The organism is Streptomyces roseolilacinus (assembly GCF_014649335.1).
Classification (GTDB): domain Bacteria; phylum Actinomycetota; class Actinomycetes; order Streptomycetales; family Streptomycetaceae; genus Streptomyces; species Streptomyces roseolilacinus.
This window is the reverse complement of the sequence record NZ_BMSV01000006.1, coordinates 284,479-394,979: the sequence shown is the minus strand read 5'-3', so window position 1 is coordinate 394,979 and position 110,501 is coordinate 284,479. Positions and strand designations below refer to the sequence as shown.

Annotated in this window: 112 protein-coding genes, 4 tRNA genes, 3 pseudogenes and 1 riboswitch (2 of these 120 only partly in view); of the genes and pseudogenes, 59 read left to right on the top strand and 60 right to left on the bottom strand. The window is 73.7% G+C overall.

Features of this window, described 5'->3' with window-relative positions:
- The 3 genes from IE106_RS17125 to IE106_RS17115 form a co-directional block, all read left to right on the top strand.
- Positions 1-1,221: the 3' portion of a glycosyltransferase gene (locus IE106_RS17125; RefSeq protein WP_189534828.1), read on the top strand. The gene continues 21 nt to the left of window position 1, outside the view; the window shows 1,221 of its 1,242 coding nt (coding positions 22-1,242); the start codon falls outside the window, past its left edge; it ends in the stop codon at positions 1,219-1,221.
- A gap of 177 nt (positions 1,222-1,398) precedes the next feature.
- On the top strand, positions 1,399-1,677 hold the full coding sequence (locus tag IE106_RS17120) for a hypothetical protein (protein WP_189534826.1): 279 nt from the start codon (positions 1,399-1,401) through the stop codon (positions 1,675-1,677).
- A 73-nt stretch (positions 1,678-1,750) separates the two neighbouring features.
- Positions 1,751-2,125 carry a GvpU-like protein gene (locus IE106_RS17115; RefSeq protein ID WP_189534824.1) on the top strand — a complete coding sequence of 125 codons (375 nt, stop codon included), beginning with the start codon at positions 1,751-1,753 and terminating at the stop codon, positions 2,123-2,125.
- A 76-nt stretch (positions 2,126-2,201) separates the two neighbouring features.
- On the opposite strand, the gene IE106_RS17110 is transcribed toward IE106_RS17115, so the two are convergent.
- The 3 genes from IE106_RS17110 to IE106_RS17100 form a co-directional block, all read right to left on the bottom strand.
- Positions 2,202-2,471 (bottom strand): SCO5918 family protein, encoded by a 270-nt coding sequence (locus tag IE106_RS17110; protein ID WP_189534822.1) that lies wholly within the window; start codon positions 2,469-2,471, stop codon positions 2,202-2,204.
- A 55-nt stretch (positions 2,472-2,526) separates the two neighbouring features.
- Positions 2,527-4,056, bottom strand: a complete 1,530-nt coding sequence (locus tag IE106_RS17105) for a DEAD/DEAH box helicase (protein ID WP_189534820.1) — start codon at positions 4,054-4,056, stop codon at positions 2,527-2,529.
- 149 nt (positions 4,057-4,205) lie between these two features.
- Positions 4,206-4,409: a cold-shock protein gene (locus tag IE106_RS17100; RefSeq protein ID WP_010468045.1), complete on the bottom strand. Its 204-nt coding sequence runs from the start codon at positions 4,407-4,409 to the stop codon at positions 4,206-4,208.
- Between the two features lie 370 nt (positions 4,410-4,779).
- Here IE106_RS17100 and IE106_RS17095 point away from each other — a divergent pair, with 370 nt between their 5' ends.
- Positions 4,780-5,145 (top strand): MerR family transcriptional regulator, encoded by a 366-nt coding sequence (locus tag IE106_RS17095; protein ID WP_189534818.1) that lies wholly within the window; start codon positions 4,780-4,782, stop codon positions 5,143-5,145.
- 113 nt (positions 5,146-5,258) lie between these two features.
- On the opposite strand, the gene IE106_RS17090 is transcribed toward IE106_RS17095, so the two are convergent.
- Together IE106_RS17090 and IE106_RS17085 are read right to left on the bottom strand one after the other, a co-directional pair.
- Positions 5,259-5,717 carry a hypothetical protein gene (locus tag IE106_RS17090; RefSeq protein ID WP_189534816.1) on the bottom strand — a complete coding sequence of 153 codons (459 nt, stop codon included), beginning with the start codon at positions 5,715-5,717 and terminating at the stop codon, positions 5,259-5,261.
- A gap of 17 nt (positions 5,718-5,734) precedes the next feature.
- Positions 5,735-6,995 (bottom strand): annotated as a pseudogene (locus tag IE106_RS17085) (PP2C family protein-serine/threonine phosphatase).
- 543 nt (positions 6,996-7,538) lie between these two features.
- Between IE106_RS17085 and IE106_RS17080 the strand changes: the two are divergent.
- A complete protein-coding gene (locus IE106_RS17080; RefSeq protein WP_189534814.1) occupies positions 7,539-7,838 on the top strand; it encodes a hypothetical protein in 300 nt (99 codons plus the stop codon).
- A gap of 109 nt (positions 7,839-7,947) precedes the next feature.
- Positions 7,948-8,841 (top strand): sigma-70 family RNA polymerase sigma factor, encoded by an 894-nt coding sequence (locus IE106_RS17075; RefSeq protein ID WP_189534811.1) that lies wholly within the window; start codon positions 7,948-7,950, stop codon positions 8,839-8,841.
- 37 nt (positions 8,842-8,878) lie between these two features.
- On the opposite strand, the gene IE106_RS17070 is transcribed toward IE106_RS17075, so the two are convergent.
- Entirely contained in the window at positions 8,879-10,924 is a 2,046-nt protein-coding gene (locus tag IE106_RS17070; protein WP_189535087.1) for a TerD family protein, read from the bottom strand.
- Positions 10,925-11,223: 299 nt separating this feature from the next.
- Between IE106_RS17070 and IE106_RS17065 the strand changes: the two genes are divergently transcribed.
- The 3 genes from IE106_RS17065 to IE106_RS17055 are packed head-to-tail and all read left to right on the top strand — an operon-like array spanning position 11,224 to position 14,939.
- Entirely contained in the window at positions 11,224-12,315 is a 1,092-nt protein-coding gene (locus tag IE106_RS17065; RefSeq protein WP_229840507.1) for a tetratricopeptide repeat protein, read from the top strand.
- The gene (locus IE106_RS17060) at positions 12,312-13,460 is read left to right on the top strand and encodes a polyprenyl synthetase family protein (RefSeq protein WP_189534809.1); all 1,149 of its coding nucleotides are present in this window, start codon (positions 12,312-12,314) and stop codon (positions 13,458-13,460) included. The genes IE106_RS17065 and IE106_RS17060 overlap by 4 nt, the downstream gene beginning before the upstream one ends.
- Before the next feature lie 33 nt (positions 13,461-13,493).
- Entirely contained in the window at positions 13,494-14,939 is a 1,446-nt protein-coding gene (locus IE106_RS17055) for an RtcB family protein (protein ID WP_467222058.1), read from the top strand.
- Between the two features lie 100 nt (positions 14,940-15,039).
- Here the strand turns inward: IE106_RS17055 and IE106_RS17050 are convergent, their stop codons facing one another.
- The 4 genes from IE106_RS17050 to IE106_RS17035 are packed head-to-tail and all read right to left on the bottom strand — an operon-like array spanning position 15,040 to position 17,798.
- The gene (locus IE106_RS17050; protein WP_229840505.1) at positions 15,040-15,483 is read right to left on the bottom strand and encodes an archease; all 444 of its coding nucleotides are present in this window, start codon (positions 15,481-15,483) and stop codon (positions 15,040-15,042) included.
- Between the two features lie 8 nt (positions 15,484-15,491).
- Positions 15,492-15,944, bottom strand: coding sequence for a YbhB/YbcL family Raf kinase inhibitor-like protein (locus IE106_RS17045; protein ID WP_189534804.1), 453 nt, complete (start codon positions 15,942-15,944; stop codon positions 15,492-15,494).
- A 60-nt stretch (positions 15,945-16,004) separates the two neighbouring features.
- The gene (locus IE106_RS17040; protein WP_189534803.1) at positions 16,005-16,796 is read right to left on the bottom strand and encodes a CmcI family methyltransferase; all 792 of its coding nucleotides are present in this window, start codon (positions 16,794-16,796) and stop codon (positions 16,005-16,007) included.
- A 12-nt stretch (positions 16,797-16,808) separates the two neighbouring features.
- Positions 16,809-17,798, bottom strand: coding sequence for an RICIN domain-containing protein (locus IE106_RS17035; RefSeq protein WP_189534801.1), 990 nt, complete (start codon positions 17,796-17,798; stop codon positions 16,809-16,811).
- A 94-nt stretch (positions 17,799-17,892) separates the two neighbouring features.
- Between IE106_RS17035 and IE106_RS17030 the strand changes: the two genes are divergently transcribed.
- Together IE106_RS17030 and IE106_RS17025 are read left to right on the top strand one after the other, a co-directional pair.
- On the top strand, positions 17,893-18,258 hold the full coding sequence (locus IE106_RS17030) for a PH domain-containing protein (protein ID WP_189534799.1): 366 nt from the start codon (positions 17,893-17,895) through the stop codon (positions 18,256-18,258).
- Between the two features lie 121 nt (positions 18,259-18,379).
- Positions 18,380-18,790: a MerR family transcriptional regulator gene (locus IE106_RS17025; RefSeq protein ID WP_189534797.1), complete on the top strand. Its 411-nt coding sequence runs from the start codon at positions 18,380-18,382 to the stop codon at positions 18,788-18,790.
- A 51-nt stretch (positions 18,791-18,841) separates the two neighbouring features.
- Here the strand turns inward: IE106_RS17025 and IE106_RS17020 are convergent, their stop codons facing one another.
- Both IE106_RS17020 and IE106_RS17015 read right to left on the bottom strand, forming a co-directional pair.
- The gene (locus IE106_RS17020) at positions 18,842-19,537 is read right to left on the bottom strand and encodes an ester cyclase (protein WP_189534795.1); all 696 of its coding nucleotides are present in this window, start codon (positions 19,535-19,537) and stop codon (positions 18,842-18,844) included.
- A gap of 125 nt (positions 19,538-19,662) precedes the next feature.
- Positions 19,663-20,469 (bottom strand): VOC family protein, encoded by an 807-nt coding sequence (locus IE106_RS17015; protein WP_189534793.1) that lies wholly within the window; start codon positions 20,467-20,469, stop codon positions 19,663-19,665.
- Positions 20,470-20,891: 422 nt separating this feature from the next.
- Here IE106_RS17015 and IE106_RS17010 point away from each other — a divergent pair, with 422 nt between their 5' ends.
- The 4 genes from IE106_RS17010 (at position 20,892) to IE106_RS16995 (ending at position 23,866) form a co-directional block, all read left to right on the top strand.
- Complete coding sequence (locus tag IE106_RS17010; protein ID WP_189534791.1) at positions 20,892-21,359, top strand: hypothetical protein; 468 nt, start codon at positions 20,892-20,894, stop codon at positions 21,357-21,359.
- Positions 21,360-21,437: 78 nt separating this feature from the next.
- Positions 21,438-22,007: a toxin gene (locus tag IE106_RS17005; RefSeq protein WP_189534788.1), complete on the top strand. Its 570-nt coding sequence runs from the start codon at positions 21,438-21,440 to the stop codon at positions 22,005-22,007.
- Positions 22,008-22,070: 63 nt separating this feature from the next.
- A complete protein-coding gene (locus IE106_RS17000) occupies positions 22,071-23,279 on the top strand; it encodes an MAB_1171c family putative transporter (RefSeq protein WP_189534786.1) in 1,209 nt (402 codons plus the stop codon).
- Complete coding sequence (locus IE106_RS16995) at positions 23,276-23,866, top strand: hypothetical protein (RefSeq protein ID WP_229840504.1); 591 nt, start codon at positions 23,276-23,278, stop codon at positions 23,864-23,866. Before IE106_RS17000 ends, IE106_RS16995 begins: the two co-directional genes overlap by 4 nt.
- Positions 23,867-23,870: 4 nt before the next feature.
- Here IE106_RS16995 and IE106_RS16990 read toward each other — a convergent pair whose 3' ends face one another.
- On the bottom strand, positions 23,871-24,689 hold the full coding sequence (locus IE106_RS16990; RefSeq protein WP_189534784.1) for a DUF2785 domain-containing protein: 819 nt from the start codon (positions 24,687-24,689) through the stop codon (positions 23,871-23,873).
- Positions 24,690-24,765: 76 nt separating this feature from the next.
- Between IE106_RS16990 and IE106_RS16985 the strand changes: the two genes are divergently transcribed.
- Both IE106_RS16985 and IE106_RS16980 read left to right on the top strand, forming a co-directional pair.
- Complete coding sequence (locus IE106_RS16985) at positions 24,766-25,350, top strand: TetR/AcrR family transcriptional regulator (RefSeq protein ID WP_189534782.1); 585 nt, start codon at positions 24,766-24,768, stop codon at positions 25,348-25,350.
- An 89-nt stretch (positions 25,351-25,439) separates the two neighbouring features.
- A complete protein-coding gene (locus IE106_RS16980; protein WP_189534780.1) occupies positions 25,440-26,741 on the top strand; it encodes an MFS transporter in 1,302 nt (433 codons plus the stop codon).
- A 54-nt stretch (positions 26,742-26,795) separates the two neighbouring features.
- Here IE106_RS16980 and IE106_RS16975 read toward each other — a convergent pair whose 3' ends face one another.
- From IE106_RS16975 to crcB (IE106_RS16960), 4 genes are all read right to left on the bottom strand, one after another.
- Positions 26,796-27,611: a nucleotidyltransferase domain-containing protein gene (locus IE106_RS16975; RefSeq protein ID WP_189534778.1), complete on the bottom strand. Its 816-nt coding sequence runs from the start codon at positions 27,609-27,611 to the stop codon at positions 26,796-26,798.
- A gap of 93 nt (positions 27,612-27,704) precedes the next feature.
- Positions 27,705-28,067 carry a fluoride efflux transporter CrcB gene (crcB, locus tag IE106_RS16970; RefSeq protein WP_189534776.1) on the bottom strand — a complete coding sequence of 121 codons (363 nt, stop codon included), beginning with the start codon at positions 28,065-28,067 and terminating at the stop codon, positions 27,705-27,707.
- Entirely contained in the window at positions 28,064-28,420 is a 357-nt protein-coding gene (locus IE106_RS16965; protein WP_189534773.1) for a DUF190 domain-containing protein, read from the bottom strand. The genes crcB (IE106_RS16970) and IE106_RS16965 overlap by 4 nt, the downstream gene beginning before the upstream one ends.
- Complete coding sequence (gene crcB, locus IE106_RS16960; protein WP_189534771.1) at positions 28,417-28,908, bottom strand: fluoride efflux transporter CrcB; 492 nt, start codon at positions 28,906-28,908, stop codon at positions 28,417-28,419. The genes IE106_RS16965 and crcB (IE106_RS16960) overlap by 4 nt, the downstream gene beginning before the upstream one ends.
- Positions 28,909-29,043: 135 nt before the next feature.
- Here crcB (IE106_RS16960) and IE106_RS16955 point away from each other — a divergent pair, with 135 nt between their 5' ends.
- A complete protein-coding gene (locus IE106_RS16955) occupies positions 29,044-29,460 on the top strand; it encodes a four-helix bundle copper-binding protein (protein WP_189534769.1) in 417 nt (138 codons plus the stop codon).
- 194 nt (positions 29,461-29,654) lie between these two features.
- On the opposite strand, the gene IE106_RS16950 is transcribed toward IE106_RS16955, so the two are convergent.
- Positions 29,655-30,017 carry an SsgA family sporulation/cell division regulator gene (locus IE106_RS16950; RefSeq protein ID WP_189534767.1) on the bottom strand — a complete coding sequence of 121 codons (363 nt, stop codon included), beginning with the start codon at positions 30,015-30,017 and terminating at the stop codon, positions 29,655-29,657.
- A 202-nt stretch (positions 30,018-30,219) separates the two neighbouring features.
- On the opposite strand from IE106_RS16950, the gene IE106_RS16945 reads away from it, so the two are divergent.
- Entirely contained in the window at positions 30,220-30,615 is a 396-nt protein-coding gene (locus IE106_RS16945) for a DUF6401 family natural product biosynthesis protein (RefSeq protein WP_308427876.1), read from the top strand.
- Between the two features lie 4 nt (positions 30,616-30,619).
- Here IE106_RS16945 and IE106_RS16940 read toward each other — a convergent pair whose 3' ends face one another.
- The gene (locus IE106_RS16940) at positions 30,620-31,426 is read right to left on the bottom strand and encodes a mechanosensitive ion channel family protein (protein ID WP_189534765.1); all 807 of its coding nucleotides are present in this window, start codon (positions 31,424-31,426) and stop codon (positions 30,620-30,622) included.
- Between the two features lie 254 nt (positions 31,427-31,680).
- Between IE106_RS16940 and IE106_RS16935 the strand changes: the two genes are divergently transcribed.
- The gene (locus IE106_RS16935) at positions 31,681-33,090 is read left to right on the top strand and encodes a D-alanyl-D-alanine carboxypeptidase family protein (RefSeq protein WP_189534764.1); all 1,410 of its coding nucleotides are present in this window, start codon (positions 31,681-31,683) and stop codon (positions 33,088-33,090) included.
- Between the two features lie 30 nt (positions 33,091-33,120).
- On the opposite strand, the gene IE106_RS16930 is transcribed toward IE106_RS16935, so the two are convergent.
- The 4 genes from IE106_RS16930 to IE106_RS16915 all read right to left on the bottom strand — a co-directional run bounded on the left by IE106_RS16930 (position 33,121) and on the right by IE106_RS16915 (position 37,319).
- Positions 33,121-33,519, bottom strand: coding sequence for a VOC family protein (locus tag IE106_RS16930; protein WP_189534761.1), 399 nt, complete (start codon positions 33,517-33,519; stop codon positions 33,121-33,123).
- Positions 33,520-33,603: 84 nt separating this feature from the next.
- Positions 33,604-34,785 (bottom strand): DUF418 domain-containing protein, encoded by a 1,182-nt coding sequence (locus tag IE106_RS16925; RefSeq protein ID WP_229840554.1) that lies wholly within the window; start codon positions 34,783-34,785, stop codon positions 33,604-33,606.
- A 213-nt stretch (positions 34,786-34,998) separates the two neighbouring features.
- Entirely contained in the window at positions 34,999-36,792 is a 1,794-nt protein-coding gene (locus IE106_RS16920) for an alpha/beta hydrolase (RefSeq protein ID WP_189534757.1), read from the bottom strand.
- On the bottom strand, positions 36,789-37,319 hold the full coding sequence (locus IE106_RS16915) for an FBP domain-containing protein (RefSeq protein WP_189534755.1): 531 nt from the start codon (positions 37,317-37,319) through the stop codon (positions 36,789-36,791). The genes IE106_RS16920 and IE106_RS16915 overlap by 4 nt, the downstream gene beginning before the upstream one ends.
- An 81-nt stretch (positions 37,320-37,400) precedes the next feature.
- Between IE106_RS16915 and IE106_RS16910 the strand changes: the two genes are divergently transcribed.
- Positions 37,401-37,577, top strand: coding sequence for a hypothetical protein (locus IE106_RS16910; RefSeq protein WP_189534753.1), 177 nt, complete (start codon positions 37,401-37,403; stop codon positions 37,575-37,577).
- Positions 37,578-37,584: 7 nt separating this feature from the next.
- Here the strand turns inward: IE106_RS16910 and IE106_RS16905 are convergent, their stop codons facing one another.
- Both IE106_RS16905 and cobN read right to left on the bottom strand, forming a co-directional pair.
- Positions 37,585-38,463 (bottom strand): NAD(P)H-binding protein, encoded by an 879-nt coding sequence (locus IE106_RS16905; RefSeq protein ID WP_189534750.1) that lies wholly within the window; start codon positions 38,461-38,463, stop codon positions 37,585-37,587.
- 230 nt (positions 38,464-38,693) lie between these two features.
- Positions 38,694-42,296 (bottom strand): cobaltochelatase subunit CobN, encoded by a 3,603-nt coding sequence (cobN, locus tag IE106_RS16900; RefSeq protein WP_189534748.1) that lies wholly within the window; start codon positions 42,294-42,296, stop codon positions 38,694-38,696.
- Between the two features lie 36 nt (positions 42,297-42,332).
- Positions 42,333-42,463, bottom strand: a riboswitch (cobalamin riboswitch).
- Positions 42,464-42,473: 10 nt separating this feature from the next.
- Between cobN and IE106_RS16895 the strand changes: the two genes are divergently transcribed.
- From IE106_RS16895 to IE106_RS16885, 3 genes are read left to right on the top strand one after another with little or no spacing between them, the layout of a single operon-like run.
- Complete coding sequence (locus IE106_RS16895; protein WP_189534746.1) at positions 42,474-43,730, top strand: ferredoxin-like domain-containing protein; 1,257 nt, start codon at positions 42,474-42,476, stop codon at positions 43,728-43,730.
- The gene (locus IE106_RS16890; RefSeq protein ID WP_189534744.1) at positions 43,727-44,362 is read left to right on the top strand and encodes a precorrin-8X methylmutase; all 636 of its coding nucleotides are present in this window, start codon (positions 43,727-43,729) and stop codon (positions 44,360-44,362) included. The genes IE106_RS16895 and IE106_RS16890 overlap by 4 nt, the downstream gene beginning before the upstream one ends.
- Complete coding sequence (locus tag IE106_RS16885; protein WP_268255306.1) at positions 44,359-45,939, top strand: precorrin-2 C(20)-methyltransferase; 1,581 nt, start codon at positions 44,359-44,361, stop codon at positions 45,937-45,939. The genes IE106_RS16890 and IE106_RS16885 overlap by 4 nt, the downstream gene beginning before the upstream one ends.
- A gap of 169 nt (positions 45,940-46,108) precedes the next feature.
- On the opposite strand, the gene IE106_RS16880 is transcribed toward IE106_RS16885, so the two are convergent.
- Positions 46,109-46,846: a cobalt-precorrin-6A reductase gene (locus IE106_RS16880; RefSeq protein WP_189534743.1), complete on the bottom strand. Its 738-nt coding sequence runs from the start codon at positions 46,844-46,846 to the stop codon at positions 46,109-46,111.
- 12 nt (positions 46,847-46,858) lie between these two features.
- Between IE106_RS16880 and IE106_RS16875 the strand changes: the two genes are divergently transcribed.
- Positions 46,859-47,971, top strand: a complete 1,113-nt coding sequence (locus IE106_RS16875) for a cobalt-precorrin-5B (C(1))-methyltransferase (RefSeq protein ID WP_189534741.1) — start codon at positions 46,859-46,861, stop codon at positions 47,969-47,971.
- 277 nt (positions 47,972-48,248) lie between these two features.
- Here the strand turns inward: IE106_RS16875 and IE106_RS16870 are convergent, their stop codons facing one another.
- A complete protein-coding gene (locus IE106_RS16870) occupies positions 48,249-48,752 on the bottom strand; it encodes a MarR family transcriptional regulator (protein ID WP_229840500.1) in 504 nt (167 codons plus the stop codon).
- 28 nt (positions 48,753-48,780) lie between these two features.
- On the opposite strand from IE106_RS16870, the gene pip reads away from it, so the two are divergent.
- The 4 genes from pip (at position 48,781) to IE106_RS16850 (ending at position 53,173) form a co-directional block, all read left to right on the top strand.
- The gene (gene pip, locus IE106_RS16865) at positions 48,781-49,758 is read left to right on the top strand and encodes a prolyl aminopeptidase (protein WP_189534739.1); all 978 of its coding nucleotides are present in this window, start codon (positions 48,781-48,783) and stop codon (positions 49,756-49,758) included.
- Between the two features lie 599 nt (positions 49,759-50,357).
- A complete protein-coding gene (locus IE106_RS16860) occupies positions 50,358-51,911 on the top strand; it encodes a M28 family metallopeptidase (RefSeq protein ID WP_229840498.1) in 1,554 nt (517 codons plus the stop codon).
- Positions 51,912-52,134: 223 nt separating this feature from the next.
- Positions 52,135-52,431: a type II toxin-antitoxin system VapB family antitoxin gene (locus tag IE106_RS16855; RefSeq protein WP_003999914.1), complete on the top strand. Its 297-nt coding sequence runs from the start codon at positions 52,135-52,137 to the stop codon at positions 52,429-52,431.
- Positions 52,432-52,534: 103 nt separating this feature from the next.
- Positions 52,535-53,173 (top strand): LytR C-terminal domain-containing protein, encoded by a 639-nt coding sequence (locus tag IE106_RS16850; protein WP_189534737.1) that lies wholly within the window; start codon positions 52,535-52,537, stop codon positions 53,171-53,173.
- A gap of 210 nt (positions 53,174-53,383) precedes the next feature.
- Here IE106_RS16850 and upp read toward each other — a convergent pair whose 3' ends face one another.
- The gene (gene upp, locus IE106_RS16845) at positions 53,384-54,019 is read right to left on the bottom strand and encodes a uracil phosphoribosyltransferase (protein ID WP_189534735.1); all 636 of its coding nucleotides are present in this window, start codon (positions 54,017-54,019) and stop codon (positions 53,384-53,386) included.
- A 90-nt stretch (positions 54,020-54,109) separates the two neighbouring features.
- Between upp and IE106_RS16840 the strand changes: the two genes are divergently transcribed.
- From IE106_RS16840 to IE106_RS16825, 4 genes are all read left to right on the top strand, one after another.
- Positions 54,110-54,292 carry a hypothetical protein gene (locus tag IE106_RS16840; protein WP_189534733.1) on the top strand — a complete coding sequence of 61 codons (183 nt, stop codon included), beginning with the start codon at positions 54,110-54,112 and terminating at the stop codon, positions 54,290-54,292.
- Between the two features lie 378 nt (positions 54,293-54,670).
- A complete protein-coding gene (locus IE106_RS16835; protein ID WP_189534731.1) occupies positions 54,671-55,195 on the top strand; it encodes a tRNA adenosine deaminase-associated protein in 525 nt (174 codons plus the stop codon).
- A 107-nt stretch (positions 55,196-55,302) separates the two neighbouring features.
- A complete protein-coding gene (gene tadA / locus IE106_RS16830) occupies positions 55,303-55,731 on the top strand; it encodes a tRNA adenosine(34) deaminase TadA (protein WP_189534730.1) in 429 nt (142 codons plus the stop codon).
- Between the two features lie 87 nt (positions 55,732-55,818).
- Positions 55,819-55,903: transfer RNA gene (locus IE106_RS16825), tRNA-Ser, on the top strand.
- Positions 55,904-55,979: 76 nt separating this feature from the next.
- Here the strand turns inward: IE106_RS16825 and IE106_RS16820 are convergent.
- The 14 genes from IE106_RS16820 to IE106_RS16760 form a co-directional block, all read right to left on the bottom strand.
- Entirely contained in the window at positions 55,980-57,254 is a 1,275-nt protein-coding gene (locus tag IE106_RS16820; protein ID WP_189534727.1) for a tyrosine-type recombinase/integrase, read from the bottom strand.
- 11 nt (positions 57,255-57,265) lie between these two features.
- The gene (locus IE106_RS16815; RefSeq protein ID WP_189534725.1) at positions 57,266-57,484 is read right to left on the bottom strand and encodes an excisionase family DNA-binding protein; all 219 of its coding nucleotides are present in this window, start codon (positions 57,482-57,484) and stop codon (positions 57,266-57,268) included.
- 190 nt (positions 57,485-57,674) lie between these two features.
- Positions 57,675-58,907 (bottom strand): DUF3631 domain-containing protein, encoded by a 1,233-nt coding sequence (locus IE106_RS16810; protein WP_189534723.1) that lies wholly within the window; start codon positions 58,905-58,907, stop codon positions 57,675-57,677.
- On the bottom strand, positions 58,904-59,251 hold the full coding sequence (locus IE106_RS16805; protein WP_189534721.1) for a hypothetical protein: 348 nt from the start codon (positions 59,249-59,251) through the stop codon (positions 58,904-58,906). Before IE106_RS16805 ends, IE106_RS16810 begins: the two co-directional genes overlap by 4 nt.
- On the bottom strand, positions 59,248-60,162 hold the full coding sequence (locus IE106_RS16800) for a bifunctional DNA primase/polymerase (RefSeq protein ID WP_189534719.1): 915 nt from the start codon (positions 60,160-60,162) through the stop codon (positions 59,248-59,250). Before IE106_RS16800 ends, IE106_RS16805 begins: the two co-directional genes overlap by 4 nt.
- A 284-nt stretch (positions 60,163-60,446) precedes the next feature.
- Positions 60,447-62,576: an ATP-binding protein gene (locus tag IE106_RS16795; RefSeq protein ID WP_189534717.1), complete on the bottom strand. Its 2,130-nt coding sequence runs from the start codon at positions 62,574-62,576 to the stop codon at positions 60,447-60,449.
- Between the two features lie 88 nt (positions 62,577-62,664).
- The gene (locus IE106_RS16790; RefSeq protein WP_189534715.1) at positions 62,665-62,868 is read right to left on the bottom strand and encodes a hypothetical protein; all 204 of its coding nucleotides are present in this window, start codon (positions 62,866-62,868) and stop codon (positions 62,665-62,667) included.
- 26 nt (positions 62,869-62,894) lie between these two features.
- Entirely contained in the window at positions 62,895-63,086 is a 192-nt protein-coding gene (locus IE106_RS16785) for a hypothetical protein (protein WP_189534714.1), read from the bottom strand.
- Between the two features lie 86 nt (positions 63,087-63,172).
- Positions 63,173-63,364 carry a hypothetical protein gene (locus tag IE106_RS16780; protein WP_189534712.1) on the bottom strand — a complete coding sequence of 64 codons (192 nt, stop codon included), beginning with the start codon at positions 63,362-63,364 and terminating at the stop codon, positions 63,173-63,175.
- A 22-nt stretch (positions 63,365-63,386) separates the two neighbouring features.
- A complete protein-coding gene (locus IE106_RS30400) occupies positions 63,387-63,716 on the bottom strand; it encodes an RRQRL motif-containing zinc-binding protein (protein WP_229840550.1) in 330 nt (109 codons plus the stop codon).
- 8 nt (positions 63,717-63,724) lie between these two features.
- Entirely contained in the window at positions 63,725-64,582 is an 858-nt protein-coding gene (locus IE106_RS16775; protein ID WP_308427875.1) for a protein spdB, read from the bottom strand.
- A complete protein-coding gene (locus tag IE106_RS16770) occupies positions 64,579-65,028 on the bottom strand; it encodes a Pycsar system effector family protein (protein WP_189534710.1) in 450 nt (149 codons plus the stop codon). The genes IE106_RS16775 and IE106_RS16770 overlap by 4 nt, the downstream gene beginning before the upstream one ends.
- Positions 65,025-65,336: a hypothetical protein gene (locus IE106_RS16765; RefSeq protein WP_189534708.1), complete on the bottom strand. Its 312-nt coding sequence runs from the start codon at positions 65,334-65,336 to the stop codon at positions 65,025-65,027. Before IE106_RS16765 ends, IE106_RS16770 begins: the two co-directional genes overlap by 4 nt.
- Positions 65,333-65,602: a DUF6284 family protein gene (locus IE106_RS16760; protein ID WP_189534706.1), complete on the bottom strand. Its 270-nt coding sequence runs from the start codon at positions 65,600-65,602 to the stop codon at positions 65,333-65,335. Before IE106_RS16760 ends, IE106_RS16765 begins: the two co-directional genes overlap by 4 nt.
- A gap of 539 nt (positions 65,603-66,141) precedes the next feature.
- Here IE106_RS16760 and IE106_RS16755 point away from each other — a divergent pair.
- The 6 genes from IE106_RS16755 to IE106_RS16730 all read left to right on the top strand — a co-directional run bounded on the left by IE106_RS16755 (position 66,142) and on the right by IE106_RS16730 (position 70,924).
- Entirely contained in the window at positions 66,142-66,987 is an 846-nt protein-coding gene (locus IE106_RS16755) for a sigma factor-like helix-turn-helix DNA-binding protein (protein ID WP_189534704.1), read from the top strand.
- A gap of 4 nt (positions 66,988-66,991) precedes the next feature.
- The gene (locus IE106_RS16750) at positions 66,992-67,798 is read left to right on the top strand and encodes a protein phosphatase 2C domain-containing protein (protein ID WP_189534702.1); all 807 of its coding nucleotides are present in this window, start codon (positions 66,992-66,994) and stop codon (positions 67,796-67,798) included.
- A gap of 494 nt (positions 67,799-68,292) precedes the next feature.
- Positions 68,293-68,457 carry a hypothetical protein gene (locus IE106_RS16745; RefSeq protein WP_189534700.1) on the top strand — a complete coding sequence of 55 codons (165 nt, stop codon included), beginning with the start codon at positions 68,293-68,295 and terminating at the stop codon, positions 68,455-68,457.
- Positions 68,458-68,466: 9 nt separating this feature from the next.
- A complete protein-coding gene (locus tag IE106_RS16740) occupies positions 68,467-68,760 on the top strand; it encodes a Dabb family protein (RefSeq protein ID WP_189534698.1) in 294 nt (97 codons plus the stop codon).
- A gap of 196 nt (positions 68,761-68,956) precedes the next feature.
- Entirely contained in the window at positions 68,957-69,835 is an 879-nt protein-coding gene (locus tag IE106_RS16735; RefSeq protein ID WP_189534696.1) for an RNA polymerase sigma factor SigF, read from the top strand.
- Between the two features lie 234 nt (positions 69,836-70,069).
- Positions 70,070-70,924: an RNA polymerase sigma factor SigF gene (locus IE106_RS16730; protein ID WP_189534694.1), complete on the top strand. Its 855-nt coding sequence runs from the start codon at positions 70,070-70,072 to the stop codon at positions 70,922-70,924.
- A gap of 292 nt (positions 70,925-71,216) precedes the next feature.
- Here IE106_RS16730 and IE106_RS16725 read toward each other — a convergent pair whose 3' ends face one another.
- Positions 71,217-71,432 carry a hypothetical protein gene (locus tag IE106_RS16725; RefSeq protein ID WP_189534692.1) on the bottom strand — a complete coding sequence of 72 codons (216 nt, stop codon included), beginning with the start codon at positions 71,430-71,432 and terminating at the stop codon, positions 71,217-71,219.
- A gap of 170 nt (positions 71,433-71,602) precedes the next feature.
- On the opposite strand from IE106_RS16725, the gene IE106_RS16720 reads away from it, so the two are divergent.
- Positions 71,603-72,091 (top strand): MarR family winged helix-turn-helix transcriptional regulator, encoded by a 489-nt coding sequence (locus IE106_RS16720; protein WP_189534690.1) that lies wholly within the window; start codon positions 71,603-71,605, stop codon positions 72,089-72,091.
- Between the two features lie 71 nt (positions 72,092-72,162).
- Positions 72,163-73,656: pseudogene (locus IE106_RS16715) on the top strand (MDR family MFS transporter); the annotation flags it as partial.
- Positions 73,657-73,849: 193 nt separating this feature from the next.
- On the opposite strand, the gene IE106_RS16710 reads toward IE106_RS16715, so the two are convergent.
- The 8 genes from IE106_RS16710 to IE106_RS16675 form a co-directional block, all read right to left on the bottom strand.
- Entirely contained in the window at positions 73,850-74,629 is a 780-nt protein-coding gene (locus IE106_RS16710; RefSeq protein ID WP_189534686.1) for a TetR/AcrR family transcriptional regulator, read from the bottom strand.
- A 30-nt stretch (positions 74,630-74,659) separates the two neighbouring features.
- Positions 74,660-76,165 (bottom strand): MFS transporter, encoded by a 1,506-nt coding sequence (locus IE106_RS16705; RefSeq protein WP_189534684.1) that lies wholly within the window; start codon positions 76,163-76,165, stop codon positions 74,660-74,662.
- 93 nt (positions 76,166-76,258) lie between these two features.
- Entirely contained in the window at positions 76,259-78,505 is a 2,247-nt protein-coding gene (locus tag IE106_RS16700) for a glycosyltransferase family 39 protein (protein WP_189534682.1), read from the bottom strand.
- Positions 78,502-79,785, bottom strand: a complete 1,284-nt coding sequence (locus IE106_RS16695) for a bifunctional glycosyltransferase family 2/GtrA family protein (RefSeq protein ID WP_308427874.1) — start codon at positions 79,783-79,785, stop codon at positions 78,502-78,504. The genes IE106_RS16700 and IE106_RS16695 overlap by 4 nt, the downstream gene beginning before the upstream one ends.
- Positions 79,786-79,810: 25 nt before the next feature.
- Positions 79,811-81,268: a sensor histidine kinase gene (locus IE106_RS16690; protein WP_189534681.1), complete on the bottom strand. Its 1,458-nt coding sequence runs from the start codon at positions 81,266-81,268 to the stop codon at positions 79,811-79,813.
- Positions 81,265-82,014, bottom strand: a complete 750-nt coding sequence (locus IE106_RS16685) for a response regulator transcription factor (RefSeq protein WP_308427873.1) — start codon at positions 82,012-82,014, stop codon at positions 81,265-81,267. The genes IE106_RS16690 and IE106_RS16685 overlap by 4 nt, the downstream gene beginning before the upstream one ends.
- 291 nt (positions 82,015-82,305) lie before the next feature.
- Entirely contained in the window at positions 82,306-83,154 is an 849-nt protein-coding gene (locus tag IE106_RS16680; RefSeq protein WP_189534679.1) for a DUF2797 domain-containing protein, read from the bottom strand.
- Positions 83,151-83,534, bottom strand: a complete 384-nt coding sequence (locus IE106_RS16675) for a hypothetical protein (protein ID WP_189534677.1) — start codon at positions 83,532-83,534, stop codon at positions 83,151-83,153. The genes IE106_RS16680 and IE106_RS16675 overlap by 4 nt, the downstream gene beginning before the upstream one ends.
- 870 nt (positions 83,535-84,404) lie before the next feature.
- On the opposite strand from IE106_RS16675, the gene IE106_RS16670 reads away from it, so the two are divergent.
- Entirely contained in the window at positions 84,405-85,532 is a 1,128-nt protein-coding gene (locus IE106_RS16670) for a hypothetical protein (RefSeq protein ID WP_189534675.1), read from the top strand.
- A 189-nt stretch (positions 85,533-85,721) separates the two neighbouring features.
- On the opposite strand, the gene IE106_RS16665 is transcribed toward IE106_RS16670, so the two are convergent.
- Together IE106_RS16665 and IE106_RS16660 are read right to left on the bottom strand one after the other, a co-directional pair.
- Positions 85,722-86,372 carry a YdcF family protein gene (locus IE106_RS16665; protein WP_189534673.1) on the bottom strand — a complete coding sequence of 217 codons (651 nt, stop codon included), beginning with the start codon at positions 86,370-86,372 and terminating at the stop codon, positions 85,722-85,724.
- On the bottom strand, positions 86,369-87,157 hold the full coding sequence (locus IE106_RS16660) for a GntR family transcriptional regulator (protein ID WP_189534671.1): 789 nt from the start codon (positions 87,155-87,157) through the stop codon (positions 86,369-86,371). The genes IE106_RS16665 and IE106_RS16660 overlap by 4 nt, the downstream gene beginning before the upstream one ends.
- A 520-nt stretch (positions 87,158-87,677) precedes the next feature.
- On the opposite strand from IE106_RS16660, the gene IE106_RS16655 reads away from it, so the two are divergent.
- From IE106_RS16655 to IE106_RS16595, 13 genes are all read left to right on the top strand, one after another.
- On the top strand, positions 87,678-87,947 hold the full coding sequence (locus tag IE106_RS16655) for a DUF6284 family protein (RefSeq protein WP_189534669.1): 270 nt from the start codon (positions 87,678-87,680) through the stop codon (positions 87,945-87,947).
- Positions 87,944-88,225, top strand: a complete 282-nt coding sequence (locus tag IE106_RS16650) for a hypothetical protein (protein WP_189534667.1) — start codon at positions 87,944-87,946, stop codon at positions 88,223-88,225. The genes IE106_RS16655 and IE106_RS16650 overlap by 4 nt, the downstream gene beginning before the upstream one ends.
- Entirely contained in the window at positions 88,222-88,674 is a 453-nt protein-coding gene (locus IE106_RS16645; protein WP_189534666.1) for a Pycsar system effector family protein, read from the top strand. The genes IE106_RS16650 and IE106_RS16645 overlap by 4 nt, the downstream gene beginning before the upstream one ends.
- Complete coding sequence (locus tag IE106_RS16640) at positions 88,671-89,531, top strand: protein spdB (protein ID WP_308427872.1); 861 nt, start codon at positions 88,671-88,673, stop codon at positions 89,529-89,531. The genes IE106_RS16645 and IE106_RS16640 overlap by 4 nt, the downstream gene beginning before the upstream one ends.
- The gene (locus IE106_RS16635; protein ID WP_189534663.1) at positions 89,531-89,869 is read left to right on the top strand and encodes an RRQRL motif-containing zinc-binding protein; all 339 of its coding nucleotides are present in this window, start codon (positions 89,531-89,533) and stop codon (positions 89,867-89,869) included. Before IE106_RS16640 ends, IE106_RS16635 begins: the two co-directional genes overlap by 1 nt.
- A gap of 22 nt (positions 89,870-89,891) precedes the next feature.
- The gene (locus tag IE106_RS16630; RefSeq protein ID WP_189534661.1) at positions 89,892-90,083 is read left to right on the top strand and encodes a hypothetical protein; all 192 of its coding nucleotides are present in this window, start codon (positions 89,892-89,894) and stop codon (positions 90,081-90,083) included.
- Positions 90,084-90,169: 86 nt separating this feature from the next.
- Positions 90,170-90,361: a hypothetical protein gene (locus IE106_RS16625; RefSeq protein WP_189534659.1), complete on the top strand. Its 192-nt coding sequence runs from the start codon at positions 90,170-90,172 to the stop codon at positions 90,359-90,361.
- 19 nt (positions 90,362-90,380) lie between these two features.
- Positions 90,381-90,584 carry a hypothetical protein gene (locus IE106_RS16620; RefSeq protein ID WP_189534657.1) on the top strand — a complete coding sequence of 68 codons (204 nt, stop codon included), beginning with the start codon at positions 90,381-90,383 and terminating at the stop codon, positions 90,582-90,584.
- A gap of 91 nt (positions 90,585-90,675) precedes the next feature.
- Positions 90,676-92,796 (top strand): FtsK/SpoIIIE domain-containing protein, encoded by a 2,121-nt coding sequence (locus IE106_RS16615; RefSeq protein ID WP_189534654.1) that lies wholly within the window; start codon positions 90,676-90,678, stop codon positions 92,794-92,796.
- 286 nt (positions 92,797-93,082) lie between these two features.
- The gene (locus tag IE106_RS16610) at positions 93,083-93,952 is read left to right on the top strand and encodes a bifunctional DNA primase/polymerase (RefSeq protein WP_189534652.1); all 870 of its coding nucleotides are present in this window, start codon (positions 93,083-93,085) and stop codon (positions 93,950-93,952) included.
- Between the two features lie 3 nt (positions 93,953-93,955).
- Complete coding sequence (locus tag IE106_RS16605; RefSeq protein ID WP_189534651.1) at positions 93,956-95,431, top strand: AICE element replication initiation protein; 1,476 nt, start codon at positions 93,956-93,958, stop codon at positions 95,429-95,431.
- 490 nt (positions 95,432-95,921) lie between these two features.
- Positions 95,922-96,119: a helix-turn-helix domain-containing protein gene (locus IE106_RS16600; RefSeq protein WP_189534649.1), complete on the top strand. Its 198-nt coding sequence runs from the start codon at positions 95,922-95,924 to the stop codon at positions 96,117-96,119.
- Positions 96,119-97,378, top strand: coding sequence for a tyrosine-type recombinase/integrase (locus IE106_RS16595; protein ID WP_189534647.1), 1,260 nt, complete (start codon positions 96,119-96,121; stop codon positions 97,376-97,378). Before IE106_RS16600 ends, IE106_RS16595 begins: the two co-directional genes overlap by 1 nt.
- 136 nt (positions 97,379-97,514) lie before the next feature.
- Here the strand turns inward: IE106_RS16595 and IE106_RS16590 are convergent.
- Together IE106_RS16590 and IE106_RS16585 are read right to left on the bottom strand one after the other, a co-directional pair.
- Positions 97,515-97,587: transfer RNA gene (locus tag IE106_RS16590), tRNA-Arg, on the bottom strand.
- A 203-nt stretch (positions 97,588-97,790) separates the two neighbouring features.
- A tRNA-Ser gene (locus IE106_RS16585) sits at positions 97,791-97,881 on the bottom strand.
- A gap of 206 nt (positions 97,882-98,087) precedes the next feature.
- Here IE106_RS16585 and IE106_RS16580 point away from each other — a divergent pair.
- Positions 98,088-98,543: an SSI family serine proteinase inhibitor gene (locus IE106_RS16580; RefSeq protein WP_189534645.1), complete on the top strand. Its 456-nt coding sequence runs from the start codon at positions 98,088-98,090 to the stop codon at positions 98,541-98,543.
- A gap of 157 nt (positions 98,544-98,700) precedes the next feature.
- A complete protein-coding gene (locus IE106_RS16575; RefSeq protein ID WP_189534643.1) occupies positions 98,701-102,654 on the top strand; it encodes a PAS domain-containing protein in 3,954 nt (1,317 codons plus the stop codon).
- 63 nt (positions 102,655-102,717) lie between these two features.
- Here the strand turns inward: IE106_RS16575 and IE106_RS16570 are convergent, their stop codons facing one another.
- From IE106_RS16570 to IE106_RS16555, 4 genes and pseudogenes are all read right to left on the bottom strand, one after another.
- Positions 102,718-104,367 (bottom strand): long-chain fatty acid--CoA ligase, encoded by a 1,650-nt coding sequence (locus IE106_RS16570; RefSeq protein ID WP_189534641.1) that lies wholly within the window; start codon positions 104,365-104,367, stop codon positions 102,718-102,720.
- Positions 104,368-104,545: 178 nt separating this feature from the next.
- Positions 104,546-105,091, bottom strand: a complete 546-nt coding sequence (locus tag IE106_RS16565) for a SigE family RNA polymerase sigma factor (protein ID WP_189534639.1) — start codon at positions 105,089-105,091, stop codon at positions 104,546-104,548.
- 509 nt (positions 105,092-105,600) lie between these two features.
- Positions 105,601-106,382 (bottom strand): annotated as a pseudogene (locus IE106_RS16560) (DUF817 domain-containing protein).
- A 58-nt stretch (positions 106,383-106,440) separates the two neighbouring features.
- Positions 106,441-106,515, bottom strand: a tRNA-Trp gene (locus IE106_RS16555).
- A gap of 344 nt (positions 106,516-106,859) precedes the next feature.
- On the opposite strand from IE106_RS16555, the gene IE106_RS16550 reads away from it, so the two are divergent.
- Positions 106,860-107,339: a hypothetical protein gene (locus IE106_RS16550; RefSeq protein ID WP_189534637.1), complete on the top strand. Its 480-nt coding sequence runs from the start codon at positions 106,860-106,862 to the stop codon at positions 107,337-107,339.
- 1,695 nt (positions 107,340-109,034) lie between these two features.
- The gene (locus tag IE106_RS16545) at positions 109,035-109,811 is read left to right on the top strand and encodes an NUDIX domain-containing protein (RefSeq protein WP_189534635.1); all 777 of its coding nucleotides are present in this window, start codon (positions 109,035-109,037) and stop codon (positions 109,809-109,811) included.
- Here the strand turns inward: IE106_RS16545 and IE106_RS16540 are convergent.
- Positions 109,795-110,501 carry the 3' portion of a helix-turn-helix domain-containing protein gene (locus IE106_RS16540; protein ID WP_189534633.1) on the bottom strand. The gene runs 427 nt beyond the window's last position, so the window shows 707 of its 1,134 coding nt (coding positions 428-1,134); the start codon falls outside the window, past its right edge; its stop codon occupies positions 109,795-109,797. The genes IE106_RS16545 and IE106_RS16540 overlap by 17 nt on opposite strands.

The following is a 110,501-nucleotide window of genomic DNA, read 5'->3' as shown; positions in this document are numbered from 1 at the left end:
GCGGGGTCCCGCGGGGACGTCGCCCCGTACACGGGGGTGGGGGCGCGGCTGCGGGAGGCCGGGCACGAGGTGGTGCTGGCCGCGCCGGAGGAGTTCGCCGGGCTCGTCGAGGGGGCGGGGCCGGCGTTCCACGCGCTGCCGGTGGACCCGCGAGGCGCCGGGGCGGGCGCACCGGGTCCCGGGAGCGGGGGCGGGGGCACCGGGGAGCTGATCCGCAGGGCGCGGGCGTTCCTCGGGGACCTGGGCGACGGCCTCGTCCGGGCCGCCGAGGCCCACCGGCCCGACGTGCTGCTGCTCTCCACCACGACGGCGCCGCTCGGCTGGCACGTGGCGGAGGCGACCGGTGTCCCCAGCCTGGGCGCCTACCTCCAACCGGTCGCGCCCACCCGGGAGTTCCCGCCGGTCGTGGGCGGCGGCCGGCCGCTGGGGCGGTGGGGCAACCGGGCCGCGGGCCGCCTCTCGCTCCGCGTCGTCGACCGGGTGCACGCCGGCGCGGTGCGGGAGCTGCGCCACCGCCTCGGGCTGCCGCCCGCGACGGGCCGGGCGGTGCGGCGGCGGACGGAGGAGTCGGGGTGGCCGGTCCTGCACGGCTTCAGCGAGGTCCTGGTGCCCCGGCCGGCGGACTGGCGGCCCGGACTGGAGGTGGCCGGCGCCTGGTGGCCGCACGTACCGGGCGACGCGGAACTGCCGGACGCGGTGGAGGACTTCCTGCGGGCCGGGCCGCCACCGGTGTTCGTCGGCTTCGGCAGCATGGGCGGCGGGCAGGGCGAGCGGCTGGGGGAGATCGCGGTGCGGGCGCTGCGGCTGGCGGGGGTGCGGGGCGTCGTCCAGGCGGGGTGGGCGGGGCTGTCCGCGTCGGACGGCGACGCGCTGCTCGTCGGGGACGTGCCGCACGCGCTGCTCCTCCCCCGTACGGCGGCGGTCGTCCACCACGCCGGCGCGGGGACGACGGCGGCGGCGCTGCGGGCCGGTGTGCCGTCGGTGCCGGTGCCGTTCACGGCCGACCAGCCGTTCTGGGCGCGCCGCGTCGCCGCGATCGGGGCGGGGACGGCGGCGGTGCCGGCGGCCGGGCTGACGGCGGGGCGCCTGGCGGAGGCGATCCGGGCGGCGCTGGACGGGGCGTCGTACGGAAGGGCCGCCGCGGCGGCCGCGCGGCGCCTGGCCCGGGAGGACGGGGCGGCGGCGGTGGTGCGGGGCGTCGAGGCGGCCGCCGCCGGGTGAGGCCCGCGCGGGGGCGGGTCCAACGGGGTGCGCGGTCCGCGCGTACGGGTGGGGGCGGCCGGGCAGGTTCACCGAAACGCACGCCGTCCGGGGGCCGTACGCCACGGGGGGAGGCAGGATGTGAAGCCCGCCGCCCCGCACCCCGGAGTCCCGTCCCGCCCTACCGAGGAGATCACCGTGCACGACGACACCGAGCTGCCCTCCGAGGGCCACGCCGACGTGCGGGTCGTCGCGGCGACGCCCGAAGTGGCCCGCAGGGTGGCGGAGGTGGTGCGCCGCTGCTTCGCCGCCACGGAGCAGCGCAGCTACCCCGCCGGACCGGAGGGCGGGACGCTGCTGCGCCTCAGCGTCGACACGACGCGGCCGGCGGGTCCGGCGCGGACCTGGCTGGAGAGCAGCGACTCGGCGTCCGGCGAGCGGAGCCCGGAGGACGGCCCCCGCCGGGACGAACCCTGACGCGGCGGACCCGACGGGAAGCGACGTGCGCCCGAACGCCCCACGGGGGCGCTCGGGCTTGTAGGTTCGGGGCATGACGAAGCCTGATGCACTGCTCGTGGATGTCGCGGCCACCGTCGAGTCGGAGCAGTCCAATCAGATGTCGCTCACCGTCGTGGTCAACGGTGCGGTCATCACGGGGCGGCTCGCTCCCGAGGCCGCGTGGCGGGAGCGGGTGGCGGAGGTCCTGCGGGACTCGGACAGGCTGGGCGGGTTCGCGGGGGTGTTCGCGTCCCCCGCGGGGGGCTCGCACGCGCCGCGCGACGGGTCCCCGACCCACCTGCACTTCCACGTGGCGAGGATCCTCCAGGGCACCCTCGGCATCCCGGAGACGGGCGGCATGTACCGCGTGGCCATCGAGGACGTGAGCGCCTGGACGGTGGGCGACTTCAGCTACACCGACGGCTGAGCCGCACCGACGACCGAGGGGGCGCGGGCCACCCGGCTCAGCCGGGTGGCCCGCGCCCCCTCGGGGACCGGCCGGGTCAGCCCAGCAGGTCGGTGGCCGGGGCGGGAGCCGGCGCCTGGGTCACGCAGGTGAAGCCGAGGCGGCGCAGCGCCCTGGTCACCTCCAGTGCGGTGAAGTCGCGGCGGTCCTGGCGGGTGATGATCTCGCCGACCTGCTTGACCGGGTACGTGCGGCGGCCGATGACCGCGCACGGGCCGACCGCCGGTTCCGGGCGGACGTTCGCCATCAGCGACTCCACTTCGCTCGTCACGAAGTCGAACGGGAAGCGGGCGATCACACAGCGCATGGTTGCCTCACAGGGTCGGGGCGGTGGGACGGACGTGCCGCGGGGCGGCGGGACGTCACTGCTGGCGCGGCGCGCGGCGCGGGCGGCGCGTTCCGGACCGGCGGCGGCGGGTCGACGAACCCGGCCTTCCCGCCGCCTGGGCCGGAGGCGTGGGGGGCGCGATGGTGACCGGTATCCCGGACGGGGTGCGGGCGCCGGTGATGCGGGACAGCTCGGCGTCGCCGGACCGCACCGCCGTCGTCCGGGGACGGATGCCCGCGTGGCTCATCAGGTGGTCCATGTCGCGCCGCTGGTGCGGCAGGACCAGCGTGACGACGCTGCCGGACTCACCCGCGCGGGCCGTGCGGCCGCCGCGGTGCAGGTAGTCCTTGTGGTCGCCGGGCGGGTCGACGTTCACGACGAGGTCGAGGTCGTCGACGTGGATGCCGCGCGCGGCGACGTTCGTCGCGACGAGCACCGTGACGTGGCCGTCCTTGAACTGGGCCAGCGTCCGCGTCCGCTGCGGCTGCGACTTGCCGCCGTGCAGCGCGGAGGCCCGTACGCCGCTCTTGAGCAGGTGCTTGGTGAGCCGGTCCACCGCGTGCTTGGTGTCCAGGAACATGATCACGCGCCCGTCGCGGGCGGCGATCTCCGTGGCCGTGGCGTTCTTGTCGGTGTCCTGGACGTGCAGGACGTGGTGCTCCATCGACGTCACCACGCCGGCCGTGGGGTCCACGGAGTGGACGACCGGGTCGTGGAGGTAGCGCCGTACGAGGGAGTCGACGTTCCGGTCCAGGGTCGCCGAGAACAGCAGCCGCTGCCCGTCGGGCCTGGTCAGCTCCAGCAGGCCGGTGATCTGCGGCAGGAAGCCCATGTCGGTCATCTGGTCCGCCTCGTCGAGGACGGTGATGCCGACGTCGTCGAGGACGCAGTCGCCGCGCGTGACGAGGTCCCGCAGCCGGCCGGGGGTCGCGACCAGCACCTCCGTGCCGGCGCGCAGGGCGGCGGTCTGGCGGCCGATCGACACGCCGCCGACGACCGTGGCCTGCCGCAGCCCGAGGGCGCGGGCGTACGGGGCGAGGGCGTCGGTCACCTGCTGCGCCAGCTCCCGCGTGGGGACGAGGACGACGGCGAGCGGCCGGCGCGGCTCGGCGCGGGTCCCGGCGAGGCGGGCGAGGACGGCGAGGCCGAACGCGAGGGTCTTCCCGGAGCCGGTACGGCCCCGGCCCAGCACGTCGCGGCCCGCGAGGGAGTTCGGGAGGGTCGCCGCCTGGATGGGGAACGGCACCGTCACCCCTTCGGCCTCCAGCGCGCCCAGCATCGCGGGGGGAAGGCCGAGGTCCGCGAACGCCGCGACGGGCGGCAGCGGCGGGGTCTGCGTCACCGGCACGGCGAAATCACCGGGCGGCGGCGGGGTGGAGCGGCGACGGGACTGCGTCCGGGAACCGGCCTTGGACGACTTCGGCGACTTCGAGGACGCGGAAACCGCCGTGGACTTCGCCGACCTGGCGGGTTCGGACTGGTTGTTCTTCGCTCGGCGGGCCGGCGCGGCGGCAGCCTGGCGGGTCCCCGAGGAGGAGCCCCGGGAGCGGGACGTACGGGTCATGAGTGCATTCCTCAATACGATATCGAGGAATTCACGGCCCTCGATTCAGCCGGGCGGGCGCCGCCCGGCCTCGGCCGGGCGGCGCCGGGGAACGGCGCGGGGCCCGCACCCCAAGGTGCGGGCCCCGACGGCGTCGAGACGCCTCGTCGTCAGGCGGGGAGGATGTTCTCCGCCTGCGGGCCCTTCTGGCCCTGCGTGACGTCGAAGGTGACCTTCTGGCCTTCCTGCAGCTCGCGGAAGCCGGAGGTCGCGATGTTGGAGTAGTGGGCGAACACGTCGGCGCCGCCACCGTCCTGCTGGATGAAGCCGAAGCCCTTTTCCGCGTTGAACCACTTCACTACGCCAGTAGCCATAATTCTTTTCTCCTCACGGGGAATTTCTGGACCCGCACTGTGCGAGCCTCGCGTCGCCGCGATGATTGCCCCGGTCCGGATCAGGAGAACCGGCCACACAAAAGTGCTCCTCCGCCGCGGGGCGGGGGGGCACTTTGAAGCTCTGGGAACCACAACTGCAACTGGCTACGACACTAGCATGCGGATTTCACATCCGCACGGAATTCGGGCAGGCGTTTTCCCTGGTGGAGGAAATCTACGGCCCTGCCCGGCGGGAATCTGCAGCGGCCGGAATAGACATTCACCACTCGCGGCGGCTACCGTTCCCGCGCGAGGCATGTGGCCGCCCGGGAGGCCCGCCTCGCCAGGATGCCCAGGACGAAAGGCGCGCATGGCTCCAGGAGCGCGGCACAGCCCCACCGACAACCTCGACGACGACGACTACCCTGCCTACACCATGGGCCGCGCCGCGGAGCTGATCGGCACCACGCCGGCCTTCCTCCGCGCGCTCGGCGAGGCCCGGCTGATCGCCCCGTTGCGGTCGGAGGGCGGCCACCGCCGGTACTCGCGCTACCAGCTGCGGATCGCCGCGCGGGCCCGCGAACTCGTCGACCAGGGCACCCCCATCGAGGCGGCCTGCCGGATCATCATCCTGGAGGACCAGCTGGAGGAGGCCCAGCGGCTCAACGAGGAGCTGCGCGGGCGGCGGTCCGACCCGGACGGCACGGAGGGACCCGAGGCACCCCCGCAGGACTGAGGGGCGCCCCACCGGAGCCCGGGACGCCGGGAGACCGGGGCGCCGGGGACACCCGGGGGGCCGGGGCGCCGGGGACCGCCCGTGCGGACGGGCGGCCCGCTCCGGCGGGCCGGTCACACGGCGTGCTCGTCGCTCTGCCCGCAGAGCCACGCCAGCGCGTCGTGCACCCCCCGTACGTACGCGCGCTTCTCCGGAGGGCACACCGGGTCGTCGAGCAGCACCGCGGCGGCGTCGGCCTCGGCGGTCAGCCGCCACAGGTCGGGCACCTCGCGCGCGGGCGCGCCCGTGACCGGTCCGCGCTCCTCGCGGGCCAGCGCCCACCGGTAGGCGTCGGCGGCGCCCTCGGACACCGCGTCGGACGGTTCGGCGCCGGGCCCGGTGCGGCCGGGGGCGATGTCCCCCCACGTCGGCTCCCCCGCCCCCTCCCGCACGTCCCCCCGGCCGGGGGCCGGCGCCGGGGCGCGGCCGGCTTCGGCGGCGAGGGTCCGGTACACCGACTCGACCTCGTCCGCGGGACGGACACCGATCCGGCTCGCTCGTGCTCGCGTCTGCGTGGCATGGCGGGTCGTCATACGCGTACACCCCATCCTCATGGCTCGCGGCTGCGTGTCCCTGCTTTCCCGGGTCCCCTCGATTCCGCCGGATATACGCGGGACGGGGGCGCCGTCGGGACCCGGAGGGCGAGCATCGCCACGTCGTCGTGGCCGTCGCCGGGGCGCGCCGCGCACAGGGCGCGGCACAGCTCGTCGAGCGGCCGCCCGCCGAGCGGGGCGGCGAGCGCCGCGAGGGCGTCCAGGCCGCGGTCGATGGGGTGCCTCGGGTGCTCGACGAGGCCGTCGGTGAAGAACAGCAGGACCGCGCCGGGCGGCAGCGGGCTCGTGTGGTCGGGGCGCGGCCGGTGGGGGTCGACGCCGAGGGGCAGGCCGGGCTCGGCGTCCAGGTACCGGGGGTGGTCGCCGGGCGCGAGGAGCAGCGGCGGCAGGTGGCCGGCGCTGCTCCAGCACAGCTCCCACCCGTCCCCGTCGCCGGCCGGCTGGACGCGGGCGAGGCAGACGGTGGTGACGGGGGTGTCGGTGATGGCGTGGAGGGTGTGGTCGAGGGCGGTGAGGACCGCGCCGGGCGGGCCGCACCGGTCGTACAGGAGCGCGCGGAGCATGTTGCGGGTCTGGGCCATCGCGGCGGCGGCCCGGAGGTCGTGGCCGACGACGTCGCCGATGACGGCGCCGCACGCCCCGTCGGGCAGCAGGACGGCGTCGTACCAGTCGCCGCCGACGTGCGCGGGGCGGGCGGCGGGCCGGTACACGGCGGCGCCCTCGTAGGGGCGCAGGCCGGGCAGGCGCGGGAGGAGCAGGCGCTGGAACTGCTCGGCGCCGGCGCGGACCTGCTCGAAGAGGCGGGCGTTCTCGATGGCGACGCCCGCGGCGCCGGCGAGGGCGACGACGATGTCCTGGTCGTGGGCGTCGAAGGGGCGACCGTCGAGGCGGTCGGAGAGGTACAGGTCGCCGTAGGTCTCGCCGCGGACGCTGACGGCGACGCCGAGGAGGGTGCGCATCGGGGGGTGGCCGGGCGGGAAGCCGGCGGAGTGCGGATGGGCGCGGATGTCGTCGACGCGGAGCGGTTCGGGGTGGCGGATGAGGGTGCCGAGGAGGCCGCGGCCGTGCGGCGGGCCGACGCCCGCGAGGTCGGCGCGCTCCCGGTCGGTGAGGCCGACGGTGAGGAACTCGGCCAGTTCGGTGCCGTCCTCGTTCAGCACGCCGAGGGCGCCGTAGCGGGCGTGGAGGAGGTCCGTGGGCGGTGCGGACGATGCGGTGCAGCACGAGGGGCAGCTCCAGTTCGCCGCTGATGGCCATGACGGCGTCGAGGAGGCCCCGCAGGCGGTCCCCCGCCCAGACCGGCTCCTGCGGCTCCCGGGCCCCTCGCGGTGGTTCCGCGACGGGGACGGCGAGGGCGGGGTCGGGGGGCGGGTCGGCGGCGGGGGGCGGATCGGCGGCGGAGGGCGGATCGGTGGCAGGGGCGGTGTCGGGGGGCGGGTGGGGGGCCAGGGACAGCTCCGCGCCGAGGGCGGAGTGCGCGCCGGGGGCGGGGTCGGCGGCCGGCGTCCTGCGGAGCGGCTCCGTGCCCGCGGGGGCCGGCTTCCCGGTGCGGGACTCGTCCGGGGCGGGGGGCCGGTCCGGGGCCTTCTCGGAATCCATGGGGCCTCCCGGTCCGAGGGCGCTGCGGGGCTCCGCGCCGCTCCGGTCGACGCGGCCCGGACACCGAGCGCATGGTGGTTGCTAGGACCGACGAACGCTCTCCGACTTTCCCGGGAAGCGCTGGACAAACCTCACATTACGCCTCTGACCAGCGCCACCGTCCCTCCGGCGGGCACGCGGTACGGCGAAAGGGGTGCGGCTATGACCGGCTGGGCGTCATGGACGACGGTCAACGTCTTCTCGGGCACGGGGGGCGTCCGCACCGTCGAACTGGGAGTGCTCACGGGGAACCTGAGCGTGCACACCACCTGGTACGGGACCGAGGCGGACGTCGCGGTCCAGTACAGCGGCGGCTCCGACTGGTACACGATGGCCGGCAGCCCCGTGCCGTGCCACTCCGAGGAGGAGAGCCGCGCGCTGCACCAGTGGGCGGTGGAGCTCGTGCAGGCGGGCGGCGGCGCGGTCCTGAGCCTTCCGGCGAACCGCCCCAGGACCGTCTGACCCCCGGCGCCGGGCCCGGCGGTCTCCCGCCACCGCCCACCGCACCCGGGCGGCACCCCGTATCGTCCGTCACCGCGACACCGACGGATCCGCGGGACGAGGACGACGCATGGACGAAACCCCTGACCTGGCACGGCGGTTCGAGGAGCACCGCTCCCGGCTGCGGGCCGTGGCCTACCGGATGCTGGGCTCGCTGGGCGAGGCGGAGGACGCGGTGCAGGAGGCGTGGTTACGGCTGGGCCGCGCCGACTCCGCCGAGGTACGGAACCTCGGCGGCTGGCTGACCACCGTCGTCGGCCGGATATGCCTGGACCAGCTCCGCACCCGCACGGCGCGCCGCGAGGAGCCGCTGCACGGCGAGGACGGGCGGGTACGGCTCCCCGACCCGGTCGTCAGCCGCGCGTCCGGGCCCGACCCGGAGCAGGCGGCGCTGGTCGCCGACGAGGTCGGCATCGCCCTGATGATCGTCCTGGACACGCTCGCCCCGGCCGAGCGGCTCGCGTTCGTGCTGCACGACCTGTTCGCGGTGCCGTTCGAGGACATCGCGGAGGTACTGGACCGCACGGCGGCGTCGACCCGGCAGCTCGCCAGCCGCGCCCGCCGCCGCGTCCGGTCCTCGGCGCCCCCGCCCGACGGCGATCCGGCCCGCCGCCGGGAGGTCGTGGACGCGTTCCTGGCGGCGGCCCGCGGCGGCGACCTCGACGCGCTCGTCGCCGTGCTCGCTCCGGACGTGCTGGCCCGCTCCGACGGCGGCGCCCTGCGCCCGAGCCTCCTGCGCCGCGGCGCGGCCACCGTCGCCTCCCAGGCCCTCGTCTTCGCCCGTCTCGCCGAGGCCGCCCACCCGGTCCTGGTCAACGGCACGCCGGGCGTCCTGGCGGTGACGGACGGCCGCGTGGTCTCGGTGATGTCCTTCACCGTCCACGCGGGCCGCATCACCGCCCTGGACATCCTCACCGACCCCGCCCGCCTCTCCCACCTGGACGCCACCGCCCTCACCGGGTGACGGCGCCGGGCCGGGGAGCGGGCCCGGCGCGCACGGCTCACACCCCCGCCGGCCGCTCCTCGGTCCGGGCGGCGCGGCGGGGGGCGCGGGTGTCGAGAGCGGTGACGACCTGGGCGTGGAAGCGGTCCACCGCCTGGTCGACGCTGCGGATGAAGCCCGTCTCCGCGTTGCCGCGGCTCGTGCCCATGCCCTTGAACAGGGACAGCCGGAACCCGGTGATCCGGGCGCCGTCCTTCGGCAGCAGGTCGGCGGGCTCGGGCCGGAGTCGCTCCAGGGTGCCGCGCGGGCCGGCGCCCTGGCCTTCGACGAGCGTCTCGACGTGGAGGTCCGCGGGCGCCGCCGCGAGCTGCCGGACCAGGCGCTTCGCCCGGGTCAGCGGGTAGCCCTGCTCCGGCGCCTCCACCTCGATCGACGTACGCAGCTTCTGCGTCCGCAGGTCCGCCACGAGCGCCAGGACGCCCGGCGTGCCGTCGATGCGCACCTCCGCGTGCAGCCGCCCCTCCGCGCACAGCTGGTCCGCCAGCCCGGCGCGCCGCGCCTGCGGGTCGGCACCGCGCCGGCTGCGCTGCACGGGCAGCACCTTCTGCCCCAACTCCCCGCCCAGGCGCAGGCACACCTGCCGCACCAGCCGCTCCCAGCTCTCCACGACCTCCAGGGCGCGCGGGTCGCCCTGGCACAGGGTCTCCTCGTCGATCGCACGGCGCACCGGCACCCACGCCGCCCCCATGTTCTGGAAGCCGTGGCACCCGGAGTTCTCGTGCTGGAGGTAGTGCAGCAGCTCCTGGAGCAGCCAGGCGTGCGCGGCGTTGCCCACGCCCTCGTGGCGGATCAGCATCTGCGCCTGGTGCGCGACCTCGGCCCACGAGAGGTGCCACAGGGCGACCTTGTGCTTGCGGCGCCCGTCCGTCCGGACGTCGACCAGCGGGCGGCCCTCCAGCGCCACGTCGTTGGAGAGCGTCAGCACCGCCTCGTAACCGCGGCGGGCGGCGATGTCCGTGTACGCCTGCACCTGTTCGGACCGGAGGGCGTTGCCGTTCGTCTTCGTCTCGACCAGCGCCGTCCACAGCTTGCCGGCGCGCTCGACCCGGATGATCCCGTCGGGGCGCCTGGGGGTGTCCCCGTGCGGCAGTGACACCTCCGTGAACGTCTCCGTCCGCCCGGCCGGCGCCCCGAACCCGGCGGTCAGCCGGCGGCCGAACTCCGGGACCTGCGCCATCACGGACAGCAGCACGGAGGTCGCCCGCGTCTCCCGCTCGCGGTCGCTCCTCAGCGCCGACGCGGGGAAGAGCCGGGCGGTGCGCCACGCGTCGCTCTCGGCGAGCGACCTCCTCGGAGCCCTGGGCAGGGTGACCTTCTTCTTGGCGGTACGCGGGCGGGGCGTCCTCCCCGGCCCGCCCGGCGGGGCGGCGGTCACCGCCTCGCGGGGCTCCCTCGGCGCCGGGATCGCCGCGAGCACGGCCGCGGCGTCGGGCGCGCCCGGCGCGTCCGACGTGTCCGACGTGTCCGGCCCCTCCGCCTGCTCCCGCGCCTGGGCCTCCTCCGCCGCGTCGTCCTCGACGTCGACGCCGAAGTCGGCCGCGAGACCGGCCAGCCCCGACGCGTACCCCTGCCCCACCGCCCGGAACCTCCACTCCCCGCCGCGGCGGTACAGCTCCCCGAAGATGAACGCGCTCACCGCCCCCGCGTCGTCCACCGCGAACCGCAGCAGCGTCTCCCCCGACCCGGCCGCCAGCGTCAGCCGCACGTCGTCGAGGTCGCCGAAGCGCGCCTCCCCGTAGCGGCTGGCGGCCACGACGACCCGCTCGACGTCCGGCGGGACCGCGCCCAGGTCGAAGCCGATGCGGTCCTCGCTGCCGTCGGCGGCCGGCGTCTTGCCGAGCAGCTGCACGCTGCCGTCCGCGGCCACGGGGTGGTTGTAGAAGTAGAAGTCGGCGTCGCTGCGCACCTTCCCCTCCGCGTTCAGCAGCAGGACGGAGACGTCCGCGTCGCCCTCCCCGGACGGGCTGCTCCACCCCAGGCTCAGCACCACCGAGCCGGTGTCCTCACCGAGGTCCGCCAGACCGACGTTGGCGCCCCTGACCATCTCGTGCACGTGACCCCCCGGATGCACGGCCGCGACGGGACGCACCCCGGCGGCCCGGCACGTGAACTGTGTGGTGCGTCACACGATCACCTCAACCGGAACCCTAGCGGCCGGACACCCGCCTCGGTGGCGAACCGGCGGAAGTCGTCCCGCCGTTCCCGTACGTCTCGATGAGGACCCTCCGTGGCGGCGTAGCACTCAGGGATGACGCCCGACCCACACGTGGACGGACTCGTGGAACCTTTGTTCGCTCATACCGTCTTGACCAGTAAGAAGACGACCGGCGAACGGAAGTGACAGTGAGTCAGACAGTGGAGACGGTGGGTTCGGCGGTGCGGGGGAAGGCGTTCGCGCCCGAGTACCAGGGGGCCCTCGGGTCGCTGTCGGTGAACTCCTCGCTGACCGAGGTCCTGGAACACGGCATCCGGGAGCTGCGGGCCGCCGAGGCCGCCGGGGAGCTGCGGGAGGTGGCGCGGTGCGGTCTCGCGGTCGCGGAGGCGTACCGGCGGCTCGGGCGCGTCGAGGAAGCCGACCGGGCGTGGAAGGCCAGCTACCGGACCGCGCGGGACGCCGGGGACGTGGGGGCCATGGCGTGGGCCCTGTGGAGCGGCGGCACCCTCGCGCGGCAGCGCGGCGCCCTCGCCCTCGCGTACCGGCTGCTGCGGCTCGCGGCGGAGGCGGGCGAGCGCGGCGGGGACGTCGTCGTCCGCGGGTACTCCCTGGCGGGGCTCGCCGAGACCGGGCGGATACAGGGCGACTACCAGGCCGTCGGCGAGCTCCACGAGCAGCTCCTCGCCGAGGCCCGGCGGCGCGGCGAGGCCCGGCACACGGTGTGGGCGCTGGAGGGCATCGCCCAGATGCACCGGAACACCGGCTCGTACGACACGGCGCTCGCCCTGTTCGAGGAGGCCGCCGAGACCGCCGAGCGGGCCGAGGACCGGCGCGGCTGGGCGTGGGCGCTGCGCGGGATCGCCGACGTGGTGTCCGTGCGGGACGGGGACGTGGAGCGGGCGCTGCGGCTGCTGTCGGAGGCCGAGGTGGCGTGCCGCGACATGAAGCTGTCGAGCGCCCTGGCGTACAACCACAAGATGCGCGGCAACGTCCTGTACCGGGCCGGCCGGTACGAGGAGGCGCGCGACGTGTACGCGCGGGCGCTGGAGGGGTTCCGCGCCATGGACGAGCCGCGCGGTACGGCGCTGTCCCGGCTGGGCCTGGCCAAGTCCCGCGCCCGGCTGGGCCGCGACGCCGCCGAGACGGCCGCCGAGCTGGCGGAGCTGCGCGGCACCCTGGACCGGATCGGGCTGCGCCACGCCCGCGACATGGTGGAGAAGGCCGCCGCCGAGCTGGGCGTGGGGCCGTTGCCGACCGGTGGGGCGGGGGCGGGGCGATGAGTTCGGTGCCGGTTCCGACGACGGTGGCCGTGACGGACGCGGACACCCGGCCCGGCGCCTCCGGTGCGGGTGCGGTGGCGGGTGCGGTGGCGGTGGGTGGTGCGCACGCCGGGGCCGGTGCGCTCCTCCTGCGCTGCCGGGCCCTCGTGCGGCCCGCGCTCGCCGGCGCCGTCGGGCGGCTGCACCCGTGGACCGGGGAGATGGCCGCGTTCTCCCTCGGCTGGGGCGACGTGACCGGTACGCCCGACCCCGGCGCGTCCGAGGGGAAGGGCGTCCGGCAGGCCCTCGCCGTGCTGGGCGCCGAGGCGGTCGGCGCGGACGGGCGGGTCGCCGTGCCGGGCGCGGTGGCCGTGGAGCTGGTCCACGCCTTCTCGCTGCTCCACGACGACATCATGGACGGCGACGCCGTGCGCCGGCAGCGCGCGACGGTGTGGAAGGCGTACGGCACCGGCCCGGCCGTCCTCGCCGGCGACGCCCTGTTCGCGCTCGCCGTGCAGTGCCTCGCGGAGGTCCCCGGCGCGCACACCGGCCCGGCCGTGCGGCGCCTGAGCGGGACGCTCACCGACCTCGTGCGCGGCCAGGCGGAGGACCTGTGCTTCGAGGACCGCCCCTGGACCGGACCCGACGCGGTGCGGCCCGACGCGTACCGGTCGATGGCCGAGCACAAGACCGGCGCCCTCCTCGGCTGCGCGGCCGCCCTCGGGGCGCTGCTCGCCGGGGCGCCCGACGCGACGGTCACCGCCCTGGACCGGGCCGGGCGGCACCTGGGCGTGGCCTTCCAGGCCGTCGACGACCTGCTGGGCGCCTGGGGCGACCCGGCGGTGACCGGCAAGCCCGTCCACGGCGACCTGCGCCGGCGGAAGAAGACGTACCCGGTCCTGGCGGCCCTCGCCGCCGGCACGCCCGCCGCCCGCGAACTGGCCGCCCTGCTCGACGCGCCCGGCCCGGCGGGCACCCTCGACGAGCTCGCCGCCGCCCGCGCCGCCGAGCTCGTCGAACGGGCCGGCGGACGCGACGCCGCCCTGGGCGAGGCGCGGCGGCAGCTGGCCGCCGCCCGCCGCCACCTGCGCGGCGTGCCCCTCGCCCCCGGCGCCTCCCGCGACCTCGAGGCGCTGCTGGCCTTCCTGCTGCACCGCGCCGTGTGACGCCCCGCCCCGGTGCCCGCCGCGCGGTGTGGGGTGCCCGACGGGGGGTACCGGGAGCGGGTGGACCTGGACGTCGTCGAGGAGCGCCCGTACCGGTTCCGCGTGGAACCGCGCGACGGCATGCGCGTCCCCGGTGTGGTGTTCGCCTCCCGCGAGCTGCTGCGGGACGCCGAGCAGTCGCTGCGCCAGGTCGCCGGCGTCGCGACCCTGCCGGGCATCGTCGGCGCCTCGTACGCCATGCCGGACATCCACTGGGGCTACGGCTTCCCCATCGGCGGCGTCGCCGCGACCGACGTGGCCGCCGGCGGGGTGGTCTCGCCGGGCGGGGTCGGCTTCGACATCTCCTGCGGGGTGCGGCTGCTGGCCGCCGACTGCGACCGCCGCGCCCTGCGCCCCGCCCTGGCCGCCGTCATGGACGGCCTGGGCCGCGCCGTGCCGCGCGGCGCCGGGCCGGGCGGGGTGTGGCGGCTCGGCGGCACCGCCGAACTGGAGCGGGTCCTGCGCGGTGGCTCCCGGTACGCCGTCGAGCAGGGCCACGGCGAGGAGCGGGACCTGCTGCGCTGCGAGGACGGCGGCGCGGTCGCCGACGCCGACGTGGACCAGGTCGGCCCGCGGGCCCGCGAACGCGGCCTCGGGCAGGTCGGCAGCCTCGGCTCCGCCAACCACTTCCTGGAGGTCCAGGTGGTCACGGAGGTGTACGACACCGCTGCCGCGGAGGCGTTCGGGATCGCCGCCGGACAGGTCTGCGTGATGATCCACTGCGGTTCGCGCGGCCTGGGCCACCAGATCTGCTCGGACCACGTGCGCGCCATGGACCGCGCGATGGCCCGCTACGGCATCGAGGTCCCCGACCGGCAGCTGGCCTGCACGCCCGTCGACTCGCCGGAGGGCCGCGCCTACGTCGGCGCGATGGCCGCCGCCGCGAACTACGCGCGCGCCAACCGCCAGCTGCTCTCGCACGCCGCGCGCCGGGTGTTCCGGCGGGAGGCGGGCGTGCGGCTCGGCCTCGTGTACGACGTGTCGCACAACCTCGCCAAGATCGAGACCCACTCCGTGGACGGCGAGCCGCGCCGCCTGTGCGTGCACCGCAAGGGCGCCACGCGCGCGTTCCCGCCCGGCCACCCGGACCTGCCCGCCGACCTGCGGGACGCGGGCCAGCCGGTGCTCATCCCCGGCACGATGGGCACGGCGTCGTACGTGCTGGCGGGCGTGCCGGGCGGGGACGCCTTCCACTCCACCTGCCACGGCGCCGGCCGCGTCATGAGCCGCCACCAGGCCGCCCGCACGGTCACCGGCAAGGAGCTGCGGGCCCGGCTGGAGGGGGCGGGGATCGCGGTGCGGCCGCTGTCGATGCGCGGCCTCGCGGAGGAGGTCCCGGAGGCGTACAAGGACGTGGCGGCGGTCGTCGAGGCGAGCGAGGGCGCGGGACTGTGCCGCAAGGTGGCGCGGCTGGAGCCGCTGGGGGTGGTGAAGGGGTAGCGCCGGAGGCCGGGGGCGGGGCCGGGACCCGGGACGGGCGGGGCCGGGACGCGCCTCGCACGCCCCCCTCACGCCCCCCTCACGTCACGCCCCTCCCGCGTCACACGTCCACCGTCACCGCGCACGACCACCCGTACGCGTCCGGCCCCATGCGCAGCTCGTGCCACGACACGGCCTTCGGCACGGACCCGATGACCGGCACGCCCGCGAGGCGGGCGACCGCGAGGCGCACGTCCAGCTCCCCCTCCGTCAGCTCGACCTCCACGTCCACGGGCACCTCCCCGTGCGCGTCGAGCCGGTAGACGACCTCGTCGAGCAGGTCCGCGAGGAGGTCGTCGTCGCTCTCCTCCACGAACCGCACCCGCCGCACCGCGTCCGCGTGCGCCGCCGACACGTCGGCGAAGGACTCCACCAGTCCGAGCACGGCCTCCCCGAGGCACCGCTCCCGGCTCGCGCCCCACGCCTCGATCCGCACGTCGGCCGTGTGCGGCACGGTCCGGTGCCCGTCCTCGCCGCGCCGCCGCGCCGGCTCCCCGTCGTCCACGGCGGGCCTCAACGCCGGTACACGCCGACGAGGGTGCCGCTGGCGACGGCCTTCGGCTCGACGGCCCGGTGCACCTGCTCGGCGCTGGGCGCGTCGGGCAGGACGCACGGCTCCCGGAGGGCGTACAGGCGGAAGAAGTACCGGTGCGCCTCGTCGCCGGGCGGCGGGTGGGGGCCGCCCCAGCCCCGCCGGTGGAACCCGTTGACGAGTTCGGTGCCGCCCTCGGGGGGCCGGCCGGGGGCCGTGCCGTCGGCGTGCGGGTCGATGCCGACGGCCACCCAGTGGACGAAGGTGCCCGTGGGCGCGTCGGGGTCCTCGCACAGGAGGACCAGCTCGCTGGCGTCGTCCGGGACGCCGGACCAGGTCAGCGGCGGCGGCTCGTTCTCGCCCTCCAGGGCGTACCGGCGGGGGATGGGCGCGTGGTCGTCGAACGCGGAGCTCTTCAGATCGATACCGGCCATGCGCCCCGCAGTACCCCTGAGGCGCCTCCCCATGCGTGACGGCGCCCGTACCGGCCCGGTCTACCGCACCCGCTCCAGCCAGCCGCCCGGGTGGCACGTCAGCCCGTACCGCTCCAGGTCGCGCCGCTGCCGGAAGCCCGCCCCGTCCGGGCCGGCCAGCCAGTCCCGCACGGCGGGCAGGACGCCGCCCGGCATGCCCGGCGGCCGCAGCTCCGGCACGTCGACGATGCCGTCCTCGACCAGGAAGAACCCGCCGACCGGCACCAGCGGCGCGAAGTTCCGCAGCGCGGCCGCCGTCGTGTCGTACGTGTGCAGGGTGTCCTCGACGACCATGCAGCGCGCACCGGCCGGGAACGCCGCGCGGGCGCGCCGGGCCGTGTCCGGGTCGGTGATGTCGCCCTCCAGCAGCGTGATGCCGTCCTCGTACGACGGGTCGGCGGCCGACAGGGCGGCGCGCGCCTTGTCCTGGCGCAGGTCGAGCGTGACGACCCGGACGTCGCGCGGCACGCGGCCGTACCCGGCGAGGGCGCGCAGCCGGTCGCGGAACCACAGCGCGGACCCGCCGAAGTGCGTGCCCAGCTCCACGACGACCTGGCTGCGGGACAGCCACATCAGGTGCTCCATCATCCGCAGGTCCTCGGGGAACTTCTTGATCCGCACCCCGGCGTAGACGTCGCGGACGTGCTGCCGCTCCCGTGCCTTCCAGTAGGCGCGGACGTCCCCGTCCGGCGCCGCCTCCACGCGCGGCGGCAGCAGCGCGTCGCCGCTTCCCGTGCCGTCCGTGTGATGTGTGTGATCCGTGCGGTCCGCGGGCTCCTCGGGCGCCTCCACGCACACGAGCGAACCACGCACGCGGGGCGGTGTCTACGGCGCCTGGAGCGCCCAGCCGCGCGGGTTCGCGGCGTCGGGCGCCTGAAGGCTCACCGGGGAGCCGTTCTCGGGGCCGGCGGGGGCCAGGGCGAGGCCCCGGCCCTTCAGCGTGAACGTGTGGGTGGCCGCGTCGGCGGACGGGGTCGGCACCCAGCGCTGGGCGTCGCCGTCGGCGCAGGGCCGCTGGACGACGACGGCTCCGGGGCCGAGCGGGTCGGCGGGCTGGAGGCACAGGCCCGAGTGGACGGCCCTGATCCGGACGTGGCCGTCGCCGGTGTCCTCCAGCCGCCACTGCTGGTTGGGCTGGGCGTGGCGCTCCCAGGCGATGACGGGCGCGCCGTCGCCGGTGGCGCCGCCCTGCACGTCGGCGGCCCGGCCGGTCGCGGAGTCGACCAGCACGAACGTGCCGGTGGGCACGGGCGGCCGCGTCGCGGAGGGGGACGGGGTGGGGGTCGGCGACGGAGCCTGCCCCGGGGCGCCGGAGGGCGTGGCGGCGGGGGCGGTGCCAAAAGCCGGGGCCGCCTCGGGGGCGTCCTCGCCGGGGCCGCCGAGGACGGCGCCGATCGCCAGGCCCGCGACCGCGCACACGACGATCGCGGCGGCCACGAGCGCCGCCTTGGGCGGGCCGCCGCGCGTGCGGCGGGACGCGGGCGGGCGCGCCGGCGGCTCGTCCTCGACGCGCGGCAGCGGCCGCGTCGCGTCCACGGGCGGCGGGCCGTACGCGGCCGGGGGGTAGGCGGCCGGGGGCGGGGGGCCGTACGCGTCCGCCGGGGGATACGCGGCCGGGGGCACGGACCCGTACGCGTCCGGGGGGTACGCGGCCGGGGGCGCCGATCCGTACGCGTCCGCCGACGGGTACGCGCCCCGGACCGGCGGGAGGAGTTCCGTGGCGTCCGAGGGATACGCGCCCCGGACCGGCGGGAGGAGTTCCGTGGCGTCCGGGTCCCCCATGTGCGGTCCGCCGCCGTGTGGTTGGTGGTTCACCCTGCTCCTCGCCCTGGCCGTGCCGTCACCCGTCGCGCCGCGTCCGGCGACGGTACAGTGCGACGATCGTACGGATCGATCCACGGGGGTTCTCATGGCACTGTTCGGCAACGCGCACACCGTCGACCCGGCGAGCGCGCAGCAGGAGTACGCGCGGCTCCTCGGCCCCGGGGAGCAGGTGCACGCGGCGTACCTGCTGATCCGCGACACGATCCTGTTCACCGACCGCCGGCTGATCCTCGTCGACAAGCAGGGGATCACGGGCAAGAAGGTCGAGTACCACTCGATCCCGTACCGCAGCATCACGCACTTCGCGGTGGAGACGGCGGGGACGTTCGACCTCGACGCGGAGCTGAAGATCTGGCTCTCCGGCAGCCAGGCCCCGGTCCAGAAGACGTTCACCAAGGGCGTCGACATCTACGAGGTGCAGGCGATCCTTACGCAGTTCGTGGCACGGTGACGGCGGCACGCCGCCGTCGTCCCGGCCGGAGCGGGCCCCGTACGTAAAGCTGGGCCGATCCGGCGCGCGCCCGCGGGCACGCGGGCGCGCGCGGGCGGCGACGAGGCAGGCGGGCGCGGTGATGGCGGACGACCAGCGGTGGCAGATGCGGATCGGCGAGGTGGCCCAGCGGACCGGCCTGTCGCTGCGCACGATCCGCCACTACGAGGACGTGGGGATCGCCGCCCCGTCCGCCCGCACCAAGGGCGGCTTCCGGTTGTACACCGCGGCCGACGTGGAGCGGCTCCTGGTCGTGGGCCGGATGAAGCCGCTGGGCTTCACCGTGGACGAGATGCGCGAGGTGCTGACCCTCACCGACCGGCTGGCCGAGCCGGACGACCCGCCGTCCGACGAGGAGCGGGAGCATCTGCGGGCCCGCCTCGACGCGTACCGGAAGGCCGTCGAGGCCCGGTGCGAGACGCTGCGCGTCCGGCTGCGCAGGGCCGAGGAGCTCTCCGCGGCCCTGCGCAGCCACCTGGACCCGGTCGGCTGACCCCGCGGGGGCGTGCGGCGGCCGGGGGTCGGGGGCCGGGCCGTACGGCGGTCAGGACTCCAGGACGCCGAGCTGCCGCAGCATGCCGGCCTCGTCCCAGTTCCACCAGCTCTCCGTGATCCTGCCGTCCGCGCAGCGGAACGTGGCGTGCCCGGTGCCGGACACGTCCCGGCCGGTCGCCGGGAGGCCCCGGTAGTCGCGGACGTGGCGGCCCCGGTAGCTGGCTCCGACGCAGACCAGGTCGCCCTCGGCGACGACGCGGTCCAGTGTCATGCGGGGCCCGAAGGACGCGACCAGCGCGCCGTTCTCCTCCTTGGCCCGCCGGAGGTCCAGGGGCTCCGACGACACGGCCGGGTCGTGCTCGCGGTAGTCGGCGGCGCACAGCCGGTCCGCCGCGTCGATGTCCCCGCCGTTGACGACCTTCTCGAAGAACTCCCTGACCAGGTCCTTGTTCAGCTGTTCGTCCCGGACCACGTCGAGGTCCGTGAAGGACGGTTCGCCCTCGCAGAGGGCGACCATCTCGCGGTAGATCCGGTCGGTCTCCGGCAGGTGGGAGTTGCGCATCGCCTCCTCGTACGACGGGAACTCGACGATCTCGACGACGTGTGAGGCGTCGGCGCGGTCCTTGCCGACGATCGAGTGGGTGGCCGTCCGCTTGCCCCGGGTCGCCTCGATCCAGTCGTCCATCAGGTGGTTCAACGCGTCGGCCTGCTGGGTTCGGCAGTCGATGACCTGCACGAATGTCATGGCACCCGCCTCCTGTGATGGGGCCGTCAGGGTGATTTCCACCGTATGCCCGTTTAGCACCTTCTGTCTTGGGGTAGGACGGCGCTCCGGCACGGGAGGCGGCGGCCGGGAGGCGGGGGCGCGGGTCAGGCCCAGGCGGCCGTCCGGGGCGGACCGCCCTCCGCCCTCGCGACGTCGACCAGCGAGAACACCGCGCCCTGCGGGTCCACGAGCGTCGCGGACCGGCCGAACGGGCCGTCCACCGGCCCCACCACCACCTTGGCGCCGTGGGTCGTGGCCCGCCCGATCGCCGCGTCGGTGTCGGCGACGGTGAAGTACACGCTGACGAACGGCGCCATGTCCGGCGGGAAGTCCTCGCCCATCCCCGCCCGGCCGAGCACCGGGTCGTCCCCGATCCGGAACACCCCGGCGTCCGCGCGCCCGTCCGCCGGGCGCCCCGCCGCGAAGGGGAAGACGGCGGGGAAGAACGCGTCGGCCTTCGCCGGGTCCCGCGTGCGGACCTCCGCCCAGCGGTACGCGCCGGGCACGGCCCGCGCCTCGAAGCCCCGGCGGGCGCCCAGCCGGCAGGCGCCGAAGACGACGCCGCCCGGGTCGCGCGCGAGCAGCACCGTCCCGGGCTCCCCGACCGCCACCGGCCCCATGAGGATCCGACCGCCGTTCTCCCGCACCCTGCGCGCGGTGGCCTCCACGTCGGGCGAGGCGAGGTACAGGCACCAGACGGAGCGCGGCGCCCCGCCGTCCCGGCCGGGCATGGGCGGCACGAGGGCGGCGACCGCCTTGCCGCCGGCGTACGCCTGCGCGCGGTTGCCGTACTCCGTGACCTCCTCGCCGAAGGTCCAGCCCAGCACGTCGCCGTAGAAGCCCTTGGCGCCCTCCAGGTCGGTGAACATCGCGTCCGCCCAGACGGGCGTGCCTTCGGGTGGTCCGGCCATGGCGGCCCCCTCACGGGTCACGAGCGCTTCCCTCGGTCCGGTTTGCCACGCTATCCACCCGTGCGGAGTGGCGCACGGCGATCCCGGGGCGGCGCGGCGATTCCCGGACACCTCACCGGAGGGGGCGGGAGGCCGAACGGGGACGAAGGCGGGAACAGGGGGCGGGAAACGGGAGACGGCCCCGGGAACGACAGGTCCGCGCGCGCCCCGCCCGGCCGTGGGGCGGGGTCGGGGCACACGCGGTGCCGCACGGACAAGGGACTCCCCTCGTGGCCCCCTGTCCATGTTTTTTCGAGTTAACAGTGACGTAGAGTGTTTACGCAAGCCCGTTCCGGCCCTGAACCGCCCGGGTCGGGGTCGGTACAGTACGGGCCCGTTGACTTGACCGCGCAGAAGCGGCGGACGCGAACGTGGGGACCGGGATGGACGACGGCAACGGCGGGGAGCGCACCGCGGCACCCGAGCTGAGAACGCTGCAGCAGAAGGTCGCGTACATGGTGGAGAGGACGTTCCCGGGGCAGAGGGTCTCGGGCCGGGCCTTCGCCGAGCTGGTCAGGGAGCGCGGCGGCGCCCTCTCGCACAGCTACTTCTCCAACATCCTGGCGGGCAAGGTCACCCACCCGTCCGAGGACATCCTGAAGGCGCTGGGCCTGGGCTTCGGCGTGGACTGGCGGTTCTTCAAGGAGGAGTCGGAGGTCGTCGACGACGTGGTCGCGGGCCTCCAGTTCCTCGCGAAGCGCCGCACCGGCGAGATCAGCGGCCTCGCGGGCCGCGGCGTGGACGACGCGGGGCTGCCGGCGGAGCTGCTGGAGTTCGCGCTGTCGCTGCTCAAGGAGGCGCAGGGGGACGGCCCTTCGGACCGCCCGGCGCAGGCCGGCGGGAGCCGCTGACGGACACGCGGCCGCGCCCGGTTGGCTAAAATCGCCGACCGCAGGTCACACACGCGTGACTCCGATCAAGAGGTCCCCATGTCCCAGCGGTCCATGCGCGCACTGCGCCGAGAGTGCGAGGCCGGACTGGCCGACCTCCCGATACCGGCGCCGTTCGGCATCCCGGAGCTGGTCGCCAACATGGAGGCCGCCCGGGGCCGCCGCATCGTCCTGCGGGAGCTGCCGGACCGCCTCGCGCGCGTCAACTCCGCGTGCGGGCTGCGGCTGAAGGCCGGCGAGACCAGCTTCGTGCTGTACCGGCGCCGCCCCACCACGTACCAGACGCAGCACGTCATCCTGCACGAGCTGTGCCACGAGTGGTTCGACCACGGCACCTCCCTCGACGCCGAGCAACTGCGCCGCCTGCTCCCGGTCTTCGACACGTCGCTGATCTCCCGCGTGATGGAGTCGGGCACCACCGTCCAGGCCCGCGCCCAGTACGACACCCACGACGAGCGGGTCGCGGAGCTCGGCGCCTCGCTGATCCCGCGGATGGCGCGGGAGGTGCCGAGCGACGACATGGTGGGGCGGCTGGCGAACTCCCTGGCCAGACCGGTCGCGCACCGCCGTCGCGGCTTCTTCCTCCGGGACTTCTTCCGCCGGGACTGACGTCCCGCCCCGCCCCGCGGCGGACCGTGCCCCTCCCCTTCCCTCCCCCCACGAGGACGCGAATTGACCCCCCTTGACCTGGCCGGCTACCTGGTGGCCGCCCTGATGACGGCCGTGGCGCTGTGGCGGATGCCGGCGGCGCTGTGGGGCGACGAGGAGGACAAGCGCCGCCGCGCCCTGTGGGGCTGCTACGCGGGGTTCGCCGCCGCCCTGTGGACGAAGACCCGCGTCGTCCGCACCAGCCTCAACAACAGCCCGGTCGTCGACCTGGCCGTCCTCATCAAGCACTACACGGCGACGGTCGCGATCCTGGCGATCCTCGGCTACATCGTGGCGATCTACGGCTCGTACCCGGACGGCGGGGCCGTGCCGCGCCACGTGCGCTTCGCGCGGGTCGTCCAGCAGGTCGCGGCGAAGGCGTCGGTGGCGACACTGGTCCTGCTGACCGTCCTGTTCTTCACCGTCGTCGACCGCTCCGCCCCCTCGGACCGCTTCGTGTCGGACCACGCCGGCCAGTGGGGCGCCTCGCTCTACATGACGGTGTTCTACCTGTACCTGGGCGCCGCGTCGGCGGTGTGCGCCTACCAGTGGGCGCTGGCGACGGCGAACGCCTCGCTGCGGCACCTGCGGGTGGGGCTCGGGATGATGACGGCGGCGATGTTCATCGGTGTCGGGTACACGGTGAGCCGGACGCTGTTCCTGTGGATCAGCGTCGTGGCGGAGCCGACCGCCGGCTTCGCGCGGACCTTCGACAAGGCGACGGAGGCGGCGCAGGTCCTGCTGTTCGCGCTGTTCGCGATCGGGGCGTCGGTCCCCGCCTTCGGCACGGGCTGGCGGCGGGTGCGGCTGTGGCGGGCCCAGGTCGCGCTGCACCCGCTGTGGCGGGAGCTGATGGCGGCGTTCCCCGACCAGCCGTTCGCGCCCCCCGCCTCGCTGGCCCGGGAGCTGACCCGCTTCGGCACCCCGGCCGACCTGCGGGTCGACCGGTGGGCGGCGGACATCGCGGACGCGGTGGAGAAGCTCCGCCACTACGTGCCGGACGGGCTCCTCCCGGCGGCGCGCGAGGCGGCCGGTTCGGCGGGCCCGCTGGCGGACGCGTACTGGATCAAGGCCGCGCTGGCGGCGAAGGCGGCGGGAGGGCCCGCGGGCGCGGCGGCGGACTTCGACACCCGGCAGGCGACGGATCAGGACGGTGAGGTGGCATGGCTGGTACGGGTGGCGACGGCGTACAGGTCGATACCGGAGGAGAGCGCGAGGCGGCTGCTCGCGTGACGGCCGAGGAGGCGTCCGGGACGGCCTCGGTGGCCCGGCGGGTGACCGACGCGCTCCAGCCGCGCAACCTCCTGCTCGCCGGCATGCTCGCCGTCGGGGCCTTCGCGGCCGGCCACTGGACGGGCCTCCTGTGGGGCCTGCTGGGCGCCCTGTGCGCGGGCGTCGTCCCGGCGGCGTACATCGAGTGGGAGCGCGACCGGGGCCGTTGGGGCGACCGGCACGTCGTCGACCGCACGAAACGCGCGCCGATCTTCTTCGTGATCCTCGGCTCGATCGGCACCGGCTCGGCGCTCATGGTCCTGGGCGGCGCGCCGACCGGCATCCTGCTCGCCATGCTCGCGCTGTGGGTGATGACGGTGGGGCTGCTCGCCGTCAACACCGTGTGGAAGATCTCCGTGGACTCGGCGGTCGCGTCGTCGGTGGTGACGCTGCTGGCCTGCGTCCACTCGGCGTGGTGGCTGCTCGGGTACGGCGTGACGGCCGCCGTCTGCTGGTCGCGCGTGGCGCTCCGCTACCACACCCCGGCCCAGACCCTGGCGGGCGCGGGCCTCGGCGCGGCGACGGCGGTGGCGTACCTGGTGGGGTGAGGCGTCACGCCAGCCACCAGCAGGGCAGTACGAGGATCCCGGCGACGCGCTCCGCCACGGCGGGCGCGTGCGGGGGGACGCCCTCCCGGGCGAGCCCGCGCGTCAGGTGCAGGTGCAGCGACTGCAGCGTCGCGAACGTGTTGGACGCCCACACCGGAACCGGACCCGGCCCACCCCCCTCCAGTGCCCCCGACACCACGTCCAGCCACCCGACCGCCTCACCCTCGCCCAGTCCCGGCGCGGCGAGGAGGCGGCAGACGGCCCGCGCGAGCCGGGCGTCCTCCAGCTGCGCGTACCGGTCGACGGCGTGGGCCGCCGTCATGCGCAGGGCGCACAGCCGCAGCAGCTCCACGCGCCGCTCGGGGAGGGCGGCACCGAACGCGGCGGCGGCGTCGGCCCCGTGGGCGACGGCGTGCAGCCAGCCGAGGCGGTCGTCCCAGCCGCGGGTGTCCCGCTCCTCGGGGTACCAGTCGCGGAACCGCTCGTACCACTCCGCGACGCGCGCTGCGGGCACGGTGGCGGGGGCCTCGGCCCACCGCTCCACGGCGCACCGCAGCACGAGCGGGGCGAACGCCCGCGCCTGCGCCTCGGCGTGCCCCAGCCGTTCGGCGCCCGTGTCCCCGAGCTCCGCGAGCACCGCGTCGAGGCGCCCTTCGCGGGTCCACCGGGCGAGGGCGGTGTAGGCGTGGTCGTCGCGCACCACGGGATCGGGGGAGGCGAGCATGCCGGCGAGTTCGGCGAGGAGGCGCGGGAGGGGGACGGCTCCGGGGAACGGGAAACCGCCCGCGGCGAGGGCCGGCCAGTCGAGGGGGGCGTCGGGCACGAGAGCAGGATGCCACAGTAGACACTGTCTACGGCGTAGTGGTAGACAGTGTCTACGCACTGGCAGGGAGGCCGCGATGGACACCGCACCCGACCCGACCCCCCTGCGGGACCGCCTGGTCCAGGCGGGCGTGGAGCTGCTGGAGGAAGGCGGCGCGCAGGCGCTCTCGCTGCGGGAGATCGCCCGGCGGGCGGGCGTCTCGCACGGGGCGCCGCGCCGCCACTTCCCCACCCACCTGGCCCTCCTCTCCGCGGTCGCCCGCCGGGGCTTCACGGACCTGGCGGCGGCGCTGCCCGGCACCCGCGCGCCCGAGGACCCGCGGGAGGCGCGGGAGCGGCTGCTGGAGCTGGGGCGGGCGTACCTGCGCTTCGCGGCGGACCACCCGGGCATGTACCAGCTGATGTTCCGTCACGACCTGCTGGAAAGCGGGCACTTGGGGCTGCGCGACACGAGCCTGCCCCTCTTCGACGCCCTGGTGCGGCTCGTGGCGGCGGCCCGGCCCGACGTCCACGCCCGCCGGGCGGCCGGGGCCCTGTGGGCGAACCTCCACGGCATCGCCCAGCTGTGGGGCTGGGGCAGCCTCCCCCTGGCGTGCGGCACCGACGAGGTGGAGCCGCTGCTGCGCACCGCGCTCGACGCGCACCTGGGCGCCGGCCGGTGAGCGACCGCGCGTCGCACCCGGCCCCCCGCCCGTCCCCGCCCGCGTCCCGGCCCGCGCCGTCCGCGCCGCCTGTGCCGCCCGCGTCGCCCGTGTCGCCGGGTGGCCGGCGCGCCGCGCTCGCGGCGAGCGTCGCCGGCCCGGCGGTGGTCGCCCTGGACGGCACGCTCCTGGCCATCGCGCAGCCCACCCTGCAACGCTCCCTCGACGCCACGTACGCGCAGGTCCAGTGGGCCACGACCGGCTACCTGATCGCGGTGGCGAGCCTGCTGGTCCTCGCGGGCCGCCTCGCGGACCGGTACGGCGACCGGCGGCTGTTCGCCCTGGGCGCGGCCGGGTTCGCCGTGACGTCGGCGGGGATCTGCGCGGCGCCCGGCATCGAGTGGGTCATCGCCCTGCGGGTCGCCCAGGGCGGGTGCGGGGCGCTGCTCCAGCCCGCGACGCTCGGCATGCTCCGCACCGCGTACCCGCCCGACCGCCTCGCCCGGCCCCTGGCGCTCCGCACGGCGGCGGTGGGCGTGGCGACCGCCGCGGGCCCGCTCCTGGGCGGCGCGCTGACGGCGCAGTACGGCTGGAGGCCCGTCTTCGCCCTGACGGCGGCCCCCGCCCTGCTCCTGGTGGCGCTGGCGCCGGCGGTGCCGCGCCGCGCCGCCGGCCGGGAACGGGACCGTCCGCGGTCGCTGGACCTCCCCGGCGCGGGGCTCCTCGCCCTGGCCCTGGCGGCCCTGGTGCACGCGCTGGTGGTGTGGCCGTGGAGCGGCGCGGTGGCCCTGCTCGCGGGCGCCGCCCTGGTACGCCGCGAGCGGCGGGCAAAGGACCCCCTCCTGTCGCCGCACGTCCTCTCCGCGCCCGGCGTCACCGCCGCCCTCGGCGTCCTCCTGGCGGCGTCGGCGGTCCTGTCGGGGTGCCTGTTCGCGGTCACGTACCACCTCCAGGAGGTCAGCGCCCTCGACCCGTCGGCGAGTGCGCTGCGGGCGCTTCCCCTCCCCCTGGCGATGGTCGCGTGCGCGCCCCCGGCGGCGGCGTGGACCCGCCGTCGCGGGGCCCGCGCGGCGGCCGTGGCGGGCACGGCCTGCCTGGCGCTGGGCGCCCTCGCCCTCTCCCGGCTGGGCCCCTCGCCCCCGCCCGCCGCGACGACCCTGGCGTTCGCCCTGCTGGGGGCGGGTTTCGCCGCGGTCATGGTGGCGACGGGCACGGTCGTCGTGAGGGAGGCGCCCCCGGGGAGCGCGGCCCTGGCGGGCGGCCTGAAGCAGACGGCGTCGCACATCGGCCCGGCCCTGGGCACGGCGGCGGCCGCCGCCCTCGCCCCCGCCCTCCCGACCGCCCTCCTCCCCCTCACCGCCCTGGCCGCCGCCGCCACGGCCCTGGCCCTCCGCCTCCCCCGCTCCCCCTGACCCGCGTACCGGCGCACGGGCCCGCCGGAACGCCGGCCCCGGGTGCCCGGCCGGTCAGGCACCGAGGGCGTGCGCGACCTCGCCGGCCAGGCGGTCGGCGTCGTCCAGGGCGGCGTGCAGGGACTCGGGCGAGGTCCCGGCGGTGGCGAACAGGGCGTGGGCGCGGGCGGCGAAACCGGCCGGCGCACAGGGCAGCCGGCCGGCCGCGTCCACGGCGCCCTTCTCGTTCAGCACCCAGGTCCCGGCGTGGGCGTGCAGGGCGTGGACGAGGAGGCCGACCGCGCGGAAGAGGCACCCCGCGACGTGGAAGGCGTCCCCGCGCACCGCCCCCTTGCGGGCCCCCGCCAGGACGAAGGGCGCCTCCCAGCGGGCGTTGTCGACGAGGGCGTCCCGCAGGGGCGCCGGGTAGTGCCGGAACCGCTCGCGGAGGGCCGACAGTTCGCCGGACGGGTCGGCGAGCACCCGCCCGAGGGCCAGCTCCCCGACGTACGCGTGCGAGTACACCCCCAGCGGGTGCCCGGCCTGCGCCCCGACCTCGTACCGCCCGGCCCGGCACTCCTCCCAGATCCGGCGCACCCGGTCCAGGTCGCGGTAGATCCAGTCGACCCGCTGCCCGTCGACGGTCAGCCACGCCCCGCCGTCCACCCAGGGGCCCCAGCCGCCGGGCTCCGTCACCTCGACGGCCCCACCGGTCAGCTCGGCCGCGAGCGCCCGCAGCGCACCGGTGTCCAGGGGCGCCCGGTAGTACAGCCCCAGGTCGTGATCGGAGTCCGGCCGTTGCGTCCCCCGCGCCCGGCTTCCGCCCAGGCACACCCCGACGACGCCCCGCACCCCGGCCAGCCGCTCCGCGATCTCCGCCCTGCGCTCCATGCGCCCAGTCTGGAAGAGCCGCCCCACCCCCGCGACGGATTTGCGCCGGCCCGGGCGCGGGGCCCGTCCGAGGACGGCCGTCCCGCTCCCGGGTCAGGCGCCGAGCGCGTGCCCCAGGGCCAGGCCCGCCGCCGCGGCGCCCAGGGACGCGGCGACCGTCACCGCCGCGTTGGCGGCCGCGTACCGGGTGGCGCCCGCGCGGGTCAGGCGCAGGGTCTCGTACGAGAACGTGGAGTACGTGGTCAGCGCGCCGCACAGGCCCGTGCCCAGGAGGGCGTACGCCGGGGCCGCCACCGCCGCGCCGGCCAGGGCGCCCAGGACGAGGGAGCCCAGGACGTTGACCGTCAGGGTGCCCCACGGGAAGACCGTGTCGTGGCGGGACTGGACCGCCCGGTCGGTCAGGTACCGCAGCGGGGCGCCCAGCGCGCCGCCCACCAGGACCAGCAGCCACGTCACCCGGCCGCGCCCCCGCCCGCGTACCGGACCACCTCGCACGGCTCCAGCGTCACCAGGCCCCCGGTCACCAGGCCGTCCAGCCGCGGCAGGAACTCCCGGATCCGCGCGTCCTCGTCGACGATCACCACCGCCACCGGCAGGTCCTCGCTCAGCGACAGCAGCCGTGAGGTGTGGACCAGCGACGACGCGCCGAAGCCCTCCACGCCCCGGAAGACGCTCGCCCCCGCCAGGCCCGCCTCGCGGGCGCGGTGCACGACCTCCGCGTACAGCGGCCTGTGGTGCCACTGGTCCGACTCCCCGACGAGGACCGTCAGCCGCGTCGCCGCGCCCGACGGCCGGGCCGGCTCCGTCATGTCCGCCTCCTGCGTACCCGTGCCGCCAGGCTCCGCGTCGCCCACGCCGCCACCGCGACCGCCGCCAGCGCCGCGACCAGCGTGCCCGCCAGGTACCCGAGCGCCGTCGGGACCCGGCCCCGCTCCAGCAGCACGCGGGTCTCCAGGGCGTACGTCGAGAACGTCGTGAACCCGCCCAGCACCCCCGTACCGACCAGCGGGCGCAGCAGGCGGTGGGGGCGCCGCGCCTCGTCGAGCAGCGCCGTGAACACGCCCATGAGGGCGCAGCCGGCGACGTTGGTCCACAGGGTCGCCCAGGGGAAGGCGCCCGGCGCGGCGGGCAGGGCCAGCGCCACGGCGTACCGCGCTCCCGCGCCCAGCGCCCCGCCCAGGGCGACGGCGCCGAGCAGCGGGCCGTCGAACCCGGCGGCCCGGCGCGGACGGGCGTCCCGGCCGCCGGCCGCGTGCGCACCGGGCGCGGGGCGGTCCGCGGGAGGGCTCGGGGTCATGGCGGAAAAGCCTAGTCGCGGCCGGGTCGGCGGCCTCGGGGGCGTACCCCGGTCCCGTCCCCGCTGCGGGTTTCCCGCCCCGGCGGGACACTGGTCGGACAGAGGACGAAACCCACCCATCGGAGGCGAGACCCCATGGCTTCCCTCGTCGTCGAAGACATGCTCCGCACCTACCCCGCCGACCTCGGCGGCGTCGACCGCCACAAGCTCGTCCGCTGCATCGAGGAGTGCGCCGCCTGCGCCCAGGCGTGCAGCGCCTGCGCCGACGCCTGTCTCTCCGAGGCCCACCACCTCGACGAGCTGGCCAAGTGCATCCGCACCGACATGGACTGCGCCGACATCTGCCAGGCCACCGGCTCCGTCCTGTCCCGTCACACCGGTTACGACGCGAACCTGACCCGCGCCGTCCTGCGCGCCTGCGCCGTCGCCTGCTCGGCCTGTGCGGAGGAGTGCGAGCGCCACGCCTCCCGGCACGAGCACTGCCGCGTCTGCGCGGAGGCCTGCCGTCGTTGCGAGCAGGCGTGCAACGAGCTCCTCGGCGCCCTCGGGTGACCCGGCCACGCCCCCGGCCGGCGGCCCTCCCGGCCCGCCGAGCCCCGGCCCACTGAGCCCCGGCCCACTGAGCCCCGGACGGCTGGGTCCCGGCCCCGCCGGTGCCCGGTCCGTCAAGCCCCCTCCCACGGAGGTCCCTCCCATCGAGCCCCGGCCCACGGAGCCCCGCCCCGCGGTGGAGACCCGGCCGGGGCTCAGCCGGCGGCGAGGAGGCGGTTGACCAGGCCGTCCACGTCCACCCGCTCCTCGCCCTCGGGCACCACCTCGTACGTCCGCTCCAGGAAGCGCGCCAGCGACTCCTCCCCCACCGTGAAGTCGGCCTCGCCGCACAGTTCGATGTGCACGCCCGGCCATATCCGGACGTCGCCCTCCCCGACCTCGCGCCGCATCCCCTCCCGCAGCATCCCCCGGTCCAGCCGCCATTCCGCGTACACGTAGTCACCGTCCGTGAACGCCACCCGCACCGCGTACGGGTCGGTCTCGTCGTAGGTCATGTGGGCGAGCACCGGCAGTTCGTGAAGGCGCATGAAGAGCTTGTCGTGCAGGACCGCGTTCATGGGGTTCCTCCCGGGGTTCTCAGGGGCGGGCTCCGAAAGAAGTTCCCTCCCAAGTGCCCCTCAGGAGCGGCCCCTACCCTGCCGACCCGGAATCACCCCGGAGCCCGTCCGAATGATCAACCAATGCCCAAAGAGCGTGAGATGCGTCGCATGCCCCCTTTGGGGTTCTTCCGGGTGACCGCCCTCCGCCTAACGTGGGCGGGTGCCTTCCCTCTCGCCCCTCACCGCCGTCGCCACGACGTTCGCGCCGCGCCTGGCCGAGTTCGCCTTCGAGCCCGGCTTCGTCGCGGCCGTCGACCAGCACGTCGCCGCGCTGCGCGAGCGCATCGGCGCCGCCGGCCCGGACCTGGTGCCGGGGCCGCCGGACGGGGAGGCCCTCTCCGACTACGCGCTCGGGTTCCTCGACGCGCTCGCCGAGACCGGCTGGGAGGAGCCGGTGGGGCACGACTTCGCGGTGTGCCGGTTGACGGCCGTCTGCTGGCTGGTGCGCCGGTACGGCCTGCTGGGGGACCACGGCCCGCTCGACGTGCGGGAACGGGACGCGGAGCCCGGCCCGGGCCGCGGCGGGGACCGCGACCCGGACCCGGACGCGGGCTGACCGCTCAGATCCGGTCCGCGCCGCCCGTACCGCCGCCCGTGCGGCGCTCGCGCTCCTGCTCGCGCTGCCGGGACAGCGCGTCCTCGCGGCCCGCCATGTAGGCGCCGGCGCCCGTGCGGGCCTTCGAGGACTCCTGCTCGGCGGCGCTCATCCAGCGCTCCATCCGCTGCCGCATCGGGACGATCGCGCCACCGCCGACGCCGACGATCAGGATGCCGGCCGCCGCCGCGAGCACCGCGTACAGCACCGGCTGGGTGACGGCCGTGGCGATGCCGGCCTGGCTCAGCGCGGCGATCACACCGAGCCCGACGATCACGCCCCAGACGACGGTCGCGACCGTGTTGCCGTACGAGACGCCGGAGAGGACGCCCCGCACGATGGTGCGGACGGCGTTGGCGATGGCCATCGCGACGACCACCAGGACCAGCGCGACCAGGGCCTTCGGCAGCCAGGAGACGATGCCGTCGATCATGCCGCTGATCGGGTTCGGCCCGAAGACGCCGAAGGCGAGCTGCAGGGTGACCAGGAGGAGCCCGTAGTAGACGACCTTGCTCAGGATGCCGGTCGCGTCGTACGGCGAGTTCGCGAGCATGCGGGAGGACCCCGCGCGCTCGCTGAGCCGCTCGAAGCCGACCTTCCGCAGGACCCGGTCCACCACCTTGGCGATGATCTTGGAAATGAACCAGCCGACGGCCAGGATGACCAGGAACGCCACGAACTTCGGGACGAACTGGGCGACCTTCGACCAGGCGTCGGTGATGCCCTGCTGGAACTCCACCGCAAGGCCGGTGGTCGGAAGGTGCTGGGTCATGAGTGGCCCTCCACTCGGCAGGCCCCCCACGGACGCTTACCCCTCCGGAATACCAGCCCCGGTCGGGCCGTGCCCCCCGGGTGGCCTCCGGAACGGCCGTCCGGATGACGCCGGGGGCGGGGCGGGCGGGACGGCGGCTCCGGGCGGACCGGGGCACCCGCTCGGGTGGGTGCCGGGGGCGGTGGGGTGGGGGACGTACGCCGGTTGGTGCACGCCGGGGGGCGGGGGGAGCGGCGGGTTCCTACCGTGGCTGAATGATCGTCAGCTCTTCGGCTCGCCTCGCCTCGGGTCCCGTCGCCCTCCTGCTGCTCGTCCTGCTCCTGCCGCTGCTCGTGCTGTCGTCCGCCGTGTCCTCCGCCGCTCCCCGCCCGGGCGAACCGATGCCGCCCCGCCCCGGCGCCCGCGTCGACCCGGCGCTGCTGCACCGGTCCGGCACCCAGGTGCGGCTCCCGCCCGGCGCCGCCCCGCCGCCCGCCCTGTCCGCGCGCTCCTGGCTCGTCGCGGACGCCGGCAGCGGCGACGTCCTCGCCGCCCGCGACGCCCACAAGCGGCTGCCGCCCGCCTCCACCCTGAAGGCCCTGTTCGCGCTCACCGTGCTGCCCAGGCTGTCGCAGACCGCCCGGCACACCGTGTCGGAGCGGGAACTCACCGGCATCGGCGAGGGCAGCAGCCTCGTCGGCGTGAAGGAGGACGTGACGTACCAGGTCGCGGACCTCTGGCGCGGCGTGTTCCTGCACTCCGGCAACGACGCCGTCCACGTCCTGGCCGGCCTCAACGGCGGCTGGGAGGCCACCGCGCGCCAGATGGAGGCCACCGCCCGGACCCTCGGCGCGTTCGACACGGAGGTCGTCTCCCCGGACGGGTACGACGCGCCGGGCCAGGTCTCGTCCGCGTACGACCTCGCCGTCTTCGGCCGCGAGGGGCTGCGCGACCCGGACTTCGCCCGGTACTGCGCCCTGCCGTACGCGACCTTCCCGGCGGACGGCTGGTCGTACGGCATCCGCAACACCAACCGCCTGCTCACCGGCGAGGACGGCGTCGCCCGGTACCCCGGCGTCCTCGGCGTGAAGAACGGCTACACCAGCCGCGCCGGCCACACCCTGATCGCCGCCGCCCGGCGGGGCGGGCGCACCCTCGTCGTGACGGTCATGAACCCGCGCTCCGGCGGCGGGAGCGCGGTGTACGAGGAGGCCAGGGCACTGCTGGACTGGGGTTTCGGGCCCGGGGCGAAGGCCCGGCCCGTCGGGTCGCTGCTGCCGCCCGCCGCCGCGATGCAGGTGTCGTCCGCGGCGGGGACGCCGACCGCGCCGGAGCCGGGCCGGGCGGCGGTCGCGGGCCGGGCGCCCGGCAGGACGCCCGGTGCGGCCCCCGCCTCCGCGTCCGCCCCGGCGCCCGGTGCGGCTTCCGCCTCGGCTCCCCGGGGGACGTCCGCCGCCGGACCCGCGGCCCCGCCCCCCGCCCGCGGCACGCCCGCCCGGAGCACGGCCCCGTCCGGTGACGTGTCCGGCGCGCCCGGTCCCGCCGCGGCCCGTCCGGCGGCGGCAGGAGCGGCGGGGACCGGCGGCGGGCCGCCGCCCGATCCGCTGGTGCCGGTCCTCCTGGTCGGTTCGGCGTGCGTGGCCGCCGCGACCCTGTGGACGGCGCGGCGGCGCACGGTCCGCTAGGACCCGCCGCGGGTCAGGACGCGCCGCGGGTCAGGCGGCCGGGTCGCTCCCGCTCCCGTAGGGGCGGGTGATGATCTCCATGGCCTGGCGGGACGGGTCCATGAAGTACAGGCCGCGCCCGCCGTCGTTGCGGTTGATCTCGCCGGGCCGCTCCTGGCGCGGATCGGCCCAGTACGGGATGCCGGCCTGCCGGATCCGCTCGAAGGCCGCGTCGAACTCGGCCTCCGAGATCAGGAACGCGTAGTGCTGCGTGGTGATGTGCTCCTCGGGGACCGTCGCGAAGTCGAGGGTGACCCCGTTGGCGGTCTGCACCGGGAGGAACGGCCCCATCTCGGCGCCGACCTCCAGTCCGAGGATGTGGGCGAGGAAGTCGGCGGACTCCCGCTTGTCCCGGGCGGCGATGATGGTGTGGTTGAGCTCTACTGACACGGTGGAATGCCTCCGTCGGGCATCTCACGGACACCTCCATGCCTCACCCGGTCGGTGACCGACACGCGATGCCGTACCCGGAGTCTAGGAAGATCGCCCCGCCCGGGTCGAGCGGTTTCCGGCCAGTCCGAGCGCCCACCGCTGCACCGCCTCCAGCGGCCCCGCCGGGAACCGCCGCAGCCACAGCGTCGACGCGACGAGCAGCAGGACGGAGACCGAGGCCCACAGGCCCATCACCCACCACGGCTCCCAGCCGCGGCCCCCCTCGCCCAGCCGTGCGGCCAGCCCGAGGCCGAAACCGTACGAGACGAGGACGCACAGCAGGTTCTGCAGGACGTACCCGGTCAGGGCCGTGCGGCCCAGGGAGGTGAGGCCCCGCGTCAGCGGGCCCGGCCGCCGGACGCGGTCCACGACGGCGCCGATCAGGCCCACGTACCCGACCGCGACCAGCGGCGCCGCCCCGTACCGGCCCAGCAGGAACCAGTCCTCGCCGCCCACCGCGCACGCCGCGTTCAGCGGCACGCCCAGGCCCAGGCCCCACCGCAGCATCCGCGCCCGGATCCGCCGCCCCGTCCCGTCCGCGGCGAAGGCCCCGGCCCGCAGCAGCCGCACGCCCAGCAGGAACAGGAACAGCAGCAGGCCGAAGGTCAGGACCGGCTCCAGCCGCAGGGCGACGGCGTTCTCCAGCCGGAACGCGATCTGGTCCGCCCAGCTCCCGTGCGCGTACAGGTCCACGACCTGCGGCGACACCCCGTCACCCGCTCCTGCGTCCCCGTCCCCGTAGGCGACGAGCACCGCCGTCAGCAGCCCCATCAGCGTCAGGTGCAGGCCCGCCGCCGCCACCGCCACCCGGCGGCGGGCCCGCGCCGAGCGGGTCAGCAGCCAGGCGGTGAACAGCGCCGTCACGGCGTACCCCATGAGCACGTCCCACGCGAAGACCAGCACGAAGTGCACGGTGCCCTCGGCGAAGAGGAACAGCGCCCGCCACCGGTACCGGCCCGGCCACGGCTCACCGCGCCGCTCGGCGGAGCGGTACTGGATGGCCAGTCCCGCGCCGAACAGGATGGTCAGCATCGACAGGAACTTGCCGTCCGCGACCAGCCGGAACACGGCCTCCGCCACGTCCCCCGCCGAGCCGGTCACCCCGCCCGCCGACGTGCCGCCGCTGAGGACGCCCCACTCGGCGCCCGGACCGGTGAAGATCCACACGTTGGTCATCAGCGTGCCCAGGATCGCGACCCCGCGCAGCACGTCCAGCAGCGGCATCCGCCCGCCGGCCCCGGTCCTGACCCCGGTGCCGGCTGCGGTCCCGCGCGCCTCGTCGCCCGCGGTCCCCGCCGGTCCCGCCGGTCCGCTCGTTCCCGCCGTCCCTGTCGTCCCCGTCTTCGTCATACGTCCCATCGTCGGCAGGGCCCGGCCCCGGTTCGTCGTGACCGGGGACGAACCGCCACTGCACCGAAGGATGGAGTCGCGCCGCCGCTAGTACGGGGCCTTCCTCCCCGCGATGTACGCCCTCAGCCGCCGCGTGTCCTGCTCCGTCCACCCCCCGGGCGGCACGACCGCCGCCCAGCCGTCGACGGCGGCGGGCCCGTAGCGGTGGCCGTGCGGCGCCTGCACGCCGTAGCTGACGGCCATGTCGACGGTGGTCTGCCAGAACGCCACCACCGGGAACCAGTTGATCTCCGGCGTGACGTCCGGGCCGAGCGGCTCGTCCATCCACTCGGGCCGCTCGAACAGCAGGTCCGGGGACCACCAGACGATCGGGTCGGACGCGTTCTGCAGGTACACCAGGCGCGGCCGGGCCCACGGCCCGGCCGCCGGGCGCCGCAGGTCGACGGCGGGGAACTGGGCGACCCGCACGTGCAGCCCGCCCCGGTACTGCGGCCGCCACACCGGACTGCCCGCGTCCCGCTCCTCCCGCACCTGGCGGGCGACGGGCGAGAAGTGCGGGGTGCCGAGCAGCAGTCCGCCGTCCGTGCCGGCGAGGAGCGCCTCGACGGAGCCGTAGGACGCCTCGACGGCGTACGCGCCGAGGCTCTCGCCGGTGACGACGAGCTTCGGGCGGTCGCCGGGCGGGAGCGCGTCGAGCCGGGCCCGTACGGCGTCGACGAGCGCGCGGGTGGCCTTGCCCGCCTTCTCCTTGTCGACGAGGAACGACACCCAGGAGGGCAGGTACGAGTACTGGACGGCGACGATCGCCGTGTCCCCGCCGTGCAGGTACTCCAGGGACTGGGCGACGTTGGAGTCGATCCAGCCGCTGCCCGTGGTGCCCGCCACGGCCAGCACCTCGCGGGTGAACGCCCCGGTGCGCTCCAGCTCCCGCACGGCGAGCCGGGCCTGGGCGCGGAACGGCGCGTCCTCGTCGGCCCCGCCGGCGAAGGCGCGCGGCAGCCGGGAGCTGACGTACACGCGGACCGGGTCCTTGGCGGGGCGGCCGGTGAACGCGGTGATGGAGCGGCGGGTGGGCGCGGTGCCGGTGAAGTTGCGCCCCTGGTAGCCGAGGTCCTGCCAGCGCACCAGCGAACCGGGGCCGCCCGAGACGTACGGCGAGGCGGGGCGGGTGATGCCGTCCTTGGTGCCGCGGTCGGTGGCCGCGGCGATGCGGTCGGCCGCGTCGACGACGCCCCGGTCGAAGACCACGTCCCGTAAGCCGACCGTCACGACGACCGCGGTGAGCGCCAGGCCCGCGCCGACCGCGACGGGCCGCGGCAGCCAGCCGCCGAGGGCCCGGATCAGCCACCGCGCCCCGAGGCGGACGAGCCGGGCGGCGAGGAGCAGCAGCGCGCACAGGGCGACGGCGAACAGCGCGATCATCACCGTGTGCCAGGTGAGGGAGGGCGGCAGGCCCTGGAGGCGGCGGAGCCTGCGCTGCATCTGGGCGCTCTCGGCGATCAGCCAGCCGGTCAGGGCGGGGCTGAGCAGCCAGTACGCCTGCCGCGCCCGGACCCGCAGGGCCCTTCGCGCCTCCGCCCGCGGCCGCCACGGCACGACCGCCCGGACCAGGCCCGACACGGTCGCGCCGGCCGCGTAGCCGACGGCGGCGGTGATGCCGCCGACGACCCCCTGGAGGACCCAGGGGCGGGGGACCAGGGAGGGGGTGAGGGACAGCCAGAAGAAGGCGGTGGCGGCGCAGAGCGCGGTCAGGTCGGTGCGGCGGCGCACGACACGGGGCGGGGGGCCGGCGGCACGGGGCCGCGGCGGCGGGGCGGTGACGCGGGGCGGCGGGCAGGCGACGCGCCGGTCGCCCACCCCGCACCGCCCCCCGGCACTCATGCGGCGAACGGTAGCCGGACGTTCTCCACGAACGCGAGGAGGTTGGCCCGCATCCGGCCGATCCGCTCCTCCACGTCGAGCGACTCCTCGTAGCGGGTGCGGAGCGCGGGCTGCCGCCGGCCGCGCACGTACAGCGGGCAGGCGAGGTCGGAGCAGACGTAGATGCCGACGGTGTTGCCGTCCCGGCCGGAGGCGCCCGCGCGCGGCGCGGCGAACAGCGTGACGCCGGAGGAGGCGTGCCCGGTGAGGCAGATCCGGCACAGGCTCGACTTCACGGCGCTGGTGCGGGACTTCTCCGGCACCCGCAGGGTGATCCCCACGGGGCCGCCGCCCGCCTGGCCCGGCACGGCGTCCGGGGGGAGGACGAGGTGCGCGCGGAGGGGGGCGCCGGGGTCGCGCCAGCCGAGGAAGTCCAGGTCCTCCCAGGGGAGGTCGGCGAAGTCCGCCGGGAGCTTGAGGCGGGCCGCGTCGCCCTTGGAGCAGTTCACGAAGGACGCGCGGATCTGTTTATCGGTGAGGGGTTCCACGTGGGCCCACCGTACGGAACGGCCCCGGCGGGGCGCATGTGCTTTTCCGTTTGGGTCGCGCTCCGTGGGTACTCGGTCGCCATGAGTACACAGACGGCCGCCGGTACCGGCGGCGCCCAGACGCCCGCCCCGCCTCCGCCCATCTCGCTCTTCCGGGACCTCCAGGGCAGAGTCCGCACCTGCCGGGCCGCGCGCACGGACAGAGAGCCCGAGGACCCGGCCGCCCCGGACGGGCACATCGTCCTGGGCGAGGACTGAGCCCGCCCTACCCCGTCAGGTGCGCGAGGCTCCGCGGGTGCCTCGCCAGGAACTCCCGCAAGGTCATGGGCGCGTGTCCCGCCAGCCGCTCGACGGTGTCGGAGACCGCGCCCAGCTCACCGCGGGCGATCGCCTCGTACGAGCTGACCCAGCCGTCCAGCCGCCACCGCTCGGCGCCGTACCCCGCGCGTGACGCGTACGCCTCGTCGCGGGTCTCCGGGAGGTAGCGGATCGTCCGGCCGGTGGCCCGGGACATCTCCTCGGCCGCCTCGGCGAGGGTGAACGCCTCGCCGCCCGTCACGTCGTAGGTGGCGCCGTCGTGCCGTCCGTCGCGGGCGAGCAGGACCACGGCGGCCACGTCGGCGACGTCCTCGTGCGCGACGGCGGCGACGCGGCCGTTGCCCGCCGGGCCCCGGATGACGCCGTCCGCCCCGGTCATCGCCGGGATGCCCGCGAGGTACCAGCCGTCGCGGAGGAAGGTGTGCGCCAGGCCGTCGTGGGCGCGGACGTACTGCTCGGTGTGCCAGTGGTCGCGCGCGAAGGTGAACGTCGCGTCGGGCGCGGCGCCCTGCAGCGACAGGTACACGATCCGCCCGACCCCCGCCGCCACGGCCGCGTCGACGGCCGTGCGGTGCTCCGCCACGCGGTCCGGGCCCTCGTGCGCCGACACCAGGAACAGCGTGTCGGCCCCGTCCATCGCGGCCCGCATCGCCTCCCCGTCCCCGTACGCGGCGGGAGGCGCCTTCGCGGCCCCCGGCACGTCCGGCAGCCGCCGGGGGTCCCGCCCGACCAACCGCACCGGCACCCCGGCCGCGCCCAGCCGGTCGGCCACCCGCCGCCCGATCCGCCCACTGGCCCCGGTGACGGCCACGACGTCATCGCTCATACGGGCAGTCTCCGCCCCGCGCGCGTCCCCGGCACCCGGAGCGGCGCCCGCGGACACCGCCCGCCGGGCCCCGTCCGCACGGAGCCCCGCCCGCAGGGGGCCCCGCCGGCACGGAGGCCCCGGTCCGGAGGTCCGGTCGCCGCAAGGGTCCGGTCGGCGCGGAGCCCCCGTCCCGTCGCGGGACGTCACGGCGCTCCCCGGGTCGCCGGGGAGCGTCGTACCGCCGGGTGCTACTCGTCGTCCCCGCCCTCGAGGTTCCCCTCGGTCTCCAGGTACACCTGCTTCAGCGCCTCCAGCACCTGCGGGTCCGGCTTCGCCCACATGCCGCGGGACTCGGCCTCCAGGAGCCGCTCCGCGATGCCGTGGAGGGCCCACGGGTTGGCCTCCTGGAGGAAGGCGCGGTTCTCCGGGTCGAGGACGTACGCCTCGGTGAGCTTGTCGTACATCCAGTCCGCGACGACCCCCGTCGTGGCGTCGTACCCGAAGAGGTAGTCGACGGTCGCCGCCAGTTCGAAGGCGCCCTTGTAGCCGTGGCGGCGCATCGCCTCGATCCAGCGGGGGTTGACGACGCGCGCCCGGAACACGCGGGACGTCTCCTCGACCAGCGTCCGGGTCCGCACCGTCTCCGGGCGGGTCGAGTCGCCGATGTACGCCTCGGGCGCCGTGCCGCGCAGGGCGCGGACGGTGGCGACCATGCCGCCGTGGTACTGGAAGTAGTCGTCGGAGTCCGCGATGTCGTGCTCGCGGGTGTCCGTGTTCTTCGCGGCCACGGCGATCCGCTTGTACGCCGTCTCCATCTCCTCGCGCGCGGGGCGCCCGTCCAGGCCCCGGCCGTACGCGAAGCCGCCCCACACCGTGTACACCTCGGCGAGGTCCGCGTCGGTGCGCCAGTCGCGGGAGTCGATCAGCTGGAGGATGCCCGCACCGTAGGTGCCGGGGCGGGAGCCGAAGATGCGGGTCGTGGCGCGCCGCTCGTCGCCGTGCTCGGCCAGGTCGGCCTGGGTGTGGGCGCGGACGTGGTTCTCCGCGGCCGGCTCGTCCAGGGAGGCGGCGAGCCGCACCGCGTCGTCCAGCAGCCCGACGGTGTGCGGGAACGCGTCCCGGAAGAAGCCGGAGATGCGCAGCGTCACGTCGATGCGGGGGCGGCCCAGCTCGGCGAGCGGGATGGGCTCCAGGCCGGTGACGCGGCGCGAGGCGTCGTCCCAGACCGGGCGGACGCCCAGCAGCGCCAGCGCCTCCGCGACGTCGTCCCCGCTGGTGCGCATCGCGCTGGTGCCCCACAGGGACAGGCCGACCGAGGTGGGCCAGTCGCCGTTGTCGGTGCGGTACCGCTCCAGGAGGGAGTCGGCGAGGGCCTGGCCGGTCTCCCAGGCGAGGCGCGACGGGACGGCCTTCGGGTCGACGGAGTAGAAGTTCCGGCCGGTCGGCAGGACGTTGACCAGGCCGCGCAGCGGCGAGCCGGACGGGCCGGCCGGCACGAAGCCGCCGTTGAGGGCGTGCACCGCGTGGTCGAGTTCGGCGGTCGTCGCGGCGAGGCGCGGCACGACCTGCCGGGCGGCGAAGTCGAGGACGGCGGCGACCTGCTCGCCGTGCCCCTGGGCCACGGACGCCACCGCGGCCGGGTCCCAGCCGGCGTCCTCCATGGCCTCGACGAGGGCGCGGGCCTTGGCCTCCGCCTCGTCGGCGGTGGTGCGGGTCGCGGCGGACTCGTCCAGGCCGAGCGCCTCGCGCAGCCCGGGCAGCGCCTGCGTACCGCCCCAGATCTGGCGGGCGCGGAGGATGGACAGGACCAGGTTGACCCGCTCGGGCCCGGTCGGGGCGGTGCCGAGGACGTGCAGGCCGTCGCGGATCTGGGCGTCCTTCACCTCGCACAGCCAGCCGTCGACGTGCAGGAGGAAGTCGTCGAACCCGTCGTCGTCGGGCCGGTCCTCCAGGCCGAGGTCGTGGTCGAGGCGGGCCGCCTGGATGAGGGTCCAGATCTGCGCGCGGATCGCGGGGAGCTTCGCCGGGTCCATGGAGGAGATCTGCGCGTACTCGTCGAGCAGCTGCTCCAGCCGCGCGATGTCGCCGTACGAGTCGGCGCGGGCCATCGGCGGCACGAGGTGGTCGACGAGCGTGGCGTGGGCGCGGCGCTTGGCCTGGGTCCCCTCGCCCGGGTCGTTGACGAGGAACGGGTAGATCAGCGGCAGGTCGCCGAGGGCCGCGTCGGGGCCGCACGCGGCGGACAGGCCGGCGTTCTTGCCCGGCAGCCACTCCAGGTTGCCGTGCTTGCCGAGGTGGACCATGGCGTCCGCGCCGAACCCGCCGTCGGCCGCGGGCGTGCCGATCCACCGGTAGGCGGCCAGGTAGTGGTGGGAGGGCGGCAGGTCCGGGTCGTGGTAGATCGCGATCGGGTTCTCGCCGAAGCCGCGCGGCGGCTGGATGAGGACGAGCAGGTTCCCGCGGCGCAGCGCGGCGAGGACGATGTCGCCCTCGGGGTTGCGGGACCGGTCGACGAACATCTCGCCGGGCGGCGGGCCCCAGTGCTCCTCGACGGCCGAGCGCAGCTCCTCCGGCAGGGTCGCGAACCAGCGCCGGTAGTCGGCGGCCGGGATGCGGACCGGGTTGCGGGCCAGCTGCTCCTCGGTGAGCCACTCCTGGTCGTGGCCGCCGGCCTCGATGAGGGCGTAGATCAGCTCGTCGCCGTCGCCGGAAGCGAGGCCCGGCACGTCCTCGTCGCCGAAGTCGTACCCCTCCTCGCGCAGCCGGCGCAGCAGGGCGACGGCGGAGGCGGGCGTGTCGAGGCCGACGGCGTTGCCGATGCGGGAGTGCTTCGTCGGGTACGCGGAGAGGACCAGCGCCAGGCGCTTGTCGGCGTTGGGGATGTGCCGCAGCCGGGCGTGGCGGACGGCGATCCCGGCGACGCGGGCCGCGCGCTCGGGGTCGGGGACGTACGCGGGGAGGCCGTCCTCGTCGATCTCCTTGAAGGAGAACGGGACGGTGATGAGCCGCCCGTCGAACTCGGGCACGGCGACCTGGCTGGCCGCGTCGAGCGGTGACAGGCCCTCGTCGTTCTCCTCCCAGTCGGCGCGCGACCCGGTGAGGCACAGCGCCTGGAGGACGGGCACGTCGAGGGAGGCGAGCGCGCCCGCGTCCCACGCCTCCTCGTCCCCGCCGGCCTGGGCCTCGGCGGGCTTGGTGCCGCCGGCGGCGAGGACGGTGGTGACGACGGCGTCGGCGCCGCGCAGCCGGTCGAGCAGCTCGGGCTCGGGGGCGCGCAGGGAGGCGACGTACAGGGGGAGGGCGCGGCCGCCGGCGTCCTCGACGGCGTCGCACAGGGCGCCGACGAAGGCGGTGTTGCCGCTCATGTGGTGGGCGCGGTAGTAGAGCACGGCGATGGTCGGGCCGTCGGTGGCGCGGGGCGTGCGCTCCAGGGGGCCCCAGGTGGGGGCGGCGGCCGGCGGGTCGAAGCCGTGGCCGGTGAGGAGGACCGTGTCGGACAGGAACCGGGCGAGCTGCTCCAGGTTGTCCGGGCCGCCGTGGGCGAGGTAGGCGTGCGCCTCGGTGGCGACGCCGATGGGGACGGTGGACGCCTCCATCAGCTGCGCGTCGGGCGCCTGTTCGCCGGTCAGGAAGACGACGGGGCGGTCCTGGGCGCGGAGGAGGCCGATGCCCTCCTCCCAGGCGCGCAGTCCGCCGAGGAGGCGCACGACGACGAGGTCGACGCCGTCGAGGAGGCCGGGCAGTTCGTCGACGGGGAGGCGTGCGGGGTTGGCGAACCGGTACTCGACCGGGCCGCCGGCCGCGCGGGCGCTCAGCAGGTCGGTGTCGGAGTGCGACAGCAACAGGATCACAGCGTGCCGGGCCTTCCTCGGGGTGTCCTCGCCCCGGGTGGTCGTGGGTGGCGGGAGTTCCTGACTCGCGAGGCCCGGGGGCCCTGCTCACAGTGGCGGGACCGCGCCGGATTCGCACCGGGCTTCCTCCCTAGGGTCCTGGGACCCTGTGCCGTCTGCATAGTAGAGGCTGCGCGTATGCTCGCCGCCATGCCGCCCAGCTCATCAAAGCCCCGGAACGGGGGCGAAACTCACATACGGGACCGCGTCCGCGACCGCGACGACGCGTGCCCCGGCGCGCTGCGGCTGCACCGCGCGGACGACGGCGGACTCGCCCGGCTCCGCCTCCCCACCGGCGTCCTGACGGCCCACCAGGTGGCCGCGCTGGCCGGGGCCGCGGACCGGCTGGGCGACGGCCGGCTCGGCGTCACCTCGCGCGGCAACATCGACCTGCGCGGCCTGCCCGACGACTGCGGGCTCGCCCTCGCGGGGCTGCTCGCCGAGGCCGGGCTGCTGCCCTCGGCGGCGCACGAGCGGGTACGGAACATGGTGGTGTCGCCCCTCTCCGGACTGGACGGCCGCGGGCACGGGGACGCCCGGTCGTGGGCGCGGGAACTGGACGCGCTGCTGTGCGCGCGGACGTGGACGACGGCCCTGTCGGGGCGCTTCCTGTTCGCCGTGGACGACGGGCGCGGGGACGTGGCGGGGTCGGGCGGCGATGTGACGTTGCTCGCAGAACCGGACGGGCGCGCTCTGGTACGGATCGGGGACCTGGCGTGGCGGGTGGCCGGGGACGACGCCCCGCGGGCCGCGCTGGCGGCGGCCGGGGCGTTCCTGGCGGTCGCCCGGGAGGCGGGCACGGGGGCCTGGCGGGTGGCCGAACTGCCGCGGACCGGTTCCCTGGAGGCCGCCGTGACGGAGCGTCTGGCGGACGCGGGGGTGGCCGCCGAGCGGACCGGGCCGGGCGCGCCTGTGGTGGCGGCGCCGCCGGAGCCGGGCGTGGTCGGCGACCGCGCCGTGTCGGTCGTGGCGCCCCTGGGACGGGTCACCAGCGAGCAGTTCCGGGCCCTGGCCCCCGGGCCCGGGGACGAGGTGCGGGTGACACCGTGGCGCGGGTTCGTCGTGGCGGGCCTGCCCGGCCGCGCGGCGGCAGAGGGACGGCTCGCGGCACTGGACCGGGCCGGGTACCTCACCCGTCCCGGTTCGCCCTGGCTGGCGGTCAGCGCCTGCACGGGGCGGCCGGGCTGCGGCAAGGCCCTGGCCGACGTACGGGCGGACGCGCGGCCCCTGGACGCCGCGGCGGCCCGGGGGCTGCCCGTGCACTGGTCCGGCTGCGAACGCCGCTGCGGCCACCCGCAGGGCGACTGGGTGGACGCGCTGGCCACCGGCGACGGCACGTACGAGATCACCGTACGGACGACGCGACGAGACAACGACGCACAGGCACAGAAATGAGCGGGAGCACAGTGTTCGACTACGAGAAGGACGGGGCGGAGATCTACCGCCAGTCCTTTGCCACGATCCGCGCCGAGGCGGATCTCGCGGGGCTGCCCGCCGACGTCAGCCAGGTCGCCGTGCGGATGATCCACGCCTGCGGCATGGTCGACCTCGTCCGCGACCTCGCCTACACGCCGGAGGTCGTCTCCCGCGCCCGCGCCGCGCTCCGCTCCGGCGCGCCGATCCTGTGCGACGCGCAGATGGTCGCGAGTGGCGTCACCCGCAAGCGGCTCCCCGCCGACAACGAGGTGGTCTGCACCCTCTCCGACCCGTCCGTGCCGGGCCTCGCCGCCGAGCTGGGCACGACCCGCAGCGCGGCCGCCCTGGAGCTGTGGCGCGACCGCCTGGAGGGGTCGGTCGTGGCGATCGGCAACGCCCCCACCGCCCTGTTCCGGCTGCTGGAGATGATCCGGGACGGCGCCCCCCGCCCGGCGGCGGTGCTCGGCATACCGGTCGGCTTCATCGGCGCGGCCGAGTCCAAGGACGCGCTGGCGGCCTCGGACCTCGACCACATCGTCGTCCGGGGCAGGCGCGGCGGCAGCGCCATGGCGGCCGCGGCGGTCAACGCGATCGCGAGCGAGGCGGAATGAGCACGCACGTTTCACGTGAAACGGTCCCCGGGGCGGACCCGGCGGCCCACACCGGCCCCCGCACCGGCCCCCGCGCCGGCAAGCTGTACGGCGTCGGCCTCGGTCCCGGCGACCCGTCGTTGATGACCCTGCGCGCGGTGGAGGCCATCGCGCAGGCGGACGTCGTCGCGTACCACTGCGCCCGGCACGGCCGGTCCATCGCCCGCTCCATCGCGGCGAAGCACATCCGCGAGGACCACGTCGAGGAGCGGTTGATGTACCCGCTCACGGTGGAGACGACGGACCACCCCGGCGGCTACCGGGGCGCGCTGAACGACTTCTACGAGGAGGCGTCGGCACGGCTCGCGGCGCACCTCGACGCGGGCCGGACGGTGGCGGTGCTCGCCGAGGGCGACCCGCTCTTCTACGGCTCGTACCAGCACATGCACAAGCGCCTCGCGCACCGCTACGAGACGGAGGTCGTCCCCGGCGTCACCTCCGTCAGCGCCGCCGCGGCGACCATCGGCAAGCCGCTGGTGGAGGCCGAGGAGATCCTGACGGTCATTCCCGGCACCCTGCCCGAGGACGAGTTGACGGCCCGCCTCGCGGCGACCGACTCGGCGGTGGTGATGAAGCTGGGCCGGACGTTCCCGGCGGTGCGCCGCGCCCTGGAGCGCACGGACCGGCTGGCGGACGCCCACTACGTGGAGCGCGCCACCATGGAGGGCCGGCGCACGGCGCCGCTCGCGGACGTGGACCCGGACTCGGTGCCGTACTTCTCGGTGGCGGTGCTGCCCTCCCGCGTCGACACGGGCCCGGCCGTGCCCGAGCGGGGCGAGGTGGTGGTCGTCGGCACCGGCCCGGCGGGCCCGCAGTGGCTGACGCCGGAGTCCCGCGGCGCGCTCGCGTCGGCGACCGACCTGGTCGGTTACACGACGTACCTGGACCGCGTGCCGGTGCGGCCCGGCCAGCAGCGGCACGGCTCCGACAACAAGGTGGAGTCGGAGCGGGCCGAGTTCGCCCTGGACCTGGCGCGGCGGGGGCGGCGCGTGGCGGTGGTGTCAGGCGGCGACCCGGGCGTCTTCGCCATGGCGACGGCGGTCCTGGAGGTCGCGTCGCAGGAGGAGTACGCGGACGTGCCGGTGCGCGTCCTGCCGGGGGTGACCGCGGCGAACGCGGCCGCGGCGAAGGCGGGTGCGCCGCTGGGCCACGACTACGCCACGATCTCCCTGTCGGACCGGCTCAAGCCGTGGGAGGTCATCGCGGAGCGCCTGCGCGCGGCGGCCGCCGCCGACCTGGTGCTGGCCCTCTACAACCCGGGGTCGCGGAGCCGCACCTGGCAGGTCGCCAAGGCCCGCGAGCTGCTGCTCGAACTGCGCGCCCCCGACACCCCGGTCGTCGTGGCGCGCGACGTGGGCGGCCCGGAGGAGTCCGTGCGGGTGCTGCCGCTCGCCGACCTGGTCCCGGACGAGGTCGACATGCGGACGCTGCTGCTGATCGGCTCGTCCCAGACGCAGGCCGTGCGGCGCGCCGACGGGCGCACGGTGGCGTGGACGCCGCGGCGGTACCCGGAGGCGCCTTCGGACGGCGCGGTGTAGCCGTCGCCCACCGGTCGCCCACCCCGGCCGGTCGCGCGGAGGACCCTCCGCGCGACCGGCCGGGGCTCCCCGTGCCGTCGGCCTCGGCGGGAGGCGCCCGGGCGCCGCACCGTGGGCCGGGGCGGCGCGCAACGGCTCCCGGCGGCCCCTGGGGACACGCGGCGGGCGCTCAGCCGGCCCGGGCGGCCGCCCAGGCGGCGGCCTCGCCGACCGTCGCCGCGACCGGGACGCCTTCCGGGACGGGCGGCCTGCGGACGATCACCACCGGCACACCGGCCTCGCGGGCGGCCGCCAGCTTCGGGGCCGTGGCCGCGCCGCCGCTGTCCTTGGTGACCAGCACGTCGATCCCGTACGTCCGCAGGACCTCCCGCTCACCGTCCAGCGTGAAGGGGCCCCGGTCGAGCAGGACCTCCATCCGCGCCGGGTGCGGCGGCTCCGGCGGGTCCACCGAGCGGACCAGGAACCACGCCCCGGACACGTCCGCGAACGCCGCCAGGCCCATGCGCCCCGTGGTCAGGAACACCCTCCGTCCCAGCCGCCCCACGGTGCGCGCCGCCTCCTCCAGGGACGCCACCGGATGCCAGTCGTCACCCTCCACGGGGGTCCACCCGGGGCGCCGCAGGGCGAGCAGGGGAACATGGGACGTGGCGGCGGCCCGCGCCGCGTTGAAACTGATCGTCCCGGCGAAAGGGTGAGTGGCGTCGATGACCGCGTCCACCTGGTGTTCCCGCACCCAGCGGGCCAGGCCGTCGGCACCGCCGAAGCCGCCCACCCGCACCTCGCCCGGCAGCGGCTTCGGGCTGGCGACCCGGCCCGCGAGCGAGCTGGTCACCCGGACGCCGTCCGCGTCCAGCGTCTCCGCCAGGCGGCGGCCCTCGGTCGTGCCGCCGAGGATCAACACATGCATGGGACACCGTCCATGAGTACGAGCGGGGGGCGCACCGCCCAACTCAAGCACACCGGCCTCCGGCCCGGCTGGACGACCGGCGCCTGCGCGACGGCGGCCACCACGGCCGCGTACACCGCGCTGCTGACCGGGGACTTCCCGGACCCGGTGACGATCACGCTGCCGAAGGGCCAGACCCCGGCCTTCGCGCTCGCCGCGGAGGAGCACGGCGGCTCGTACGCGATGGCGGGCGTCGTGAAGGACGCGGGTGACGACCCGGACGTGACGCACGGGGCGCTCGTCCGCTCGACGGTGCGGTTCCTGCCGCCCGGCTCCGGCGTCGTGTTCCGCGCCGGCGCCGGGGTCGGCACCGTCACCCGGCCGGGCCTGCCCCTCGACGTGGGGGAGCCGGCCATCAACCCGGTGCCGCGGCAGATGATCCGCGACCACGTGGCGCGGGTCGCCGCCGCGCACGGCGGCACCGGCGACGTGGAGGTCACCGTCTCCGTGGACGACGGCGAGGAGATCGCCCGTTCCACGTGGAACCCGCGCCTCGGCATCCTCGGCGGCCTGTCCATCCTCGGCACGACCGGGATCGTCGTGCCGTACTCGTGCTCCGCGTGGATCGACTCCATCCGCCGCGGCGTGGACGTGGCACGCGCCGCGGGCCGCACCCACCTCGCGGGCTGCACGGGGTCGACCTCCGAGAGGACCGTCACCTCCCTGTACGACCTGCCCCAGGACGCCCTCCTCGACATGGGCGACTTCGCGGGCGCCGTGCTGAAGTACGTCCGCCGCCACCCGGTGGACCGGCTGACCATCTGCGGCGGCTTCGCGAAGCTGTCCAAGCTGGCGGCGGGCCACCTGGACCTGCACTCGGCGCGCTCCCAGGTCGACAAGGCCCTCCTGGCGGACCTGGCCCGCGCTGCGGGCGCCGACGAGTCCCTCGCCGCCGAGGTCGCCGTCGCCAACACGGGCCTGGCGGCCCTCCAGCTCTGCGCCGCCCGCGGCGTCCCGCTGGGCGACCGCGTGGCGGAGACCGCCCGCGACCAGGCCCTGTCCGTCCTGCGCGGCGCCCCGGTCGTCGTCGACGTCGTCTGCATCGACCGCGCGGGCACGGTGGTGGGCCGCAGCGCCCCCCGCTAGGGCGGAGAGCCCGTCCCCGCCCGGAAGCCCCCGGGTGACCGGGGAAGCGGACGACGACACGGACACGGCCGGAACCCGCGCCCGGCGAACCGGCGACCGGCGACCGGCGACCGATGACCGGACCGCGACCGATGACCGGCTACCGCGCCCGGCGAACCGGCGACCTCGGCGGCCCCGGACGAGACCGGCCCGGACGGGACCGCCCCGGACGAGACCCCCGGGCCGGGCGCCTCGCGCTCCGCGCGCACCCCTGCCCCGCCCTGACGGAGGGCGGTCGCTAGGGTCCCTCCGCCTCCCCCGGGCGCTCCCCCATGCACTCCCGCACGCGGGTGCGCATGGGGCGGCGGGCCAGGGCTTCGAGGGCCTCCTCGACCAGTCGGCTCAGCGGGTACGGCAGCTCCGCCTCCAGGACGCGGGCCGCCTCGGTCGTCGCCGTCCACTCCGCCTCCAGGACGGGCAGCAGCGCCTCGGCGCGCGCGGTGAGCCGGGCCAGCCGGCGGCGCTGGTCGGCCGGGTCCAGCGCGAGGTCGACCAGGCCGTCCTTGACGAGGTGGGCGACGGTCTGGCTGGCGGCCGAGTGGGTCACCCCGACCGCCTTCGCGACCTCCCCCACGGAGGCGGGGCCCGACGCCGCCAGGGCCCGGACGACCGGGGTGTAGCGGGGCCGGAACCCGGTGAGCCCGAGGTCGGCGTAGACGGCGGCGACCCCTCCGTCGAGGACGTCCAGCAGATGCCGCAGCCGGGTGCCCAGCAGTTCCGGGCCATGGTCGGATCGAGTCACGTCCGCTAATGTAACAGCGCTGTTGTAAATGAGCCGAGGGGGCGTCGTGTATCCGCAGAGCGAGCCGTACGAGCACGGGATGCTCGACGTCGGGGACGGCCACGTCCTGTACTGGGAGGCCCACGGCAACCCCGCCGGCAAGCCCGCCCTCGTCGTCCACGGCGGCCCCGGCACCGGCAGCCACCGCGGCGGCACGCGCTACTTCGACCCGGCCCGCTACCGCGTCGTCGTCTTCGACCAGCGCGGCTGCGGCCGCAGCACCCCGCACGCGAGCGACCCCGCCACCGCCCTGACCCACAACACCACCCACCACCTCCTCTCCGACATGGAACGGTTCCGCGTCCACCTGGGCGTCGACCGGTGGCTGCTGTACGGCGGCTCCTGGGGCTCGACGCTCCTGCTCGCGTACGCCGAGGCACACCCGGACCGCGTCACGGAGATCGTCGTCTCGGCCGTCACGACGACCCGCCGCTCCGAGATCGCCTGGCTGTACGAGGGCGCGGGCCGGTTCTTCCCGGAGGCCTGGGAGCGGTTCCGGGAGGGCTCCGGCACCGGTGCGCGCACCGCCGCCGACCTGGTCGCCGGGTACGCCCGCCTGACCGAGGACCCCGACCCGGCCGTACGGGAGAAGGCGACGGCCGACTGGTGCGCCTGGGAGGACGCGGTGGTGTCCCTGGAGAGCGCCGCCGCCCCGTACGCGGGCCGCTCCGACGCGGGCCGCCTCGCGATGGTCCGCATCTGCGCGCACTACTTCGCCCACGGCGCCTGGCTGGAGGAGGGCGCCCTCCTCCGCGACGCGCACCGGCTCGCCGGCATCCCCGGCGTCCTCGTCCACGGCCGCCTGGACCTGGGCAGCCCGCTCTCCACCGCGTGGGAGCTGGCCCGGGCCTGGCCGGACGCCGAGCTGACCGTCGTGGCGGACTCGGGCCACTTCGGCACGGAAACGACACGCGCACACGTGCGAGGAGCCCTGGACCGCTTCGCCGCGGGGCACCCGCCCGCCTGACCCCGCGGGCACGGCCGCCGTGCGGCCCGCCGCCCCGCGCACGATCATCGGTCCATGAGCATCCGCAGCCCCGAGGCCGGCTCGCCCGGCGGCCCGGAGCGGACCCGTCCCCCACCCGCGGCCCGCCGGCCGCACACCGCCGCCCCGGCCCGGCCGCGCACTCCCGCCCCGGCCCGGCGGCGCGGCGCGCCCGGCGGCCATACCGCCGTCTCGCCGACGAGCAGGCCGGGTAGACCGGACAGACCGGGCAGGCCGGGCACCCCCGGGACGGGCGTCCCGGTCGGGCCGCCGCCGTCCGGCGGGACGCGACCGGGCCGCCCCCGGCCGGCCGCGGGCCCCACGGGCCCCGGGTCGCCGCCGACGGCGCGCGCACGCGGACAGGAGGCCGAGCGCGCGGCCGGGGAAGCGGAGGAGAACGAGGCGAAGCAGTCGTCCACTCATGCGCCGAGAGTGCCCGACCGAGCGGAGGTCGCCCGTCGCGTCATCCACAGCTTTCGCGAAAAGTACGAAAAAGCGAGGCGAGTTGTGGGACACCTGTTCCCAGAAGCACAGCTGATCGCTAGCTTCCCCTCATCCTCGTCCACACGGGAAGGACCTCTGTGAACGCATCCCCTCGCAGAGCCGTGGCCGCCCTGGCCGCCGCCGCACTCGCGACCCCGCTTCTGCTGGCCTCCGCCTCCCCCGCCTCCGCCGGCCGGACCACCCCGGCCAAGGAAGCGTCGAAGCTCGCCCGCACGCTGGTCGACTCGGCCTCCGCCGACAGCGCCCACCGGCACCTGCGGAAGTTCCAGCAGATAGCCGACACGGTGGGCGGCAACCGCGCGGCCGGCACGCTCGGCTACGACGCCTCGGCGGCGTACGTGTACCAGCAGCTCAAGAAGGCCGGGTACGACGTCTCGTACCAGGAGTTCCCGTTCATGTACACGGAGACGCAGGCGCAGAAGCTGGCCGTCGTCTCGCCCGCGCCCCGCGACGTCACCGTCTCCGCGATGACGTACACCAAGTCGACCCCGGTCGGCGGCACCAGGGCCCGGCTGGCCGCCGCCCCGGTCGACGCGGACGGCTCGCACGGCTGCGAGCCGGCGGACTTCGCCGCGAACGCGTTCACCGGCAGGATCGCGCTCGTCCAGCGCGGCGGCTGCACGTTCGCGGTGAAGCAGGCCAACGCCGCCGCGGCCGGCGCCGTCGGCGCCCTCGTCTACAACAACGTGGAGGGCGCCCTCGGCGGCACGCTCGGCTCCACCGAGGCCGCGAAGATCCCCACGGGCGGCGTCTCGAAGGCGGACGGCGAGGCCCTCGCCGCCGCCGTGGCCGCCGGCCCGGTCGAGGTGAACCTGGAGCTCCGCCAGCTCCAGGAGCGCCGGACCACGCGGAATGTCATCGCGGAGACCCAGCGGGGCAACGCCGCGAACACGGTGATGCTCGGCTCCCACCTCGACTCGGTCACCGCCGGCCCCGGCATCAACGACAACGGCTCCGGCTCGGCCGGCCTGCTCGACGTGGCCCTCAAGTTCGCCAAGCACAAGGACAAGGCCGCCAACAAGGTGCGGTTCGCGTGGTGGGGCGCGGAGGAGAACGGCCTGCTCGGCTCCGAGCACTACGTCGGCGCCCTCGACGAGCTCGGCCGCAAGGAGATCAAGCTCTACCTCAACTTCGACATGATCGCCTCGCCGAACTACGGCCAGTTCGTCTACGACGGCGACAACTCGGACGGCGTCGGCGCCCCCGCGGGGCCGACGGGCTCCGCCCAGCTGGAGCGGGACATCAACGCGTTCCTCGACAAGCAGGGCCGCCCGCACGAGGGCACGGACTTCACCGGGCGCTCCGACTACGGCCCCTTCATCGAGGTGGGCATCCCGGCCGGCGGTACGTTCACGGGCGCCGAGGGCGTGAAGACGGCCGCGCAGGCGGGGAAGTTCGGCGGGACCGCGGGCACCGCGTACGACCCCTGCTACCACGCGGCGTGCGACGACCTGGACAACATCGACATGACCGCCTTCGACGTCAACATCGACGTCATAGCCAACGCCGTGGGCACCTACGCCCACGACCTGAGCTCGCTGCGCGAGCCGGTCGAGTCCGTCCCGACGGACGGCGACGCGGGCAGCGGCGGCGGCCTGCACGACGACCACGGCCACGAGGCCACCGAGTGACACGCGGATGACCACCGCACCGCCGCCCGGCCAACCCCGTGCGGCGGTGCGGTGTCCTCCGCGCGGTGAGCGGTCCGTCCTCCCCCAGGAGGCGGCCGGACCGCCACCCGTCGGGTCCGCGTGATCGAAACACCCCGTTTGCCGTGATCGTCGCGTCCCTCTCCGGGGGGCATCACCCGTCGCGTGGCTGCGCCGGGTGCCGCTTGCCCGGTAGGCTTTCCGTGTGATCTTCAAGCGCATCGGTAACGGGCGGCCGTATCCCGACCACGGCCGGGAAAGCACCCGGCAGTGGGCGGATGTCGCGCCGCGTCCGGTCCGCCTCGATCAGCTCGTGACGACCAAGGGCCAACTGGACCTCGAAACGCTCCTCGCCGAGGACTCGACGTTCTACGGCGACCTCTTCGCGCACGTCGTGAAGTGGCAGGGCGACCTGTACCTCGAGGACGGCCTCCACCGCGCCGTGCGCGCGGCCCTGCAGCAGCGGCAGGTCCTGCACGCACGGGTACTCGAACTCGACTGATCCCCTTTCGGGAATGGCCCTTTCGGGCAGATTCCCACCCGTCCGGCCCCTAGTCGCTGATCGTTTAGTAGGCATAGTCACCTGGCCGCATTACGCTGCGCCCATGAGCATGCTCACTCCCCCCGGCATGGGCGGAAAGTACCGCATCACGGGCACCACGTACCCCCGTATGCGCCGGCCCCGCCGTGGCCGGATCGTGGCCGTCGGCATCGCCGCGGCCACCGCGCTCGGCCTGGCCGGCTGGGGGACGTTCCAGCTCATCGACGTGTTCGGCGGCGGAAAGGGGAGCACCGCGCGGTCCACGGTCTCCGGGGCCTGCAAGCCGGCGGGCCCGTCGCCCGCCGTGCGGACCGCCGCCTTCCCGAAGCCGGCCGACATCACCGTGAACGTCTACAACGCGACACCGCGGAGCGGACTGGCGAAGACCACGGCGGACGAGCTGAAGAAGCGCGGCTTCACGATCGGCAAGATCGGCAACGCGCCGGTCGCCTACGACAAGAAGGTGCCCGGCGCCGGCGTCCTGCTCGGCGCCCAGGGCGCCGTGAAGGGCGCCTTCCCCGTCCTGGGCACGCACCTGAAGGGCGCCACGACCAAGACGGACACCCGGGCGACGGCGGACGTGGACCTGATCATCGGGACCGCGTTCAGGGCCCTGGCGGCCCCGCAGGACGCGACGGCCTCGATGACCGCCCTCCTGCACCCGAAGCCCGCGCCCACGGACTGCGCCCCGAAGCCCGAGTAGCGGCGCCCGGGAGCGCCCCGAGCCGGGGCTCCGGAGCGCCACGCGCCCCTCCGGCCGGGGCGGCACACGCGTACGCCGCCGTCCGACGCCCGGAGACGGGCCGGGGCCGGGCCGGGAGAGGACGGCGCGCGAAGGACGCCCCCCGCAGGGCGGCGCCCGAAGGACAGCCGCCCCGGCCACCGGCCGGAGGCCGTCCCGTGCGTACCGGTACTACTCCGCCGCGCCGTACATCCGGTCTCCGGCGTCACCCAGACCGGGGACGATGTAGCCGTTCTCGTTGAGGCGCTCGTCGATCGAGGCCGTGACGACCGTCACCGGCGCGTCCGCCAGGTCGCGCTCCATCACCTCGACGCCCTCCGGAGCCGCCAGCAGGACGACCGCCGTCACGTCGTCGGCGCCCCGGTCGATCAGCTCGCGGATCGCCGCGACGAGCGTGCCGCCCGTGGCCAGCATGGGGTCCAGGACGTACACCTGGCGCCCGGACAGGTCCTCGGGCATCCGCGTCGCGTACGTCGACGCCTCCAGCGTCTCCTCGTTGCGGATCATGCCGAGGAAGCCGACCTCGGCGGTCGGCAGCAGCCGCACCATGCCGTCGAGCATGCCCAGCCCGGCGCGCAGGATCGGCACCACCAGGGGCCGCGGGTGCGACAGCTTCACCCCGGTGGTCGCGGTGACCGGCGTCTCGATCCCGACCTGCTCGGTGCGCACGTCACGCGTCGCCTCGTACGCGAGCAGGGTCACCAGCTCGTCGGCGAGCCGCCGGAAGGTGGGGGAGTCGGTGCGCCTGTCGCGCAGCGTGGTGAGTTTGTGCGCCACCAGCGGGTGGTCGACGACGTGGATCCGCATGCCCACAACAGTAGCCCGCACTGGCATCAACCCACGCCGCGGCGGGAAGGTGGAGTCGGACGAACGCATCCCCGGGGTGGTGGTGTGGCCATGCCTGACCAGGAAGAACCCGGCACCCGTCGGGCGGTGGACGACAGGGAGCGCAGGCGCCGCAGGGCGCAGTTCCTGCGTGAGCTGAACGAGGCACGGGCGCTGCGCGAACGCGTCCAACCGCGTCGCGCCAGAGCGGCGCGGATGCGGCAGGCGATGCGCATGCGGACGTTCCGCTGGTGATCCGCCGCGCCCCCGCCGTCCCCGGCGGGGCGCGCGCCGCGCGTCCCGGCCGCGGCCGGTGGCGCGCCGGACGCCGGCCGGACCACCGCCGGTGACGCGCCGCACACCGGCCGGTCGCCCGCCGGTCACACGCCGTGCGTACGCTTCCGACGGCCCCGCGGCCGACGGCCCGCCGTGACCCTTCGTGATCACCGTGACGGCTGGTGCGGGAGTACGGGGGCGGCGTGGCGCCGACCGAGTCACGGGCTCAGACTGGTGCACGACGCAAGAGCGGAACACCTCTCCTCGAGGGCCCGCATCTGCCACGATGCCGAGTGGGCGGGGCATTCAGGAGCGTTCCGCCCGATCGTCACACCTCTGATCAGTGGGAGAGTCACGGTGTACTTCGCCGCACTGCTCACACTCACCGAAGACGGGTGGGTAGCGAGCGACACAGAGCTCGACGATGTGGAGACCCTGGCGGATCTGACCGACCTGGCCCGCGAAGCCTCGCCGGACGCCGACACGGTGCTCGTCTTCATCGAGCAGGAGGACGCGTGGTTCGGCATCGTCCGCGTGGAGGGCGAGGACGACCCTCGCATCTTCGTGTCGGACGGGGCGGCCGCCGCCCGCTCCGCGTACGGGGAGATCCTGACCAAGGAACTGCTGGGCGACGATCCGGCCGACGAGACCCCCGACCTGGACGCGCTGGACTTGGACGGCACCGAGGACGGGGAGCCGGACGACACGGAGGAGGAGACGGAGGCGGTGGCCGAGACCGTGCCCGCCGCGCCGGTCGGCGACCGGCTGATCCTGGACGACCTGGGCATGCCGGAGAAGGAGCTGCTGGCTCTCGACACCGACGCGCTCACCGAGATCGCGGACGCGCTGGGGGCCTCGGAGATGCTGGAGGCCGTCCGCTAGTGCACGCCCCTCCGGCGGGCGGTCCCCCGCTGCCCGATCCCATATCCCCCTCCCCCTCCGCCGGCGCCCCCGGCCCCGACCCCGTGCGCGACCCCTGGCGGGCGCCCATGGAGCGGGCGTTGGCGGAGGCCGAGCGAGCCGCGCTGGCCGGTGACGTACCGGTCGGCGCGGTGGTGCTCGGCCCGGACGGCGCCCTCCTCGCGACCGGCCACAACGAGCGCGAGGCCACCGGCGATCCGACCGCGCACGCCGAGGTGCTGGCGCTGCGCCGCGCGGCCGGGCGGCTCGGCGAGTGGCGGCTGGCCGGCTGCACCCTCGTCGTGACGCTGGAGCCGTGCGTGATGTGCGCGGGCGCCCTCGTCCAGTCCCGCGTGGACCGGCTGGTGTTCGGCGCGCTCGACGAGAAGGCCGGCGCGGTCGGCTCGCTCTGGGACCTCGTACGGGACCGGCGGCTCAACCACCGCCCCGAGGTCGTCCACGGCGTGCTGGCCGAGGAGTGCGCCGGGCTGCTGACCCGCTTCTTCCGCGACCGCTGAGGACCGGGCCGGGCGGCCCCCGCCCGTACCCCGCCCTCCCCGATACGGATTTCTGCGTCGGGGCACCTTTGGGCTAAGCTCTCTCTCGGTAGCGTGTCCGAGCGGCCGAAGGAGCTCGCCTCGAAAGCGAGTGTGGCGCAAGTCACCGAGGGTTCAAATCCCTCCGCTACCGCTGGTAGAAGAGGCGCACGGCTCATCGAGCCGCGCGCCTCTTCGGCTTCCGTCTCAGTTCCCGTCTCAGTTGGTCGCTACGAGCGCCCGGCGGCTCCGTCGTCGCCGTCGCTTGATCCGTCTCGATCCGGCTTCCAGATGAGTCCGTCGACCTGCCTGGCGACATCGCTGCGAACGGAGTCGACCATGTGCTGGTACCGCGCAGCCATGGCCGTGGTGGACCACCCCATGAGCCCCATGACGGCCCGTTCGGAGACTCCAAGGATCAGCAGGACCGTGGCAGCAGTGTGCCGAGCATCGTGCAAACGGCCGTCCCGGACCTTCGCGTCGTTCAGTAGCTCCTTCCAGTCGTCGTAGTCCGTTCGGGGGGATGTGCCCCGACCAGTCGTCGTCGCGAAGAGCCACCCCTCGTCCGTCCAGTCGCTCCCGGCCGCTGTTCGCTCCTCCGTCTGCTTGACCCGGTGGGCCCGCAGCAGGTCTACGAGCTGTGAGGGCAGCCCTACGGCCCGCCGTCCGGCGCGAGATTTCGTGTCGGCCGTTTCCGGGTTGGTTCGCTGACGCTGCGGGCAGTACCCGGCTTTCCTTCCGCAGGTATCCCCGCACCCATGGGCGTAGCGCGGGCGGCGGCGGCTCCGTCGGACCATAAGCACGCCACGGTCGAGGTCCACATCCGCCCACTTGAGGCCGAGTGCTTCACCCTGTCGGAGGCCGAGGGCGAGCGCGACGGCCCACCGTGCGGAGTTCCGGCGGCTTTCGGCTGCCTGCAACAGCCGTTGCACCTCTTCGACGGTGTAGGGCTCCACCTCCTCTTCGCTGACGCGGGGTGCCTTGGCGAGTTGAACGGGGTTCCGGGCAAGGTGGCCGCGCCGTACCGCCTCGTTCAGCGCGGTGCGGAAAGTGCGGTGAATTTGGTGGATCGTCCCCGCCTTACGGCCGTCGGCCACCATGCGCCCGTAGAAGTTCTCGATGTACTCGGGCTTGAGCTTGTCCAGCCGGTGGGCACCGAGGGCGGGGATCAGGTGCTTCCGTACGGCGACGCCGTATCCGACCATCGTGTTCTCGTTGACCGCAAGCGGGGCGATGTTCTCGATCCAGTGCGTCAGCCATGTTTTGACCGTCCAGGGACGTCCCGCCTTCCGAATGGTCTTGGCGTCTCGCTCCCGCTCCAGCTCACGAACGGCGGCAGTCACTTCGGCGCGGGTCTTGCGCTCGACGTGACGACGGTCCGGCTTGCCGTCGTCCCGAATGCCGACGGTCACGCGACCATGCCACTTACCGTCATTGCCCAGGTAGATGGAGGACCGGCCGTTCGGCTGACGGGTCCGCTTCTTTTCGTTCTTCTCGTCTGCCATACGAGTACTCCTCAAGCGGCGCGGTGGGCGGTGCGAAGGCGGGAGACATACGCGGCCGGAGCGTCAGCGGGAACGCGACGGAGGCCACCAACCATGACGGACTCCAGCTCGCCGGTACGGATGAGGCTGAAGCAGGTGGTTCGGCCGATACGGAGGCGGCGGGCCGCCTCCTCGACGGTCAGCAGCACGAGGGTCGGGTCAACGACATCGGTGAGTGAGGCCGTAGCCATGCGTGGGATGCTCCTTCGTCTCGTGGGGAGGAGCGGGGGCGTGTCCGCCCCCTTCTGGGAGATCCGCAACGTCCGCCACGCCGCCACGTCGCAGGTCAGGGCCTTGATCGTGTGGCGGATAGCGGTTTTGTGGCGGATGGGTGCCGCCACACCGGGGGTGGTGTGGCGGCACGGGGCGGGACCGCTCCGGTCAGCCGGTGGTGGTGAGCTGTGTGGCGGTTTCCGCAGTCGTGTGGCGGATGGGTGTGGCGGGTGCCGCCACGGATTCACCCGCGCTGACCTGCGGTGTGGCGGACGTTGCGGATGTTGCGGATCCTGCGGGGGGCGGAGGGCAGTACCTCGTCCAGGCGTCGGTGAGGTCCTCGGCGTAGTAGCCCTTCGGGGTGCCGGAGGGGGTACGGATGCCGCGCGGCTTGATGGGCTTGTTGGCCGGGGTGACGTACTGGGCGAGCAGCCGGGCCAGGGTGCGGGAGTTGATCGGCTTGTCGTCCAGGTCGCCCCAGGGGGCGTCGTCCATGGCGAGGAGGCATTCGAGGATGACGGCGGTGGGCATCCGGTCGGCGCCGCAGAACACCTTGTCGCGCAGGTCGGTCAGCAGCCGCACGCCGAGGGACGCTTCGTCGTTGTCGTGGGCAGCGTGGACCAGCTCCAAGCACGCGGCCCGCGCCCGTGCCGGCCAGTGTCCACCCGCGGCGTCGGCGACGGCGAGGAGCGGTTCCCATACGTCGGCGGGCCGGTCGGTGATGCCCTCGGGCATCTCGGGCCAGGCGTTGGCGACCTGGTCGCGGACGGTGTCGGCCCACTTGGCGAGCTGGTCGCGCAGGGCGTGGCCCTGCTTCTCGTGGATGCGCTGCCGGTAGGGCTCGACCTTCTCGTTCGGCGCCCGCTTGCGCATCCGGATGATGACCGAGCGGGTCAGGACGGTGTCGGGCAGGGACCCGAGACCGGCCATGGCGACCGCGCAGTACGAGCCGAAGAGTTCCGCGTTCTGGTTGGAGCCGTCTCCGACGCAGCGCAGGGCGCCGCCGATCCTGCGGTAGCCGGCGTTCAGGAAGCCGCGCAGCGCTTCGTCCGCTCCGGCCTTGGGGCCGAAGATGGTGTCCACCTCGTCGAACAGGACGGTGGGCAGTCCGGCGGCGGAGTCGACCAGCCGGTAGAGGGCGTTCGCGGACGCCGAGACGGTGCTGACCGGCCGGGGGGTGAGGAGTTCCACGATTTCCAGCGCCCGCGACTTGCCCGACCCCGGTTCGGGGGAGAGGAACGCGACCCTCGGCGTGGTCTCGAAGCAGTCGATCAGGTGGGCGTGGGCGTCCCACAGGGCGACGGCGACGTAGGCCGCCTGGGTCGGGAAGACGTTGAAGCGGCGGTGGAAGGCTTCGACCTGGTCGAGCAGTGCCGCTCCGTCGATGTGCTGCTGGTTCATGCGGCGGTCCTCTCGGCATGGTGGCGCAGGGGGCAGGTGGTGCGGTGGGCGGCGTGCTCTGCGATCAGGGCGAGGACGCGGCGGTGACCGACGGCGGAGCGGTCGCGCCCGCAGACGCACACGGACGTGGCGGTGGGCACCGTCCGGCGGCCGGGCGCGGTGACGTGGAGCATCGCGACGATGCGCCGACCGTCGCCCGGGTGCAGCTCAGGGCGAACAGCAGAGCGGACGCCTTCGGCGGCGACCTTCGGCGCACCACTGCCGCCGGGGGCCGGGGCCGGTTCGGCGGGCGGCCGGTAGCCGGGGGTCGGGGTGAGGCTTTTCAGGTGGGGGCGGGGGCTCATGCCGCCTCCCTCGGGCGGGCGGTGCGGATGGACCAGTCGAGGGCGGAGCGGATGGTGGTGCGGCACTCGGCCGGCGGCAGTCCCGCCGCTTCGCCCGCCTCCTGAAAAGCCTCCTCGGCCACGTGTCGGGGGATGTCGCCCCACGCGACGAACCGTCCCACCGCCCGCGCGCCCCGCAGCAGCGCCGCGTTCCGCCCGCCCTCGCCCGTGGCGGCCACGGCGGTGGTCTCGCGCTCCAGCGCCACCCGCGCGACCTGCGAGACATCCCGAGGCGCTACCGGACGGAACCCGGCTGCGGCGGGCTTGGGCGGGGCCTGGAGGATGTCCAGCAACCATGCCGGGAGCTCCAGAACGGGCCGGTCGTCCACGACCTCGTACGGGGCGCCGTGAACGGTGCTGCCGGGGGCGACGACGTAGCCGCCCCACGCCCGGGTGTCGACCAGCGGTGCGAGCGTCCCGGCGGTGTTCCTCAGCCGCGCCCCAGCGGGGGCGCGGAAGTACAGGTGGTGTCCGCCGCCCGTAGTCCGCACCCGGTAGGTGGCCGGGACGGCCTGCCCGGCGCGCTCGCAGAGCGCCCCGAAGAACGCCGCGCCGCCAGGCGCGTCCGAACAGCCCTTTTCCTTGGGCTGATCGAGGTCGATGACGACCAGCCCGGACGGGCCCGTGGCCAACCCGATGTTGAACGCCCCGGTCGCCCACGCCGCGTGGATGCGCTCGGGGTCGGTGGTGGCGCGCTGCTCCCACTTCACATGCCCGCCCGCGCAGGCGCCGGTGTGGGGGCACTGCGTCTCGTGATGGAGGGCGGGGCGCTTGGCGCCGGGGCGGAGGGGGAAGACGTGCCAGCCGCGGGCGGCGGCGTCCAGGGCGGCGTTCAGCAGGGATGCTCGACGGGCGCCGACATGTTGGGTCATGCTGGAAGACCTCCGTAGGTCTATGAGTGGACTGGGAGACGAGGGCGGCCCCGGCTTTGGCGAGACGGGGGCCGCCCTCATGCGGAATGGCTTCTAGGTAGTGCTCAGGGAGGCAGAGCCACCCCCTCGCCGGACGCCCGGGAAGGGGGTTCGGGCCTGTGAGCTGGGGCGCCTCCCTGACTCCCTGCAAGGTCATTTGCGCAGGTCAATGCCAGGGAGGTAGGTCAGGGAGCCGTTGAGGGAGTTCTCCCTGCCTCCCTGGCCCGTGCGGGGTGCGGTTCCCTCTACTGGGCGGCGGAAGCGGAACCGTCGGTGTCGCGGTTGGCGAGGGCGCGGGCGATGCGGTCGCGGCTGACGACCATGCGGCCGTCGGACTTGTACGGCTCCGCCCCGGTGCCCTCTAGCACCCGCCTCAGATCGGTGTGCGTCCACGCCCCGTACGCCTTGGGGTTGGTGGTGGCCAGCCGCTGGAGCACGTCCTGCGTCAGTACCCGCGGGGCGGTGCCGATGACGGCGGCGATGTCCGCGAGCGGGTCGGTCGGCTCGTCGGTGTCGAGCACGGTGAGGGTGGTGACCCCGTCGCGCAGGGCCCGCGCCCGGGCGGCGATCTCGGCCGCCTGGTCGTCATCGATGTAGTGCGTGCGCACGGTGATGGACGCCTGCCCGGCCGGAATGGCGATCCCGTCGGAGGCGACGACGAGCGTGCCCTTGTCCAGGCCCTGGCGCAGCAGGTGCGGGGCGGCGCCACCGTCCACGGCCTTGTCCCCCAGAGCCATACGGGCCTGCGACTCCGTGCCCAGGGCGAGCGACGCACGCGTGTGGGCGCCTTCGCGGACGAGCTTGGGAAGGTTCTGGTCGGTGGGGTCCTGCGTGCCCTGCCACAGCAGCACGTTCACCGCCCGCCCCTGGTTGTGGATCTTCCGCGCGGCCATGAAGTACCGGCTGGTCGCTTTGGAGCCGCCGTAGGGGCGGCCTTCCTCGTCCTTGACCGGGCACATGAACGCCAGCTGCGCCTCGTCCACTAGGACGATGAGCGGGGGGAAGGTGGTGCCGGGTGGGGAGGTCAGGCGCCGTTCCATCTCGGTGACGCCGGACTCCACCATCTCGGTGGCCTGGATGACGTGGTCATCGGTGGGCCCTTGGATCAGGACGGTGGCGATCCCGTCGAACATCGCCCAGTCCCCGATTCCCTTCAGGTCCGCGATCCGGAACTCCACGCTCGGGTCCAGCGCCAGCCACAGGGCGAGCGCGCGGACGGCGGCGGTCTTGCCCTGGTTGGACACGCCGGTGACGAGCATGTGCCGCTGATACAGGCTCAAGGCGGCGGCGTCGCCGCGCAGGTCTTGGCCCCACGGCGCCTTGCCCTTCTTGTAGTCGGCCCGCAGGCCGGCGTCCAGGACGAGCGGGGACGGGCCGATGGGCTCGTCCAGCGCGCCGGAGTCTGCGATCCACAGCCGGACGGTGCGGGCCGCGGTGGGGATGGTGATGAACACCTCGTGTTCGTGCCGGGACAGGTTCTCCGCGAGCTTGCGCCGCCGCCCCTGCACCTCCTGCGTGGAGACCCCCGACGGCAGGGTGACGTCGACTTCCACGCCGCATCCGGCGATCCGGATCGGGCCGAGCATCGCGGCGCCGGCGTCGCCCATCTCCTTGATGGCCTTGCGCAGCGGGGCGATGCCGAGGTCGCGTAGGGCGGTGACGACGATGGACGGGGTGATCGGCGCCCCGGCGTCGCTTCCGCGCTGCTGGGCGGGAAGGGCCCACTGCGGGGCCGCCTGCTGGTGACGCCCGACGGCCCACAGCCCGCACAGGGCCAGCCACGGGCCGAGGGTGACCAGCGGCCCCCACACCACGGTCGCGATGACGACGAGCAGCCGGCACAGCTCCACCAGGGCCATGACCGGCACCACCACGTCGCCCGGTTCCTTGGTCGCCACGGCGAGCGCGACGCCGAGGAGCAGCAGACCGGCGAGGGTGCCGCCGGTGGCGTAGGCGGCGTTCTTCACCACCCGCTCAGGCGAGGTCAGCAGATCCATGCGCCGCTGGTGGCGGGCGGCCCGGTACTGCCGGCCCCGCTCCTCCCACTCCGCGGCCACCTCCAGGTTCCCGGCGGCTTCGGCGGCGCGGATCATCCGCTCATACCGCGCCGCGGTGCGGCCGTCCCACGCCCGACGGGCCACGATCCGCGTACCGCCGACCACATAGGAGCCGTGGCGGACCACGGCCCGCCCCGCGGACCGCGTGCGCTCGTCGGTGGCGACGACCCGCACCCGGCGGACGGTCCGCCGCCAACTGGATGGACGCGGCGGCGCCCCGGCGGTCTGCGGCGACGCCTCCGGAACGGCGAGGGTGGTGGGGGTCTTGTCGGCGGTGGGGGGCGGGTCCTTGAAGAGGTGTACGACGTTGTCCGTCATGCTGGGACTCTCCTGTCTGCACAGGCGGATAAGGGGGCCCGGGGCGGCCGACGAACCTTGGCCGGGTGACGGCCGCCCCGGGGCGTGGCTACTGCTGGTCGATCGAGGCGCCGAGGATGCGCATGGTGATCAGCTGGCGCAGCGACTTGTCGTCGCCGCCGCGCTGCACCAGGGCGTCGGCCGGGCCGTCGTCGCCGGCGTTCAGCGTGCGGGCGGCGTGGTCCAGCTCCGCGCCGGTGATCAGCACATCGTCAGCGGGGGCGGCCTTCGGCTTGCGGGAGAACAGGCCCATCACGGGGTCCCTTCGGTGATGGGTGGTCAGTGGGTGCGGCGGGCGCGGTCGTAGTCGGTGGCCGTGCATCCGGCGGCCTCGGCCGCGTCGGCGGCCTTGCTCGCGAGCTGCGCCGCGTCCTGGGCGATGTCGGAGTCGATGCCGTGCTCGGCGCCGATGCGGACCATCTCCTGTCCGGTGGCGACGGCGAGGGCGGCGAGCTGCTGCTTGCGGGTCATGCAGGGTCCTTCCGCGTGGTGGGGCCGGGCCTGTCCCGGCTCCCTCCCGCCGCCCGACCGGGTGGCCGGGCGGCGAGGGGCAGCCGTCAGGCGGGCCGCAGCTCGCGTTCGTGGCACAGCACGGGGCCGATCAGGAGGCTGATCCCGTTGACGGTCCACCGGCCGCCGGTGAGCGGTCCGGGCGGCACTTCGTCGACGATCCGGCCCGTGCGTCCGGCCGCGCGCGGGTCGTCCTCGCAGGCGACGATCAACACCTTGTCTCCAGCCTTGAAGGCCATGGCGTTCCTTCCTTGGTGCTGGTCAGGCGGCGGTTTGCTGGTCGGGGTAGGCGCAGGGCACGCACATGCCGAGCGACCGCGGGATGCAGTACCCGGCATCCCGCCGACAGACCGGGCAGGTCCGCCGCGCCGCCATGGCCCGCTGAAGGGCGGCGGTCCGGCCGGGGGTCATGGGCCGGACGGGCAAGGCCAGGTCGACCCGGTAGAGGTAGGCGACCAGCGGCCCGCGCCGACGCCGAGGACGTTCGACCTGCGCGACCACGGGCTGACCACCCGGCCGTAGCCCTTGGGCGCGTAGTTGGCGGCGGGTGGCCAGCCCGTCGGGGGCCAGGCGCCACCGGTAGATGGGCAGGGCGCCCGTCACGCGGCCACGCGCTTCCACGCGGCGCGTAGGCGGGTCTCGGAGGCGGAGTGTCCGGCGGCGCGGAAGCGGATGGACATCTCCCGGTAGGACAGGGCCGGGGTCTGGCTGCGGCGGATTTCGTCCACCAGCCGGTCCAGCTCCCCATCGGTGAGCACCGGCGCCGCGTCCAGTGCCGGGACGGGGGCTGTGGGTCCCCAGACGGGGAGGTCCCAGGAGGGTGTGACGCCGGGTGTGACGCGGCCCGTCACGCAGGTCAGCGCCCTTGCCGTGTCCTCCCCGTCCCGTGCGGCTTCCAGCGTCGACCACGCTGCGGAGAGGGCTTGCGCGGTCCGTGCTTGGATGCGGGCGATGCGTGCCCCGGCCTGCGTGACGGCCGTCAGCCGCGTCTCCTCCGTGACCGCGTCGGCCCGCAGGCGGGCGCGGGCCACGGCCGCTTCGTCGCGGGCTTCCTGCTGGATGCTCCGGATTGTCTTGAGCGCGTGCGAGGTGAGGGCGGTGCGCTCCCACAGCCCGTGCACCAACCACAGCGCCTTGGCCGCGAGGGGCAGCCAGGCGACGGCCAGCCATGCGCCGGTGTTCTCCTCGGCGGTGAGTGCGTGGGTGATCAGGACGCCGGTGGCGATCAGACCGAAGCCCCACCCGACGGCCGTGACGGTGGGCGAGTGGTCGCCCTGCGCGGCGAGGCGGCGTTCGTAGGCGAGGGTGGCCAGCCACCCGCCGTCGATGCCGAGGCCGACGACCAGGGCGACGGGCCAGGGCACCGCCGCGCCGAGCCACATCATGACGACGGCGAGGGTGAGCACCATGGACACGGCCGTCACCGCGACGGCCGGCACAGTGGTCTTGGCGTTCACGCGGTACCTCCCAGGGCGAGCACGGCGGCGACGATGAGCAGGGCCCCGGCGGCGTAGGTGAGATCGATCGCGCGCTGCAGCCGGGCGAACTTGCCCACGGCGATGCGGGACAGGCCCGCGATGTCCTCGGCCCGGCCGTCCTGGGCGAGGTGGGTGCGGATCTCGTCGGGGGTGAGGGTGGCCCACAGGGGGAAGCCGGCGCCGCCGGACAGGTTCGGGCGCACTGCCCGCAGCAGCAGCCCCACCACGGCCAACAGGACGGCGACACCCGTACCGCCGACCACGGCCGCGGCCACCGGCAGCCGCACCGTGCCCGCGAGGGTCCAGACGCCGGCGAGGGCGGCGCCGGTGAACGCCAGCAGCAGCGACGCCTTCGTGTCGGTGCGGGCCAGCTCCGCCTTCACCTCCGCGTGCGCGGCATCCAGCGCGGCGTTCTCGCGGTTCATGACGCACTCCCGTTCTGCTGGCCGGCCCGCGTGCTGGCCGTGCCCCAGTGCCGGTAGCCGGTGGCGGGGTGCTCGGCCAGGCGGCCCCGCAGGTAGTCCGCGGACCACCCGGGGTCCTCGCCGTGGTCGAGGACCGGGCCCAGGACGATCTCCGCGTACATCGCGCGGTTGGTGAGGACCCGGGCACGCTCCTCCGCGTCGCCCACGGTCGCGGCGTACGGGATGGCGATCGCTTCCCGTACCGCTTCCAGCAGGATGCGCAGCTCGGCTACGGCCTCCAGCAGGATGCGCAGCTCGGCGGCGCTCACGCGGCACCCCCGTGAAGGCTCGTCCCGGCCGCGCGGTTGACCAGCGCGACCCGGGCGGCCAGTGCACGGCGGCGGGCCCGGCGGATGCGGCGCTCGTCCAGCTCGCTCGGCGTGCGGTCGAGGGTGACGATGTGGGCGTCCAGCAGCTCGACGTCCGCCAGGATCACGGGCATCTCGCGGTCGATGGCGTCCAGCTCGACGGCCGTCGGCTCCATCCACGGAGCGAACGCGGTAACGGCGTCCTGAACAGTGACGATGTGCTCCATTGGGTCGTGTGTCCCTTCGCAGGTGGAACGGCCCGTTGCGGCTCCCGGGAGGCACCCCGGGAGCCGCTTGCCGTTGGAGTCGGTTCCGGCTCCCCTCAGCGCTGCTCGTACGAGACGAGCAGCGGAGGCAACCGGCGCAGCCGGATCGGCTGCGGGGTGGCGAAGCGTTCTACGGCCCCGGAGGGGCCCGCGATCTTTGCCCTTGTCTCACCGTGCGCATGGGTCGCTTGTCCGCCCCGCAAGGGCGGCCTGGGAGAAGGTGCTTGCTGCTCGCGCGGCAGGGCCTACGGCTTGTCGCAGATGCCTGTGTCCACTGTTCAGTTCTCAACCGTGACCGGCGCTTCCTTCGAGCTGATCCCGTCTCGCGGGGGCCCTCCGGGCGCTGTTTGCGCAGCTCAAGCAGCCGCGACAACGCATCCCCTTCTTGCTTAGGGGGGGTTGCCGTCTTGCTTGATAGGTACGGTAGGCAAACTCGCGGCTGCGCGCAACCCCCTCTCCCGGTAGAGTTGATAGCCCCCCTAGGCGACGCTGGGAGAGACGTGCAAGAGGACATGCAGAAGGTCTGTGGGATCGCGGATCCCGTTGACCGTGCCAAAGCCGCAATCGACCTGATGGCGCGGTACCAGAGCCACGTGAACGAGTTGTCCCGCATCCGCCGGGAAGCCATTGAGGAGGCTCAGGGGTCCGGCATGACCCAGGCCGAAATCGCGAAGCGACTCGGGGTCAGCCGGGGTCGCGTGGGTCAGCTCGCGTCGTCCGGCCCGCCGCCGGAGCGCGCGTTCTTCGGCACAGACCTCGTCACGGTGTCTCTCGGTGGCAAGTACGAAGCGGGGAAGGCGCTCGACCAGAAGCCCAGCGAAGTGGTCACCCGGGAGGATCTCGACAACTTCGAGCACCTGCGGAAGCTGCTGGGCGGCATGAAGCTGGACACTCAGTACGAGGTGATCCCGCCGACCGGAATCGTCAACCTCAACCGGGACAACCACATCGTGGTATGCGGCCCCCGTCTGTCTCCCATCGTGGCGCAGGTGCTCGAAGGCGACGACAATCTGCGGTTTGCGAAGGATCGGGCGTGGCACCTGGTGGACCAGGTGGCAGGTAAGGAGTACCGGTCCCCCCAGGATGAGGACGGGTCGGCCGGTGACATCGGCTATCTGGGACGGCTCCCCCGCTTGGACGGCAAGGGAACGTTCCTCTACATCGCTGGCATCCACGCCATCGGAGCCAACGGAGTCGTCCACTTCCTGGAGAACAACGTGGCAGAGGTCTACAGGGAGGTCCGCACGCGCCGCTTCTCAACCCTGATTTCCTGCCGCTACGACCCCGAGACGCTCGAAGTGCTGGAGAGTCGACGCGTCACCCCTCTGTACCGACACGAAGGCTGAGAGCATGCGCGTCGCCATTGAGACCCAACCCGGTGGAGCCGCCCCCAATGAAGACTGGGTGGCCGGTACGCCGGCCCTCGCCGTCGTGCTGGACGGGCTGAGCACCGTAGGGCTGGACACCGGATGCCGTCATGGCGTGCCCTGGTACGTGGCACAACTGGGCAGCCAGCTCGTGGCCGCACTCGCGGACCCGGGCGCCTCGCTCACGGCCGGTCTGGCGGACGCCCTCGAACGGGTGGCAGCCCTACACCCCGAATGCGACCTTGCCAACCCTGGGACTCCTTCGGCCACGGTCGCGATCCTCCGACAGCGAGAAGGCGCCTTCGATCACCTAGTACTGGCAGACTCCCCCATCGTGCTCGAAGGGGGCGAAGGCTTCACCGTGCTCACCGACCTGCGGGTGGAGGAAGTCCTTCCCGACCTGCGCGCTGAAGTCGAGCAGTACGAGACCCATACGGCAGAGCACCGGGAAGCGCTGCGGCGGTTCGTGGCCGCACAGCGCCAGACCCGTAACACCCCCGCCGGCTACTGGGTTGCCGGTGCGAGCCCGGAAGCGGCAGCCCACGCCTTGACCGGCAGCACCCCGGCCGAGGACGTGCGCGCCGCGGTCGTCCTGTCCGACGGGGCGTCACGTCTCGTCACGGAATACGGGATGGCCACCTGGGCGGAAGTCTTCACGATGCTCCGCACCGGCGGTCCGCAAGAGCTGATTGCCACCGTCCGGAAGGTCGAAGCCACCGACCCGACAGGACGCCGGTGGCCGCGCTACAAATCCGGCGACGATGCCGCCGTCGCCTTCTGCCAGCGGTGATAGCGGCTGGTCAGCAAGCGGGACGCCCCTCTTGCTCCGTCTCAGTTTCCGTCTCATTCACCCCCGGTCGGAGCCGTTCACAGCGGTTCACGCTCCGGCCGGATGTACGGGAATGAACAAGGCCGGACGACCTTAGACTGTGCTCTGACCAGCACGAACAGACCTCGAAAGCGAGTGTGGCGCAAGTCACCGAGGGTTCAAATCCCTCCGCTACCGCCAGCAACACCCCTCTGAAATGCGGAGACGCGTTTCAGGGGGGTGTTTCGCATGGGCGGAGCGGACCGCGCGGCCGGGCGCGGCCCTCCCGCCCACGCCACGCGCCGAGGGCGGGCCGGTCACCTCGTACGTACGCCGCGCACGCCCGCGCCGCGCCGCCCCGCCGCGCCCGCGTCCCCCGGAGCGGCAAACGGCCGGGATCTCCCCGGCCTTGACCCTTCGATGCTCGGTTAGACTCACCCGACCGCCGAGGGGATCACAGGGGAGAGACGGGGACGATGGCGCAGGCGAAGAAGATCACGCTGTACGCCCTCACCGTCTTCGTGCTGTACACGATCATCCAGTCCCCCGAACGTGCCGCCGACCTCGTCCAGATAGGCTTCGAGGGCATTTCGAGTGCCGCTCAAGCGGTCGGCGAGTTCATGACCGCCCTCATCAACTAGGAGTCCCGAGTGATCCGCCACCTGGTCCTCTTCAAGCTCAACGAGGGTGTGCGGCGCGACGAGCCGCGCGTCGAGGCGGGCGTGCGGGCCTTCCGGGAGCTGGACGGCGTCATCCCGGAGCTGAGGTTCTGGGAGTGCGCCTGGAACATCAGCGACCGCCCGATCGCGTACGACTTCGCCATCAACTCCGCCGTCGAGGACCTGGACGCCCTCAAGCGGTACGTGGAGCACCCGGCCCACCAGGCGGCCGCCGGTCAGTGGCGCGAGTTCGCCACATGGGTGGTCGCGGACTACGAGTTCTGAAGCCCTCCACCGCAGCCTTCCGGACGGAGCCCCGCACCCCTGTGGTGCGGGGCTTCCCCGTTGCGGCCGCCCGCGGAGCCCCAACACGGCGTTATGGGGTGCTTGCACACAGCGGACATGTCTTGTGATGCTATGACCGCTTTTGACGGAGGACTTGACCGAGGTTGACCGCTAGCCGTGAAGGGGTGGCGTGAACGTGCCGGCCAGTACCACGCCCCACCAGGTGCCACCCCAGAACGAGCCGCAGAACGACCCCGCCCGGGGCCCCGAGCCCACCGCCGAGCCCGACCCCGAGCAGGACGCGCGCATCCGCAGGACCGCCGACACCCGCGCGCTCACCCAGGTCCTCTTCGGCGAGCTGAAGAAGCTGGAACGCGGCACGCCCGAGCACGCGCGCGTCCGCTCCGCCCTCATCGAGGCGAACCTGCCGCTCGTCCGGTACGCCGCCGCCCGCTTCCGCTCCCGCAACGAGCCGATGGAGGACGTCGTCCAGGTCGGCACGATCGGCCTGATCAACGCCATCGACCGGTTCGACCCCGACCGCGGCGTGCAGTTCCCGACCTTCGCGATGCCCACGGTCGTCGGCGAGATCAAGCGGTACTTCCGCGACAACGTCCGCACGGTCCACGTCCCCCGCCGCCTGCACGAGCTGTGGGTCCAGGTCAACGGCGCCACCGAGGACCTGACCACCCTTCACGGCCGCTCGCCCACGACCGCGGAGATCGCCGAGCGGCTGAAGATCTCCGAGGAGGAGGTCCTCTCCTGCATCGAGGCCGGGCGCTCGTACCACGCGACCTCGCTCGAGGCGGCCCAGGAGGGCGACGGGCTGCCCGGCCTGCTCGACCGGCTCGGCTACGAGGACCCGGCGCTCGCCGGCGTCGAACACCGCGACCTCGTACGGCACCTGCTCGTCCAGCTGCCCGAGCGCGAGCAGCGGATCCTGATGCTCCGTTACTACCGGAACCTGACGCAGTCGCAGATCAGCCAGGAGCTCGGGGTCTCCCAGATGCACGTGTCACGGCTCCTCGCGCGCAGTTTCGCCCGGCTGAGATCCGCAAACAGGATCGATGCATAGCTGAAACGGGTAGACCCGTTTAGTCCATAATCAGCCGTTCCAAAAGCCGCACACCCTTTGTTTACGGCACAGATTCACCACCGCCATGTCGACAAGTCACTACAGCGTGTTGCCGACATGTGACATTCTGCTGGAACCGCGTTTGCCGCAGTCTCGGCGCCGGTATTCACGTGGAGGCTGCGTTCCTCCGATGGTCGCGGCTCACGCGACCGTCCGCGACCTCAAGGGGGTGGCATGTCCGCAGAACAGGGCAGCTCGAAGGTTCTCACGCTGACGCAGAGCGAGCCGGCCACGCTTCCCGACCCCTCGGAAGCCATCGACACCCGCACGCTCTCCCGCTCCCTGTTCCTGCGCCTCCGCGCGCTGGACACGGCGGGCGTGGCGACGGACAGCCCGGAGCGGATGTACGTACGCGACACGCTCATCGAACTCAACCTGCCGCTCGTCCGGTACGCCGCCGCCCGCTTCCGCTCCCGCAACGAGCCGATGGAGGACATCGTCCAGGTCGGCACGATCGGCCTGATCAAGGCGATCGACCGGTTCGACTGCGAACGGGGCGTGGAGTTCCCGACGTTCGCCATGCCGACGGTCGTCGGGGAGATCAAGCGCTTCTTCCGCGACACCTCGTGGTCGGTGCGGGTGCCGCGCCGCCTCCAGGAGCTGCGGCTGGCGCTCACCAAGGCCGGCGACGAGCTGGCGCAGAAGCTCGACCGCTCCCCGACCGTGCCCGAACTCGCCGCCGTCCTCGGCGTGTCGGAGGAGGACGTCGTCGACGGCCTCGCCGTCGGGAACGCGTACACCGCGTCGTCCCTCGACTCGCCGTCGCCGGAGGAGGACGGCGGGGAGGGCTCCCTCGCGGACCGCCTCGGCTACGAGGACAGCGCGCTCGAAGGCGTGGAGTACCGGGAGTCGCTGAAGCCCCTGCTGGCCAGACTCCCCGCACGGGAGCGGCAGATCATCATGCTGCGGTTCTTCGCCAACATGACGCAGTCGCAGATCGGCGAGGAGGTCGGCATCTCGCAGATGCACGTCTCGCGCCTGCTGACCCGCACGCTGGCGCAGCTGCGCGAGGGCCTTATCTCGGACTGAAGCCCCCCGGCCCGGCCCGCGGGACCGCCGCGCGGACCGGGCCGGCGGCGAACACCGTGGCGGGGCCGGCCCGTGTCCCCGGTACCGCGCGTACGCCCTCGCACGCGTGCACGCCCGCGTACGGTGCCGCGACGCCGTGCGGGCGCACGCCGCCGTACCTCCGCGTGCCTCCGCACTCCCGCGCGCGAAGGGCCGCCACGGAGCCGTACCGGCACGCGAAGGGGGCGCTCCACCGCGGCGGAGCGCCGTGCCACCGGCCGCCCGCGGAGGCGCCCGGTGCCGCGGGGCCGGATCAGCCCAGCGCGAGCCAGGCGACCGCCGCGATGACCACGGCCGCCACGACGAGGCCGACGATCAGGCCGACGCGGGGCCCGGACGACTGGACCACGGCCTGCTGCTGGCGCTGCGGAGCCCCCTCGTCGACGAAGGCGCGGAACATCTGGGTCGAGCCCGCGGGGTCGTAGGAGTTGCCCTCGGGGCCCTGGGGGGCGTGCGGGTTGTGTGCCATGGGGCAGGACCCTAGCGAATCGCGTCCTGCCGCCCCACCCCGGGAGCCCCCGGAAAGGATCTTGGCTTTTCTTTACCGGCTCTTTGGCTGCATACGGCCCGATTTCATTTGCCTGCAGCAACCATCCAGACATATGGTTGCTCTAAGCAACAAGATGCGGAGGTGCCCGGGTGGCAGCACGCAGTCAGTACGAGGAGCTGGCCCGTCAGATCAGCGCGGTCGGGGTCGTCAAGCGGGGCATCGCGCGGATGCTCCCCGCCGAGTGCCCGGGGGGCGCGGCCGCCGTGCTGGCCCTCCTGGACCGGTACGGGGACATGCGGCTGAGCCGGCTCGCCGAGCTCCTCGCCATCGACATGTCGGTGACCAGCCGGCACGTCGCCCACGTCGTGGAGCACGGCTGGATCGAGCGGTCCCCCGACCCGGGCGACCGGCGCTCCCGCATCCTGCGCCTCACCCCCGCGGGCCGGGACGTCCTGGACGACCTCGGGCGGCGCGCCGCGGACCTGTTCGCGGACCGCCTGCGGGACTGGGACGACGACGAGGTCGGGCAGCTCGTCACCCTGCTGGCCCGCCTCCGGACGTCCTTCGGGGACGGCCGGACGCACCAGACGAGGACGCCCCTCACGACGAAGACGAAGCAGACGACGACGCACGCGTAAGGAAGTACATGGCTACGACCACACCGTCCGGAGTGCGGGACGGCGACGCCGGCGAGGCCACCGGCACGCCGATGACACACCGACAGATCATGGAGGCGCTGTCCGGGCTGATGCTCGGCATGTTCGTCGCCATCCTGTCGTCGACGATCGTCTCCAACGCCCTCCCGGAGATCATCACCGACCTCGGCGGCGGCCAGAGCGCCTACACCTGGGTGATGACGGCCTCGCTGCTCGCCATGACCGCGACGACACCGCTGTGGGGCAAGCTCGCGGACCTGTTCTCGAAGAAGCTGCTGGTCCAGCTCTCCCTCGTCATCTACGTCGTCGGCTCGGTCGTGGCGGGCCTGTCCCAGAGCTCCGGCATGCTGATCGCCTGCCGGGTCGTCCAGGGCATAGGCGTGGGCGGTCTCTCCGCCCTCGCGCAGATCGTGATGGCCGCGATGATCTCCCCGCGCGAGCGCGGCCGCTACTCCGGCTACCTCGGTGCCGTCTTCGCCGTCGCGACGGTCGGCGGCCCGCTGCTCGGCGGCGTGATCACCGACACCGACTGGCTCGGCTGGCGCTGGTGCTTCTACGTCGGCGTCCCGTTCGCCCTCCTGGCCCTGCTCGTCCTGCAGAAGACGCTGCGCCTGCCGGTCGTCAAGCGCGAGGTGAAGGTCGACTGGACGGGCGCCGCCCTGATCAGCGCCGCCGTGTCGCTCCTCCTCGTGTGGGTCACCTTCGCGGGTGACAAGTACGACTGGGTGTCCTGGCAGACCGCCGCGATGGTGGGCGGCTCGGTGCTGCTCGGCGCGCTGTTCCTCGCCGTCGAGTCCCGCGCCGAGGAGCCGATCATCCCGCTGCGCCTGTTCCGCAACCGCACGATCGCGCTCGCCTCGCTGGCGTCGCTGTTCGTGGGCGTGGCGATGTTCGCCGGAACGGTGTTCTTCAGCCAGTACTTCCAGCTGGCGCGGGACGAGTCGCCGACGATGTCCGGCGTCATGACCATCCCGATGATCGCGGGCCTGTTCGTCTCGTCGACCGTCTCCGGCCAGGTCATCACCAAGACCGGCCGCTGGAAGGCGTGGCTGGTCAGCGGCGGTTTCCTCGTGACGGCGGGCCTCGGCCTGCTCGGCACGATCCGGTACGACACGGAGTACTGGCACGTGGCGCTGTTCATGGCCGTGCTGGGACTGGGCCTCGGCATGATGATGCAGAACCTCGTCCTGTGCACCCAGAACCAGGTCGCCCCGAAGGACCTGGGCGCCGCCTCGTCGGTCGTCACGTTCTTCCGCTCCCTGGGCGGCGCCGTGGGCGTCTCCGCGCTGGGCGCCGTGATGGGCAACAAGGTCACGGAGTACGTGAAGGAGGGCCTCGCCGCCCTCGGCCCGAAGGGCGCGGCCCTCGGCCACGGCGGCACGGGCGGCGGCGGCATCCCGGACCTGGACGCCCTGCCGGTGCCGGTCCGCCAGGTGATGGAGAGCGCGTACGGGCACGCGGTGGCCGACGTCTTCCTCTACTCGGCGCCGTTCGCGCTGGTCGCCTTCCTGGTGACGCTGCTCATCCGCGAGGTCGCCCTGAAGAGCGCGACCGACTGATGCCCCGGGCGCGCCGCCCTTGAGCGGAGAGCCGCGCGCCCGGTCCGGTGGGCCCCGGTGGCCGGCCAGGAGGGCAGGGGACGCCCGAGCCGGCCACCGGGGCCTCCTCTCGTCCCGGGTCCCCGGGCTCCGGGGCCCCGGGCCCCGGAGCCCGCTTCCCACGTCCGGCGCCCGGACGCGTCTAGCGGACCGTCCGGGCCTCGATGCCCGCGATCAGCAGGTCCACGGCCGACGTGAAGTCGTGGTCGCGCATGTCGTCGACCGTCTCGCCGCTGCGCGCCTCCACCATCTCCCGCGCCGCGTCCATGACGGGGGCCAGCTCCGCCCGGCCGCCGACGGCGCCCATGGCGTGGGCGAAGTACTCGTCCTGGGTCAGGCCGGCCTCCGCGCAGCGCTTGCGGAAGTGGCCCTCGATCGTGCCGAAGCCGTACACGAACTGGAAGACCGCCGCGATGCCGCCCGCCTGGCGCTCGGGCGGCAGGCCCGTCCTGCGGATCAGCCGCTGGACGCACAGGGACAGCGCCACCCAGTTCGGGCCGATGTTGAGGAAGTGGCCCACCAGCGGCGAGAGCCACGGGTGGCGGACCAGCAGGGCGCGGTAGCCCTGGGTGAGGTCGCGCAGCTGGTCGCGCCAGTCGGCGTCCGGGTCCGCGTCCGGGTCGGGGAGGACGAGCTCGCCGGCCACCGCGTCGCTCGCCAGCTCCAGGAGGTCGTCCTTGGAGTCGACGTACCAGTAGAGCGACATGGCGGTGACGTCCAGCTCGGCCGCCAGCCGGCGCATGGAGAACTTCGCCAGGCCCTCCGCGTCCAGCAGTCGTACCGTCGCCGACGTGATGCGCTCGCGGTCCAGGCCGGACGGCTGGTCGCCGCCCGCCCTGCGGCCGCGCGACGCCGCCTTGCCGTCCAGCCAGACGCTCATACGCGCCGGACGCTTCGTGTCGCGGTCGGCTGCCGCCGCCATGGGCTTCCTCCTCGTTCCGTGCAGCCGATGCTATGCCGGGGCCTTCGCGCCCCGCTCCGCGCGGCGCAGCAGCAGCGCCGCGAGCAGGCCACCCGCCAGGACCGCGGCCGCGCCGACGAGCTGGCTGGTCTCCAGGCCCGTCGCGAAGGCGTCCGCGACCCGGGCGCGCTCCGCCGGTCCGTCGGCCGCCGCCAGCGCCGCGGGCAGCGACGCGGCGGTCACCGAGGCGAGCGCCGTGAACCGGGCGTTCAGCACGGCGCCCAGCACCGCCACGCCCAGGCCGTTGCCGAACTCGGCGAGCGTGCCGTTGACACCGGCGCCGACGCCCGCCTTCTCCGGTGGGATCGCGCTCATGATGGCGTTGGCCATGGCCGGCATCGACAGGGAGACCCCCGCGCCCATGACGACCAGGCCCAGCAGCATGCCGCCGTAGCCGTGGGAGCCGAGGAGCGCAATCGACGCGAGGCCGCCCGAGACGAGGGCCATGCCGAGGGCAATCGTGCCGGGCGTGCCCAGCTTCGGCAGCAGGCGGGCGCCGACCCCGCTCAGGTTCAGCACGACGACGGTCAGCGCGAGCGGCGCCGTCCGCAGGCCGGCGTCCAGCGGGTCGTAGCCGAGGACGAACTGCAGGTGCTGGGTGAGCAGGAACAGCGACCCGGTCATGCCGAACGCGACGAGGATCGCGCCCGCGACGGCCCCGACGAACCGCTGGTTGCGGAAGAAGTGCATGTCCAGCATCGGGTACGGGGTGCGCAGCTCCCAGAACGCGAAGGCGCCCACCGCGAGGAGGCCGAGCGCCGCCGACACCAGCACCTGGCCGGACAGCCAGCCGTGGTCGGGGCCGTTGATGATCGCGTACACGAGGGCGGTCATGCCGATCGTGGACAGCACCGCGCCGAGCAGGTCCGGGCGGTCGCCCTGCCGGTGCTTGGACTCCGGTACGAGGACGGCGACCGCGACCAGGCCGAGCGCGGCGACCGGCAGGTTGATCAGGAAGATCGCGCCCCACCAGAAGTGGTCGAGCACGAAGCCGCCGAGCAGCGGTCCGGCGGCGAAGCCGAGCGAGCTGACGGTCGACCAGATGGCGATCGCCTTGACGCGCTCGGTGTCGTCGAAGATCTGGACGACGACCGCGAGGGTCGTGGTCATCAGCAGCGCGCCGCCGACGCCCATGCCCGCGCGGGCCGCGATCAGCTGGGCGGAGCTCTGCGCGAGGCCGGCGACGAGCGAGCCGACGCCGAACAGCGCCAGGCCGGTGAGCAGCATGCGCTTGCGGCCGTAGCGGTCGGCGGCGTTGCCGGCGGTGAGGAGGAGGCCGGACTGGACGAGCGCGTACGCGTTGATCATCCACTGGACGTCGGCGGTCGACGCGTCCAGTTCCCTCGTGAGGGACGGGATGGCCACGTTCAGGACGGTGTTGTCGAGCAGCACGGTCAGCTGGGCGAGGCAGATGACGCCGAGGATCAGCCAGCGCTGCGGGTGGCCGCCGGGGGTCGCGGCGGCGGGGTTCGGACTCTCGGCGGTCGACGCCGTCAACGGAAGCTCCTTGTACGGTGTAAGGGAATCGGTCCCTTACACCGTACAAGGTCGCCTCTTACGCTGTATAGCGATATTTTCCGGCCGGCGGGATCAGGCCGTTCCGGCCTTCCGGGTCAGGTCGTAGAGCGTGACGCCGTCGACCGTCACCTGCCGGAAGGTGGAGGTCACCCAGGAGCTGATCGCCGAACCGCCGCTTCCGCCCGGACCGCCGTCTTCTCCGGCACCACCGCGCATACCGCCGCCCGCGATGAAGTAGTGGATCCTCCCCTCCTCGACGTACCGCTGGAACTGCGCGAGCGTCGGGGACGGGTCGGTGCCGTTGAACCCGCCGATCGGCATGACCGGCTTCTCCGTGGCGAGCTGGTGGCTCGCGGCGTTCTGGGAGCCGATGGCGGCGGCGACCCAGGTGTAGGCGTCGGCGTTCTCCTCGAGCTTCGCCTCGACCTCGGCGCTGACGGTGGTACCGCCGAGCAGACCGCCCATACCGCCGCCGGGGGCGCGCTCCCCGGTACCGCCGCCGGGGGTACCGCCACCGAGGGGGCCGCCGCCGTTCGCGCCGGGCGGGTTCTGCGTCGTCGCACCGCCGCCCGGACCCGGACCCGTGCCCGGCATGCCGCCCTGCCCGTCCTGGCCGTCCGGGCCTCCCGGGCCGGCGCCCGGCGGCATGCCGCCCTGGCCGTTCTGCCCGGGCGGCATGCCGCCGGCACGGAACCGCCCGTCGTCACCGCCCGGCCGCCCGCCGCCCGGGAAGCCGCCCGGCCCGCCGCCCCGCGTCGACGGGCCGGCCGTGACGATGGAGCCGGTGTGCGCCGTGGCCACGGTCGACAGCGAGTACGCCGCCGGTGCCGCCAGTCCGGCCACCAGTCCCAGCGCCGCCGCCCCCAGGGCGGGCCCCCGTCCCAGCCGCGCGCCCGGCAGCAATCCGGCCGCCGCGAGCAGGCCGCCCACGAGCACCGCCCACCGCAGCCACGGCAGGTAGTCCGGCGTCCGGCCCAGCAGGACGTACGCCCACACCGCCGTCCCGGCCACCGTCACCGCCAGGGCGGCCGAGGCCGTGAACCGGCCGCGCTCCTCCCACAGCACCGTCGCGCCCATGCCGACGAGCGCCGCGACGTACGGGGCCAGGGCCACCGTGTAGTACTCGTGGAAGATGCCGGCCATGAAGCTGAACACCGCCAGCGTCATCAGCAGCGAACCGCCCCACACCAGGAACGCGGACCGCGCCGTGTCGGTGCGCGGCACCCGGCGGGTCACCACCAGCCCGGCGACCAGGAGGGCCAGCGCGGCGGGCAGCAACCAGGAGATCTGACCGCCCACGGAGTCCCCGAACATCCGCCCGATGCCCGTCTCCCCCCAGCGGCCGCCACCACCGGCCGGACCACCGCCCACGCTGCCGACCTCGTCGCCGTTGATACGGCCCAGCCCGTTGTAGCCGAAGGTCAGCTCCAGGAAGCTGTTGTCCTGAGAACCACCGATGTAGGGCCGCGAGGAGGCGGGCCACAGCTCGACGACCGCCACCCACCAGCCGCCGGACACGACCACCGCGAGCCCCGCCAGGGCCAGCTGCCCGAGCCGCCGCGCCACCCCGGTCGGCGCGCACACCGCGTACACCGCGGCCAGCGCCGGCAGGATCAGGAACGCCTGGAGCGTCTTCGTCAGGAACGCGAACCCGATCGCGGCCCCGGCCCACAGCAGCCACCGGGTCCGGGCGTCCTCCAGCGCGCGCAGCACGAAGTACACGGAGACGGCCATCAGCAGGGCCAGCAGCGCGTCCGGGTTGTTGAAGCGGAACATCAGCGCCGCGACCGGCGTCAGCGCCAGCACCGCGCCCGCGAGGAGCCCGGCCGCCGCGGTGAACCGGCGGCGCACCGCCGCGTACACGACGGCGACCGTCCCGACGCCCATCAGCACCTCGGGCACGAGGATCTGCCACGAACCGAGCCCGAAGAGGCGCACGGACAGGGCCATCGGCCACAGCGCGGCCGGGGGCTTGTCGACGGTGATGGAGTTGCCCGCGTCGGAGGAGCCGAAGAAGAACGCCTTCCAGCTCTCCCCGCCCGCCTGCACGGCGGCGGAGTAGAAGGAGTTGGCGTAACCGGACGCGTCCAGGTTCCAGAGGTAGAGGAGGCCCATGGCGGCGAGCAGGGCGAGGAAGGCGGGCCGCACCCACGGCGCGTCCTCGGTCCGGCCCCGCCAGAGGCGTGCGACGGACGGGGCCGCAAGGCCGCCGGTCTCCCGTGGAGCCGCCCGGGTGTCGTCGGTTTCACGTGAAACCGCCCGGACGTCGTCGGTTTCACGTGAAACGCCGTCCGGTGAAGCGGGGATGGGCGTGGTCATCGGGGGTCCCCCTGTGCGTACGAGTGGTCGCGCCGCTCGGGGAAGACCCAGGCGCGGAAGAGCAGGAACCGCAGGACCGTCGCGGCGAGGTTGGCGGCGACGAGCACGGCCATCTCGGTGGCCTGTGAGGGGCTGCCGGTCGCGGCTCCGAGCGCGGCGAGCGACCCGCTGGTGAGCGCCAGCCCGATCCCGAAGACCACCAGGCCCTGCGCCTGGTGGCGTACGGCCCGGTCACGGCCCCGCACACCGAAGGTGAGGCGCCGGTTGGCGGCCGTGTTGGCGACGGCGGACACGAGCAGGGCCGTCGCGTTGGCGGCCTGCGGGCCGACCCCGAGCCGGAACAGCGCGTACAGCCCCAGGTAGAACAGCGTCGACAGCATGCCGACCGTGCAGAACCCGACGAGTTGCCGGGCCAGTCCGCCCGGTACGCCGCCGATGAGCCGGTCGCGCGGATCGTCGCCGAACGGACGGGCGAGCCGGTCGAGGGGCAGGGCGCCCTTGGCGAGGGCCCGCCCGACCCGCCACACGCCCTTCAGGTCGTCCGTCGCGGTCCTGACGATGTCCACCGTCGAGTCCGGGTCGTCGACCCAGTCGACCGGCACCTCGTGGATGCGCAGCCCCGCCCGTTCCGCGAGGACCAACATCTCGGTGTCGAAGAACCAGCCGGTGTCCTCGACCATGGGCAGCAGCCGCTCGGCGACCTCGCGCCGTATCGCCTTGAAGCCGCACTGGGCGTCACTGAACCGGGCGGCGAGCGAGCCGCGCAGGATCAGGTTGTACGTACGGGAGACGAACTCCCGCTTCGGGCCCCGTACGACGCGGGAGCCGCCGGCCAACCGCGAGCCGATCGCCAGGTCCGAGTGGCCCGAGATGAGCGGCGCGACGAGCGGCAGCAGGGCGTTCAGGTCCGTCGACAGGTCGACGTCCATGTAGGCGAGGACGGGTGCGTCGGACCGCGACCACACGGTGCGCAGCGCCCGCCCCCGCCCTTTCTGCTCCAGCCGCACCGACCGCACCCCGGGCACGGACTCCGCGAGGCGCGCGGCGACGTCCGGGGTGCGGTCGGTACTGGCGTTGTCGGCGACGGTGATGCGGAAGCCGTAGGGGAAGGTGCGGGCGAGGTGCTCGCGCAACCGCCGCACGCACGGCTCGAGATCCTTCTCCTCGTTGTAGACGGGGATCACGACGTCGAGGACGGGCCGGTCGGCGGCGCCCACGGGCAGGTGCTCCCGAGCGGGCAGGGCACCCGCGAGGTCCTTGGCAGGCATGTCGGTTGGCATGCCCCGACCGTCCCGGGCGGCGCTGTCAGAGGGGTGTGACGGGCCTGTGGCCCACCTGTGGGTCCGGAAGGCGGACGGCGAACACGGTCCGCCCGGGCACGCTCGACACGTCCACCCGTCCGCCGTGCGCGGTGACGACCGCCTGCACGATGGCGAGCCCCAGCCCCGTGGACCCCGACTGCCGGGACCTGGACGTGTCGCCGCGCGCGAACCGCTGGAAGACGTGCGGCAGCAACTCCCCCGGCACCCCCGGCCCGTCGTCGTGGACCTCCAGCACCACGCCGTGCCCGTCGCGGCGCACCCGCGCGGTCACGGTCGTACCGGCGGGGGTGTGGGCGCGGGCGTTGCCGAGGAGGTTGACGAGGATCTGCTGGAGGCGCGCCGGGTCGCCGTGCACGACGACCGGGTCGGGCGGCAGGTCGAGCCGCCACACGTGGTCGGGCCCGGCGGCACGGGCGTCGCTGACCGCGTCGACGACCAGCGGGGACAGGTCGGCCGGCTCGTACGAGAGGGGGCGGCCGGCGTCGAGGCGCGCGAGCAGCAGGAGGTCCTCGACGAGCCCGGTCATGCGGGTGGCCTCGGCCTCGATCCGGGTGAGGGCGTGCCGCGTGCCGGGCCCGGTCTCCTCGTGGCCGCGCCGGGTCAGCTCGGCGTACCCGCGGATCGACGCGAGCGGCGTGCGCAGCTCGTGGCTGGCGTCGGCGACGAACTGGCGGACGCGGGTCTCGCTCACCTGGCGGGCGTGGAGTGCCGAGTGGACGTGGTCGAGCATCCGGTTCAGGGCGGCGCCCACCTGGCCGACCTCGGTGCGCGGGTCGGCCTCCGTGTCGGGGACCCGTTCGTGAAGGGCGACCTCGCCGCTGTGCAGGGGCAGTTCGCCGACGCGCCGGGCCGTCGCGGCGACCCGGCGCAGGGGCCGCAGGGCGACCCCGACGAGGGTGCCGCCCGCGAGGGCGGCGGCGACGAGCCCGGCGGCGGTGACGCACACCTCGACGAGGATCAGCGTGCCGACCGTGTCCTGCACGTCGCCGAGCGGGAAGCCCAGGACGAGCCGCCCGTCCGGGGAGGCCAGCACCCGGTGGTCGCCGAGGCCGGGCAGGGTGACCGTGCGGACGGCGCCGTCGCGGGGCACCGCGGACAGGGCCGCGAGCTGGGCCCCGGTGAGCGTCCCGGGGACGTCGCCGGGAAGGGGGCTGTCCAGCCGGCCCGCCGCGTCCAGCGGCCCGCCCGGCGTCTCGGCCCGCCCGCCGACCGTCCCCAGCTCGTTGCCGGGGGCGCCGACGAAGCGCAGGCCGCCCGCCCGGTCCATGGCGCCGCGGTGGACGGCCTCGCGGAGCTGCTCGTCCTTCTGCTCGACGAGGTAGGAGCGCAGGGCGATGGTGGTGACGGTGGCGATCACGGCCGCCACGACGGCGATCAGCGCCACGGCGGAGACGACGAGCCGCGTCCGCAGCGACCAGGGCCGTACCGTCACCACCGTCATTCGCCCGGCTTGATCAGGTATCCGGCGCCGCGCCGCGTGTGGATCATCGGGGAGCGTCCGGCGTCGATCTTGCGGCGCAGGTACGAGATGTAGAGCTCGACGACGTTGGCCTGGCCGCCGAAGTCGTACGACCAGACACGGTCGAGGATCTGGGCCTTGCTGAGGACGCGCCGCGGGTTGCGCATGAGGAACCGCAGCAGCTCGAACTCGGTAGCCGTCAGGTGGATGCCCTGCCCGCCGCGGGTGACCTCGTGGCTGTCCTCGTCGAGGGTGAGGTCCCCGACGACGAGCAGCGACTCGCTGCGGACGAGTCCGGCGCCGGAGCGGCGGATCAGCCCGCGCAGGCGGGCGACGACCTCCTCCAGGCTGAACGGCTTGGTGACGTAGTCGTCGCCGCCCGCGGTGAGCCCGGCGATGCGGTCCTCGACGGAGTCCCTGGCCGTGAGGAACAGCACGGGCACGTCGTTGCGGTCGCGGCGCAGCCGCTGGAGCACGCTCAGCCCGTCCATGTCGGGCAGCATCACGTCGAGGACGACGGCGTCGGGCCGGAAGTCCCGCGCGGCGCGCACGGCGTCGGCACCGTTCTCGGCGCTGCGGACCTCCCAGCCCTCGTAGCGCAGGGCCAGGGACAGCAGTTCGGAGAGGGACGACTCGTCGTCGACGACGAGGACGCGGACCGGGCTGCCGTCGGGCCGACGCATCTCGGAGCGGGAGTGGGCGCGGGGCTGGGGAGGGGAGACGGTCATGCTCCCACGCTGCGCCCGGCCGCTGAGAGGCCGCTTACGCGTTCCTGTGAATTCCCTGAGAATCCCCGGGCGGTGCGGCGCCGTCGTCGACGCCCCGGCCACCACCGTCCCGCAGGGCACCCGCGCGGTACCTGATCGTCCAGAGGGTCCCGGTCCCCGCCTCGACGCCGCCGGGGAGGACCGCGCCTTGCCGCGAGGCCCGGCCGGGCGTGAAGGGGGCGTGCACGTCGAACAGTCTGGCCGGCCCGGGTCCGCGCCCGGCTTCCGCCCACGTCCCGCGCTTCCGTCGCGTCAGAAGAGTCCCCGCTGTACGACGTCGACGGGAAGGGTGACCCGGCCCTCGCCCCGGGCGACCTCCCACCCGGCGACGAGCCGGCCGTCGAGCACGACCTCCCGCCCGTCGTCCAGCGCCAGGTGCAGATCGGGGCCGGCGACCGCCAGCAGGGTGCCCGCCAGCTCCCCGCCCGCCGCGAGGCCGCCGACGACGCCGTCGACCCGCGCCACCCGGTCGAGCCCGAAGACCCCGGCGTGGTCGCGCACCCCGTCGAACGGCGGGGCCTCCAGCGTGTCCTGCCACCCGGGCACGGCGCGGGCGGCCCGGTACAGCCGTACGACCTCCTCCGCCCGCTCCGCGGCGCCGGGCAGTTCCACGCGCGCGAGACGTTTGGCGGCGTACGGGATCCGGTCGGGCACGCCGAGCGCGGCGCCCAGCACCTCCTCGGTCCGGCGGGCGGCCATCAGCGGTCCGCGCCCGAGCCAGGCGAACGCGACGGCACCCTGTTCGAGCAGTCGCGCGTCGCCCCGTTCCTCGGCGGTGATGCCCACCTTGGCCAGGGCGCCGCCGAACCAGGCGAGGTACACGCGGAAGACCCTCGGGTCGTCGAGCGCGGTGTCGGCGGCGACGGAGTGGGACCGGTCGAGGCGCACGCACGGGGGGCACATCCCCCCGGTGCCGCGGGCGCCGACGACGGCGCGGTCCGGGCAGGGGTTGCCGCGCGCACCGGGGCACCGTCGCTCACCGACGATCCGGAAGGCCAGCTCGCGCCCGTACGTGAGGGGACTGGTCCGCCCGCCCTCCCACGCCCACACGGGCCGGTGCCCGTCCCACCGGACGCCCCGGCTCCGCCATCCGCCGCTCACGGGGCGGTGAGCGCGGGCACGAACCCTCCCCGCGACCCGCCGGACAGCAGCGCGTCCCAGTCGACGGACTCGGCCTCGCCGGGCAGGGCGCCGACCGACACGACCACGGCGCCACCGGCCCGCTCGACGGTCTCGCACCACTCGACGACATGACCGAACTCCTCGGGGGAGAACGCCCCCGGCACCACGCAGCCGGAGTCGCCGGGCCCGTCGACGACGCACAGCGTGGCCTTCGGTACGACCGACCATCCCGCGCACGCCGGCACCCGCCCCCCGGGGGCGTGCAGCTCGGGCAGCTCCTCGTGCACCGGAGCACCTCCCATCAGCAGCACGGGCAGGTCACCCAGCACGAAGCGCCGGTTCTCAGCAGGTACCCACATGCGCGCCACTGTTCCACACGCACCCGACACCGGCCCCGCCCCCGACGGGGCCCGACCCCCGCCCGCCCCGCCGCGGGGAGAACCCGGCCCCAGGCACAAGGCGAACGCGAGGAGGTGCGGGCGGCCATCGGCCGACTGCCCGGCACGGTGGGTGGCACGAACGGGTGAACCCGACTGCCGCACTCCACTGCGGCACGTCCCCGGACAACGCAAGAGGCCCCGGATCTCTCCGGGGCCTCTCATCTGTGTGCACTCGGCAGGATTCGAACCTGCAACCTTCTGATCCGTAGGCGGGTGTCGCATTGGTGATGCCGAGCCGCTGCTGGCTTACGCAGTGGCACAGAACCCAGCAGAACTCTGTGTACGTCCACAGGTGTCTGTCAGCGTTGATGTCATCCGCTGATGTCAGGCTAGACCGACGGCACCTGCCAGTGCCGCCTCACCCCTTCAAGGCGGTGATGACCGATGCGACCGCCGTCAGCAACCCGGCAAGGGAACCCACAGCAACTAGCCAGAGGTAGACCTTCTGGCCCTGGGTTTCGGTAGTCTGGCTGCTCAGGGGTCCGTCCATCTTTGACACAGCGGTACTCCGACCTTTCACTCGGGCTCGCACAAGCCTGACAACAGTGAGATGAACCCCGCTCCCACCGCCCACCGGAGGGAGCGGGGTTCGTTGTTCCCGAGTGAATCTGTCCGGTCGACGTCATACCAACTTCCCGGTCACATCCGGCAGTTCGCGGACACCTGCCATGCCATTGACCTAGTCTTTCTCCTGGTCTCCTCGGCAGTGATGGACGAGACCGGACACGTCCAGACGCAGCCGGACACCTCCGGACGAGCGCGGACACCCTGAACACAAGACGAGGTGACATGGTGTCGGACAACTTGGCGAAGCAGCTTCGAGATCTGCGCTTGCGAGCAGGTAATCCCTCCTATAGAGACATTGAGCGCCTACTTAAAGGGACCGGTCGAAACCGAGAGATGGCGCGTTCCACCATCCAAGAGAAACTCACCGGAAAGAATCCACTAAAGCTCCACCAGACACTCGCCCTAGTTGCAGCCATTGCCGAATACGCACAGTCAAACGGCACCCCCCTGAGCCCCCAAGAGGTCGACGAAAAATCATGGCGTGCAAAATTCGTGGCAACCAGCAGACCGAGTTCTTACAATTCAAACAAAGAGAGCCGCGTCCCGCACACTACAGGCAATCCGCCGGAACCTTGGGACGCGTCTCCCCTGCGGAATGCAGGAATGTCCGATCTACTCGATCTAATCTCGCAATCCGAAGGCGCGCCGCTATCCACATGGGTACCGCATGTAGCAGCTGAAATGTTTACGGCACAGATGTCCTGCGAGAGCCTAATGAAATGGACAGCACAGGCGAGCCCTCACGAAATTGTGCAATGCACAGTCGCCCTTGAGGGGATGTTCCCCCTGCCAGACCCCGAGAACAATGACTCGTGGGGTAATTGGTCTCCCGGGAACAATGCGACCGTCGAGAAACTTCTGAGACATACCGCCAGGCAGCGGAGTTTGCAAAATGTACCGGTTCTTGTGGTGGGGCTGCGCAGGGCCTCGGTAGGCCAGTACGTAGATATGTTGCTCACTAGCCTCGCTCAATGGCATCTTTCTCATGCTCTACAGGCCATAGTGGCGAGACTGCGCGCCGCAGCCCTCTCACAGGACGCCCTCAAGATGCTGGGCTTCGTAGGGAGCCATCGGCAACCGACCCGGATTCTGGAGGTCGTAAGCCACTTCAGCAACCTTGGAGCGATGGAAGAACGAGATTCCATCCTTAAGGGGATGGCATCCGATGTATCTCGTTTCATCATTGGCGCTAAGGAAAGTGACCCCGAACTGCAAGATGTCCTGATGTCTAGCATCCCATGGAATAAGAAACCCGATTACGCGAAGGCGTTGACGCGTGCAGGGCTCCATGAACTTGCAAGTCGAATCGAGGTTCCGCTGGGAGGGTACAGTGATGAGCCACCTTTTTAAGATTGCAACGATTTTCTTGCGGGCGTAATTTACCGGGAGACTCACATCCTGATACAGGCTGCGATGGCTGGGACTGGGGTCAAACTGAATACCTTCCGATTTTCAGACGGTGTCCTGCGAGTTTCCTGAGCGGGTCGTCATGGATGGAGCAAATAAGGTAAGGAAATTTTGAATCGCGGCCCCACACCGTCAATCGGGGAGACAACGGCTTGTGAAGCCTGCAGTACGAAGTCGCTCGTAGGCCGCCACGACTCGGTCGGGGACAGCTTGCCTGATCGCGAAGCCTTGCGCTGGATACACCAGAAGACGCTGCTGAGCGCCGACCAGCATGTCTAGTACTAGCTGAGCGTTTCCCAAGCCGTCCACGTACTCCATGAGTGTCATGGGTGATGAAGCGCTGACGATGTCCACCGTCGGCCAGAGCTTGCGGGCAGTCGCGTACGCGCGTCGTTCTTCATAAGGCTTGCTGACGAGGAGCGCGGAGGTGATGTCCACGCCGTGCTTCTCCAGCAGGTCCCGCGAGAAGCTGATGTTCTCGCCCGTGTTCCGGGCGTTGGGTTCCACGAGGATGACCGAGGCAGGCACCCCTAGCCCCAGTGCCCGGTCGCGGTAGTGCTCGGCTTCGCCTCGCGGCATGCGAGCTTCGGTCGTGCGGCTGGTGGCGCCCGTGAAGACGATGAGCGGAAACATGCCGCGGTGGTAGAGGTCCGCCGTCACATCGGCCACGCCCAAGTCATGACTTCCGAGGCCGATACCGACGGAGCACGGCCTCAGTTCGTGGCCCATGCGCTGGTAGTCCCACAGCACCTGTGCGTCGGCCCAGACTTCAGCGGAAATCACTTGGGGGCCTCCGCGGCCGAGTCGGGGACCTTGAAGTCGTACGACCAGGCGAACCGTGTTGCCGCGTGGACACCGACGGCGAACTCCACGACGGTTCCGTCAGCCGTGTACGTGGTCCGGTGCAACTCCACGACCCATTCACCAGGCAGCAGCTTGAGCTGCTCCACCTCGTCGGGCTTGGGCACTCGGGCGAACAGCTCTTCCCGCATGTGGTCGATCTCGTACCCGGCGTCGTAAAGGACCCGGAAGCCGCCCCCTCGGCCGGCAGGGCCGGGTGTCGGGTCGACCAGACGTGTCCCCTCGACATGTTCGGGGCGGTAGTAGCTGGTGAGGGTGTGCGTTGGCTGATCGCCTTCCTTCACCAGACGGGCGCGCGCGTACACCTCTGCGCCCTCAGGGAGCCCGTGCGCTTGGGCGACGATCGGAGGCGCCGGCACGCGGCTGATCGTCTGTGTCTGCTCACCCCGCTTGTACGCGCGTCCGGACGCGACGCGGTCAGCGATGAACGCCACCTCGTCGCCGTCACGCCACTTCGCCTTGTCGTATCGGGCGATGCCCAATCGCTTCAGCGGCGCCTGCTCCCGTACGACGGTCCCATGGCCGCGGGACGAGGTCACCAGTCCTTCGGCTTCCAGCGCCCGGTATGCCGCGTGAACCGTGGACTTCGATCCCTCGCCAGCCTCCACCAGGTCGCGGATGTACGGAAGCTGCTGGCCAGGGGCGTACTCGCCGCTCCTGATGCGCTCAGCCAGCTTGTCTGCCAGTTCCCGCCACTTCGGTGCCACGCGCTCTCCTCTCCACCCGTCCAGTCAAACACAGTCCCAGGACTGTTGACAGTCCTGGGACTGTGCGCCATTGTCTTCTCAAGTGCTCCGCAGTCCTAGGACAGCAAGCACGGGAGGCCCTTCTTTGGGCTGCTCCCGGCGCCCGGAGGGCCCGTAAAACGGCTCGAAGGAAGCGACTGCTGGCTTGAGAACTCCACAGAGGAACAGACGTTCAGGCATCTGCGACAAGCCGTAGGCCCTGCCGCGCGAGCAGCAAGCACCTTCTCCCAGGCCGCCCTTGCGGGGCGGACAAGCGACCCATGCGTGCGGTGAGACAAGGGCAAAGATCGCGGGCCCCGCTGGGGCCATAGAACGCTTCGCCACCTCCGCAGCCGATTCGGCTGCGCCGGTTGCCTCCGTTGCTCGTCTCGTACGAGCAGCGCTGAGGGGAGCCGGAACCGACTCCAACGGCAAGCGGCTCCCGGGGGGCATCCCGGGAGCCGCAACGGGCCGTTCCACCTGCGAAGGGACACACGACCCAATGGAGCACATCGTCACTGTTCAGGACGCCGTTACCGCGGGCGCTCCGTGGATGGAGCCGACGGCCGCGGAGCTGGACGCCATCGACCGCGAGATGCCCGTGATTCTGGCGGACGTCGAGCTGCTGGACGCGCACATCGTCACCCTCGACCGCACGCCGAGCGAGCTGGACGAGCGCCGTATCCGACGGGCCCGCCGCCGTGCGCTGGCCGCCCGGGTCGCACTGGTCAACCGCGCGGCCGGGACGGACCTTCGCGGGGGTGCTGCGTGAGCGCCGCCGAACTGCGAACCCTGCTGGAGGCCGTACGGGAAGCGATCGCCATCCCGTACGCCGCGACCGTGGGCGACGCGCAGGAGCGTGCCCGGGTCCTCACCAACCGCGCGATGTACGCGGAGATCGTCCTGGGCCCGGTCCTCGACCACGGAGAGGACCCCGGGTGGTCCGCGGACTACCTGCGGGCCCGCCTGGCCGAGCACCCCACAACCGGCTACCAGCACTGGGACACGGCCAGCACGCGGGCCGGCCAGCAGACCGGGGGTGCGTCGTGAACCGCGAGAATGCCACCGCGCTCGACGCGGCGCACGCGGAGGTGAAGGCGGAGCTGGCCCGCACCGACACGAAGGCGTCGCTACTGCTGGCGTTCACCGGCGCCGCCCTCGCCGGCGTCTGGACCCTCGCGGGCACGGTGCGGCTGCCGGTGGCCGCGGCCGTGGTCGGCGGCGCGGGTGTCGCCGTGCTGCTGGCCGTGGTGGGGCTGCTGCTGCGGGCAGTCCGGCCGAACCTGTCCGGCGGCGCCGGCTTCCCCCTGTGGGCCACCCTCACCCCCGACGAGATCCGCACCCACCTCGCCCAGGACGAGCGGGCGGAGGACATCGCGGGCCTGGCCCGGATCACCGTGGCCAAGTTCGCCCGGCTGCAGCGCGCGATCGATCTCACCTACGCCGCCGGGGCCCTGCTCATCGTCGCCGCCGTGCTCGCCCTGGGAGGTACCGCGTGAACGCCAAAACGACTGTGCTGCCGGCCGTCGCGATGACGGCCGTGTCCATGGTGCTCACCCTCGCCGTCGTCATGATGTGGCTCGGCGCGGCGGTGCCCTGGCCCGTCGCCCTGGTCGTCGGCCTCGGCATCGACGGCGGGTGGCTGGCCACCCTCGCCTACGAACGCCGTCTCGCCGCGCAGGGCGACCACTCCACCCCGGTCACGGTGGTGGGGTGGGGCTTCGGTCTGGTCGCCACCGGCGTCCTGATCGCCCACGCGCTGACCGCCGAGGAGAACACCGGCGCGTGGCTGGCCGTGGCGTGGCTGCCGCTCGCGGCGAAGGCCCTGTGGTTGGTGCACGGGCTGTGGGAGCGCACCGCCCTGACCGCGCACGCGCTCAAGACGATCCGCAGCATCCAGCAGGAAGCCCGCGACGAAGCGGCCGTGGCCCGCTCCCGCCTGCGGGCCGACGCGGTCACGGAAGAGACGCGGCTGACGGCCGTCACACAGGCCGGGGCACGCATCGCACACATCCAAGCCAAGACCGCACAGACCCTCTCCGCAGCATGGTCAACCCTGGAAGCCGCCCGCGACGGGGAGGACACCGCACGGGCCCTGACCTGCGTGACGGGCCGCGTCACACCCGGCGTCACACCCTCCTGGGAACTCCCCATCTGGGGCCCCACCGCCCCCGTCCCGGCACTGGACGCGGCGCCCGCGCTCACCGATGGGGAGCTGGACCGGCTGGTGGACGAGATCCGCCGCAGCCAGACCCCGGCCCTGTCCTACCGGGAGATGTCCATCCGCTTCCGCGCCGCCGGACACTCCGCCTCCGAGACCCGCCTACGCGCCGCATGGAAGCGCGTGGTCGCCTGATGGGCGCGCTCCCCGTCTACCGCTGGCGCCTGGCCCCCGACGCACTGGCCACCCGCCGCCAACTGCGCGCCCAAGGGCTACGGCCGGGTGGCCAGCCGGTGGCGGCCCAGCTCGAACGTCCCCGGCGTCGGCGCGGGCCGCTGGTCGCCTACCTCTACCGGGTCGACCTGGCCTTGCCCGTCCGGCCCATGACCCCCGGCCGCGCCGCCGCCCTCGATCGGGCCATGGCGGCGCGGCGCACCTGCTCGCAGTGCGGCCGGGATGCCGGCTACTGCATCCCCCGGTCGCTCGGCATGTGCGTGCCCTGCGCCTACCCCGACCAGCAAACCGCCGCCTGACCAGCACCAAGGAAGGAACTTCATGGCCTTCAAGGCTGGAGACAAGGTGTTGATCGTCGCCTGCGAAGACGACCCGCGCGCGGCCGGTCGCACAGGCCGGATCGTCGACGAAGTGCCGCCCGGACCGCTCACCGGCGGCCGGTGGACCGTCAACGGGATCAGCTGGCTCATCGGCCCCGTCCTCGTCCACGCCCGTGAGCTGCGGCCCGCCTGACGGCTGCCCCTCGCCGCCCGGTCACCCGGCCGAACGGCGGGAGGGAGCCGGACAGCCCGGCCCCGCCGCAGCAAGGAGGCACCCGCATGCTCAGCAAGGAGCAGCTCGCCACCGCCGCCGTCGTCACCGGGCGGGCCATGGTCCGCATGGCCGAGGAGCACGGCATCGACTCCAAGCCCGCCCAGCAGGCCGCCCAGCTCGCCGCCCGCGCCCTGACCGACGCCGAGAAGGCCGGTTGCACCGTCGACGACTACGCCCGCGCCCGCCGCACCCACTGACCACGAAGGAGGGCCCGTCATGGGTCTGTTCTCCCGCAAGCCGAAGACCGACGGCACCACCGCCGTGACCATCAGCGGCGAGGAGTTGAGCCGCGCCGCCCACGCGCTGAACCGCGGCAACCAGAAGCCCGCCGACGACCTGGTGGAGCGCGCCGGCCGTGACGAGGGCCTGCGTCGATCCATCGCCCTGCGGATCCTCGGCGCGTCCATCGACCAGCAGTAGCCACGCCCCGGGGCGGCCGTCACCCGGCCAAGGATCGTCGGCCGCCCCGGGCCCCCTCATCCACCTATTCAGCAGACAGGAGACCTTCAGCATGACGGACAACGTCGTACACCTCTTCAAAGACCCGCCCCCCGACACCGAACGGGTCCCTGCTCTGGTCGTCCCGCTGCCGCTGGAGGCCGCCGAGACCCGCCCGGAGCGGGTGTGGCGCCGCACCGGCCGCGCGGTCGTGAAGGCGGCGCGCGACGAGCGGACGCGGTCCGCCGGTCGGGCCGTGGTCCGGCACGGTTCCTACGTGGTCGGCGGCACCCGGATCGTCGCGCGTCGGGCGTGGGACGGCCGCACCGCCGCACGCTACGAGCGGATGATCCGTGCCGCCGAAGCCGCGGGGAACCTGGAGGTGGCCGCGGAGTGGGAGGAGCGCGGGCGGCAGTACCGGGCGGCCCGCCACCAGCGGCGCATGGACCTGCTGACCTCGCCTGAGCGGCTGGTGAAGAACGCCGCCTACGCCACCGGCGGCACCCTCGCCGGTCTGCTGCTCCTCGGTATCGCCCTCGCGGTGGCGACCAAGGAACCGGGCGACGTGCTCACGCCGCTGATGGCGCTGGTGGAGCTGTGCCGACTGGTCGTCGTCATCGCCACCGTGGTCTGGGGGCCGCTGGTCACCCTCGGCCCGTGGCTGGCCCTGTGCGGCCTGTGGGCCGTCGGCCGTCACCAGCAGGCCGCCCCGCAGTGGGCCCTTCCCACCCAGCAGCGCACCAGCGACGCGGGGGCGCCGATCACGCCGTCCATCGTCGTCACCGCCCTCCGGGACCTCGGCATCGCACCCTTGCGGAAGGCCATCAAGGAGATGGGCGACGCCGGCGCCGCCATGCTCGGCCCGATCCGGATCGCCGGATGCGGCGTGGAGGTCGACGTCACCCTGCCGTCGGGGGTCTCCACGCAGGAGGTGCAGGGGCGGCGCCGCAAGCTCGCGGAGAACCTGTCCCGGCACGAGCACGAGGCGTTCATCACCATCCCCACCGCGGCCCGCACCGTCCGGCTGTGGATCGCGGACTCGGGTGCACTGGACGAGCCGATCGGGCCGTCCCCGCTCGTCCTGGACGCCGAGCTGCGGGCCGACTACAAGAAGGGCAAAGCGCCGTGGGGCCAAGACCTGCGCGGCGACGCCGCGGCCCTGAGCCTGTATCAGCGGCACATGCTCGTCACCGGCGTGTCCAACCAGGGCAAGACCGCCGCCGTCCGCGCGCTCGCCCTCTGGCTGGCACTGGACCCGAACGTGGAGTTCCGGATCGCGGACCTGAAGGGAATCGGGGACTGGGCGATGTTCGACGGCATCGCCACCGTCCTCATCCAAGGGCCGACCGATGACCACGTCATCCAGGCCACCGAGATGGTCGAGTCCGGGGTCACCGAGATGGAGCGGCGCCTGACCTCCCCGCCCGGCACCACCTTCCCGCCGCTCATCGTGCTGGTGGACGAGGCGCAGTTGGCGTTCATGTGCCCGGTCAAGGACGAGGAAGGCCGCCCCTACGGCGGATCGAAAGCCACGTCCCGGTACTTCATGGCCGCGCGAAAGATCCACAACCAGGGGCGGGCGGTCAACGTCCTGTTGTGGCAGGGCACACAGGACCCCACCGACCAGAACCTTCCCAAGCTCGTCCGCGAAGGCGCCCACACCCGCGCCTCCCTCGCTCTCGGTACTGAGTCGCAGGCCCGCATGGCACTGGGCGACAAGGCCGTCGACGGCGGCGCCGCCCCGCACCTGCTGCGCCAAGGGCTCGACAAGGGCACGCTCGTCGTCGCCTCCGACGGCATCGCCATCCCGGCCGGGCAGGCGTCCATCACCGTGCGCACGCACTACATCGACGACGACCAGGCCGCCGAGACCGCCGCCCGGGCGCGGGCCCTGCGCGACGGGGTCACCACCCTCACCGTCATCGACACCGACGAGCCGACCGACCCGCTCGCGGACATCGCCGCCGTCATCGGCACCACCCCGCGGGTGCTCACCCAAGACGTGCTCCAGCGCCTCGCGACCACCAACCCGAAGGCGTACGGGTCGTGGACGAACGGCGACCTCAAGCGCGTGCTGGAGGACGCCGGCGCAGAGCCGTACAAGTCCGACGGCCGCATGGTCGTTTCCCGCGACCGCGTCGCCCGCGCCCTCGCCAACCGCGATGACGAAGGTTCCGCTTCCGCCGCCCAGTAGAGGGAACCGCACCCCGCACCGGCCAGGGAGGCAGGGAGAACTCCCTGGACCCCTCCCTGACCCGCATCCCTGGCACTGACCTGCACAAACGACCTTGCAGGGAGGCAGGGAGGCGTCCCAGCTCACAGCCCCCGAAACCCCCACCCGGACACCCCGGCAAGGGGGTGTCTCTACCTCCCTGAGCACCACCCAGAAGCCATTCCGCATGAGGGCGGCCCCCGTCTCGGCAAAGTCCGGGGCCGCCCTCGTCTCCCAGTCCGCTACAGACCTACGGAGGTCTTCCAGCATGACCCATCCGACCCTGATCCGGCGAGATGCCCGGACCGGCCTTCTGCCCATCGCCCTGGCGCTGGCCGACACCGGCGTGCCGGTCCTGCCGCTGCGGGCGGGGAAGGTCCCGTTCGGCAACTGCCGCGACTGCGCCACCAACGCGTGCGGCGGGCGGCCGAACATGAAGACCCCCGGCCCCTGCTCGTGCCCGCGGCCGTGTCACGCCTGGGCCGCCGCCACCACCGACCGTGCCGTGCTCTCCTCGCCTGCCTGGACGGCCGTGTGGCGGCGCGCTGCCGCCATCGCCTACCACCCCGGCGGCACGGGGGTGACCGTGGTCGACCTGGACGACGCCGACGCGGTCGCCTGGGCCCGCGAGCACCTGCCCGCCACCCGGACCGTGCCGACGACGCGCGGGCAGCACTGGATCTACCGAGGCGTGATGCCCTCAGCCAACGGCGTCCGGCCCGGTGTCGACATCAAGTCGACCATGTCCTACGCCCGCTACCTCGGCCCCGGCGCCGGCACCGTGGCCGAACTGCCGGACGCCGTGCGCGCCCTGGTGAGGAAGCCGTCCGTGATCCGGCCGCCCCTGGCCGCCGTCTCCGCGCCGGTCCCGGCCGGGGGCGGGGAGTGCCGCCACCGCTCGCCGGTCTTCCTGGAGCGCGGTATCGCCATGGCGGAGCAGCGCATCACCGAGGCCCGCAGCGCCGTCCACGCGACCGTCTACCGGACGTTCCTGGCGGTGTTGTCGACGCACGGCCGGTGTGGCTGCCTCACCGACCGGCACGTAGCCCGGCTGTTCACGGCCGCGCAGGGCAAGGGCGAGTCACCCCGGCACTGCACGGACGCGTGGACCAACGCGCGCACCGCCTTGGGGATGTGAGCCATGTCCGAGGACGACAAGACCCCGGCCCGCGAGATCATCACCGACTACGCGCAAGCGCACTTCCGCTACTTCCGCACCGCTGACGGCACCGTCTACGCCCAGCGCATCGGCCAGCCCATCGCCCGGCCGATCCGTTCCCAGGGCACCTCGGGAAGCCACCGGCAGGAACTCATGATCGGCCTGTTCAACGACGGGCTCGGCGTGTTCAACGGCACCGCTCTCAAGGAGGCTCTGGACTTGCTCGAAGCGCTCGCGATGACCGAAGAGGTGCAGCCCGTCCACATCCGCGTCGCTCCCGGCTCCGGCGGGGCGACCTGGCTCGACCTGGGCCGTACCGACGGCAAGTCCGTCCGCATCCACCCCACCGGATGGGACATCCTCACCCCTGAGCCCCGTGAAGTCTGCTGGCGCAGGACCCAGCTCACCGGAGAACTCCCCCTCCCGGCGAAGGACACCAACGGCAAGGGCCTGGACCTGCTGCTGCGGCTGTGCAACTTCGCGAACGCCCAGACCGAGAGCCTGGCGATCGCCTGGCTCATCGGCTGCCTGGGCCCGTCCGTCCCCGTCCCCGCCCCGTTCCTCACCGGGCCGCAGGGGGCGGGCAAGTCCACCGGCGGTCGGATGCTCATCCGGATCATCGAGGGCATGAGCGCTGATCTGCGCCGCGCCCCGAAGGACGAGGAGAATCTCGTCACGGCCGTCGCGGCCGGATGGGTCACCGCCCTGGACAACCTCTCTCACCTGGGGCCCGATCTGTCCGACCTCATGTGCTGCATCGTCACCGGAGCCGAGACCGTCAAGCGCGCTCTGTTCACCGACGGCGACGTCGTCCGCTCCCGTTACCGTCGGCCGCTGCTGCTGACCGGCATCGACGTCGGTGTCATCCGGCCGGACCTCGCGGAACGCCTCCTCCCGCTGCGCCTGGAACGCCCCCGCGTACGGCGCACCGAGGCGGAGTTGTGGGCGGAGTTCGAAGAGGCCCTGCCGGTCATCCTCGGCTCGCTGCTCGACCTCACGGTCAAGGTCCGCGCCACCGAGGCCGACATCCCCACCGACCTGCGCATGGCCGACTTCGCCCACCTGTGCGCGCAGCTCGACGCCGCGACCGGGTTCGGCGCGCTGGGCGCCTACCGGGCCAGCCTGGACGACCTCAACGACGACGTCATCGAAGGCGACCTGCTCGCCCAGACCGTCCTCAAGCACGCCGCCGGCATCGAGCCGGGCACCGAGGTCCGCATGACGTCCGCCGAGTGGCTGCACGCGCTGACCCAGCTCTACACCGGCGAGGACTTCCACCCCTTGCCCAAAGGCTGGCCCACCACCGGCAAGGTCCTCTCCGACCGTCTCAAGCGCCTCCAGCCCGTCCTGGCCGCCCGCGGCGTCCTCGTCGACTGGGGCCGCACCAAAACCGCCCGCTACATCGAGATGACCTGCCCCACGCCCCCGCCGCCGGATCAGCAGAGCGAGATGTTCTAGCCGCGCCACGGCGCGCGCACAAGCAAGAGGAGCACCCCCGCCCCGCCCGACGGGCGGTGCTCCTCTTGCTCTTCGGCGGCCGCGCCGCCGCCCTATGGGCGTGCCGCTGTGCGGCTCCTTCTTCACGCTCTGAGGGGGCGCACGACAACAGACACAGGCCCACTTTTTTCCTAAGGAGGAAGACGCTGCGTCACCTGCGTCACCAGGGCCCCCAAAACGACCCCTGATCTGCAGGAACAGGGGTGACGCAGGGCCCAGAAGCCTGCGTCATCTTGCGTCACCTGCGTCACCCCATGACGGAAGGCTGCGTCACCGGTGACGCAGCCCGCACCCCTCTGCGTCACCGAAAACCGCAGGTCAGGCGGATGGATGACGCGGATGACGCGGTGACGCAGAAATCAGCACCTAGGACAACTGTCGGCTGGTCCTCCCCAGTCGTCCCCAGGCGCGAAGGCCAGATGCCCGCCACCCCGCCAAGGAGTCTGCTGCCTTGTCGACCGTGATCCCCACCAGCCACACGGCCGTGACCGTCCCGGAAGCCATGGCCGCCCTGAAGTACAGCCGCAGCAAGATCTACGACCTCATCCGCTCCGGCGCCCTGCCCAGCTACACCGAGGGACGCGCCCGGCGCATCCCGCTCGATTCGCTCCGCACCTACATGCACAACCGACTGGAGGAAGCTGCCTGATGGCCAAGAGGCGCGCCAACGGCGAAGGCACCATCACGAAGCGGTCGGACGGCCGCTACCAGGCCGCCGCGTACGTCTTCCGCCCGGACGGCACCCGGGTCAGGAAGTTCGTCTACGGCAAGACCCGGGACGAGGTGAGCGCCAAGCTCATCGAGATGCAGGACAAGACCCGTCAGGGCATCCCCGCCGCCACATCGGCCATGCCCTTCGGGGACTACCTGACCTACTGGCTCGCCGCCATCGCCCCGACCCGGCTGAAGCCGGCGACGCTCAACAGCTACGAGGGACTGTCCCGGCTCTACATCCGGCCCGCCCTCGGCAAGAAGCGGCTCAACCGCCTCTCCCCCACGGACGTCCGCCTGTTCCTCGCCGCGTTCAAGGACGGGTGCCTGTGCTGCCTGCGCGGTGTCGACGCGGCCCGCCCGGAGGAGGAGCGGTCCTGCTGTGCCGTGAGGAAGTGCTGCGAGCGCCGGCCGTCGGCCCGGACCGTGCAGTACGTCCACGCCGTGCTCCGGTCGGCCCTCCAGCAGGCCGTCCGGGAAGAACTGATCGGCCGGAACGTCGCCAAGATCGTGGAAACCCCCACCGTGCAGCGCGAAGAGGTGCGCCCGCTGGACGCGGGAGAAGCCCGCCTGCTCCTGAAGACCGCTCGGGACCACCGGCTCTACGCCCTGTGGCTCCTGCTGATCTCCACGGGGCTGCGGCGCGGGGAAGTCCTCGGGCTCACGTGGTCGGACGTCGACCTGGTCGCCGGACAGCTCCGGGTCCGCCGGAACCTCCAGAGGATCAAACGGGAACTGATCTTCGGCACTCCCAAGACGGCCCGGTCCGTCCGGACGGTCTCGCTCCCGAAGCGGTGCGTGGACGCGCTCCACGCGCACCGGGCCAAGCAAGACGAGGAGCGGAGGGTCGCCGGCGCGAAGTGGAAGCCGCTCGATCACCAACCGAATGGGCTGATCTTCACCACGTCGACGGGACGAGCCACCGACCCCCGCAGCCTGAACCGCATGCTCACGCTCCTGTGCGCGAAGGCCAAGATCCGGCGCGTGCGCGTTCACGACCTTCGGCACACGTGCGCCTCCCTGCTGCTCGCCCAGGGGGTGGACGCCCGGATCATCATGGAGACGCTCGGGCACAGCACGATCACGATGACTCTCGACACCTACGCGCACGTCATGCAGACGACGCTGAGGGCGGCCGCGGAGCGGATGGACGACGCCCTGGGTCCGGATGCCCCGGCCAACGGGGAGATCTTGTAGTCGGATGCCTTGCTGGAGACGTCGGACCGTCTCATGTGGGTGAAGACCATCCGGGTGGTGCCCTCAGGGACGGGTTGATGTCACCCGCTGATGTCAGAAGGCCCCCGGGATGATCCCGGGGGCCTTCTGAGCTGTGTGCACTCGGCAGGATTCGAACCTGCAACCTTCTGATCCGTAGTCAGATGCTCTATCCGTTAAGCTACGAGTGCCTGCCAGCGATCTTACTCTCTGGCTTTCCTCCCGGGCTTTTCGGCCCGGTCGGCGTTGCGAGAACAACATTACATGACCTGCGCCGTGACGCGAAATCCATTAGCCAAACCAGCCCCCACCTGGGCAAATCACCCACCAGGCCCCTGGTGAAGACCCCGGGAACGGCGGAAGCCCCGGCCGTTGGGCCGGGGCTTCCGTGGGGCGGAGGCGGAGGGATTTGAACCCTCGATGGGCTTTAAAACCCAAACCGCATTAGCAGTGCGGCGCCATAGACCGGACTAGGCGACGCCTCCAGTGCACCTGCGCTCGCGCGTGTGGTGCGTGCAGATGATGACACAGCCCGGGGCCGCGCCACCAATCGCCGTCCACGGTACTAGGCGTCGGGGGCGCAGGGCAAAGGCTTACGGTTGCGCAACGCGGCGGCCGGTGCAGCGTTAGAGAGGTGGGGAGCCGGTCCCCGCCGGCGCCCCGCATGGTTCCCGACCACCTTGGAGTCCACATGCTGCGCCGTCTCGTCCTGACCTCCGCCGCCTCCGTCGCCGCCCTCGGCGTCGGCGCGCCCCTCGCCGCGGCCGCGCCGCTGCCGCCGCTGCCGCCGCTCTCCTCGCTGCTCACCCACTCCGACTCGCTGACGATCGTCGTGGAGCGGTCCGGCAACCCGGCCGCCGACGGAACGTTCAGGTTGGAGTGCGACGGCGACCGGAGCAGCGGCACCCACCCGCGCGCCGACCGGGCCTGCGCGCGGCTGGCGACGCTGTCCGAGGGCGGCCAGGACCCGTTCGCGCCCGTCCCCCAGGACCGGATGTGCACCCAGCAGCACGGCGGCCCCGCCACCGCCCACGTCACCGGCACCTGGCGCGGCCGCGAGATCGACGCCCGCTTCACCCGGACGAACGGCTGCGAGATCGCCCGCTGGGAGAACCTGAAGCCCGTTCTCCCGATGGCGCGGTCGTAGCGCGGCGGCGCACCCACCAGCGGTTATGGACCGGGGGCGTACGCCATGTGCACAAAACCTCGCGCAGAGCTCCCCCTCATCCGCCGCCCCGCGTACACCCTCAACCCTTAGACTCCCTCCCGTAAGTGGCAGTAGGTCGGTGGGAGGAAGCGTCGTCGTGAGCAGCAGGCCATCCCGAGGCGCTGCTCGCCTCGCAGCCATACTCGACGCCCTGCCGGACGGGCTCGTCCTCGTCAACACCAACGGCACGGTCGTCAACGCCAACACCATCGCGCTCGAGATGTTCGAGACGCCCGGTACGGCGCTGGTGGGGCGTGGCCTGCTGGACCTGCTGCCCTCGTTCGACTCGCGCCTCATCCCGGGCTCCATGCGGCGCCCCGAGGCCGCGGACCGGCTGGGCAGGACGAAGCCGACCCGCATGGTGGCCCGGCGGACGGACGGGAGCGAGTTCCCCGTCGAGGTCACCAGCGCCGGCCTGGAGGACGGCCGCGAGGCGTACGACTCGTACGGCCCCAGCTCGTACAGCGGCGACGAACTGCTGATGATCGTCGTCCGCGACCTCTCCGGGACCATCGACACCGAGGCCGAGCTGGCCCGTTCACAGCGCCAGACCGAGATGATCCTGCGCGCCGCCTCCGAGGGCGTCGTCGGCACGGACACCGACGGGCGCATCGTCCTGGTCAACCCCGCCGCCGCCCAGATGCTGGGCTGGCGGGCCAGCGACCTGGGCGGCAAGGAGCTCCACTCGCTGATGCTGCACTCGCGCGCGGAGGGGGAGCCCTTCCCGTACGACGAGTCGCCGCTCGCCGACACGCTGCGCTCGGGGCGCAAGCACCGCGTCCGGGGGCAGGTCGTCTGGGCGAAGGACGGCTCCGCCGTACCGGTGGACCTGACGACCGCCCCCGTGCGGGACGGGGACCAGCTCGTCGGCGCCGTCATGACGTTCGCCGACCGGCGCCCGTACGAGCAGCTCGCCGAGGAGCACGCCGACCGGATCGCCGCGCTCACGGAGAAGCACGAGGCCGAGACCGCCGGGCTGACCGAGAAGCACGACGCCGAGGTCGCCGCGTACGAGGAGCGGCTCGCCGAGGCCGCGGAGCGGTACGAGTCGCTCGCCGCGCGGCACACCCAGCTGACCGCCGTCCTGGGCGGGTCGCTGCGCGGGCCGCTGGAGGAACTGCGCCGCGAGCTGGGCACGCTCGCGGCGGACCCCGCCGGGCAGCTGTGGCCCGAGGCCAACCAGATCCTCCACCACCTGGCCGCCGGGTACGCCCGGATGACGACCCTCGTCGACAACGTCCTCGGCTTCCAGCGGCTGGACGTGGGCGAGGAGGAGCTGAGCAAGGAGCCGGTGCTGCTCGACGCGGTCGTGGCGAGCGGTCTCGACGGCGCGGTCGAGCTGATCGGTCCGGGGCGGGTGCAGTTCGCGGTGCACGCGCCGCCGATCGAGGCGGAGATCGACGGCGGGCGCCTGGCGACCGCCCTGGCGCACCTGGTCGCCGACGTCGCGGGCGTCGACTCCACGGGCAAGGCGCGCGTCACGGCGGACGGCGGTTACGCCGACTCGACGATCGTGGTGGCCGCGGCGCAGCGCGGTGAGGTCGTGCGGATCGAGGTGCGCGGGCCGTACGCCGGCGGCGACCCGGTGCACGAGCCGATCGTGCGCGGGATCGTGCGCGCGCACGGCGGTGTCCTCCAGACGCACGAGGTGCCCGGTACGAACGGCAGCGCGTACGTGCTGGAGGTGCCGCTGGGCGCGGGGAGGGGGGCCGACGCGCCGGTCGCCCCCGAAGCGGACGACGAGGACGCCGCGGAGACCGGAGCCGGGGAGGCGTCGGAGGGGGCCGTGGCCGTGGCGCTGCCCGCGCAGCAGACCGGTCCGGGACGCGTCCCGGGTTCCGGTGACACCACCGTGGGCGGCGGGCGGCGGCGGGCCCGGCGCGCCTCGACGGACGCTTTCCTCGACAGTCCGGTACGCGCCGAGGACCCCGTGGCGGCCCCGCCGACCGGCCGCCGCCGCGCCGCCGCGCACTCCGGGGACGCGACGGGGGAGCAGCGGCTCGTGCCCGCGCAGACCTCCGGGAGCCCCGAACCGACCGGACGCCGTCGCGGGCGGCCCAGCCCGGCCGAGGCCGTACCGGCGGAGGGCTCCGTCGTGACGGCCGCCGAGTCGGCGCAGGCCCGTCCGGCGGCGCTCGGGGACACCGTCCCGCCGCAGGGCGTCGCCCCGGCGGGTGACGCCGTACCGGCGCTGCCGCCTGCGTCGGTACCGGCGCAGGCGCCCGCGGGGCGCCGTGCGCGCCGGGCGCTCTCGGCGGGCCAGGACCGTTCCGGGTCGACCGGTGAGGGCACGGGGCGGGCGGCCTTCGCCCTCCCCCCGGCCGCCGCGGACCGCGCCCGGACCGCGCCCGCCCCGACCGGCCAGGACACCCAGCCGGCCCAGGCCGGCCGGGCCGTGCCGGCGGGTGGACCGGCGGGCCGACCGGCGGCGCAGGCGCAGCCGATCGCGCCGGCCGCTCCGGTCGCGCCGGCCGCGGAGAGCCGCCACGACGCCGTGCGCACGCCGCCGGGCGCCGACCACACGCCGCCGCAGCCCCACCCCCTCCCGATCCCGACGGGCGGGCCGGTACCGCCGGGTGCGCCCGTACCGCCTGGTGCCGCCGGTGCCCCCGTACCGCCTGGTGCCGCCGTACCGTCCGCCGCCGTACCGCCGAGTGCCCCCGCCGGTGCCGGCGGCCCCGCTACCCCCGTACCGCCTGGCACTCCCGTACCGCCTGGCGCTCCCATGCCGCCCAACGCCCCCGTGCCCAACGGCGTCCCCGTGCCGCCGGCCGCCACCGGCGCCGCCGTACCTCCGAGCGCCCCGGCCACCGCCGCCGCTCCCGCGCCCGGTGACGCGGCCGGCCCCACCGGGCGGCGCCGCGCCGTGGCCGCACCCGGAGCGCCCGCGGCCCCCGCGGCCGGCACGCCCCAGGGGGCACCCGCCGACGCGGCCGGCTCCACGCAGGGCCGGGCGTTCAGCGTCCGCACCCTCGGCCAGGGCGTGCCGTTCGCGCAGCAGGCCGCCACGGCCCAGCACCAGACGCCCGCCCAGGGCACCGGTACCGGCTCCGGGCGCCGCCGCAGGCTGGCCACGCCTCCGGAGGTCGACCCGCAGCCCGCGCCCGACGCGGCCACCGCGACGCCCGCGGCCGGCACCCCCGCGCCGGTGCCGCACGCCGCCACGCCCCCCGCCCACCAGCGCCTCACCGCCCCCGCCGAGGGCCGCGCCTACGAGATAGGGGCACCGGACGAGGGAGCGGACGAGGGCCCCGAACCGCTGGACGGACCGGGCGGCGCCGTCGAGGTCGCCAACGAGCCGCAGCCGCAGCCCGTCGACGACGAACTGCCGCCCGAGCCTCTGGACAACCCCCGCCGCCTCCTCGTCTGGCCCGCGCCGGACGTGTCCACGCAGCAGGCGCTGACCGACCGCGGTTACCGGCCGGTGATCGTGCACTCCCGCGAGGAGGTCGACGCGCAGATCGCCGCGTTCCCGGCGGCCCTGTTCGTGGACCCGCTGACCGGGCCCATCACGCGCACCGCCCTGCAGTCGCTGCGCCAGGCGGCGGTCGCCGCCGAGGTGCCGGTGCTGCTGGCGGCCGGGCTCGGCCAGGCCACCCGCGAGGCCGCGTACGGCGCCGATCCCGCCGTGCTCCTCAAGGCGCTGGCGCCGCGCGACAGCGGGCAGCACCCGTCGCGGGTCCTGCTGATCGAGGAGCACGACGAGATCGCGCACGCGCTGGCGGCCGCCCTGGAGCGGCGCGGCATGCAGGTGCAGCGGGCGGCGGTGGACAGCGAGGCGGTCGCGCTCGCCACGCAGCTGCCGCCGAACCTCGTCGTCATGGACCTGATGCAGGTACGGCGCCGGCGGGCCGGGATCATCGACTGGCTGCGCGCCAACGGCCACCTGAACCACACGCCGCTGGTCGTCTACACCTCGGCGGGCCTCGACGAGGAGGACCTGCCGCGGCTGGCGTCGGGCGAGACGGTGCTGTTCCTGGCGGAGCGGTCCACGAGCCCCGAGGTGCAGTCGCGGATCGTCGACCTGCTCGCGAAGATCGGCACCAACTGACGCGACGAGGGGGGAGGACCGGGCCTCGCCCGCTCCTCCCCCCTCACGTACCGGGGCAGCCGGTCAGAGCCGGGTGACGTCCAGCTCCCCGTCCGCGTACTGCTTGCGGATCACCTTCTTGTCGAACTTGCCGACGCTCGTCTTCGGCACCGCCGGGATGACCGCCCAGCGCTCCGGCAGCTGCCACCTGGCGATGCCCGACTCCGCGAGGAACGCGCGCAGCACCTCGTAGCCGATGTCCGCGCCCTCCTTGAGGACGACCGTCGCGAGCGGGCGCTCGCCCCACCGGTCGTCCGGGACGGCCACGACGGCGGCCTCGGCGACGTCCGGGTGGCCCATCAGGGCGTTCTCCAGCTCGACCGACGAGATCCACTCGCCGCCCGACTTGATGACGTCCTTCGCGCGGTCCGTGAGGGTGAGGAACCCGTCGGGGCTGATGACGCCGACGTCGCCGGTCTTCAGCCAGCCGTCCTCGCTGAACTTGTCCTCGGGGCGCAGCGGCTCGCTCTGCGAGCCGCCGTAGTACGCGCCCGCGATCCACGGGCCGCGCACCTCCAGCTCACCGGCCGACTCGCCGTCCCACGGCAGCGTCTCGCCGCCCGGGCCGATCAGCCGCGCCTCGACGCCGGCCGGGAAGCGGCCCTGCGTGACGCGGTACGGCCACTCCTCCTCGTCGGACAGGCCGGCCGGCGGGAACGCCATGGTGCCGAGCGGGGACGTCTCCGTCATGCCCCAGGCATGGCAGAGGCGGACGCCCAGCTTGTCGTACGCCTCCATGAGGGAGGGCGGGCAGGCGGCGCCGCCGATGGTGACGTTGGCCATGGAGGAGATGTCACGCGGGTTGGCGGTCACCTCGGCGAGGAGGCCCTGCCAGATGGTGGGGACGGCGGCGGCGTGCGTCGGCCGCTCCTTCTCGATCATCTCGGCCAGCGGGGCGGGCTGGAGGAAGCGGTCCGGCATCAGCATGTTCACGCCGCTCATGAAGGTGGCGTGTGGCAGGCCCCAGGCGTTCACGTGGAACTGCGGGACGACGACGAGGGTCGTGTCGCGGTCGGTGAGGCCCATGGACTCGGACATGTTCACCTGCATGGAGTGCAGGTAGATGGAGCGGTGGGAGTAGACGACGCCCTTGGGGTCCCCGGTGGTGCCGGAGGTGTAGCACATGGCCGCGGCCTGGCGTTCGTCCAGCTCGGGCCAGTCGAAGGTGTCCGGGCGGCCCTCTATCAGCTCCTCGTAGTCGTGGACGCGCGGCGCGGCCTCGTCGAGGACGGAGCGGTCGCCGGGGCCGGAGACGACGACGTGCTCGACCGTCGGCAGGTGCGGCAGGAGCGGCGCGAGGAGCGGGAGGAGGGAGCCGTTGACCAGGATGACCCGGTCGGCGGCGTGGTTGACGATCCAGACCAGCTGCTCGGCCGGCAGGCGCAGGTTGAGCGTGTGCAGGACCGCGCCCATGGAGGGGATCGCCAGGTAGGCCTCGACGTGCTCCGCGTTGTTCCACATGAGCGTCGCGACCCGGTCGTCGCCGGTGACGCCGAGTTCGTCGCGCAGGGCGTTGGCCAGCCGCGTGGCCCGGACGCCGGTCTCGGCGAAGCTGCGGCGGTGCGGCTCCGGCCCTCCGGTCCAGGTGGTGATCTGCGACTTCCCGTGGATCGTCATCCCGTGGTGAAGGATGCGGGTGACGGTCAGCGGTACGTCCTGCATGGTGCTCAGCACGGCGTCCTCCCGATGGGCGCTCGCTACGCGGCAGTGTGGTGTGCAGATTCTGCTCACATACCGAGCGGTATGTCACTACCCGGAGGTACGCGGTTTCACGTGAAACACCCCCGTGAGTGCCCTGCTCGGGCCGTCTCCGCCCGGGTAGGACCGCTCGTGCGCGACGTGCCGCTCGGCGTCACCGTACCGGCGAGAGCTCCGGATCGTCCCGTAGTTTGCCGAGTGCGCGGGAGACGGCGCTTTTGACCGTGCCCACGGAGACCCCGAGCACCGCCGCCGTCTGCGCCTCGCTGAGGTCCTCGTAGTACCGGAGGACGACCATGGCGCGCTGCCGGTCGGGGAGCCTCATGACCGCTCGCCACATCGCGTCGTGCAGGGCCTGCCGCTCGGCCGGGTCGGGCTCCGGCACGCTGTACGGCTCGGGAAGCTCGTCGCACGCGAACTCCTCCACCTTGCGCTTGCGCCACTGCGACGTGCGCGTGTTGACGAGGGCGCGGCGCACGTAGCCGTCGAGGGCGCGGTGGTCCTCGATGCGCTCCCAGGCCACGAACGTCTTGGCGAGGGCGGTCTGCAGCAGGTCCTCGGCGTCGCTCGGGTTGGCGGTGAGCGAGCGGGCGGTGCGCAGCAGGAGGGGCCCCCGAGCCCGTACGTACGAGGAGAAGGACGGGTACGCGGTGGCGGCCGTGGAGGCTCCGGCGCAGACGGGGCCAGTAGTCGCGGTCATACGTCCACGCTAGGAGCGGGTGCCCGCGCGGGGATCGCCCCCAGGTCCCGAAACGGTGTCCCCCTCAGGTTGTAGGGACGGCACGGGTCCCACCTCCTGTAGGGGGAGGGGAGGCGGCCACGCGGTCAGGGTTCCGGGGGCCGGAGACGGCGCGCGGCCCGCACCCCGGTACCTCCGTACCAGCGTGCGGGCCGCGGATCGCCGCCCCTCCCCACCCCCCTCTTTCGTCGCCCTCCCCTGGCGCCCCTCGTCGCCTCACCCCTCGGGCCGTGGCCCACCTGGTGGGGACCGCGTGGTCGGCGGAGCCGGCGCGGCCGGCCTCCACGCCGGTGGTGGGGCCGCGCCGGGGGGGCAGGCGGTGGGGATGCGGGTCATGCGGTCCTCCCTGAGTGGTGTGCCCTCGTCGTCTCGCGGATCATGCTGCCCATCACCCCTCCGGCAAATCGGGGTGTACGCCCCGATCCCCCTGAAGCGTGACAGCCCTCCCGATAAACCCCGGACCCCGTGGATCACACCGCCGCGGGATCACCACCGCGCCGGCGCCGGGTCCGTTCGACGAGCACGAAGGTCACGCTGATCAACAGCGCCCACGCCCCGAACTTGGTCAACGCGACCGGCTCCCAGCCGTCCAGCTGGTGCGGGTAGCTCCAGGCGCCGACGTACGTGGCGCCGTTCTCGGCGACCCAGAGGAAGAACCCGATCAGCACGAACGACAGCCCGAGCGGCATCCGGTACCACCGCTCCCCGACCGTGAACCGCACCCGGGCCCGGCGGTCGCCAGCAGCAGTCCGGCGGCGAGCGGCCAGCGGAGGTCCGGAAGCCAGTGGTGGGTGAGGAAGTTGACGTAGACGGCACCGGCGAGGACCGCGGTCACGGTCGCCCGGTACCCGAGGACGCGCAGGTCGAAGAGGTGCCAGGCCCGCCACACGTAGCTCCCGACCGCGGCGTACAGGAACCCCCCGTACAGCGGCACCCCGGCGACCTTCGTGAGGGCGTCCTCGGGGTAACTCCACGATCCGAGCCGCACCTTGACGAGTTCGAACAGCAACCCGATGACGTGGCAGGCGGCGATCACCCCGGTGTCCCGCGCGGTGTCCCACCCCACCCGCCGGGCGACGAAGGCCAGGGCGACCCCGTACACGAGCACCAGGTCGTACCGCGCGACGGGCAGTTCGGGCAGCACGGCGGACACCGCGATGCCCCCGACGAGCGCCACGGCGAAGGCACAACAGCGCACCTGCAGAAGCCCGAACGAGAGGAACTGCCGCACACCACGAGACATCGCGTCCATGCCACCAGGGACGCACCGCGCCCTGCCGCCGGTTTTCCTCCGGCCCGCGCAGGCGGGGCGGAACCGACCGGATTCGAACCGGCGTCCTCGCGGTTTTGGAGACCGCGCGCGACGACCCCTGCGCTACGGCCCCGCCCCACCGGTCACTCTAGAAAACACCGCACCCGACACCAAGAGGGGTGCCCCGACGACGGGACACCCCTTCTCGACCGGCGCGGGCACCGGTCCGCTGCGGTGGGTGCGGAATGGAACCCACGGTGACTCGCGCGCGACGACGGTTTTCAAGATCTTTCCGCGATGCGGCGAACAGGCGGCTCGGTCGCAGGTCAGACGGATACGAGCCTCCCGACGCAGTCGTCGTCTTCGTCGTCACGCCCGTCACGTGCCCCAAGCTCAAGATCATGCCCTCCGAGCGAGGGCTTCGCCTGCCCCTCCGGCCCCCGGCCCGCGGCCCCCTCCGAAGGTACGTTGTCCATCATGGCCAGCCAGATCTTTACCTTGATCGGTGTTCTCATCGGTGCCCTGACGTCCTACTTCGCGACGGTGACAGCCGAACGTGCCAGATTCCGCAGGGAGATGACCACACGATGGGACGAGCGGAAGCTCGACACGTACATCGAGTACGTGACGTGCATCAAGGAGATCCAAAGGGCCGCGATGGCTGCCGGGCGAGCCCGTGACCAGGGCAGGGATGCCTCTGAGGCGTTGAAGGAGATGGAAGAGAGCGAGAACAGGAGGTCGGTCCTCTTCGAGACCTTCGTCCTGCTGAGCAATGAGAACGCTGCCACCGCCGCTCATGCAGTCAACCAGCGAACCTGGGAACTGCTGGAGAGGGCCCGGGCAGCGTCAAGCGGCACGGCCGAACTTCGCTCGATTCCCCTGGTTGAGACGCTCAACATGCTCCATGAGGCAGCGCGGTCGGATCTGGCGATATCGAGCAGCGTCGCCGCGCTGTGAAGTCCGCATGCTCAGTAGGCACACAGCGGCCCCTCGACCACAGGTTCGGTCAGGGGGCCGCTGCGGTAAACGACCACGGCACGATGCTCGGTCCGCTGTGGTGTCCGCGGGACCGTCGCCGTCAGTGTCCGACCGATTGAGCCGACTGTCCGCCGCCTCCGCCACTGGGGCGTCACGACCGGCAACGGGCCGAGCGTAGTGGCGGGCGGTGACGCTCGTGTCGGAGTGCCCGAGACGGCGGGGGCGCCGTCGCTGGCTGTGGGTCCGTAGGGGCGTGCGTGGCCGGGGAAAGCGGTGGGCTGGGACGGAGGGCAGCCGACGCAGGTCACGAGTGCCGGAGACAAGTCAAGTTCGCGCGTTCCTGCGGAGGGTGGCCGCACGGTGAGCAGTCGACACCGCCAGGGCGGCGAACCAGGCTCCCCCCAGGCCCGGTCCAAGGAGTTCCCACCAGTCCACGACTGGCTCCGCAAGGATCCCCGCGACCCACCAGACGTCGTAAGACACGACGCCGACCAACGCCACGGCGACAAGAGCCGTCGACCACCAACGCTCAGGCCAACCCTTGCTCATGATCCCCCCAGCCAGACCCACCGACGCCGACACGCCCAGTGTGCCGTGCCCCGTCGCACGGGGAGCGGCGGGGAACATCGGGTGGTGCGAGCGAACCGGCACACGAACGGCCCCTGACCGAATTACCTGGTCAGGGGCCGTTTTGTCTGGCGGTGGGTGTGGGATTTGAACCCACGGTGACTCGCGCCACGACGGTTTTCAAGACCGGTGAGAAACCAGGCTCCACATGGGTTGTGAGCTGGTCTTATTCCACCTCACCGCACCGCCTGCGATACGACTTGGCCATAGGATGGCCATAGCCCACTAAACAGCGAGCCTGCACCTAGCGCCCGGACAACCACTGAGCAAGCGGCGGAACCGCAGCCAGAACAGCGAGAGCGGCGCCTAGAGGCAACGCAAGGGCGGGGAAAGCATGGACGAGAACCGCAGCCAGGATGGCCGCGCTCAGGAGGCCCGCCCCATAGACACTCCGCCGAGAGATCCTTCGACGCTGCGGCACACCTTGGAGCTGTCGCCTCGCGCCATTGACCTTTCTCGAAGTTGAGACTCGGGGCTCAATCGGTACTGTCATTCCTGACCCTTCTCCTGCTGAGAGTTTGGTCAGGGCGGCTCCCGTGCTAGCGGGGGCCGTCTCTCAGTTTGGCCACGCCACCCTGACTGCCTGCCTAGGGTGACCCAAACTCCACACCTTTTGCATCTCGGCCCATCATTAGCTAATTTGCTAAAGCAACGAAGTAAATTACGCATCTGTAGATGCGCTTAGGTGGGCCAATCTACCCATTTTGCCTCCCGATGTTGCAACGTCACGTTGCAATGTGTAAGTGTAACTTGGTAGATCACCTTGCAGGTCACAGGCGCCCTTCTCACCCAATACGCGCGCCACCGTCAAGAGCTAGTGACCCACCTATCAACCCCCGGGCACACAAGAGGCCACCGCCCTGCGCGTAGCAACGAAAGGCGCCCGTTGCCATCGCGGGCCACCTTGTAGCGCTCCGAAACAAAAATGTGACTTACATCACAGAAAGTATCTCGGAAGCAAGAGAGGTCCACTTGACCGAATCACCCACACCTCTTCCCCGATACTCTGGCCAGCAGCAGCCGACGAGCGGGGAGGGTGCGCCGAGGATGGGACCCAAGACGCAGAGGGTCTACGAGACGATCCGATCCTGGATCGAGTCGGGCCGGTACGGCCCCGGCGCCAAGCTGCCGTCGGAACGCACGCTCAGCGCTGAGCTGGAGATCGGCCGCACGGCGCTGCGTCAGGTCATGACCCGGCTGGCGAACGAGCGCTTCATCAAGGCGTACGACCGCAGCGCCTACCGGGTCGCAGGCGGGGAGGGCGTCCCCACGCCGACCGGCCTGGAACCGTGGCAGATCCACGGCAGCCGCCGTATCTACGAGAACCGCTGGGTGAACCTGGACCTGGTGGACGTGGAGCCACCCGGCGTGGAGCGCTTCGAACATCACGTGGTCCGACTGCACCACGTGGCGATCACCGCCGTGGTCGACGAGCAGGACCGCGTACTCATGCTGTGGCGATACCGCTTCGTCCCGCAGCAGTGGGGCTGGGAGCTTCCCGGGGGCATCGTGGACGCCGGCGAGGACGCCGCCGTCACGGCCGCGCGTGAAACCGAGGAGGAGACGGGCTGGCGTCCGGCGAAGGTCGAGCACGTGGTCACGTACCAGCCGATGATCGGCATGGTGGACTCTCCCCACGAGATCTTCGTGGCGCGCGGCGCCACGAAGGTCGGGGAGCCGACCGACGCCGAGGAAGCCGGACACGTCGCCTGGATCCCCCTGGACGAGATCCCCGCCCTCATGAGCGAGGGCAAGCTGATGGGCTCCGGGACGCTCGTCGCCCTCCTTCACCTGCTCTCGTCGCGGCCTACAACCGCCCGGTGAGCAGTTCCACACGCCGGCGATACCGCACGGACCCCGTGCGGTTCGCCAGCAGCCTGGCCTGCTGAAGATGAGTGCGCGCGTCGTCCAGCTCGCCGCGGGCAAGGTGGGCCTGGACGAGGTCGCAGTGCAGACCCGACCGGGCACGCACGAAGGAGGGATCGGCGCCCTCCAGGGAGGCGTACAACTCCTCCATCGCCGACCCGTCTCCTAGCTTGGCAAGCACGTTCCCGCGCCACCGGGTCAGGTGTCCCGTGTTGAGGAAGATGCTCAGCATCTCGGGATCACGGGACTCTCCGTCGTCAGGCAGCAGGGCAGTCGCTCGCTCCATGGCTGCCAGTGCGTCCGACTCCATGCCCGCCCCGGCGGCGGCACACAGCTCGGCCTCGGCGGCGGCGAGCCATGCCCGCAGCCGGGGCGACTGCCGCTCGGGCTGGGTCTGCTGCGCGTTCCGCACCAGTTCGACGGCGAGCTGCGGGCGGCCGGCGTCAGCCAGCACGTACGCCTGCTCACCCATGGCGTGAGCAAGGTACAGCGGCGACTCGGCGTCCTGCGCCGCCTTCTTCGCCAGCTCGTACCGCCGCCACGCCCGCTCCACGGCGCCCGCGTCCAGAGCCTGCCACGCGGCAAGGGTGGATGCCCCGGCCAGAGCAATCGCGATGGGGCGTCGTGTGTCCGGCAGGACCGCGAAGG

Coding starts and splice junctions, on each gene's coding strand:
- IE106_RS16790 (WP_189534715.1), bottom strand. CDS start 62,868: ATGGGCCTGTTCTCCCGCAAGCCGAAGGCCGCCCCCGCTGACGATGTG.
- IE106_RS16910 (WP_189534753.1), top strand. CDS start 37,401: ATGAGTACACAGACGGCCGCCGGTACCGGCGGCGCCCAGACGCCCGCC.
- IE106_RS16670 (WP_189534675.1), top strand. CDS start 84,405: ATGGTGTCGGACAACTTGGCGAAGCAGCTTCGAGATCTGCGCTTGCGA.
- IE106_RS17075 (WP_189534811.1), top strand. CDS start 7,948: ATGGACGAAACCCCTGACCTGGCACGGCGGTTCGAGGAGCACCGCTCC.
- IE106_RS16710 (WP_189534686.1), bottom strand. CDS start 74,629: ATGGCGGCGGCAGCCGACCGCGACACGAAGCGTCCGGCGCGTATGAGC.
- IE106_RS16795 (WP_189534717.1), bottom strand. CDS start 62,576: ATGACGGACAACGTCGTACACCTCTTCAAGGACCCGCCCCCCACCGCC.
- IE106_RS17115 (WP_189534824.1), top strand. CDS start 1,751: ATGACGAAGCCTGATGCACTGCTCGTGGATGTCGCGGCCACCGTCGAG.
- IE106_RS16950 (WP_189534767.1), bottom strand. CDS start 30,017: ATGAACGCGGTCCTGCACGACAAGCTCTTCATGCGCCTTCACGAACTG.
- IE106_RS16690 (WP_189534681.1), bottom strand. CDS start 81,268: ATGACGGTGGTGACGGTACGGCCCTGGTCGCTGCGGACGCGGCTCGTC.
- IE106_RS17070 (WP_189535087.1), bottom strand. CDS start 10,924: ATGGTCAGGGGCGCCAACGTCGGTCTGGCGGACCTCGGTGAGGACACC.
- IE106_RS16840 (WP_189534733.1), top strand. CDS start 54,110: ATGCCTGACCAGGAAGAACCCGGCACCCGTCGGGCGGTGGACGACAGG.
- IE106_RS16880 (WP_189534743.1), bottom strand. CDS start 46,846: ATGCATGTGTTGATCCTCGGCGGCACGACCGAGGGCCGCCGCCTGGCG.
- IE106_RS16820 (WP_189534727.1), bottom strand. CDS start 57,254: ATGGCAGACGAGAAGAACGAAAAGAAGCGGACCCGTCAGCCGAACGGC.
- IE106_RS16975 (WP_189534778.1), bottom strand. CDS start 27,611: ATGGAGCGCAGGGCGGAGATCGCGGAGCGGCTGGCCGGGGTGCGGGGC.
- IE106_RS16780 (WP_189534712.1), bottom strand. CDS start 63,364: ATGGCCTTCAAGGCTGGAGACAAGGTGTTGATCGTCGCCTGCGAGGAC.
- upp (WP_189534735.1), bottom strand. CDS start 54,019: ATGCGGATCCACGTCGTCGACCACCCGCTGGTGGCGCACAAACTCACC.
- IE106_RS16935 (WP_189534764.1), top strand. CDS start 31,681: ATGATCGTCAGCTCTTCGGCTCGCCTCGCCTCGGGTCCCGTCGCCCTC.
- IE106_RS17110 (WP_189534822.1), bottom strand. CDS start 2,471: ATGCGCTGTGTGATCGCCCGCTTCCCGTTCGACTTCGTGACGAGCGAA.
- IE106_RS16625 (WP_189534659.1), top strand. CDS start 90,170: ATGCTCAGCAAGGAGCAGCTCGCCACCGCCGCCGTCGTCACCGGGCGG.
- IE106_RS16885 (WP_268255306.1), top strand. CDS start 44,359: ATGAGCACGCACGTTTCACGTGAAACGGTCCCCGGGGCGGACCCGGCG.
- IE106_RS16800 (WP_189534719.1), bottom strand. CDS start 60,162: ATGACCCAACATGTCGGCGCCCGTCGAGCATCCCTGCTGAACGCCGCC.
- IE106_RS16595 (WP_189534647.1), top strand. CDS start 96,119: ATGGCCAAGAGGCGCGCCAACGGCGAAGGCACCATCACGAAGCGGTCG.
- IE106_RS16605 (WP_189534651.1), top strand. CDS start 93,956: ATGTCCGAGGACGACAAGACCCCGGCCCGCGAGATCATCACCGACTAC.
- IE106_RS16920 (WP_189534757.1), bottom strand. CDS start 36,792: ATGAGTGCCGGGGGGCGGTGCGGGGTGGGCGACCGGCGCGTCGCCTGC.
- IE106_RS16745 (WP_189534700.1), top strand. CDS start 68,293: ATGGCGCAGGCGAAGAAGATCACGCTGTACGCCCTCACCGTCTTCGTG.
- IE106_RS17010 (WP_189534791.1), top strand. CDS start 20,892: ATGGACGACGGCAACGGCGGGGAGCGCACCGCGGCACCCGAGCTGAGA.
- IE106_RS16815 (WP_189534725.1), bottom strand. CDS start 57,484: ATGGCTACGGCCTCACTCACCGATGTCGTTGACCCGACCCTCGTGCTG.
- IE106_RS16810 (WP_189534723.1), bottom strand. CDS start 58,907: ATGAACCAGCAGCACATCGACGGAGCGGCACTGCTCGACCAGGTCGAA.
- IE106_RS16805 (WP_189534721.1), bottom strand. CDS start 59,251: ATGAGCCCCCGCCCCCACCTGAAAAGCCTCACCCCGACCCCCGGCTAC.
- IE106_RS17060 (WP_189534809.1), top strand. CDS start 12,312: ATGAGTTCGGTGCCGGTTCCGACGACGGTGGCCGTGACGGACGCGGAC.
- IE106_RS17025 (WP_189534797.1), top strand. CDS start 18,380: ATGGCGGACGACCAGCGGTGGCAGATGCGGATCGGCGAGGTGGCCCAG.
- IE106_RS17045 (WP_189534804.1), bottom strand. CDS start 15,944: ATGGCCGGTATCGATCTGAAGAGCTCCGCGTTCGACGACCACGCGCCC.
- IE106_RS16925 (WP_229840554.1), bottom strand. CDS start 34,785: ATGCCGCTGCTGGACGTGCTGCGCGGGGTCGCGATCCTGGGCACGCTG.
- IE106_RS16545 (WP_189534635.1), top strand. CDS start 109,035: ATGGGACCCAAGACGCAGAGGGTCTACGAGACGATCCGATCCTGGATC.
- IE106_RS16675 (WP_189534677.1), bottom strand. CDS start 83,534: ATGTGGGTACCTGCTGAGAACCGGCGCTTCGTGCTGGGTGACCTGCCC.
- IE106_RS16550 (WP_189534637.1), top strand. CDS start 106,860: ATGGCCAGCCAGATCTTTACCTTGATCGGTGTTCTCATCGGTGCCCTG.
- IE106_RS17100 (WP_010468045.1), bottom strand. CDS start 4,409: ATGGCTACTGGCGTAGTGAAGTGGTTCAACGCGGAAAAGGGCTTCGGC.
- IE106_RS16610 (WP_189534652.1), top strand. CDS start 93,083: ATGACCCATCCGACCCTGATCCGGCGAGATGCCCGGACCGGCCTTCTG.
- IE106_RS16620 (WP_189534657.1), top strand. CDS start 90,381: ATGGGTCTGTTCTCCCGCAAGCCGAAGACCGACGGCACCACCGCCGTG.
- IE106_RS16750 (WP_189534702.1), top strand. CDS start 66,992: ATGCGCGTCGCCATTGAGACCCAACCCGGTGGAGCCGCCCCCAATGAA.
- IE106_RS16770 (WP_189534710.1), bottom strand. CDS start 65,028: ATGAACCGCGAGAACGCCGCGCTGGATGCCGCGCACGCGGAGGTGAAG.
- IE106_RS17090 (WP_189534816.1), bottom strand. CDS start 5,717: ATGACGACCCGCCATGCCACGCAGACGCGAGCACGAGCGAGCCGGATC.
- IE106_RS17015 (WP_189534793.1), bottom strand. CDS start 20,469: ATGGCCGGACCACCCGAAGGCACGCCCGTCTGGGCGGACGCGATGTTC.
- IE106_RS16580 (WP_189534645.1), top strand. CDS start 98,088: ATGCTGCGCCGTCTCGTCCTGACCTCCGCCGCCTCCGTCGCCGCCCTC.
- IE106_RS16785 (WP_189534714.1), bottom strand. CDS start 63,086: ATGACCCGCAAGCAGCAGCTCGCCGCCCTCGCCGTCGCCACCGGACAG.
- IE106_RS16700 (WP_189534682.1), bottom strand. CDS start 78,505: ATGACCACGCCCATCCCCGCTTCACCGGACGGCGTTTCACGTGAAACC.
- IE106_RS16655 (WP_189534669.1), top strand. CDS start 87,678: ATGGAGCACATCGTCACTGTTCAGGACGCCGTTACCGCGGGCGCTCCG.
- IE106_RS16890 (WP_189534744.1), top strand. CDS start 43,727: ATGAGCGGGAGCACAGTGTTCGACTACGAGAAGGACGGGGCGGAGATC.
- IE106_RS16635 (WP_189534663.1), top strand. CDS start 89,531: ATGGGCGCGCTCCCCGTCTACCGCTGGCGCCTGGCCCCCGACGCACTG.
- IE106_RS16985 (WP_189534782.1), top strand. CDS start 24,766: ATGGACACCGCACCCGACCCGACCCCCCTGCGGGACCGCCTGGTCCAG.
- IE106_RS16565 (WP_189534639.1), bottom strand. CDS start 105,091: ATGACCGCGACTACTGGCCCCGTCTGCGCCGGAGCCTCCACGGCCGCC.
- IE106_RS16895 (WP_189534746.1), top strand. CDS start 42,474: ATGCTCGCCGCCATGCCGCCCAGCTCATCAAAGCCCCGGAACGGGGGC.
- IE106_RS17020 (WP_189534795.1), bottom strand. CDS start 19,537: ATGACATTCGTGCAGGTCATCGACTGCCGAACCCAGCAGGCCGACGCG.
- IE106_RS17095 (WP_189534818.1), top strand. CDS start 4,780: ATGGCTCCAGGAGCGCGGCACAGCCCCACCGACAACCTCGACGACGAC.
- IE106_RS16760 (WP_189534706.1), bottom strand. CDS start 65,602: ATGGAGCACATCGTCACTGTTCAGGACGCCGTTACCGCGTTCGCTCCG.
- IE106_RS17105 (WP_189534820.1), bottom strand. CDS start 4,056: ATGACCCGTACGTCCCGCTCCCGGGGCTCCTCCTCGGGGACCCGCCAG.
- IE106_RS17080 (WP_189534814.1), top strand. CDS start 7,539: ATGACCGGCTGGGCGTCATGGACGACGGTCAACGTCTTCTCGGGCACG.
- IE106_RS16685 (WP_308427873.1), bottom strand. CDS start 82,014: ATGACCGTCTCCCCTCCCCAGCCCCGCGCCCACTCCCGCTCCGAGATG.
- IE106_RS16875 (WP_189534741.1), top strand. CDS start 46,859: ATGAGTACGAGCGGGGGGCGCACCGCCCAACTCAAGCACACCGGCCTC.
- IE106_RS16725 (WP_189534692.1), bottom strand. CDS start 71,432: ATGGCACACAACCCGCACGCCCCCCAGGGCCCCGAGGGCAACTCCTAC.
- IE106_RS17005 (WP_189534788.1), top strand. CDS start 21,438: ATGTCCCAGCGGTCCATGCGCGCACTGCGCCGAGAGTGCGAGGCCGGA.
- IE106_RS16850 (WP_189534737.1), top strand. CDS start 52,535: ATGAGCATGCTCACTCCCCCCGGCATGGGCGGAAAGTACCGCATCACG.
- IE106_RS16695 (WP_308427874.1), bottom strand. CDS start 79,785: ATGCCAACCGACATGCCTGCCAAGGACCTCGCGGGTGCCCTGCCCGCT.
- IE106_RS16940 (WP_189534765.1), bottom strand. CDS start 31,426: ATGACCCAGCACCTTCCGACCACCGGCCTTGCGGTGGAGTTCCAGCAG.
- IE106_RS16615 (WP_189534654.1), top strand. CDS start 90,676: ATGACGGACAACGTCGTACACCTCTTCAAAGACCCGCCCCCCGACACC.
- pip (WP_189534739.1), top strand. CDS start 48,781: ATGAGCCGAGGGGGCGTCGTGTATCCGCAGAGCGAGCCGTACGAGCAC.
- crcB (WP_189534771.1), bottom strand. CDS start 28,908: ATGACCCCGAGCCCTCCCGCGGACCGCCCCGCGCCCGGTGCGCACGCG.
- tadA (WP_189534730.1), top strand. CDS start 55,303: ATGGAGCGGGCGTTGGCGGAGGCCGAGCGAGCCGCGCTGGCCGGTGAC.
- IE106_RS17030 (WP_189534799.1), top strand. CDS start 17,893: ATGGCACTGTTCGGCAACGCGCACACCGTCGACCCGGCGAGCGCGCAG.
- IE106_RS16730 (WP_189534694.1), top strand. CDS start 70,070: ATGTCCGCAGAACAGGGCAGCTCGAAGGTTCTCACGCTGACGCAGAGC.
- IE106_RS16955 (WP_189534769.1), top strand. CDS start 29,044: ATGGCTTCCCTCGTCGTCGAAGACATGCTCCGCACCTACCCCGCCGAC.
- IE106_RS16965 (WP_189534773.1), bottom strand. CDS start 28,420: ATGACGGAGCCGGCCCGGCCGTCGGGCGCGGCGACGCGGCTGACGGTC.
- IE106_RS16630 (WP_189534661.1), top strand. CDS start 89,892: ATGGCCTTCAAGGCTGGAGACAAGGTGTTGATCGTCGCCTGCGAAGAC.
- IE106_RS16905 (WP_189534750.1), bottom strand. CDS start 38,463: ATGAGCGATGACGTCGTGGCCGTCACCGGGGCCAGTGGGCGGATCGGG.